The organism is Photobacterium lipolyticum, from assembly GCF_003026475.1.
In the GTDB taxonomy this organism is placed as follows: Bacteria; Pseudomonadota; Gammaproteobacteria; order Enterobacterales; family Vibrionaceae; genus Photobacterium; species Photobacterium lipolyticum.
The window spans coordinates 1-115,343 of the sequence record NZ_PYMC01000003.1 but is presented as its reverse complement, the minus strand read 5'-3'; the positions used below and the strand labels follow the sequence as shown (position 1 = coordinate 115,343).

At 47.0% G+C, this 115,343-nt stretch carries 81 protein-coding genes, 4 tRNA genes and 1 riboswitch (1 of these 86 running past the window's edge); of the genes, 40 read left to right on the top strand and 45 right to left on the bottom strand.

All coding sequences use genetic code 11. From position 1 onward, the window contains the following. A protein-coding gene (yegD, locus tag C9I89_RS05750) for a molecular chaperone (RefSeq protein WP_107282399.1) crosses the window boundary here: on the bottom strand, positions 1-961 show its 5' portion. 392 nt of this gene lie to the left of the window's left edge; 961 of the gene's 1,353 nt are visible here — the first part of the coding sequence; it begins with the start codon at positions 959-961; its stop codon lies beyond the left edge, outside the window. Positions 962-1,168: 207 nt separating this feature from the next. Here yegD and C9I89_RS05745 point away from each other — a divergent pair, with 207 nt between their 5' ends. From C9I89_RS05745 to C9I89_RS05720, 6 genes are all read left to right on the top strand, one after another. Continuing rightward, the gene (locus C9I89_RS05745) at positions 1,169-1,798 is read left to right on the top strand and encodes a thiol:disulfide interchange protein DsbA/DsbL (RefSeq protein ID WP_107282398.1); all 630 of its coding nucleotides are present in this window, start codon (positions 1,169-1,171) and stop codon (positions 1,796-1,798) included. Positions 1,799-2,188: 390 nt separating this feature from the next. Next, positions 2,189-4,339 carry an adenosylcobalamin-dependent ribonucleoside-diphosphate reductase gene (locus C9I89_RS05740; RefSeq protein ID WP_107282397.1) on the top strand — a complete coding sequence of 717 codons (2,151 nt, stop codon included), beginning with the start codon at positions 2,189-2,191 and terminating at the stop codon, positions 4,337-4,339. Positions 4,340-4,354: 15 nt separating this feature from the next. Beyond that, on the top strand, positions 4,355-5,044 hold the full coding sequence (locus tag C9I89_RS05735; RefSeq protein ID WP_107282396.1) for a TSCPD domain-containing protein: 690 nt from the start codon (positions 4,355-4,357) through the stop codon (positions 5,042-5,044). Positions 5,045-5,162: 118 nt separating this feature from the next. After that, positions 5,163-5,513: a hypothetical protein gene (locus C9I89_RS05730; protein WP_107282395.1), complete on the top strand. Its 351-nt coding sequence runs from the start codon at positions 5,163-5,165 to the stop codon at positions 5,511-5,513. 481 nt (positions 5,514-5,994) lie between these two features. Then, positions 5,995-7,653: a putative transporter gene (locus tag C9I89_RS05725; RefSeq protein ID WP_107282394.1), complete on the top strand. Its 1,659-nt coding sequence runs from the start codon at positions 5,995-5,997 to the stop codon at positions 7,651-7,653. Positions 7,654-7,970: 317 nt separating this feature from the next. Continuing rightward, a complete protein-coding gene (locus C9I89_RS05720) occupies positions 7,971-9,659 on the top strand; it encodes a methyl-accepting chemotaxis protein (RefSeq protein WP_107282393.1) in 1,689 nt (562 codons plus the stop codon). Between the two features lie 115 nt (positions 9,660-9,774). On the opposite strand, the gene btuD is transcribed toward C9I89_RS05720, so the two are convergent. The 6 genes from btuD to pheS all read right to left on the bottom strand — a co-directional run bounded on the left by btuD (position 9,775) and on the right by pheS (position 17,186). Further along, positions 9,775-10,536, bottom strand: coding sequence for a vitamin B12 ABC transporter ATP-binding protein BtuD (gene btuD / locus C9I89_RS05715; RefSeq protein ID WP_107282392.1), 762 nt, complete (start codon positions 10,534-10,536; stop codon positions 9,775-9,777). A gap of 15 nt (positions 10,537-10,551) precedes the next feature. Continuing rightward, the gene (gene btuC / locus C9I89_RS05710; RefSeq protein WP_107282391.1) at positions 10,552-11,544 is read right to left on the bottom strand and encodes a vitamin B12 ABC transporter permease BtuC; all 993 of its coding nucleotides are present in this window, start codon (positions 11,542-11,544) and stop codon (positions 10,552-10,554) included. Positions 11,545-11,647: 103 nt separating this feature from the next. Continuing rightward, positions 11,648-12,694: a succinylglutamate desuccinylase gene (locus tag C9I89_RS05705; RefSeq protein WP_107282390.1), complete on the bottom strand. Its 1,047-nt coding sequence runs from the start codon at positions 12,692-12,694 to the stop codon at positions 11,648-11,650. Between the two features lie 279 nt (positions 12,695-12,973). Further along, positions 12,974-13,270, bottom strand: a complete 297-nt coding sequence (gene ihfA, locus C9I89_RS05700; protein ID WP_107282389.1) for an integration host factor subunit alpha — start codon at positions 13,268-13,270, stop codon at positions 12,974-12,976. Between the two features lie 511 nt (positions 13,271-13,781). Then, entirely contained in the window at positions 13,782-16,184 is a 2,403-nt protein-coding gene (pheT, locus tag C9I89_RS05695; protein ID WP_107282388.1) for a phenylalanine--tRNA ligase subunit beta, read from the bottom strand. 18 nt (positions 16,185-16,202) lie between these two features. Continuing rightward, the gene (gene pheS, locus C9I89_RS05690) at positions 16,203-17,186 is read right to left on the bottom strand and encodes a phenylalanine--tRNA ligase subunit alpha (protein WP_107282717.1); all 984 of its coding nucleotides are present in this window, start codon (positions 17,184-17,186) and stop codon (positions 16,203-16,205) included. A 465-nt stretch (positions 17,187-17,651) separates the two neighbouring features. Between pheS and C9I89_RS05685 the strand changes: the two genes are divergently transcribed. Next, entirely contained in the window at positions 17,652-19,139 is a 1,488-nt protein-coding gene (locus C9I89_RS05685; RefSeq protein ID WP_170107628.1) for an acyltransferase family protein, read from the top strand. A gap of 220 nt (positions 19,140-19,359) precedes the next feature. Here the strand turns inward: C9I89_RS05685 and rplT are convergent, their stop codons facing one another. The 6 genes from rplT to yqfB all read right to left on the bottom strand — a co-directional run bounded on the left by rplT (position 19,360) and on the right by yqfB (position 24,073). Beyond that, positions 19,360-19,713, bottom strand: coding sequence for a 50S ribosomal protein L20 (gene rplT, locus C9I89_RS05680; protein WP_005367388.1), 354 nt, complete (start codon positions 19,711-19,713; stop codon positions 19,360-19,362). Positions 19,714-19,757: 44 nt separating this feature from the next. After that, positions 19,758-19,952, bottom strand: coding sequence for a 50S ribosomal protein L35 (gene rpmI, locus C9I89_RS05675; protein ID WP_006232269.1), 195 nt, complete (start codon positions 19,950-19,952; stop codon positions 19,758-19,760). Between the two features lie 95 nt (positions 19,953-20,047). Next, complete coding sequence (gene infC / locus C9I89_RS05670) at positions 20,048-20,599, bottom strand: translation initiation factor IF-3 (protein WP_107282386.1); 552 nt, start codon at positions 20,597-20,599, stop codon at positions 20,048-20,050. A 3-nt stretch (positions 20,600-20,602) separates the two neighbouring features. Continuing rightward, entirely contained in the window at positions 20,603-22,531 is a 1,929-nt protein-coding gene (gene thrS, locus C9I89_RS05665) for a threonine--tRNA ligase (protein WP_107282385.1), read from the bottom strand. Between the two features lie 766 nt (positions 22,532-23,297). Next, the gene (cspE, locus tag C9I89_RS05655; protein ID WP_107282383.1) at positions 23,298-23,510 is read right to left on the bottom strand and encodes a transcription antiterminator/RNA stability regulator CspE; all 213 of its coding nucleotides are present in this window, start codon (positions 23,508-23,510) and stop codon (positions 23,298-23,300) included. Between the two features lie 251 nt (positions 23,511-23,761). Next, the gene (gene yqfB, locus C9I89_RS05650) at positions 23,762-24,073 is read right to left on the bottom strand and encodes a N(4)-acetylcytidine aminohydrolase (RefSeq protein WP_211315219.1); all 312 of its coding nucleotides are present in this window, start codon (positions 24,071-24,073) and stop codon (positions 23,762-23,764) included. A gap of 257 nt (positions 24,074-24,330) precedes the next feature. On the opposite strand from yqfB, the gene hutC reads away from it, so the two are divergent. From hutC to C9I89_RS05610, 8 genes are all read left to right on the top strand, one after another. Further along, the gene (gene hutC, locus C9I89_RS05645; RefSeq protein WP_107282382.1) at positions 24,331-25,035 is read left to right on the top strand and encodes a histidine utilization transcriptional repressor HutC; all 705 of its coding nucleotides are present in this window, start codon (positions 24,331-24,333) and stop codon (positions 25,033-25,035) included. Between the two features lie 227 nt (positions 25,036-25,262). After that, positions 25,263-26,531, top strand: a complete 1,269-nt coding sequence (gene hutI / locus C9I89_RS05640) for an imidazolonepropionase (protein WP_107282381.1) — start codon at positions 25,263-25,265, stop codon at positions 26,529-26,531. Then, positions 26,521-27,537, top strand: a complete 1,017-nt coding sequence (gene hutG / locus C9I89_RS05635) for a formimidoylglutamase (RefSeq protein WP_245905413.1) — start codon at positions 26,521-26,523, stop codon at positions 27,535-27,537. Before hutI ends, hutG begins: the two co-directional genes overlap by 11 nt. A gap of 49 nt (positions 27,538-27,586) precedes the next feature. Beyond that, positions 27,587-29,314: a urocanate hydratase gene (hutU, locus tag C9I89_RS05630; protein ID WP_107282380.1), complete on the top strand. Its 1,728-nt coding sequence runs from the start codon at positions 27,587-27,589 to the stop codon at positions 29,312-29,314. 23 nt (positions 29,315-29,337) lie between these two features. After that, positions 29,338-30,870 carry a histidine ammonia-lyase gene (hutH, locus tag C9I89_RS05625; protein WP_107282379.1) on the top strand — a complete coding sequence of 511 codons (1,533 nt, stop codon included), beginning with the start codon at positions 29,338-29,340 and terminating at the stop codon, positions 30,868-30,870. A gap of 489 nt (positions 30,871-31,359) precedes the next feature. Beyond that, positions 31,360-32,229 carry a fructosamine kinase family protein gene (locus C9I89_RS05620; RefSeq protein ID WP_107282378.1) on the top strand — a complete coding sequence of 290 codons (870 nt, stop codon included), beginning with the start codon at positions 31,360-31,362 and terminating at the stop codon, positions 32,227-32,229. Positions 32,230-32,632: 403 nt separating this feature from the next. Further along, positions 32,633-33,286, top strand: a complete 654-nt coding sequence (hxpB, locus tag C9I89_RS05615; RefSeq protein ID WP_107282377.1) for a hexitol phosphatase HxpB — start codon at positions 32,633-32,635, stop codon at positions 33,284-33,286. A 351-nt stretch (positions 33,287-33,637) separates the two neighbouring features. Next, complete coding sequence (locus C9I89_RS05610) at positions 33,638-33,841, top strand: CPXCG motif-containing cysteine-rich protein (protein ID WP_107282376.1); 204 nt, start codon at positions 33,638-33,640, stop codon at positions 33,839-33,841. A 217-nt stretch (positions 33,842-34,058) separates the two neighbouring features. On the opposite strand, the gene C9I89_RS05605 is transcribed toward C9I89_RS05610, so the two are convergent. Next, on the bottom strand, positions 34,059-34,673 hold the full coding sequence (locus C9I89_RS05605) for a riboflavin synthase subunit alpha (RefSeq protein WP_107282375.1): 615 nt from the start codon (positions 34,671-34,673) through the stop codon (positions 34,059-34,061). A 215-nt stretch (positions 34,674-34,888) separates the two neighbouring features. Here C9I89_RS05605 and C9I89_RS05600 point away from each other — a divergent pair, with 215 nt between their 5' ends. The 11 genes from C9I89_RS05600 to C9I89_RS05550 all read left to right on the top strand — a co-directional run bounded on the left by C9I89_RS05600 (position 34,889) and on the right by C9I89_RS05550 (position 45,580). Continuing rightward, positions 34,889-36,259, top strand: coding sequence for an MATE family efflux transporter (locus tag C9I89_RS05600; RefSeq protein WP_107282374.1), 1,371 nt, complete (start codon positions 34,889-34,891; stop codon positions 36,257-36,259). 172 nt (positions 36,260-36,431) lie between these two features. After that, positions 36,432-37,292, top strand: coding sequence for a glutathione-dependent disulfide-bond oxidoreductase (yghU, locus tag C9I89_RS05595; RefSeq protein ID WP_107282373.1), 861 nt, complete (start codon positions 36,432-36,434; stop codon positions 37,290-37,292). Between the two features lie 300 nt (positions 37,293-37,592). Beyond that, positions 37,593-37,853, top strand: coding sequence for a DUF5062 family protein (locus C9I89_RS05590; RefSeq protein ID WP_107282372.1), 261 nt, complete (start codon positions 37,593-37,595; stop codon positions 37,851-37,853). 414 nt (positions 37,854-38,267) lie between these two features. Further along, positions 38,268-38,344: transfer RNA gene (locus C9I89_RS05585), tRNA-Val, on the top strand. Between the two features lie 45 nt (positions 38,345-38,389). Continuing rightward, positions 38,390-38,466 (top strand) — tRNA-Val (locus tag C9I89_RS05580). Between the two features lie 45 nt (positions 38,467-38,511). Then, positions 38,512-38,588: transfer RNA gene (locus C9I89_RS05575), tRNA-Val, on the top strand. A 44-nt stretch (positions 38,589-38,632) separates the two neighbouring features. After that, positions 38,633-38,709: transfer RNA gene (locus C9I89_RS05570), tRNA-Val, on the top strand. 157 nt (positions 38,710-38,866) lie between these two features. Beyond that, positions 38,867-40,051, top strand: a complete 1,185-nt coding sequence (locus C9I89_RS05565; RefSeq protein WP_107282371.1) for a pyridoxal phosphate-dependent aminotransferase — start codon at positions 38,867-38,869, stop codon at positions 40,049-40,051. Between the two features lie 228 nt (positions 40,052-40,279). Beyond that, positions 40,280-40,786 (top strand): hypothetical protein, encoded by a 507-nt coding sequence (locus C9I89_RS05560; protein WP_107282370.1) that lies wholly within the window; start codon positions 40,280-40,282, stop codon positions 40,784-40,786. A gap of 248 nt (positions 40,787-41,034) precedes the next feature. Next, positions 41,035-41,745 (top strand): DUF445 family protein, encoded by a 711-nt coding sequence (locus C9I89_RS05555; protein WP_107282369.1) that lies wholly within the window; start codon positions 41,035-41,037, stop codon positions 41,743-41,745. A 679-nt stretch (positions 41,746-42,424) separates the two neighbouring features. Next, a complete protein-coding gene (locus C9I89_RS05550; RefSeq protein ID WP_245905412.1) occupies positions 42,425-45,580 on the top strand; it encodes a C25 family cysteine peptidase in 3,156 nt (1,051 codons plus the stop codon). A 383-nt stretch (positions 45,581-45,963) separates the two neighbouring features. Here C9I89_RS05550 and C9I89_RS22420 read toward each other — a convergent pair whose 3' ends face one another. Continuing rightward, positions 45,964-46,101: a hypothetical protein gene (locus C9I89_RS22420; RefSeq protein WP_170107627.1), complete on the bottom strand. Its 138-nt coding sequence runs from the start codon at positions 46,099-46,101 to the stop codon at positions 45,964-45,966. Positions 46,102-46,730: 629 nt separating this feature from the next. Between C9I89_RS22420 and C9I89_RS05545 the strand changes: the two genes are divergently transcribed. Further along, positions 46,731-47,591: a metal-dependent hydrolase gene (locus C9I89_RS05545; RefSeq protein WP_107282368.1), complete on the top strand. Its 861-nt coding sequence runs from the start codon at positions 46,731-46,733 to the stop codon at positions 47,589-47,591. Here C9I89_RS05545 and C9I89_RS05540 read toward each other — a convergent pair. The 24 genes from C9I89_RS05540 to C9I89_RS05430 all read right to left on the bottom strand — a co-directional run bounded on the left by C9I89_RS05540 (position 47,501) and on the right by C9I89_RS05430 (position 76,578). After that, positions 47,501-50,164 carry an EAL domain-containing protein gene (locus tag C9I89_RS05540; protein ID WP_107282367.1) on the bottom strand — a complete coding sequence of 888 codons (2,664 nt, stop codon included), beginning with the start codon at positions 50,162-50,164 and terminating at the stop codon, positions 47,501-47,503. The two genes, C9I89_RS05545 and C9I89_RS05540, sit on opposite strands and share 91 nt — an antisense overlap. Positions 50,165-50,482: 318 nt before the next feature. After that, the gene (locus tag C9I89_RS05535; RefSeq protein ID WP_107282366.1) at positions 50,483-51,088 is read right to left on the bottom strand and encodes a lytic transglycosylase domain-containing protein; all 606 of its coding nucleotides are present in this window, start codon (positions 51,086-51,088) and stop codon (positions 50,483-50,485) included. 90 nt (positions 51,089-51,178) lie between these two features. Beyond that, the gene (locus C9I89_RS05530) at positions 51,179-52,018 is read right to left on the bottom strand and encodes an SWIM zinc finger family protein (protein ID WP_107282365.1); all 840 of its coding nucleotides are present in this window, start codon (positions 52,016-52,018) and stop codon (positions 51,179-51,181) included. A 4-nt stretch (positions 52,019-52,022) separates the two neighbouring features. Next, positions 52,023-55,145, bottom strand: a complete 3,123-nt coding sequence (locus C9I89_RS05525) for a DEAD/DEAH box helicase (RefSeq protein ID WP_107282364.1) — start codon at positions 55,143-55,145, stop codon at positions 52,023-52,025. An 89-nt stretch (positions 55,146-55,234) separates the two neighbouring features. Then, positions 55,235-57,559, bottom strand: coding sequence for an ATP-dependent helicase (locus tag C9I89_RS05520; protein ID WP_107282363.1), 2,325 nt, complete (start codon positions 57,557-57,559; stop codon positions 55,235-55,237). A gap of 253 nt (positions 57,560-57,812) precedes the next feature. After that, on the bottom strand, positions 57,813-59,702 hold the full coding sequence (locus C9I89_RS05515; RefSeq protein WP_107282362.1) for a methyl-accepting chemotaxis protein: 1,890 nt from the start codon (positions 59,700-59,702) through the stop codon (positions 57,813-57,815). Positions 59,703-59,934: 232 nt separating this feature from the next. After that, positions 59,935-60,552 carry a histidine phosphatase family protein gene (locus C9I89_RS05510; RefSeq protein ID WP_107282361.1) on the bottom strand — a complete coding sequence of 206 codons (618 nt, stop codon included), beginning with the start codon at positions 60,550-60,552 and terminating at the stop codon, positions 59,935-59,937. A gap of 43 nt (positions 60,553-60,595) precedes the next feature. Next, a complete protein-coding gene (locus tag C9I89_RS05505; RefSeq protein WP_107282360.1) occupies positions 60,596-61,147 on the bottom strand; it encodes a histidine phosphatase family protein in 552 nt (183 codons plus the stop codon). Then, a complete protein-coding gene (locus C9I89_RS05500; RefSeq protein WP_107282359.1) occupies positions 61,144-62,478 on the bottom strand; it encodes a cobyrinic acid a,c-diamide synthase CobB in 1,335 nt (444 codons plus the stop codon). Before C9I89_RS05500 ends, C9I89_RS05505 begins: the two co-directional genes overlap by 4 nt. A gap of 12 nt (positions 62,479-62,490) precedes the next feature. Next, a complete protein-coding gene (locus C9I89_RS05495; RefSeq protein ID WP_107282358.1) occupies positions 62,491-63,957 on the bottom strand; it encodes a cobyric acid synthase in 1,467 nt (488 codons plus the stop codon). Between the two features lie 25 nt (positions 63,958-63,982). Beyond that, on the bottom strand, positions 63,983-65,011 hold the full coding sequence (locus C9I89_RS05490; protein WP_107282357.1) for a nicotinate-nucleotide--dimethylbenzimidazole phosphoribosyltransferase family protein: 1,029 nt from the start codon (positions 65,009-65,011) through the stop codon (positions 63,983-63,985). Continuing rightward, positions 64,998-65,567, bottom strand: coding sequence for a bifunctional adenosylcobinamide kinase/adenosylcobinamide-phosphate guanylyltransferase (gene cobU, locus C9I89_RS05485; RefSeq protein WP_107282356.1), 570 nt, complete (start codon positions 65,565-65,567; stop codon positions 64,998-65,000). The genes C9I89_RS05490 and cobU overlap by 14 nt, the downstream gene beginning before the upstream one ends. Positions 65,568-65,591: 24 nt before the next feature. Next, positions 65,592-66,611 carry a threonine-phosphate decarboxylase CobD gene (gene cobD, locus C9I89_RS05480; RefSeq protein WP_211315216.1) on the bottom strand — a complete coding sequence of 340 codons (1,020 nt, stop codon included), beginning with the start codon at positions 66,609-66,611 and terminating at the stop codon, positions 65,592-65,594. A gap of 12 nt (positions 66,612-66,623) precedes the next feature. Beyond that, on the bottom strand, positions 66,624-67,613 hold the full coding sequence (gene cbiB, locus C9I89_RS05475) for an adenosylcobinamide-phosphate synthase CbiB (RefSeq protein ID WP_107282355.1): 990 nt from the start codon (positions 67,611-67,613) through the stop codon (positions 66,624-66,626). Continuing rightward, positions 67,603-68,994 (bottom strand): uroporphyrinogen-III C-methyltransferase, encoded by a 1,392-nt coding sequence (gene cobA / locus C9I89_RS05470; RefSeq protein WP_107282354.1) that lies wholly within the window; start codon positions 68,992-68,994, stop codon positions 67,603-67,605. The genes cbiB and cobA overlap by 11 nt, the downstream gene beginning before the upstream one ends. Further along, on the bottom strand, positions 68,981-69,802 hold the full coding sequence (gene cobM, locus C9I89_RS05465) for a precorrin-4 C(11)-methyltransferase (RefSeq protein ID WP_107282353.1): 822 nt from the start codon (positions 69,800-69,802) through the stop codon (positions 68,981-68,983). Before cobM ends, cobA begins: the two co-directional genes overlap by 14 nt. Positions 69,803-69,817: 15 nt before the next feature. Further along, positions 69,818-70,639 (bottom strand): precorrin-3B C(17)-methyltransferase, encoded by an 822-nt coding sequence (gene cobJ / locus C9I89_RS05460; RefSeq protein WP_107282352.1) that lies wholly within the window; start codon positions 70,637-70,639, stop codon positions 69,818-69,820. After that, positions 70,632-70,763 carry a hypothetical protein gene (locus C9I89_RS22930; protein WP_281258242.1) on the bottom strand — a complete coding sequence of 44 codons (132 nt, stop codon included), beginning with the start codon at positions 70,761-70,763 and terminating at the stop codon, positions 70,632-70,634. The genes cobJ and C9I89_RS22930 overlap by 8 nt, the downstream gene beginning before the upstream one ends. Next, positions 70,760-72,388: a cobalamin biosynthesis protein gene (locus C9I89_RS05455; RefSeq protein WP_107282351.1), complete on the bottom strand. Its 1,629-nt coding sequence runs from the start codon at positions 72,386-72,388 to the stop codon at positions 70,760-70,762. Before C9I89_RS05455 ends, C9I89_RS22930 begins: the two co-directional genes overlap by 4 nt. Continuing rightward, the gene (cobI, locus tag C9I89_RS05450) at positions 72,385-73,179 is read right to left on the bottom strand and encodes a precorrin-2 C(20)-methyltransferase (protein ID WP_107282350.1); all 795 of its coding nucleotides are present in this window, start codon (positions 73,177-73,179) and stop codon (positions 72,385-72,387) included. Before cobI ends, C9I89_RS05455 begins: the two co-directional genes overlap by 4 nt. Beyond that, complete coding sequence (gene cbiE, locus C9I89_RS05445) at positions 73,172-74,431, bottom strand: precorrin-6y C5,15-methyltransferase (decarboxylating) subunit CbiE (RefSeq protein WP_107282349.1); 1,260 nt, start codon at positions 74,429-74,431, stop codon at positions 73,172-73,174. Before cbiE ends, cobI begins: the two co-directional genes overlap by 8 nt. After that, complete coding sequence (locus C9I89_RS05440) at positions 74,428-75,081, bottom strand: precorrin-8X methylmutase (RefSeq protein WP_107282348.1); 654 nt, start codon at positions 75,079-75,081, stop codon at positions 74,428-74,430. The genes cbiE and C9I89_RS05440 overlap by 4 nt, the downstream gene beginning before the upstream one ends. 73 nt (positions 75,082-75,154) lie before the next feature. After that, positions 75,155-76,303: a cobalt-precorrin-5B (C(1))-methyltransferase gene (locus tag C9I89_RS05435; protein ID WP_107282347.1), complete on the bottom strand. Its 1,149-nt coding sequence runs from the start codon at positions 76,301-76,303 to the stop codon at positions 75,155-75,157. Next, complete coding sequence (locus C9I89_RS05430; protein ID WP_107282346.1) at positions 76,288-76,578, bottom strand: hypothetical protein; 291 nt, start codon at positions 76,576-76,578, stop codon at positions 76,288-76,290. Before C9I89_RS05430 ends, C9I89_RS05435 begins: the two co-directional genes overlap by 16 nt. A 119-nt stretch (positions 76,579-76,697) precedes the next feature. After that, a riboswitch (cobalamin riboswitch) is annotated at positions 76,698-76,870 on the bottom strand. Between the two features lie 621 nt (positions 76,871-77,491). Between C9I89_RS05430 and C9I89_RS05425 the strand changes: the two genes are divergently transcribed. From C9I89_RS05425 to C9I89_RS05395, 7 genes are all read left to right on the top strand, one after another. Next, positions 77,492-79,360 carry a methyl-accepting chemotaxis protein gene (locus C9I89_RS05425; RefSeq protein ID WP_107282345.1) on the top strand — a complete coding sequence of 623 codons (1,869 nt, stop codon included), beginning with the start codon at positions 77,492-77,494 and terminating at the stop codon, positions 79,358-79,360. Positions 79,361-79,916: 556 nt separating this feature from the next. Further along, entirely contained in the window at positions 79,917-80,090 is a 174-nt protein-coding gene (gene torE / locus C9I89_RS05420) for a trimethylamine N-oxide reductase system protein TorE (protein ID WP_107282344.1), read from the top strand. A 49-nt stretch (positions 80,091-80,139) separates the two neighbouring features. Then, a complete protein-coding gene (torC, locus tag C9I89_RS05415) occupies positions 80,140-81,324 on the top strand; it encodes a pentaheme c-type cytochrome TorC (protein WP_107282343.1) in 1,185 nt (394 codons plus the stop codon). 23 nt (positions 81,325-81,347) lie between these two features. Beyond that, entirely contained in the window at positions 81,348-83,810 is a 2,463-nt protein-coding gene (torA, locus tag C9I89_RS05410) for a trimethylamine-N-oxide reductase TorA (RefSeq protein WP_107282342.1), read from the top strand. Positions 83,811-84,021: 211 nt separating this feature from the next. Continuing rightward, the gene (locus C9I89_RS05405) at positions 84,022-84,636 is read left to right on the top strand and encodes a trimeric intracellular cation channel family protein (protein ID WP_107282341.1); all 615 of its coding nucleotides are present in this window, start codon (positions 84,022-84,024) and stop codon (positions 84,634-84,636) included. Between the two features lie 96 nt (positions 84,637-84,732). After that, entirely contained in the window at positions 84,733-85,881 is a 1,149-nt protein-coding gene (locus C9I89_RS05400; RefSeq protein ID WP_107282712.1) for a flavohemoglobin expression-modulating QEGLA motif protein, read from the top strand. Between the two features lie 260 nt (positions 85,882-86,141). Further along, complete coding sequence (locus C9I89_RS05395; protein ID WP_107282340.1) at positions 86,142-87,245, top strand: phosphoribosylaminoimidazolesuccinocarboxamide synthase; 1,104 nt, start codon at positions 86,142-86,144, stop codon at positions 87,243-87,245. Between the two features lie 91 nt (positions 87,246-87,336). Here the strand turns inward: C9I89_RS05395 and C9I89_RS22765 are convergent, their stop codons facing one another. The 4 genes from C9I89_RS22765 to C9I89_RS05375 all read right to left on the bottom strand — a co-directional run bounded on the left by C9I89_RS22765 (position 87,337) and on the right by C9I89_RS05375 (position 92,519). Continuing rightward, a complete protein-coding gene (locus C9I89_RS22765) occupies positions 87,337-88,515 on the bottom strand; it encodes an NAD-dependent epimerase/dehydratase family protein (RefSeq protein WP_245905411.1) in 1,179 nt (392 codons plus the stop codon). Next, positions 88,502-90,325, bottom strand: coding sequence for an olefin beta-lactone synthetase (gene oleC, locus C9I89_RS05385; RefSeq protein ID WP_107282339.1), 1,824 nt, complete (start codon positions 90,323-90,325; stop codon positions 88,502-88,504). Before oleC ends, C9I89_RS22765 begins: the two co-directional genes overlap by 14 nt. Continuing rightward, the gene (locus tag C9I89_RS05380) at positions 90,325-91,269 is read right to left on the bottom strand and encodes an alpha/beta fold hydrolase (RefSeq protein WP_107282338.1); all 945 of its coding nucleotides are present in this window, start codon (positions 91,267-91,269) and stop codon (positions 90,325-90,327) included. Before C9I89_RS05380 ends, oleC begins: the two co-directional genes overlap by 1 nt. A gap of 200 nt (positions 91,270-91,469) precedes the next feature. Next, positions 91,470-92,519, bottom strand: coding sequence for a 3-oxoacyl-ACP synthase III (locus tag C9I89_RS05375; protein WP_107282337.1), 1,050 nt, complete (start codon positions 92,517-92,519; stop codon positions 91,470-91,472). Positions 92,520-92,775: 256 nt separating this feature from the next. Between C9I89_RS05375 and C9I89_RS05370 the strand changes: the two genes are divergently transcribed. Then, the gene (locus C9I89_RS05370) at positions 92,776-93,177 is read left to right on the top strand and encodes a thioesterase family protein (RefSeq protein ID WP_107282336.1); all 402 of its coding nucleotides are present in this window, start codon (positions 92,776-92,778) and stop codon (positions 93,175-93,177) included. Positions 93,178-93,302: 125 nt separating this feature from the next. On the opposite strand, the gene C9I89_RS05365 is transcribed toward C9I89_RS05370, so the two are convergent. Beyond that, positions 93,303-94,148, bottom strand: coding sequence for a 4'-phosphopantetheinyl transferase family protein (locus C9I89_RS05365; RefSeq protein ID WP_107282335.1), 846 nt, complete (start codon positions 94,146-94,148; stop codon positions 93,303-93,305). A 741-nt stretch (positions 94,149-94,889) separates the two neighbouring features. On the opposite strand from C9I89_RS05365, the gene C9I89_RS05360 reads away from it, so the two are divergent. Genes C9I89_RS05360 through pfaD form a run of 4 tightly spaced genes read left to right on the top strand, consistent with a single transcriptional unit; the run spans position 94,890 to position 111,733 of the window. Next, positions 94,890-102,272: a type I polyketide synthase gene (locus tag C9I89_RS05360; RefSeq protein ID WP_107282334.1), complete on the top strand. Its 7,383-nt coding sequence runs from the start codon at positions 94,890-94,892 to the stop codon at positions 102,270-102,272. Continuing rightward, the gene (locus C9I89_RS05355) at positions 102,272-104,314 is read left to right on the top strand and encodes a PfaB family protein (RefSeq protein ID WP_107282333.1); all 2,043 of its coding nucleotides are present in this window, start codon (positions 102,272-102,274) and stop codon (positions 104,312-104,314) included. Before C9I89_RS05360 ends, C9I89_RS05355 begins: the two co-directional genes overlap by 1 nt. Continuing rightward, positions 104,311-110,079, top strand: coding sequence for a hotdog fold thioesterase (locus C9I89_RS05350; RefSeq protein WP_107282332.1), 5,769 nt, complete (start codon positions 104,311-104,313; stop codon positions 110,077-110,079). Before C9I89_RS05355 ends, C9I89_RS05350 begins: the two co-directional genes overlap by 4 nt. Positions 110,080-110,095: 16 nt before the next feature. Further along, positions 110,096-111,733, top strand: a complete 1,638-nt coding sequence (gene pfaD / locus C9I89_RS05345; protein WP_107282331.1) for an eicosapentaenoate synthase subunit PfaD — start codon at positions 110,096-110,098, stop codon at positions 111,731-111,733. 78 nt (positions 111,734-111,811) lie between these two features. Here pfaD and C9I89_RS05340 read toward each other — a convergent pair whose 3' ends face one another. After that, the gene (locus tag C9I89_RS05340; RefSeq protein WP_107282330.1) at positions 111,812-113,677 is read right to left on the bottom strand and encodes an MFS transporter; all 1,866 of its coding nucleotides are present in this window, start codon (positions 113,675-113,677) and stop codon (positions 111,812-111,814) included. Between the two features lie 317 nt (positions 113,678-113,994). On the opposite strand from C9I89_RS05340, the gene C9I89_RS05335 reads away from it, so the two are divergent. After that, complete coding sequence (locus C9I89_RS05335) at positions 113,995-114,960, top strand: transposase (RefSeq protein WP_107282329.1); 966 nt, start codon at positions 113,995-113,997, stop codon at positions 114,958-114,960. Positions 114,961-115,343: the final 383 nt, after the last annotated feature.

Sequence of the window (115,343 nt, the reverse complement as noted above, 5' to 3'; positions counted from 1 at the left end):
TTTCCGGTTCCGCCGCATCTCGCCTTAGCTGATCCAACGTTCTTAGATTAGAAGTACTGTAAAAGTCTGTTTGTGCCACAACATTATTTATGGCGATTGAGTTCCAGAACTGGCTTATTGGCATATCGATGCCTTTTAGCGTCTGACTACCCAAACCAAGCAATGGCATAAGCTGACGAAACGCTAGATGAATATCTAAATCATTCCCGCCAACCCGGTGACCACTGTGTGCCAGTAAACTACCTTGCCGATCGGTACGGCCACGCCATTGTGGTCCCATTTCAATCAACGAGCAGTCTGTCGTACCACCACCAATATCGACCACCAGCACGGTTTTGTTTTCCGTTAAAGTACTTTCATACTCTAAGCCAGCCGCAACGGGCTCGAATTGAAATTCTATGTCCTTAAAACCGGCACGTTTCGCTGCCTGAGTTAAAATCATTTCAGCTTGCTGATTAGCACGATCACCACCACTGCCCTGGAAATTCACCGGACGGCCTATCACCGTACTCGTGATATTATGCTGGGTCGTTAACTCAGCATTAGCCTTGATGTTTACCATCATGGCGCACACCAAATCTTCAAAGAAGCTGATTTGCACATCACGTAAACCATTCGCGCCCAAAAATGATTTAGGCGATTTGACGTAGTAAACTTCTTCAGGATCTTCCAGATAAAGATCTAAAGCAGCCTGACCAAACTGCAAGTCACCCTTTTCCACATCTATATCTTCATCGCGATTTAACGCGATTGCCCGGCGAAGTACTTGCTCACCCACAGAGCCCGATGGCGAAATCCCCATATGGCGAAATAAATATTCACTGACAGCTTCACGGGTTGGTGCGCATAATGTGGAAGGGATGTACTGATTTCCCTTTTCTAACGGCAACATGCGCGGCTGCCCCTGTTCCATCACTGCGACAGAGCAGTTTGCTGTTCCGTAATCAAACCCGATGTACATGCCGAACCTCCACATAAAAAAGCCGGCGATTTTATCCTGATTCTACGCCCAGCACTACCTCTATATATGACAGGCTCTGATCAGTACCGATAGAAGCCTGATACTAACCGCCTTATGCCTAATAAAATAAATTGTTTTGGCGTGAGACTAGGCATTTTTGCTTGCTAGCATTCATAATTAGTCTTTATTTTGTTGATTGATTTAAGAATGATGACCTCTATTTCTAAGCCATTTTTCGCTCTGCTGATCGCCCTGTTCACCTTAGCAGGCTGCAGTGATGCCAACATCCCTCAAGAGGGTGATAAATACACCATAATTCCAACGCCCATGACTGACACAGCAGATGTCATTGAGGTCTTTTCGTTAGGTTGTGGCCACTGCCGTAACATGGAAGCGATGCTGCCTGAATTACAGTCGATGGCCAAGGTTGATATCGAGAAAGTGCACGTCACCTTTAATGAAGGCGCTCAGCTAGCTGCGTATATTTTCTATACTGGAGCCATTCAAACTGATGGCAAGCCCAGCAAACAACTGGTAAAAGATCTGTTTGCCTATATTCAAGACAGTGATGAAAACTTATCACCTGAAGAAAAGAGAGCATCATTAGAAAAAATATTTAATCAATATAATTTGCTGAGCCCGTATGAACTCAGTGAAGAGCAACACAAAATTGTGTATCAACAGCTCAGCGATGCTGAAACTTTGGTTGCAAATGCTGAAATAGCTTCTGTTCCGGCATTTTTAGTCAAAGGCAAATACCTGATTCAAACAAGCGCCCACGAAAACCTCGAAGATATTGCCAATACGATCCGCTACCTGAATTCACTGGAAAATTGATCTCATAGCCTTACCAACAACTCATTAGGCGCTCATCCGGGCGCCATCTCATTGTGTTTAGGTAGTAAATTAGTACTGGCACACCTTCCTTTTTAAGCTCATATGATCTCGATCTCAGCTATTAGGTCCAGATCCGATCCATAATCTTCAGCTGCTCACATTATCAAAACGTGAAATATACAAGTCACTCTTCTCATTTCACACCATACTTACAAGAGCAGATATTGTGGCGTAATGGCTTGATATATACCACATGTGGTGGTCTAATCTGTCGTCGGCCACAAGTGCCTCTTGAACACCGGGGTACAGGAAACAGAACTGAGCTCTGGATTGCTTACCGTTCTGTGTCAATCATGCATGAATTACAACAAACATTAAGGTGCATTCATAATGGCGAAAAACCCAACGGCTTCTGAAGTATCTAAAACAATCGATATTGCGTACCAATCGACCTCGATGGAGATTTGGGATAGCAAGTATCGTCTGAAATCAAAGCATGGAAAAGCTATTGATAAAACGCTTGATGATACCTTCAAACGCGTTGCTCGCGCGTTAGCCGATTTAGAAAAAGATAAAGTCAGAGAACACTGGTACAAAGAATTTTTATGGGCATTGCGTAATGGCGCAATCCCTGCGGGCCGTATCACGTCTAACGCAGGCGCATTCGAACACAAACCTGCGACGTCAACGATCAACTGTACGGTTTCCGGAACCATCGAAGATTCGATGGACGACATTTTAGGCAAAGTCCACGAAGCGGGCCTTACCCTGAAAGCAGGTTGTGGTATCGGTTACGATTTCACGACCCTTCGCCCTCGTGGTGCTTTTGTATCAGGTGCGGGTGCCTACACCTCTGGCCCGCTCTCTTTCATGGATATCTATGACAAGATGTGCTTTACCGTTTCTTCTGCCGGTGGACGCCGTGGCGCTCAAATGGGTACGATGGATATTCGTCACCCAGACATCATCGAATTCATTCGCGCCAAACGCGAAGACGGTCGGCTGCGCCAGTTCAACCTCTCACTGCTAATTTCAGAAGAATTTATCCAGGCAGTCAAAAATGACGAAGAGTGGAAGTTGATCTTCCCTGTCACCGCAAAAGAAGCGAAACAGGATAACTTGGATCTTAAAAACGATCCGGCGATCGTCTGGGCTGACTGGCCTGTAAAAGATAATCTGATTGAAGGTCACGAAGGCCGGGTTGCATGCAAGGTTCACCGCACCATACCTGCTCGCAACTTATGGAACGTCATTATGACGTCAACCTATGATTACGCTGAGCCTGGCTTTATTCTGATCGATAAAGTTAACCAGATGAACAACAATTGGTTCTGTGAAGAGATCCGCGCCACGAACCCGTGTGGTGAACAACCGCTGCCACCCTACGGCGCCTGTCTGCTTGGCTCCATCAATCTGACTAAATTTGTACGTGATCCCTTTACAGATAAAGCCGCATTTGACTGGGATGGCTTCCGTCGCGTTGTCGCTATTTTCACTCGTATGCTAGATAACGTTGTTGAAATCAACCAGCTGCCACTTGAAAAACAACGCCACGAAATCATCCACAAGCGCCGTCACGGAATGGGCTTCTTAGGGTTAGGGTCTGCTATCACTATGCTGACCCATAAATACGGCAGCGCAACATCGGTTGCTTTTACAGAGCAAGTCGCTCAGGAATTAGCCATCACAGGCTGGAAAGAAGCACTTAGCCTGGCAAAAGAAAAAGGCTCTGCTCCCGTGATGGATGAAGAATTCGAAATCACGGAAAAAATGCTGCGCCTGCGTCCTGAAATGGCAAAAGATGGCATTAAGCTTGGCGATAAAGTGAAAGGTAAAGTGCTGCACGCTAAATATAGCCGTTACATGCAGCAGATTGCCGAAATCGAACCGGCGCTGATTGAACAGTTAGCAAAAACAGGCGCACGTTTTACCCATCACAGCTCTATTGCACCAACCGGTACGATTTCATTGTCACTGGCAAACAATGCGAGTAACGGTATTGAGCCGAGCTTCGCCCACCACTACAGCCGTAATGTGATCGTAACCGGCAAGAAAACCAAAGAAAATGTTGATGTGTATAGCTTTGAATTGCTGGCTTACCGTGAGCTGATCAACAACAAAGCTATGCCATACAGCACTGAAGCAGAAACACAACTACCGAAGTACTTTATCACTGCTGATGATGTTACGCCGAGCCAGCACGTAGATGTTCAGGCGGCTGCCCAGCGTTGGATTGACTCTTCAATTTCAAAAACGGCGAACATACCAACCGACTTCCCGTTTGAAGACTTCAAAGACATCTATATGGATGCCTACGATAAAGGCCTGAAAGGCTGCACAACTTTCCGCTTTAATCCGGAAGTGTTCCAGGGCGTACTGGTCAAAAAGAGCGATCTGGAAAATACCACCTACGTTTTCAACTTAGAAGACGGATCAACACTGGAAGTTAAAGGTAACGAAGAAATCGAATACGACGGTGAAACTCACACTGCGGCAAACCTTTACGATGCCCTCAAAGAAGGCTACTACGGCAAGTATTAAGTAGGTCATAGAATCATGGTCAAAAAAATTAACAGCAAAATCATTGGCTTCCAAGTTAAAAGCCAGGAACAAGAACTACCACAGCAGGCTGCACAACCAGAAGAGAAGGTTGAGTACATGCATGAAGACATGCCCCGGCCTGATATACTGCTTGGCACGACTTACAAGCTTAAAACGCCCGAGCATATTTCTGAGCATTCATTGTTTATCACCATTAACGATGTAGTACTAAACGAAGGCACAGAGCACGAGGTACGCCGACCATTTGAAGTGTTCATTAACTCTAAGAGCTTAGAGCACTATCAGTGGATTGTTGCACTCACCCGCATTATGTCAGCGGTATTCCGTAAAGGCGGCGACTGTACCTTCCTGGTTGAAGAGCTACGATCGGTGTTTGATCCACGTGGCGGCTACTGGAATAAAGGGAAATATGTTCCTTCGCTTATCGCAGAAATCGGTAACATCATCGAACAGCACCTGACTAAAATCGGTATGCTGGGTGAACCAGAGGTCGACGAGCATCAGAAGGCATTTCTAGACGCTAAAAAAGCTGAACTGGAAGGCAAAAACGCTGACGCTGACGAAGCAAACGCAGGCAGTTTTCCACCCAGTGCCACGCTTTGCTACAAGTGCCATAACAAAGCAGTCATTATTAAAGACAATTGTCAGACTTGTCTGAACTGCGGCGAATCTAAGTGCGGCTAAGCCTTCTTAGCGTTCGGTACTCTAAAAGCTGCCTTCTGGCAGTTTTTTTATTTTTATGCCAAGTCATTCAAAATAATCAGATACAATACTGGCATTAAAACAATTGAGTTAAAAAATCATGCAACAAGACGAATTTGAAATATTAGTTAAAGCGCTATGTCAGAAAGAAAGTCTTCCACAAGTACTTGAAGCACTTAAAGCCACAGAAGAGCCTGAAGTCGTCGAAGCCGCGGCATCGTTAACTGGTCAATTCCAGCTTGCGGAAATCGAAGGCGAAAAACGTATCTACCACGTTTTCACCCAAGAGAATGAACAAGGTGAAGAACAGGAATATGTTGAATGGGTAATGAACGATGGTGATGAGATGCTGAAGTTCGTTGCTTGGTTCTTCTACGCCATGTTCGAAATAAAGCATAAAGACACCTACCAGGCAGCTGGCCGTACTTACCAGCAACCCAAACGTCAGTAATTGGCCTTTATGCCCAAAGCCCCACCACCACAATGCCAGTCGAAGCACTGGCATTTCTATCATTAACAGACCCCAGCATTAACAATTTTAAAACATATTGCACTACAAATCATTTCACCATTTAACAAGCACTTATCCCTGCCCATCTTTATCGTGGGCAACCGCACATTTATAGGGAAGCCCGCTTAAAACATTAATAATAATGCGCTATTAATATAAACCAAAGACAATAGCAGAGCATTACTGCCTACTGATATCCAATTGAATAATCTAATGATTTTTCGGTTGGATATCGTGACTAAATGATCCATCACCAGCTGTAGACATTAACTCCCTATTCACTCCTTTCGCCTGAGAGCGAAATCAGTCCTTACTGAGTACCAAAGCCTACCCCTGACGCAGATCTTTCACCGAATTTTCGGCAGATCTCTGCTTTTATGTATCAAAGTGATTTCATTTACGAAAACTACGGAGACACACCATGAGTGATATTGCACTATCTATCAGCATATTAGCGCTGGTTGCGGTGCTGGGCTTATGGATTGGGAACTGGCGCATCTGTGGGGTCGGATTAGGGATAGGCGGGGTGCTGTTTGGTGGCATTTTCGTCGGTCACTTTACCGACGCATGGGGCATCGCTCTCGATTCACACACCTTGCACTTCATTCAGGAGTTCGGCCTGATCCTGTTTGTGTATACGATCGGGATCCAGGTCGGCCCGGGGTTCTTTGCTTCGCTGCGAAGCTCCGGCCTTAAACTCAACGGCTTTGCTGCCTTGATCGTTTTATTAGGCTGTGTGGTTGCCATCGGCCTGCATAAGATCTTTGATGTCCCGCTTCCTGTTATCTTAGGGGTCTTCTCTGGTGCCGTGACCAACACACCGTCATTGGGTGCTGGCCAGCAGATCTTAACGGAATTAGGTGCCCAGGACGGTATGCTCGAACTTACGGGTATGGGTTATGCGGTAGCTTATCCTTTCGGAATCTGCGGTATTCTGCTGACAATGTGGATCCTGCGTTTGGTCTTTAAGGTCAACGTGGATAAAGAAGCTGATGAGTTTGAAATCCACAACGGCCATAAGAAAGAAAGCCTACATACTCTGAACGTTGCCATTCGTAACCCTAACCTCAATGGGTTGCAGCTACAGGCTGTACCCGCATTGACTGAAGGTGACATCGTTTGTTCTCGCTTAAAGCGGGGTGATACTCTGCATGTTCCCCGCCCAGATACCCGAATCGAAACCAATGATCTGCTTCACCTTGTCGGCGACAAAAATGCCCTCGAAAAAGCCCGTCTGGTGATTGGTGAAGAAGTCGATACTTCACTTTCCACACGAGGAACGGAATTACGGGTTCAGCGCCTGGTGGTCACCAATGAAATTGTGCTCGGTAAAAAGATCCGCGATCTCGATCTGAAAGAAAAATATGATGTAGTGGTTTCACGCCTTAACCGTGCCGGGGTTGAGTTGGTACCAACCAGCCAGTCGACGTTGCAGTTTGGCGATATCCTGAACCTGGTCGGTCGTCATGAGGCGATTGAAGCCGTCAGTGGCATTGTCGGCAACGCCCATCAAAAACTGCAGCAGGTCCAGATGCTCCCGGTATTCGTAGGCATCGGTCTAGGGGTGTTACTGGGATCTATTCCGTTCTACCTTCCCGGCTTTCCCGCCGCAATAAAGCTCGGCCTGGCTGGCGGGCCGTTACTGGTTGCTCTGGTTCTGGCACGTATTGGCAGTATCGGAAAAATGTACTGGTTTATGCCGCCGAGTGCCAACCTTGCCCTGCGCGAAATTGGTATCGTACTGTTCCTGGCTGTTGTTGGTCTGAAATCCGGTGGCGGCTTTATCGATACCCTGGTCAATGGCGATGGCCTAAGCTGGATGGGTTACGGCATTGTCATTACTTTAGTGCCGCTGCTGACGGTTGGCTTTATTGCCCGAATCGTCGGGCAACTGAACTACCTGACAATATGCGGCATGCTGGCCGGCTCTATGACCGATCCACCGGCACTTGCCTTTGCTAACGGCTTGCATGCAACCAGTGGTGCCTCAGCCCTGTCATACGCGACAGTATATCCCCTTGTGATGTGTCTGCGGATACTTTCGCCTCAGATCCTCGCCCTCCTGCTCTGGACAATGTAATCCATTAGCAGCCAGAAAAGCACCGAAATAAAAAACCACGGCCAAAAAGGCCGTGGTTTTTAATAATACGCACAATAGTCACCAATATGCACCATGACTCTTAATATTTATATTAATAACAGCGCCTATATTCTTAAATAAAATATTATTTATTAGAGCAGGAACTTTATATAACCGCCAACACATTGATTTAAATACAACTTGATGGCCACAAGGCATTAACAAATAAACCTAAAGCTATGACTTTCCTCGCCGATACAATAACTGTAGCTAGCCCGCGCCATTATTATAAATACTATAGATAGGTATGTGTTGTTATGCATAAACTCAAATTAAAGAGTAAATTATTATTACTCAGCTTAGTTCCACTTTTTATTATTATGAGTGTCGCTATTGGTATCATAAGCACATTAGAAAACAAAGCGTTAGAAGAAGAGGTCGTTCACTTTAAAGAACGATCGATCAGCGAGCGTCAGAACCAACTGAAAGATGCAGTTAACATCAACAAACATGCTGTTGAGAACATTCTCGCTGCCAATAGTGATAAAATGCAAGCAATTAAACAGATTCGGAAGCTGCTGATTCCGCTGAGATTTGCAATTAACAATACTGGCTACATTTTTATCTATGACAAGAATGGCAACAACATTGTTCATGCCGGAAGTCCGGATAAGCAGGATAAAAACCATCGGGGGATGACAGATCCGAACGGAGTCAAAATTCTTGATGAGCTATACCAGGCTGCTCAACAAGGTGGAGGGTTTGTCAACTATGTTCATCCGAAAAACGGCAATCCGACCCCGCAGCCAAAACTAAGCTACTCCGCTTCTGTTAAGAACACCGACTGGTATATTGGCACAGGTATTTATATTGATGATATTGATAATGAAGTTGCGCAGTACCAGCAGCTATCAACAGAAGCAATGCAAGAACGACTAAAATTTGTATTGCTAAGTTCAATTGTTATTGTTGTGTTCTCCATTATTGCGATTCTATTCATCGCCAACCGGATGACACACTCAGTTCAAAACATGGTCGATACACTGAATGATATTGCCGACGGCGAAGGGGATCTGACCCGTCGTTTAGAGGTTAAAGGTGACGATGAAATTGCCCAGCTAGGTCATGCTTTTAACCGCTTTGCCGGTAAGTTACAAAGCATCATCAGTCAGGTTGCTGATGTTACTGAACAGGTTACCGGGGCCGCGAAAAACATTAATGATCAAACCATTAGTCTGACTCGCCAGCTGCAGGTTCATAATAATGAAACCGAACAAGTTGTTACTGCGGTAACGGAAATGAGTTCTGCTGCCAGTGAAGTGGCGATGAATGCTAACGAAGTATCAAACGCCACCAGTAATGCCAGTCAGGATTCTCTGGTTGCTCAACAGCGTGTAGATACTTCTGTGGTCTCTATCACCGCACTGGTCGAGGAAGTGGATCAGGCCGGGCAGCATATTCATTCCCTCCACCAGCAATCGCAAAAAATTGATAATGTACTCAAAGTCATTGGTGAAATTGCTGAGCAGACTAACCTGCTGGCTCTGAACGCAGCCATTGAGGCCGCACGTGCCGGTGAGCAAGGCCGGGGATTTGCGGTTGTGGCAGATGAAGTTCGCGGGCTTGCAAGCCGCACGCAATCAAGCACCAAAGAAATTAAAGAAATGCTGGATGAGTTACATCGCCTGGTTGGTCAAGCGGTATCGTCAATGGACCACAGCCAGTCAACCTGCCATGAGGCGGTTAATGCGGCAAACTCCATCACTGATAGCTTGTCTTCTGTGACTGGCGCGGTTGAAGCTATTAACGATATGACCAGCCATATTGCAACGGCAGCTACAGAGCAAAGCTCTGTCACCGATGAAATCAACCGCAACATGGTTGCCATTCAAGATATTGTCTCTGAACTCATCCACTCTAGCAGTACCTCAGAGCAAGTCGTCAATGAGCTTAACCACGCAGGAAGCGAACTGAAACAATTAGTCGGTCAGTTTAAGACTAGCTAGTACTAAGCAATACCAAGCTCACTTCCTGTAAACAAAAAAACGGCAACTCAAGAGTTGCCGTTTTCGTATCGGATTTTATTTAAGTAACGTCAGAGCCGACAACTAATATCAACGGTTAGTCATTAAACAGCAGGCAGCTACGGCCATCATATTCAATGCGCTGTACCTTGGTCGCAAAAGTTGTTTCAAGCTGTTCAACCGTCATGACATCTTTCGGTTGCCCTTTGGCAACGCATGACCCGTTGTTGAGCAGCAATACTTTATCTGCTTCACGTAAGGTTCGATTGAGATCGTGATTTGCCATGACTACCGCAACCCCCTGCTCAGCCATGCGCCGCACTAATTTATACATTGCAGCTTCCTGACCGATATCAAGTGCTGCAGCCGGTTCATCCAATAGCAACAGATGCGCTTCAGGGTTAATACTTGGCCACACTTGCAGACAGGCGGCGGCAAGACGAACACGTTGCCATTCACCACCAGAGAGCTGCTGAATATTCCGGTTCAATTTATCACTGATATTCAGTGCATGGCATATTTCGTCCAGCGCCTGTTGCACTTTCAACCCATCGGGCTTATGTAATGCCGACAGTGAGAGTGCCAGATAGTGATGTACACCAACAGAGAACACCGGGCGATCTTGTTGCGCTAAGTAACACCGTAGCCGGGCTAGTGACGGCAAGTCATAATCGGATAAAGGCTGGCCCAAAAAATCAATATTTCCCTGCCCCTCATATAAGCCGGAAAGCATTGAAATCGCCGTACTCTTACCGCTTCCATTAGGGCCGATGAAGTGAACGATCTCACCCTGTTCAATCGAAAACGAAACCGGAAGTAACCGCGGTGGCATCGCCAGGTTTTGTACATCTAATATCATGGTATTTACCGAGTCTTAATCAAATTGAGAACGAAGCAACATCCAGACAAATACCGGAGCACCAATGGTGGTGGTAAGCACACCAACAGGTAGCTCTGCTGAAGGTAACACAATTCGGGATAACGTATCGGCTACGGCAAGTAACAAAGCGCCACACAGTGCCGATAAGGGTAACAAGTAGCGGTTTTCGGTACCAAGGCTTAGACGCAGCAGGTGAGGCACGACCAGACCAACAAATCCAATCACTCCTCCCAACGCGACAGAAGCCCCTACCAACAACGACACAATAAGAATAAATCGCCAGCGCAACGAGGCAACGTCCAGTCCTAACTGCCTGGCTTGGGTTTCGCCCAGCATCAATAAATCCAGTTTCTTACCTTGAATAGAGAGCCAGCATAAAACAGGTACCACTAACAGTAATACCGACAGCTGAGACCAGCTTACACCGCCGACACTCCCCATCAGCCAGTACATAAGCTGGCGCAAGTTCAGATCATCGCTGAAGTAAAACGCCCATGTCACGACAGAACCCGATAATATCCCTAATGCGACACCTATAAGCAATAGGCGTGCAGTTGAGACCTTCCGCCGACGGGATAAGCCCACTAACACCAGAGTAAACAATAAGGCACCGCCCATCGCAGCTAGCATAGTTAACATCGGGGTTGGGGCAAAAGGCAGGGCAAACAGCAGAATCACCAATGCCAGGCTAGCGCCACCGGATATACCAAGCACCCCGGGTTCTGCCAGAGGGTTACCCAGTAACACTTGCAATACTGCGCCAGAAGCAGCAAGAGAAGCACCAATCGCTAATGCTGCAATCAATCTGGGGAAACGTAACTGAAGCAACAATTGTTGTTCGAGGGCACCATCTGGTGACCATGGCAGGATCCATAGTTCACCGATAGCAAGTGAAAACAGGCAAGTTGCCAACAATAAGGCCGAAACAATCCAAAAACTGAATTTCCATTTCGCTTGCTGACGTAAAATAAGGTCGTTTAATAGCATTAGAGATCGCAACAGACAATAGTGCGCTAACAATACCTTCTCAATGATTAAATGGAAAGAAGGCCAGCAAGAATGGTTTTCTTTTCAGCAACTGGAACGCAAATTAGATTTTAACGGTAACCTGATCGCCTACAACGACTTCCGTCTGTTGAACCAGTAAACAGGCTCGCTGCCCCGTTGCGACATTAGCATTAGGGAAAACAATGGCTTCTCCCCCTTCTAAGGAAAAATATTCCACGCCTTCATCCTGTGCCAATAGTTTGCCATGCTCAAAAAATGAGAAATTGGCCTGCTGCGCTGGAAAATTAAAGGCAAAAGCCGGTGTTTGCTTCACTAATGTCCGGGTAACACGGTAAACGCATGGTGTTCCCGCCCTCCATTGGCTGTGGAGCTCTGATTCACAGACCAGCTTTTTCATGGCCTCAGCAAAAGGTTTGAGTTGTGTTAAGTCATTTTCACCTAAGGCGGCAACCTGACCTAATTCCACCGTCAGTGCCTGCGCCGCAAATTTTTCGGCGCTATACCAGCTGAATGTCGGGGAAGCGGAATTAGACAATAAGATCGCCTCAATTTCAGCTTGCTCTAAGAAGGCAAACAAAGCCTGGTTACGGGTTTTATTCTCACTATAAGGGCTGACAGCAAACGTATAATGGACAGAATCTCTGATCGCACAATGTAAATCCAAATGCCAACGATTAGGATAACTGGCAGAAGTTTGCTCGAAGAAATGATCAACTGCATCTTGTAACTGATTAGCCATAACGCGATCAACATTAGAGTCATCATTTCGTGCAGCGAAAAGACGGTTCATATTCTCGACGATAAAACGTGTATGGGCGTTGATTGCCGCAGGATGCGCAATGATCAATAATAGCCGGTGCTTGGGTTCAATTCTCCCATGCAGTATTTGTTCTGCCAGCTGCTGAACGAGCTCTATCGGCCCGGTTTCATCACCATGGACGCCACAAGAAATCACGAGATCTTTAACGGAATCATTCAACTCTGCGGGGGTTATGTGCAGCACACCTCGATGAGACAGATAACAGCGCACACCTGAATCCAGCGTCCATTCACTGGCTTCAAAAGCTAGGGAAAGATCCAGTGTTGCCGCTAAGAAATCTCCCTCTTTCACCAACTGTAGCAATGTCATTTACAACCTCCATGTCATGCCGATCATATTATTATATCGATCGAGATAACTGTTTGCTCCAACCCTCTTCACTATACAAGCTGGTTACATTTATGTAACGCTTGCATTTCTGCGGTATATCGCAATTTATGAAATTGGCTGTGGGCTGTGGGCTGTGGGCTGTGGGCTGTGGGCTGTGGGCTGTGGGCTGTGGGAAAGAGTTTAAAAAAGAAGACCCTGGCGAATCTACACGTTTCGCCAGGGTCTTTACTGTGTGTTTTAAGCGTTAACTTAAGGCTCTTACTTTTCGATATCTATACTTTCTACGCGAGCTTTAAGTTTCTGACCAGGGCGGAAAGTAACAACACGGCGGGCAGAAATTGGAATATCTTCACCCGTTTTCGGGTTACGTCCCGGCCTCTCGTTTTTGTCGCGCAGATCGAAGTTACCAAAACCTGACAACTTTACCTGCTCGCCATTTTCAAGAGCCTTCCTGATTTCTTCAAAGAAGACTTCCACCGTATCCTTGGCGTCCCGTTTGCTTAATCCAACATTCTCAAACAGGTCCTCAGCCAAATCGGCTTTTGTGAGCGCCATAGATAACTCCCTCAAGACTATGCTGAATGGATAGTGCACACAACTCGAATATGTATTAGTACAAGTTAGTGTATCACTGCGAATTAGTTTGGCTGGACCGAAACCTGCATGTCATCAAATTGATATGCAGTTAAGTTCGGGGAATACCCGTTCGACCTCAACTAGAGACAAGTTTAAGCCAACTTGCTGATTTCCGCCAACTTTTTTAAGTCAAGTTCATGTCAAATTATTGATTTAGAGGGTGAGTCAGCCCCCATTTCCATGCATCTGGTTGAGCTTACAATTGAATTAAACAAAAAATAAACCCTGATAAAACAGCCAGATACAGAACAATGCTCCAAAGTAATCACATAATTTGGAAAATATCACTAACAATCAGAATGTTAGAATTTTTTAGATTTAGATCAAAAAAAAGCAGCCATTTCAGGCTGCTTTCTCAAAACAAAGACTTAAATAGACAATGTTTGATTTGTTACTTAGTTAAAAATCAAGTATTTACTCTAGTGTGAAGCTAGTCGCGCAGGCTTGCACCAAAACGTTCAGCAAGAACGGCAACAATACTGTCAACGGCACCAGCAATATCAGCTTCTTCAAGCGTGCGCTCGGCTGATTGTAATGTCAGTGCAATAGCAAGGCTCTTATTGCCTTCTTCCACACCTTTACCACGGTAAACATCGAACAGATTAACACCTGTTAGTAATTCACCGCCGTTTTCACGACAAGCAACAACAACATCACCCGCAGAAACGTCTTCACTAACTACTACCGCAATATCGCGACGGTTGGCCGGGAATTTAGAAACTGCAGCCGCTTCAGGCAATACGCGCGTATTGATCGCATCCCACTCAATTTCGAATACGACAGTACGGCCGTTAAGACCAAACTTGCGCTCAAGTTCAGGGTGAACTGTACCAATAAAGCCAACTTCTTTCTCTGTTTCCAAACCAGCGTCAACAACAATTGCTGCGGTCTGGCCCGGGTGCAGAGCTGGGTGCTTAGCGGCTTTGAAACCGAATACGACATCGTTAGCCGTCAGGTCAAGAACGGCTTCCAGATCACCTTTCAGATCAAAGAAATCAACCGTGTTAGTTTCGATGTCCCAGTGTTCTTCGCTGCGAGAACCCGCAATAACGCCCGCCAGCATTGGCTCTTGACGCATGCCGTTTTCAGCAGATTCACATGGAATGAAACGTAGACCATATTCGAACAATCGAACACGTGGCTGCTGGCGCTTCTGGTTATGGACAACAGTGTTCAATAGGCCTTGGATAAGACCAAGACGCATTGCTGACATGTCTGCAGAAATTGGGAATGGTAGAATTAGCGGCTCAACACCTGGCACAATCAGTTTTTGCTGCTCTGGCTCAACGAAGCTATAAGTAATTGCTTCGTGGTAGCCACGGTCAACAAGAAGATCACGTACGCGCTTAAGCGGCAGGTTCGCTTCTTTATGGTCGTTCATGCTTAGCGCAGCAACAGGCGACTGATTTGGAATGTTGTTGTAACCGTATATACGACCAACTTCTTCAATCAAGTCTTGCTCGATAGCAATATCAAAACGCCATGTTGGTGCCGTTGCGTTCCAGCCTTCAGCTGTTGCTTCAACAGTTAAGCCAAGACGCTCTAGGATTTCAACCACATCAGCATCAGCGATGTGGTGACCTAATAGATTATCAAGCTTCGTACGGCGTAGTGCTACTGTGTTTGGCTTAGGCAGGTCAGCTTCAGACTCAACGCTGACAACAGGCGCTACTTCACCACCACAGATTTCAACTAGAAGCTGCGTTGCACGCTCCATTGCTTCTACTTGTAATGTTGAATCAACACCACGCTCGAAACGTAATGATGAATCCGTATGCAGACCATAGCTACGTGCACGGCCACGGATTGCATCAGGTGCAAAGAATGCACACTCAAGCAATACGTCTTTTGTATCGGCGTGAACACCAGAGAACTCACCGCCGAAGATACCGGCAATAGCCAGAGCCTTACCGTGGTCAGCAACAACCAAGGTATCGCTGTTCAGTTTAGATTCTGTTCCGTCAAGCAGTGTGATCATCTCATCTTGCTCAGCCATACGGACCACAATTCCACCTTTAATCTTGTTAAGGTCGAACGCGTGCATTGGCTGGCCCATTTCGAGCATCACGTAGTTAGTGATATCAACGATAGGATCGATAGAGCGGATACCACAACGACGCAGTTTTTCTTGCATCCATAATGGTGTTTCAGCTTTAACGTTTACATTTTTAACCACACGGCCAAGATAACGTGGACATGCATCAGACTCTTTAACTTCGATAGATACAGTGTCTTCAATTGAAGCAGCAACCACTTCAACAGTTGGCTCTGTCACGTCAGCACGGTTAAGTACACCGACTTCACGCGCAAGACCGCGAATACTAAAACAGTCAGCACGGTTCGCCGTTAAGTCAACGTCAACAGTTACGTCGTCCAGCCCCAGGAAGTCACGGAAGTCAGTACCCAGTACTGCGTCTTCTGCTAGTTCCATGATGCCGTCAGACTCAACATCAATACCAAGCTCTGTGAAAGAACAAAGCATACCATGAGAAGGCTGACCACGTAGTTTTGCTTTCTTAATTTTGAAATCGCCAGGCAGTACAGCACCAACAGTTGCTACAGCCACTTTGATACCTTGACGGCAGTTAGACGCACCACAAACGATGTCTAGTAGCTCTTCGGCACCAACATCAACTTTGGTTACGCGCAGTTTGTCTGCGTCTGGGTGCTGACCACATTCCACAACTTGACCGACTTTAACGCCAGTAAATGAACCCGCCACAGGTAGTACATCGTCTACCTCTAGGCCAGCCATTGTAATTTGATGAGTTAGTTCATCAGTGGTAACCGCAGGGTTAACCCACTCACGAAGCCATGATTCGCTGAATTTCATTGTGATTAAACCTCTGGATTACTTGAACTGTTTTAGGAAACGAAGGTCGTTCTCGAAGAACGCACGTAGATCGTTTACGCCGTAACGCAGCATAGTCAGACGTTCAACGCCCATACCAAATGCGAAACCAGAGTATTTCTCAGGGTCGATACCTACGCTGCGAAGGACGTTCGGGTGAACCATACCGCAACCTAGTACTTCAAGCCATTTACCATTCTTACCTTTAACATCAACTTCCGCAGAAGGCTCTGTGAATGGGAAGTAAGATGGACGGAAGCGGACTTCCACTTCTTCTTCAAAGAAGTTACACAGAAAGTCGTGCAGAATGCCTTTAAGCTGTGCAAAGTTAACATTTTCGTCAACTAGCATACCTTCCACCTGGTGGAACATTGGTGTGTGTGTTTGGTCGTAGTCATTACGGTAAACACGCCCTGGAGCAATAAAGCGTAGTGGCGGCTGGCTTTCTTCCAAAGTACGGATCTGAACACCAGAGGTATGCGTGCGAAGCATCAAATCCGGGTTAAAGAAGAAGGTATCGTGATCCGTACGTGCTGGATGATCTTCAGCAATGTTCAATGCATCGAAATTGTGGAAAGCATCTTCGATTTCAGGGCCAGCTTCAGTAGTAAAACCAAGCTCACCAAAGAAACTTTCAATACGTTCTATCGTACGGGTAACAGGGTGTAGACCACCGTTCTCAATACGACGACCCGGAAGAGAAACGTCGATTGTTTCTGCTGCAAGCTTCGCTTCTAGCTCAGCACGTTGTAGAGCGTCTTTGCGCTCAACGAGCAGTGCCTGAACAGCTTGCTTCGCTTTGTTGATCTCTTGACCCGCAGTGCGACGCTCTTCTGGTGGTAGTTTACCTAGTTGTTGTAGTTGAAGGGTTAAGTGCCCCTTTTTACCTAGGTACTGAACTCGGACTTCGTCCAGAGCGACCAATGATTCAGCCTGCTCTATAGCTGCCGTTGCGTTGGCAATAATCTCGTCTAGATGTTGCATCGTTTCCTCATCCACCCACAGGTGGCGTCCTTTCGGGAGATATAAATTCGCGTAACGATACATACTAAAGAAACACGCGTCTAAATCCAAATTGAATCGTAACAAAAAGAGGGAATTGAACAAAAATAATGCCGCTTCGTCATGGTGAACCAGCCCAAAACTTCTCTTATGGGTATAACACAATAGCAATCGAGTAATCACTCGCGCGGAGTGATGAAATGTCATGAAACGTCAATATGACGCTTGAATATGAACCGCAATATATTGATGATAACAATCAATATGCAACTACAGCCTCATTAACTGTACCGCAAAGACTGCAGAGATACGCCTTGCCATGATTTATCATTATTCCAGCCCAGATGATCACGATGTCGGTTTGATCAAAATCAGGATATACGAACTCAATTAATGTCAAATCGACCTTTCTGTACAACTTAGATGAACCTATTTATCGGAGAGAAAATGAAAAGGATTTACGCATTTGATAGCCTGAAATTACTGGGTATTGTGGCAATATTTGTCATTCATTACTCAATTTTTAACTATTACGGCGGCGTTGAGCACAATGCTATTTATCTTAGCCTAAATATTCTGGCACGTTTTGCCGTGCCCTTTTTCTTTGTCGTTGCCGGCTATCTTTATTATTTCCAAAGCATGACTGACAGTGGTGCTTATACAAAACGCTATCTGGCTAAGCTGATCAGGATGTATGTCAGCTGGACCCTAATTTATTTTGTACTTGTCGGTGTTGGCTATCAGTTCTGGCGTCCGTATTCATTTTTAGCTGCGTTTTACCACGGTACTTTCGGCTCTGAAATCATGTGGTTCATGCCGGCACTAATGATTGCTGTGCTACTGCAATTTATCGCCAAAAAATTCAATGCCTGCTTTGCCTTGTTTATTGTCGCCTGCATGCTGCATCTTATCGGACTAAGCGGCCAGTCCTATCAAGCACTGCTGCCGTTTGAGATTTTTAATCCAGAAACAAACACCTTCTTTATCAATTCCCGTGACCCGCTCTTTTTTGGTCTTTTCTATGTAACTCTCGGATACCATCTGGCCAAAGTCAATGCGGTGAGTTTAATCAAGAAACTTCCGTGGCCAGTCTATCTGCTGGGAACAGTTCTTTTTTCTGGCTTGTCGGTGGCAGAAGGCTTATGGTTAATCCTGGGGCACGGCGCGATCATCGCTGACTATTACATCATGACGCTTCCTGTCACGCTCTCCTTCATTGCACTGGCTCTGACTCTGCCCACAGTAAACAAACCATCGTGGTTCGCTAAGATCGGGGAGCACAGTGGTGAAATCTACCTGAACCATGGGGTACTAAACAGCATGGTTATGTCCGTATTCTGGTATATGGGTGTCTTTTCGGATCCCGAAGTAAGAGCCGTGGTCGCTAACAATCTTACCCTACAAATACTTCTGGTTCCTCTCGCCCTTGCAGTCAATTTTACTTTCTATTTTGCCATCCGCAGTTTATTCCGACGTTGCTTTGGCAAGCAAACCCTTAGCGCCTACCGAGAATCCGCTATGATACTAAGTGCATTATGGCTGATATTTATATATGCCCCAAACGGCCAGGGCGAGAACTTGTTTAACAACCAGAACCCAATGACAGTATTTATTGCAGTTTGTATATGTTGCACTGCCTATTATAGTTTTGTTCGATGGCTAACCCCTGTCAGCGACCAAAAATCAAGTCTGGCTATCAAACATATTATTGTCGGAGCAGCCGTCTCTGGCTATTGGTTAGCCCTTTCTGCTAGCGGTGTACTAGAGATGCTGAGAAGCCTCTATCAGGAAGGGGCCAATCCGTTTATTTTAGTACTATCCGGCCCGTTTGTTACATTTAGTCTGCTCATTGTTTTTTCGGTTGGTATAACTCTCGGCCTGCAAAAATGGCTCTATATGCCAAACCTAAATTCCAGAGAGCAGGTTACCCCCTAATCGTTAAAGCCGCTTGTGATGTGGTCACTAGCGCGCTGACACACTTACACGGGGTGTTTAACTACACCGATGTAGCCCAAATCAATATTGCAGACAATAAACTGGTCATGCTGGTATAAGCGAAAGGTGGGATTGAGCAGCTTTAAAACTCAATTACTGAGGTTGTAGAAACGAAAAAAGGAGAGCCGAGGCTCTCCTTTTCACTTAAAACTGGACTGTATTACAGTGCAGCTTTCGCTTTTTCAACAAGTACTGTGAAAGTAGCTTTGTCGAATACAGCGATGTCAGCAAGGATCTTACGATCGATCTCGATAGATGCTTTCTTAAGACCGTTGATTAGACGGCTGTAAGACATACCATTCTGGCGAGCTGCAGCGTTGATACGTGCAATCCAAAGTTGACGGAAAGTACGTTTCTTCTGACGGCGGTCACGGTAAGCGTATTGACCAGCTTTAGTAACAGCCTGGAAAGCTACGCGGTAAACACGTGAACGTGCACCGTAATAACCTTTAGCTTGTTTAAGAACTTTCTTGTGACGTGCACGCGCTTGTACACCACGTTTTACGCGAGGCATAGGAGACTCCTAACTAATAAATAAAAATATAAAACTAAAAACGATTAAGCGAACGGAAGCATACGAGCAACTGCAGCCACTTCACACTTAGGAAGGATTGCATTTGGACGAAGCTGACGTTTGTTCTTAGTAGTACGTTTAGTCAGGATGTGACGCTTAGTAGCGTGCTTAAACTTAAAGCCACCAGCAGTTTTTTTGAAACGCTTAGAAGCGCCTTTGTTGGATTTCATCTTAGGCATGATGAGACTCCGCATTGTTGATAGTTAATAATCATAGTAATAGGGCGAACAAAAGCGCTGCCGAAGCAGCGCTTTTAGCTACTTGAATGCCGTTATTACTTCTTCTTTGGAGCAAGCATCATAGTCATTTGGCGACCTTCAACTCGATTAGGGAAGCTTTCGCAGACCGCTAGGTCTTCTAGTTCTGCCTTAATACGATTTAGAAGATCGATACCAAGATTCTGATGGGCCATTTCACGACCACGGAAACGTAGTGTGACTTTACCCTTGTTGCCCTCTTCTAAAAAGCGAGTCAGGTTGCGTAGTTTTACCTGATAGTCGCCTTCGTCTGTACCAGGTCGGAATTTAACTTCCTTGATCTGGATTTGTTTTTGCTTTTTCTTTTGATCTTTAGCAGCCTTGCTCTTTTCGAACAGGTACTTACCATAGTCCATCACTCGACAAACTGGTGGCTCGGCATTCGGGCTGATTTCGACAAGATCCACACCAGCATCATTAGCAATACGAATTGCTTCATCAATAGAAACGACACCGATGGACTCACCATCTATACCCGTTAAACGCACTTCACTAACATCGCGAATTTCACCGTTTAAACGGTGTGCATTTTGTTTAACTGGTGCTTGAGTTCTTCTTCCGCCTTTAATACCTTAGTCCTCCAAAACATTGAGCTTGCGACTGCTAATCTCTTGTTGCAAGAACGCAACAAAGTCATCAATCTTGAATTTACCCAAATCTTTACCCTTGCGAGTACGTACTGCTATTTCGCCTGCTTCGACTTCTTTGTCACCACAGACAAGCATGTAAGGCACTCGCTTCAAAGTATGTTCGCGGATTTTAAAGCCAATCTTCTCATTTCTCAAGTCCGCATTGACTCTAATTCCACATTTTTGCAATTTTTTTACTATTTCTTGTGCATATTCTGACTGACTGTCAGTAATATTCATCACAACAGCTTGTTGAGGCGCCAACCATGTTGGGAAGAAGCCTGCATAATCTTCGATAAGAATACCGATGAAACGCTCTAGTGAACCAAGAATAGCACGGTGAATCATTACTGGGGTATGACGTTCGTTGTCTTCACCCACATATGTTGCACCTAAACGCTCTGGTAATGCAAAGTCTAGCTGAACTGTACCACACTGCCATGCACGATCAAGGCAATCATGTAGTGTAAACTCGATCTTAGGACCGTAGAATGCCCCCTCACCCTCTTGAATTTCATATGGAATTTCCATAGATTCAAGAGCGAATGTTAGGTCAGCTTCAGCTTTGTCCCACATTTCATCAGAACCCACGCGATTTTCAGGGCGTGTAGATAGCTTAACAACAATGTTGTTAAAGCCAAATGTCTGGTAGGTATCGTACACCATTTTGATACAAGAAGTAACTTCTTGTTGCACTTGACTTTCTGTACAGAAAATATGCGCATCATCTTGAGTAAAACCACGTACACGCATGATACCGTGAAGCGCACCTGACGGCTCATTACGGTGGCAGGAGCCGAACTCAGCCATACGTAACGGTAGATCACGGTATGATTTCAGACCTTGGTTAAAGATCTGAACGTGACCCGGGCAGTTCATTGGCTTGATAGCGTATTCACGGTTCTCAGAACTTGTTGTGAACATTGCTTCTGCATATTTGTCCCAGTGACCAGAGCGTTCCCATAGAACACGGTCCATCATTAATGGGCCTTTTACTTCCTGGTAATCGTACTCAGTCAGTTTCTCACGCACAAAGACTTCTAGCTCACGGAAGATAGTCCAACCGTTGTGATGCCAGAATACCATACCCGGCGCTTCTTGCTGCATGTGGAACAGGTCAAGGTGCTTACCGATTTTACGGTGATCACGCTTTGCTGCTTCTTCCAGGCGAGTAAGGTGCGCTTTCAGCAACTTCTTGTCTTGGAAAGCCGTACCATAGATACGTTGCAGCATTTTGTTGTCGCTGTTACCACGCCAGTAAGCACCAGCAACGCTCAGAAGTTTAAAGTTCTGGCAGAAGCCCATGTTAGGTACGTGAGGGCCACGACACATATCAATGTATTCTTCGTGGTGATATAAGCCTGGACGATCGTCGCGAGAAACGTTCTCGTCAAGGATTTCAATCTTGTAAGTCTCGCCACGCGCTTCAAATGCATCACGCGCTTCTTGCCAGCTTACTTTCTTCTTAACAACGGCATACTTTGTCTTCACAAGCTCTTGCATGCGCTTTTCAATCGCATCAACGTCTTCTTGTGTTAAAGATTGCTCAAGGTCAATATCGTAATAGAAGCCATTGTCAATCGTAGGGCCGATCGCCATTTTAGCTTCAGGATAAAGTTGCTTGATTGCGTGACCTAGCAGGTGAGCACAAGAGTGACGGATGATTTCCAGACCGTCTGCGTCTTTAGCAGTGATGATTTCTAGGTTCGCATCATTTTCGATCAGATCGCAGGCGTCAACACGCTCACCGTTAACACGACCAGCGATACAAGCTTTCGCAAGACCGGGGCCGATGTCAGCAGCAACATCCATCGTTGAAACAGCATTATCGAATTGACGTTGACTACCGTCAGGAAGAGTAATTACAGGCATGAAAATGTCCTTCACAGTGGTGCCACATACCAAGTAGCACTTGAGTTAATTAAATACAAATAAAATCAGCACCTTACGGTTGGTGCTTTAGTGATTTGAACTTTTTGGAACTGTTCTTGGTACAAAAAACAAGAATGTATTCAAGAAGGAACACATTCTAATGAAATGATATGAAATAACAATGTCTATCCGTATAAGTCGTTTACGTTGTACATATTTAGCTCATGGCAGGCTGTTACCTATGTCATAAGTAACGTATTCAAATCAGACTAAGCCCGACATTCAAAGGATCTTTGCCTGTTGTTGTCTGGACGGATTCTTGGATCGAATTTGATTGGTTGTCTTGTTGGGAGGCTTATGTCCGTTTTAATCAAAGTGATGATTCTCTAAGTATTTGACTTCAGAGCTATACCCTTTGATTTTATAGGAGTACTGTGATTCTTTGATGAACTGGTTGCATATTAATTATCAGAGGGAATTATGAGTTTATTTTATGTAAACAAGAATGCACAAGATAATGGAGATCATGAGGTTCACAGTGCATCATGTAGTTATCTTCCAAAGAAAGAAAACTGCCACCCACTCGGTTATCACACAGCCTGCAGTACAGCCTTAACTGCGGCTAAAAAGGTCTACCCAAAATCAAATGGCTGCTATTACTGCTCCTATTCAAGCTACACGGCACCAGAATAGTAACTTGGGTATAAACATCGGATATAAAAAATGCCGGCCATAGCCAGCATTTTTTCAGAAGACAAGCTTCTAGTTATAAAGCAACTACGTTAGCTGCTTGAAGGCCTTTCTGGCCTTGCTCTACGTCAAAAGAAACTTTTTGACCGTCAGCTAGAGTTTTAAAACCCTCTGAAGCGATAGCACGGAAATGAACGAATACGTCAGCACCGCCGTTATCTTGAGTAATAAAACCAAAACCTTTCTCTTCGTTAAACCATTTTACGATGCCAGTAGTTGAATTAGACATATATGCCCCTTATTTAAAATTCATGAAAAATCGCAATTTCGCGACATTCTAATATATTGAATTATATAATGTTACGATAAATATAAGGGAAACACATAGGCACAAAACGATAACGTATAAGTAGCTAAAGGTTTAACTTGTACTTGATGTTGCATTTAATAACTCTCTGAAGAACTGAGCAAGATAATAACAGCTGTACATTTTTTGTACAGCGTAATTTTTAAAATCTTTCCTCGTTCTCGTCTTTAGACCTACAACGATATCCTTTGGGCTAGCTTATATGACACAACATAAAGCTGCTCGATACCCGGGTAGATCTCCTGAATCACAGCTTTCAGCTGCGCCAATGTCATGTTTTCCTGCTCAGCATGAAAGAGACTTAAATCATCAAATAAAATGGGTTCAACCGAGATAATGTCTAACTGGCAGAAGCCACGGCCATCTTCGAACGTCGATACATCAACGCGCGAACCCGGTACATAATCACGTTCAGATTCATCGCGAATCGTGATCGTCTTCTTGCCTGATAGAATATCGGCTTCAAAGCGCTCAAAGAACGTCATCACGGTAGGCGCATTTTTCATAGAATCGTTACATGCCGGGGCTTTTGTTATAGGTGTATTACTATTTGTCATGATTTCTGATTCATTTTTATTGAGGTAGTTTGAATATATTTAAACAGCTCTAAAAGCATTGACCAAGTCATTTGCCAACATTCAGATCGCGCTTTTTCTCAGAATATCTAAAGAAATACAACATTAGCTTGAAATACACAGTAAAAATTGCTTTTATTTGTATAGGCAATTATGGGAAAACCTCAATGGCACAGTCCCCCCGCTATTTGCAAATTAAACAATACCTAAACGATAAAATTCAATCCCGGACATGGCCACCAGGTTTTAAAATTCCGACCGAAATTGAGCTGTCTGTACAATTTTCTGTCAGCCGAATGACTGCCAATAAAGCGATTCGTGATCTGGTCGGTGAAGGTTTGCTGGAGCGTACACCGAGACTGGGCACGTTTGTTTGCCATAAGAAGGCAGAATCTCCTTTAATGGAGATCCGCAATATTGCGATTGAAATCCGCAACCGTGGTCATGAGTATTCAAATAAAATCATTACCCAAGCGAAGGTTGATGCTAAAGATGATATTGCGTTACGTATAGGGGTCAGACACGGTACCGTCATTTACTTTACTCAGATTGTCCACTATGAAAATGACGTACCTGTTCAGCTGGAGGAACGTTGGGTAAATCCGGATTTCGCACCTGAATATATCGCACAAGATTTTACCCAACAGACCCCCAATGAGTATCTGGTCCAGACCTGCCCGCTGAGTGATATTGAGCATACTGTGGAGGCCATTATTCCACCAAAGCGCATCTCCACATTGCTAAAGATGAATGATAGATCCCCTTGCCTGCTGTTGAACCGAAGGACATGGAGTAAAAAGAACCTTGTTAGTATCGCCTTGCTCTATCATCCAGGCGATAAATATAAATTGAGCTCGCGGACGAAGGTGTAAGAGTAGCGAGAGTCTAGGGTCTAGTCTAGAAACGCTCTTTCCTACCTTCACAGGCCCCCTTCACTCCACATTTTCACCTCACTGTCAGCAAATCATTACAATTTCGCTCACAATTCCTTTACATTCCATCTTGAGTTCCTCGTCATAATCGTCTATTTATTTGTATATACATATTCCTTATTGCGAATAAACAGACAAATAACCAGACTTTTAATCAGAGATAATCCATGGAACGAGTGCTCACCAACCTTCGACTAGTGACGATGCAACCAGATGCCATGCACACAGGCAATGGCTATCGAGTTATCGAAAACGGCATGATTGGCATTACCAATGGCAAGATCATGTTTGCAGGTAAAGCCTGCCACGACGATCTGCATGGCCATCCGGATGTGATTGATTGCCACAATGCACTGGTGACACCAGGACTTATTGATTGTCATACCCATCTGGTTTTCGCAGGCAACCGAGCCAACGAATTCGAACAGCGCCTTAACGGCGTGCCTTATGAGCAGATAGCCAAGGCTGGCGGTGGGATCCTCGCAACCGTTCGCGCGACCCGCGAGGCATCAGAAGACGAACTTTACGAGCTGGCCCTTCACCGTCTGCAAGGGCTAATAAGTGACGGTGTCACGACCGTTGAAATCAAATCTGGTTACGGGCTGACCGTTGACGATGAACTAAAGATGCTTCGTGTCGCACGCCGTATTGGCGAACTCAAAGATATTAAAGTCTCGACGACCCTGCTTGCCGCGCACGCAGTACCGCCGGAGTACACCAATCGCGCTGATGACTACATCGATATAATCTGCCGGGAAATGATCCCAGCAGCAGCCCATGAAGGGCTGGCCGATTATGTTGATGTGTTCTGTGAAGGGATCGGGTTCTCGCCACAGCAATGCCAGCGCGTTTTTGCAACAGCAAAAGAATTTGGTCTCGGGATTAAAGGCCATACAGAGCAACTGTCGAATCTGGGAGGTAGCGCCCTCGCCGCCCGTATGGGAGCAACATCTGTCGATCATATTGAATATCTGGATCGTGATGGTGTTGCCGCGCTTGCTGCCTGTAATACGGTTGCAACACTGCTGCCCGGTGCATTTTATTTTCTGCGAGAAACGCAACGGCCCCCTATCGAACATCTTCGCCGGTTGGATGTTCCCATGGCTATTGCAACTGATTTTAACCCCGGTACCTCGCCGATAGCATCGCTCCGTACCATGATGAATATGGCCTGTACCTTGTTCAAGCTTACCCCGGAGGAATGCCTACGCGGGGTAACGTGCAACGCCGCAATGGCTTTAGGTCTCAGCGAGAATCGCGGCCGGATCCAAGTGGGAATGGATGCTGATCTGGCTCTCTGGCAGCTAGAAAGCCCGGCAGAGTTATCGTACCGCCTGGGTATACCTGATTTAATCGCGCGTGTTGTTGATGGCGAGTTGTTCTATGCCAATGAAGCGAAAAACTCTGTCGATGAGGAAAAGCGCAATGCCAATTGATATGAGCGTCTGGCAAGGCCGGTGTGATCCGGAAGACGGTGAACTAGGCATGCGCTGGCACCAAAAAGTGCTACCCGCAGATCAGGCTAATGAAGAAGGCATTATGCTGCTGGGCTTCGCCTGCGATGAAGGTGTGGCCCGTAACAAAGGCCGCATCGGCGCCTTTGATGCCCCAGCGGCCATCCGCCGAGCTTTAGCCAATTTTGCCTGGCATCACCAGGAGCCCGTTTATGACGGCGGTGATATCTGTTGTGGTGATGGCAACTTAGAACTTGCACAATATCGCTTAGGTGAAGATGTCAGCCGCGCCCTGCGCCAACGCCACAAAGTTATCGTCTTCGGCGGTGGTCATGAAGTGGCATGGGGAACGTTCCAGGGCATTGGTAATTATCTGCTGCAGAAGCAGCACGTCTCTGAAAATAAGGCTGGTAAACCGGATGAACAAGCTGCACCACGTGTTGGTATCATCAACTTTGATGCCCATTTTGACTTAAGAAATCCACCGCCAGGGCCGAGCTCCGGACAGGGCAGTTCAGGAACCCCCTTCCACCAGGCAGCGCGTTTTTGCCAGCTACAGAACTGGCCATTTAAGTATGCCTGCTTAGGGCTGAGCCGAACCGGTAATACCAAAGCATTATATGAAAAAGCCGACCGATTAGGTGTGCTATATAAAGATGATACCGAGCTGACTCGTCATGATCTCGAACATACTCAGACCGAGCTTAACGCTTTTATTAATGAGTGTGATCACCTTTATCTCACCATCGATCTCGATGTCTTTCCAGCATCCGTCGCACCCGGTGTCAGCGCACCGGCTGCACGCGGCATATCGCTTGAAATTGTCGAGACATTAATAGAACCCATTTTAACCGCTAAAAATGCACAAGGTGACTCGAAGCTATTGGTTGCCGACTTAGCGGAATATAACCCCCGTTTTGATATTGATAACCAAACCGCACGGTTAGCCGCAAGGCTGGCCTGGACTATCGCCCGTGCGATCCGTTAATGCCGCACATTATTACCTTACAACGATCGCGCACAGCAAGGAGAGCAACATGACGAACGCATCGTCCCGCCCCCAAATAGCAAAAGCACGTTTAGATGAAACAAGAACCATCATTGCACCTACCGGTACAGCGTTGAATGCCAAATCCTGGCTAACAGAAGCGCCATTGCGAATGCTGATGAACAACCTGCATCCGGATGTGGCTGAACATCCCCATGCACTGGTTGTCTATGGCGGTATCGGCCGCGCGGCCCGTAACTGGGAGTGCTATGACAAAATTGTTGAGGTGCTTAAACGGCTGGAAAGTGATGAAACCTTGCTGGTGCAGTCAGGCAAACCTGTCGGTGTTTTTAAAACGCACAGCAATGCACCGCGAGTATTAATAGCCAACTCTAACCTGGTACCGCACTGGGCAAATTGGGAACATTTCAACGAACTCGATAAAAAAGGCCTGATGATGTACGGTCAGATGACCGCCGGTAGCTGGATCTACATCGGCTCGCAGGGCATCGTTCAGGGCACCTATGAAACTTTCGCTGCAATGGCTCGTCAGCACTTTAATGGCGAAACCCATGGTCGCTGGATCCTGACTGGCGGTCTTGGTGGCATGGGTGGCGCTCAACCTCTTGCTGCAACAATGGCTGGTTTCTCAATGATCGCCGTAGAATGCGATGAATCCCGCATTGATTACCGTCTGCGTACCGGTTATCTCGACTGCAAAGCGACCAGTTTAGATGAAGCTCTGGCCATCATTGAAGAGTCCAAACAAACCGGTAAACCTGTCTCTGTCGGACTGTTAGGCAACACCGCCGATATCTACCCAGAACTGGTTGAGCGTGGCATAACACCGGATGCAACCACCGATCAAACGTCTGCACACGACCCGTTGAATGGCTATCTGCCAAAAGGCTGGAGCATGGCGTACGCCGCTGAAATGCGAACCAAAGACGAAGCTGCTGTCGTAAAAGCGGCGAAACAGTCGATGGCCATTCAGGTTCAGGCGATGTTAGATCTGCAAACCGCGGGCTCTGCTACGGTAGATTACGGTAACAATATCCGCCAAATGGCGTTTGAAGAAGGCGTCAAAAACGCCTTTGACTTCCCGGGTTTCGTTCCTGCTTATATTCGTCCGCTTTTCTGTGAAGGTATCGGTCCTTTCCGCTGGGCGGCATTATCGGGCGATCCTGAAGATATTTACAAAACCGATCAGAAAGTAAAAGAGCTGATCCCGGATAATCTGCATCTGCATAACTGGTTAGATATGGCTCGCGAGCGTATTCATTTCCAGGGCTTGCCAGCACGGATCTGCTGGGTTGGTCTGAAAGATCGTGCACGTCTCGGTTTGGCATTCAATGAAATGGTTAAAAATGGTGAGCTGAAAGCACCGGTTGTTATCGGTCGTGACCACCTTGATTCCGGCTCTGTTGCCAGCCCCAACCGCGAAACTGAAAGCATGATGGACGGCTCAGATGCGGTTTCTGACTGGCCGCTACTCAATGCACTGTTAAATACGGCATCAGGTGCAACCTGGGTATCGCTTCACCACGGTGGCGGTGTCGGCATGGGCTTCTCGCAACACTCAGGCATGGTCATTGTCGCCGATGGGACTGACGATGCTGCAGAACGCGTGGGCCGAGTGCTTCACAATGATCCGGCAACTGGCGTGATGCGTCATGCCGATGCCGGTTACGGCATTGCCGTTAACTGCGCCAAAGAACAAGGCCTCGACCTGCCAATGGTTAATCGGACAAATGCCAATAACAATAACAATAAATAACAGATCGTGAAAAAGGAAGGATCATGTACCAGTTAGAAATTAATCCAGGAAAGCTATCGTTAAAACAGCTTCGTGAAGTCAGCCGTCACTCTGTTCAACTGTCATTAAATGACGAGGCACTGCCGGGCATGCTGGCCAGTACTGAGGCCGTCGCCAAAATCATCAAAGAAGACAGAGTCGTTTATGGCATCAATACCGGTTTTGGCTTATTGGCCAACACCCGGATTGCGCTAGACGATCTGGAAACCCTGCAACGCAGTATTGTCCTTTCCCATGCTGCCGGTATTGGTCAGTTCATGGATGATGCCACCGTTCGTTTGATGATCGTGCTTAAGGTGAACAGCCTGTCTCGTGGCTATTCCGGTATTCGCCCGTTAGTTGTAAATGCCCTAATTCAGTTAGTTAATGCTGAAGTGTATCCGTGCATTCCTAAAAAAGGCTCGGTTGGGGCATCGGGCGATCTTGCTCCCCTTGCCCACATGAGTACCGTTCTGCTGGGTGAAGGGCAGGCACGCTACAAAGGTGACGTAATTACTGGCGCCCGGGCGCTTGAAATTGCAGGTCTGGAGCCAATCACACTGGCCCCGAAGGAAGGTCTGGCTCTGCTAAACGGCACTCAGGCATCAACAGCCTTTTCGCTGGAAGGCTTATTTGCAGCCGAAGATCTGTATGCTGCAGCAACAGTTTGTGGCGCGATGACCGTTGATGCCGCACTGGGCAGCCGCCGCCCATTTGACCCGCGAATTCACCGTATACGCGGTCACCGAGGCCAGATGGATGCCGCAATGGCGTATCGTCATATGCTAGATCGGCACAGTGATATAGGTCAGTCACACCAACAATGCGAAAAAGTACAAGACCCTTATTCACTCCGTTGCCAACCGCAGGTCATGGGGGCCTGCTTACAGCAAATCCGTAACTCGGCAGAGATTCTCGAAATTGAAGCCAATTCGGTGTCTGATAACCCTCTCGTATTTGCTGACGATGGCGATATTATTTCTGGTGGCAACTTCCATGCTGAACCGGTTGCGATGGCCGCCGATAACCTGGCACTTGCGATTGCAGAAATTGGCAGCTTGTCAGAGCGCCGCATGGCGCTGTTGATCGACAGTACTTTGAGTAGGCTACCGCCATTTCTGGTTGATAATGGTGGCGTCAACTCAGGCTTTATGATTGCTCAGGTAACGGCTGCGGCACTTGCCAGCGAGAACAAAACCTTCGCCCATCCGGCGTCAGTCGACAGCCTGCCAACATCTGCAAACCAGGAAGACCATGTCTCTATGGCAACCTTCGCAGGTCGTCGTTTAACCGATATGGCTGAAAATACACGGGGCATTCTTGCCGTTGAATTGCTGGCAGCAGCACAGGGGCTGGATTTCAGAAGCCCGGAAAGAAGCTCTGAGCGCATCGAACAGGCCAAAGCGCTGTTACGTGAACGGGTCACCTTCTACGACAAAGATCGCTACTTCGCACCCGATATCGACAAAGCGAATCAGCTGTTAAAAGAAGCGCTGTACAATCAACTAATGCCAGCAGCACTGCTGCCAAGTCTATAATTAGTGCCTTGGTTCAGTAATTATGATCGATTGGACTGATTGATAATTTCTCGATGAAGCCAAACAGTCGTCATCCCAGAAACTGCCAGACAGTTGACTTACAAACTTGCTCGAAACTTATCAGGCGGTTATCAGGGATCCATTTGCGGTGAAATTTGAAGGGATTACATACCAATCGGGTTCTTCATGGCTGGATAATTCCGTGCAGAATGGATCCCTGGTTTACTACCTTCTGTGGACTACGAATTGATCATCTTCATTGTGTTAAGTACTAAGGGCTGTTTATCTTTCAACATTACCGGTAATTTCATCGACCTATCACATAACGCTTAGAAGTTGATTTACAAGCTTTTTCACTCAAAACAACTTCACCATAAAGCTAAAACCTTGATAAATGCACGGTTACCTCTTGCTGAAATAGTCTAAGATGTTGATGAGACACCAATAACATTATATCGCTATCAATATTGTTCTGCCGTGGAGGATGCTATGTGGCAAGCCATTTCTCACCAGCTTTCAGAGGTATTAGGGATAACGTTCAAAATCACTGAACGAGAAGCCCTCGTCGGTGGTGATATTAATCAATGCTATTGTATTGGTGATGGTGAGGAACGTTTCTTTATCAAGCTAAATGACAAAGAGCAACTCGCAATGTTTGAAACCGAAGCTGAAAGCTTACGGATCCTCAATGAAGCAGATTGTGTACAAGTCCCACAATTTTTTCACGTTGGCACCTGCCGCGATAAGTCATTCATTATTCTCAACTACTTACCCACGAAAGCCATTGATAGCGATACGGCTTTTACCCTCGGCCAACAATTAGCCAAGTTGCACCAATGGGGAGAACAGGCAGAATACGGCTTTGATTTTGATAATTACGTCGGCATAACACCGCAGCCGAACAAGTGGCGCCGTCGTTGGTGTCGTTTTTTTGCTGAGCAACGCATCGCCTGGCAGCTTCAATTGTGTGAAGAGAAAGGCATCAAGTTCGGCAATATCGATACCATCACCGGTAATGTGATTGCGCTTTTGATGAACCACCAACCGAAGCCATCATTACTTCATGGCGATCTCTGGCACGGTAATACGGCACTCACCGTAACCGGTCCGCTCATCTTTGATCCGGCCACCTACTGGGGAGACAGAGAATGTGATATCGCGATGACTGAGCTCTTTGGTGGCTTCCCGGCCAGCTTTTATCAAGGCTACCAGTCTGTATGGCCTTTAGATGACGGGTATCAAGAGCGTCGCGATCTATATAACTTATACCATGTCTTAAACCACTGTAATCTGTTTGGTGGCGATTATTTAACTCAGGCCGAACACACAATAGAGAAGTTAGGTTTAACAAAGCCATAAGTTAACAAACTCACCGCTTTAATACCTGATATTTAATTCTTAGCTTGCATCGTAAGCTAAGAATTTTTATTTTATGGGACAATATTTTGTTGAGTACAAGTATACCCAAGCCACCTCAAGATGCAGGATTCAGAGTGAGTCCAGCGGGCTCAGTTCAAGAAAAATAACGGTAGGAATGGCTATTCCCTTTCAAGGTTATTTGACACGGAAATGGGCTCGCTGGCCCACTCCCAAAGGGCGAGTTTACTTGGCTTCTATGCGTTGTTACCGATTTTCAATTTAGAACCACTAGATCTTCAAATCGGTGTCTAGCCTAGTAGCCAAGTAATTCTCGCTGAAACGAGCATCTTGAGGTAGCTTGGGTATAATACCGATAGGTTTTACCACTGACGTTAGGAAAATCATGTTACAAGCTGCAGTATTTGATATGGATGGCCTGCTGGTCGACTCAGAACCTTTTTGGCAACAAGCACAAGTCGAAGTATTTTCTTCCTTAGGTGTCATTATTGAACAAAAAGAAACGTTACAAACCATGGGATTACGAATCGACCAGGTGGTTGAATTCTGGTTTGGCAAACAACCATGGCAAGGTCCAGACTGTGTAGCAGTCACGGCTACTATCGTGGAGCGTGTGAAAGAACTGGTTAAAGAGTACAAACCTGCGCTGCCCGGTGTTTTTGAAGCCATCAAAGCCTGTGAAGATATGGGATTAAAACTTGCCCTCGCCTCCTCTTCTCCGATGAACTTAATTACCGCGACGCTAGAAGCACTCGCATTAGAAGGTAAGTTTGAAGCCGTACTGTCAGCTGAACACCTTCGCTACGGTAAGCCTCACCCAGAAGTCTATATCAATGCCGCTGATGCACTTGGTATCGCGCCACAAGCCTGTGTCGCCTTTGAGGATTCAGTTAATGGGTTACTTGCCGCCAAAGCCGCACAAATGAAAGGTATTGCAATACCGGAAAAGGCCTATGCTGACGACCCACGCTGGGCCATCGCTGATTATAAACTTTCCTCGCTTCACGAAGTAAAGGCGTCGTTACTGCGCAGTCTATAAATTAGCAATATCCCTTCTTAGATGTAAAGATAATCCCGATTGTCTTTACATCAACTTATTGCCGATCCTGCCACAGGATATGTTCCCTTTTTGACATCTTATAAAATATTTCAGTTCTTATAACAAAAAAAATATCCAGTCAAAAAAGGATTATTTGAGACAGTCAGTCCATTAATTCATCGAAACTTCAAATCAACTCAAACTTCTTGGTTAATTCTCGGCAAAAACCAATACTTAACGCTACGATTTAGTTATACCTATTTATTATCAACTGAATTATCAGTTAGAAGAAAGAAATGCGTGAATATTATAGGGGTTATATGCCTGTAAACGCATTTTAAGGAGTACGCTATGAAGAACTATTCTGAGCAAAGTGTTGTTTGCCCACACTGCGGGCATAACATCAAAATCACTCTTGATACAAGCGGGGGTAGCCAAGAGTTTTATGATGAGTGCCCTGCGTGTTGTAATGCTATCCACCTGAATATGGAAGTCGATGAACTACACAAAACCATCAACTTATTTATTGATGCGGATGATGAGCAGATCTTTTAAATATCAAATTGTAATAGCATTACTCCTGTTTATACCCACCATTTTATATCCATATATAAATGGTAACCATTAGGTCTGCGCTTTAGGATTTATGGCGGGATGAAGCAAAAAGGGAAAAATAGTAATTGAATTCCCTTTTCCTTTAGAATTATCACTACTGTTAATTGGTAAGATCAGCAATCTCGGTAATAAATGCATTCACTATCGAAATGCATTTTTATTTCGCGGATTGACTCGCTAACACCCGCTCAACTGTATCAACCACAGCCTGGGTTTGTGGATCGACTTCAATATTGATCGCATCGCCCACTGAGCGCCATTGTAAGTTAGTACGCTGTAATGTCTCGGGAATTAAATTCACATTAAAAGTATTATCAACCACATCACCAATCGTCAGGCTGATCCCATCAATCCCGATATACCCTTTTGTAAACACATACTTCATCTGTGTTTGCGGCATTAAAAACCAAACCTGACGGTTATTTTCAGACACCACCACCTCTTTAACCACCGCAGTGCACATGATATGGCCGGACATGGAGTGGCCCCCTATCTCATCCCCAAACTTTGCGGCCCGTTCAACATTGACGCTATCACCTGCAGACAACAGGCCTAAATTAGTCACTTTCAACGTCTCTTGCATTAAATCAAAAGAGACTAAATCGTCATCCACTCCTGTAACCGTCAGGCAACAACCATTATGGGCAACAGATGCACCAAGTGTTAATCCGTCAGATAACCCTTGAGGCATTCGGATCACATGTGTCTGAAAGTTCTCTTTTTTTATGATTTTAATAACTTCAGCTGTGCCTTGAACAATTCCGGTGAACATGATCCTTCCTATATTGGTTGATGGCATTCTATTGATCGATATTATACCCAAACACCAAGCAGGAAAATAATCCCCGCAGGTAGACCGCCTCAAGATACAGTAATTTTCAACTTATCAGAATAACGATTGTCTCTGCGTATTGAATCGCTATAATTCAGCGCACACCTGCGGACATATTTCTCTGTATCCGATATACCTGCTTTCAGGAGCATTCTGTGCATAATTACCGGCGTGAAACACGTCAATTACTTAAGTTAGCAATCCCAGTACTCATCGCATCAGTCGCTCAAACATCGATGGGGTTTGTCGACACCGTAATGGCCGGCAGCGTAAGTGCCACTGACATGGCGGCGGTTTCTGTTGCGACCAGTGTCTGGTTACCCTCTATCCTGTTTGGTGTGGGCTTGCTGATCGCGTTGGTACCTATAGTTGCAACGCTTAATGGCTCGGGCAAGAAGCAAAAAATTCCATTTGAAGTACAACATGGTTTCATGTTGGCTGCCATTATATCCTTACCTATTATTTGGGTGCTCTACAATGCGGGCGCTCTGATAGACATGATGGATGTCGAAAAAGACCTCGCTGATAAAACCATTGGTTACCTGCATGCTGTATTATTTGCGGTTCCTGCCTTCCTCTTTTTTCAGACCCTTAAAAGTTTCTCTGAAGGCTTGTCTCTTACCATACCAGCGATGGTAATTGGCTTTATTGGCCTGGCTGCCAACATCCCACTTAACTGGATATTTGTATACGGTAAGTTCGGCGCACCTGCGCTGGGCGGGGTTGGCTGTGGTGTTGCAACAGCGATTGTGTATTGGTTAATGTTCTTTTCAATGCTGGTATACGTCAAACTGAACAAACGGTTAAACGCGATCGGGCTGTTTAACCATTGGCACAAACCACAGCTTTCAGCCATTTTTCGCCTTTTCAAACTGGGGTTGCCCGTGGCTGCCTCTATCTTCTTTGAAGTCTCCCTCTTTGCTGCCATCGCGCTGTTAATTTCACCGCTAGGTTCAATTACCGTAGCTGCACATCAGGTTGCAAGTAATTTCTCTGCACTGATCTTTATGATCCCGATGAGCCTGGGCGCGGCACTAAGCATTCGTGTTGGCCACCTACTCGGTCAAAAAGATCTAGAAGAAGCGAAGATTGCCTCTCGTTGTGGTTTATTAGTAGGACTGGTGATTGCAATGCTTACCGCACTGTTAACCGTGATATTCCGCGAACGAATCGCGCAGATGTATACCGACAACCCTGACGTTATCCTTATCGCGGGACAGCTCTTGTTCCTGGCTGCTATCTATCAGTGTACCGATGCGATACAGGTTGTAGCGGCAGGTGCTCTTCGCGGCTACAAAGATATGCGCGCTATCTTTATTCGCACCTTTATCGCCTACTGGATATTAGGCCTGCCTGTGGGTTATATTCTTGGTATGACTGACTGGATTGTTGGATCGATGGGGCCGCATGGTTTCTGGATTGGCAACATTGTCGGTCTGTCATCGGCCGCCTTAATGCTGGCAAGCCGTTTACGCTGGGTGCAACACCAGGGCAATGATTTCCAGATTGAAATGTCACTTCGATAGCAAAGTGTCAGTGCCGTTATTTATAAGGTGCCGTTCCGGCTGAAGCCTGTAGCCCGCCGCGCGTTGTGACACAGGGAACCGTTTAGATTGACAAACAGCGATTTGTCAATTTGTTTTGAAAAACGTTTTCTCAGAATCACACTTGTACGTTAGTCATAAGTAGGGAGAAATTATGGGCAACAATAAATACACGCCACCGAAAGTTTGGATTAATGCTACAAACGGCGGTAATAAATGGGCAAATATTAACCGCCCCGTTTCAGGTTCGACACATGACAAAGACTTACCTGTAGGTGAACACCTATTACAACTTTACTCCCTTGGTACACCTAACGGACAAAAAGTGACGATTCTTTTAGAAGAGCTATTAGCTTTAGGTATTAAGGAAGCTGAGTATGATGCTTATCTGATTAATATCGGAGAAGGTGAGCAATTTTCGTCAGGATTTGTTGAAGTAAACCCTAACTCAAAAATTCCGGCCCTCGTCGATAGGTCTGGCAATGAAAGAGTTAATGTCTTTGAATCAGCTTCAATTCTGGTTCATTTAGCAGAGAAATTTGGTCATTTTTTGCCAAATGAAGGAAATGCGAGAACTCAGACATTTAACTGGCTGTTTTGGGCGCAAGGTTCAGCCCCTTTCCTTGGCGGCGGGTTTGGACATTTTTACGCTTATGCTGATGAAAAGCAGGAATACCCTATCAATCGTTTTGCGATGGAAGCTAAACGCCAGTTAGATGTATTAGATAAGCAACTATCTAAACACACCTATGTAGCAGGTGAAGAGTACAGTATTGCAGATATGGCGATATGGCCGTGGTACGGTAATTTAGTGCTAGGTCATTTGTATGATGCCGCAGAGTTCTTACAAGTAGAAACATATACTAATGTTGTACGTTGGGCGAAAATGCTTGAAGAGAGAGAAGCGGTACAGCGCGGGCGCGTCGTAAACCGCTCCTGGGGCGAAGAATGGGAACAAGTTCCAGAACGTCATTCCGCTGAAGATATTGATAGCGTATTAAAATTACGCCCGTAATTGCACTTACTCTCATGTAGGCACATCACAACCAGGTTTTGCCTCTGGTTCGCAATTCAATTGTAATGTCTTATTCATTTATGTCCCCATAGAGTCAGCAGGTAATGCTGACTCGGTTTTCTTCTCTGCGTACACACCAGAGAAGAGTGCAGATATGCCAATCCACGTTTGATCCTTGCAAGATCAAAGTGGGATTATAAAACTGCCTGATGTATTCTTGTTGCAGAAAACACATGAAGAACAGCGCATTCCAACGTAAGCCGTTAATTGATTAATGCATTCATATGCAAGGGATGAGATATGAAAAAGAACAAAAATGATGCCAAGCTACTGAAAAAAGCCATGGAGCTAGGCATGGCATTTGCGAAGAAACAAGGGTATGGCGATCTCGAGAAAACCGTTTCATCAACTGAAAGAGTCGAATGTGTCTATCGCCTGTTGGTGGAATGCAAACAAATCACCCCGCTGGCAATCGATCAGGAAGACGGAGTAAATATGAAGCACAAGTTGGTGCTGTGGATTTCACGTCTGCTTCCGCCAGATCATGAATTGTTAAACTAATCTTCTTTTCCCATCAAAAAGGTCTGCAATGCAGACCTTTTTGATGTTTATACTCAGAAATACTGCTATTAATCAGCACATACCTAGCACCTAAACACAATGAAGAACCTGATTGGTATGTAACCCCTCGAATTTCACCAAAAATGGGTTCCTGATAACCGCCCGGTCAAAGCAGGAGTACTCACGGTAGTTAGTTGCTCTCCCCTGAAGCCATTTAAAAATAGGGATTGATTAACCGCTTGTATTTAATCATTAATGCCATTTTGTGCATGTACCAACACCAAACTGATTAATGTGCGAGCAAATAAACACTATTTAAGAAAAAAGCGACCTCAAACACTTGCGCCTAATAGTTCGAGTCGCTACTATTCCTTTCGTTCCCGAGACGGAACATCAAGAAAGAACGTAAATAAAGCTCGCTTAGCTCAGTTGGTTAGAGTACTTGCATGACATGCAAGGTGTCACTGGTTCGAGTCCAGTAGCGAGCACCAAAATTCAGATAGCACGCAACAGCTTGTTATCACACAGTACAAATTGCTCGCTTAGCTCAGTTGGTTAGAGTACTTGCATGACATGCAAGGTGTCACTGGTTCGAGTCCAGTAGCGAGCACCAAAATTCAGATAACATGCAACAGCTTGTTATCACACAGTACAAATTGCTCGCTTAGCTCAGTTGGTTAGAGTACTTGCATGACATGCAAGGTGTCACTGGTTCGAGTCCAGTAGCGAGCACCAAATTCAGATAGCATGCAACAGCTTGTTATCGCAAAGTACAATTTGCTCGCTTAGCTCAGTTGGTTAGAGTACTTGCATGACATGCAAGGTGTCACTGGTTCGAGTCCAGTAGCGAGCACCAAATTCAAAAGCCTGTTCTTAGAACAGGCTTTTTTTGTGCCTGCCGTTTAATGATCTTGCCGTAAACATAGGTTATTTCAATTGCTGCCCGCTTTTTTTAGAATTTGTTGTTCTATCATTATACCAATCTGGACTATTCTTCTGACTGGTATTACCTCATGACTTTTATTTCCGATATTGTTTCCAGCTACGTCCATCAAGCCTGCGTGTCTGAAATTAAGCAAATGGCGATGCTGAGTGCCCGGGTGGAAGGAGCTGTCTCACTCGCATGGGGATTGCCATCTTTCAGAACGCCAGACTACATCCGTAACGGGGTTATAAAGCGGCTCAGTGAAGATCCTGATGCCGGGAAATACACCCTGCCAGATGGTCTGCCGGAATTCCGTGATTTGGTTGTTCAAAAACACCTCGCAGAGACAGGGATCAACGTCTCTGCCGATAGCAACGTCATGATCACTGCGGGCAATATGCAGGGGTTGAATACAATGTTTCACACCATGCTCGATCCCGGTGATGAAATCATTCTGACCGATCCATGCTTCGCATCCCATATCCAACAGATCATTCTGTTTAACGGCAAAGCCGTTTACTGGCCTTTGGATGAGAGCAACAACTGGAGTCTGGATATTGATCGGTTACCGGCATTAATTACCGATAAAACCCAGGCCATCGTGCTGGTATCACCTTCAAACCCGACGGGTAAAATATTTACCGTACAGGAATTGCTGCAGGTGGGAGAAATAGCCAGACAACACGATATTCTGGTCATCATTGATGATCCCTACAGTAGTTTTACCTATGAAAACCGCAACAAATTTTTCAATCTTGCCAGCGTCGAACGCTATAAAGAGCATGTCGTCTACCTGCATTCATTTTCCAAAGCCTATGCCATGAGCGGGTGGCGTCTTGGTTATATGATCATGCCGGAAGAGCTCAAGCGGGAGGCGATGAAGGTGCACGATGCGACCATGATCTGTGCCCCGCGCATTTCTCAGCTGGCTGGTATCGCCGCCCTCTCCCGGCCTTCAATCCATAAACAAGAATTTGAAACCATACTGAATAAACGCCGCAATTTGATGGTTGAGCGGCTGGAAAATATACCCCATATTTTTTCCTGGCAAAAACCGGAAGGCGCCTATTATATGTTCCCCAAAATTCTGGTGGATCATACCGACTCAAAATCCTTTGCGATTGATCTGCTATACAACGCCAAAGTGACGGTAACACCGGGAAGCGCCTTTGGCCCCTCGGGTGAAAGCCATGTTCGCATGGCCTACTGCGTTGATGAAGAGACAATCAACATTGCCTTCGACCGGATAGAAAAGTACTTTTCTGACCGATGATTCATCGCCGGATGAACAATCCGTCTTGTTTTGTATACAAAGTGCCGCTGCTTTTATTCTTGTCGTTTAAATAAATGCCTATTTTCATGAACTGGTTTTTCCCGTTACCTGTTGAATGTCTATACTTAAATCGGTCACCGAAAGGATGCAGTTCTAACTGGTTGTCTGATGCAAATACGCGCGGCGACGTGACATAAGAAAAATACAGGCAAATAAGCGGAGTTAACCATGAAAGACCAACTTAAAGAAAAAATCGATCTATCCCGAGAAAAAATTCGGGAAGTAACTAATAAAATTGAGGACAAATCTGAGGAGTTTTCTGCCGATACCAAAAAGTTGTGGCAGCAAGCCAAAGACCGGCTCTCAGAAATTAACGGAAAACTCGGTGAAGCTTCAAATCATCTGGCCAGCAAAAAAGATGACGCAGCCCTGCAAGCCCATCTCGCCGCCATGGAGGCACATGACAAATGGCAGAAAATCAGCGACTCTTTTGACGATTTTGAAAAAATAACCCATAAAAAAGTCCGTGAGGCAAAAGGCGAACTAGATCACGCCGCACTGCAAAGCCACCTCGCTAAGATGAATGTCGAAGACTTTATGGAGGCAAAAGGAAATAGCATCGTCCATGATTTTAAAGTTTCACAAAAAAAGATTGAAAATACCACAATGGCTTCCTTAAAGGATATGGAAGACTACTTTAGCAAAATAGCTAAAAAATTTAGTCGTGATAGTTAATCGCTGTATCAGCCAGTCCGTTGTCATCTGGAACAGCGAGTTCATGAAGACGTCATACATATTCCAGGCGTAAATGCCTACTACAGCAATTTTACGGGTAGTTACGCCGGATTTAACCAGCCAGCCACTATGTCAACTAATGACCAACAATCTGAGTAAATCTGAATTTTACCCTAAATACATTCGTGACATTCATCACGTTACCTTGCTAAAATCCCGCCGTTTTCTATCTTTCCCCCGAGGCGGCTATGACCAGTAAAAGTCTACTTACCAATATTTTATCCTTGTTGATTTTGCTTGTGGGTTATCTTACTAACCAGCAGGTTGTGATGTTCTGCGGCTTGTTCGCTTTTTCAGGCGCATTAACCAACTGGCTTGCCATTCATATGCTGTTTGAGAAAGTGCCGGGGCTTTATGGTTCGGGCGTGATCCCTGCCCGCTTTGAAGAATTCAAACTCGGCATTAAGACGATGATGATGGAGCAGTTCTTTACCCAAGAGAACGTCGATCGCTTCTTGACCAATGAAATGGCCAACCCGGTTCAGCTCGATCTTCAGCCTGTTATTGAGAAGATTGATCTTAGCCCGACGTTTGATTCGCTGATTGAAGTGATCATGAACTCCTCTTTCGGCGGCATGTTGGTGATGATGGGCGGCGAAGAAGCGTTACAGCCGCTCAAACAACCTTTTATCGAAAAAATGCAGGAATCAATTACTGAGATCAGCCAGAAAGATAGCTTTAAACAAGCGCTAAAAGATCAGTTAGAACAACCGGCAATGTTCAACGAGATCCAATCCACCATTGAAGAGATTATCGATCAGCGCCTGAATGAACTGACGCCTCAGTTAGTTAAAGAAATGGTGCAAAAGATGATCCGCGAACACCTTGGCTGGCTGGTGATCTGGGGCGGTGTACTGGGCGGCGCTATCGGTATACTCTCGGCGCTGATCACCGCATAAGTTCGGGTATTCCCCTTGATGACAAAACGCCGCCTCACGGGTGTGGGGCGGCGTTTTTTTATGTGGCATTAATTTAACTCACTCAATTTACGACGAGTCAATATTAGGACAATCAATATTTAATTTAACAAGCAGTTATTAGGTGAATGTCATATTTGTATAATAAAACTTCACCTTACCTACAAATCTTATGCGTCACACCTCAAAACCCATGCTATATATTCCTGCCTAACAAGCCATACAAAAAACCAGTTTAAACTCGAATCTTCCACTCGAATACTTAACATTTTTATTGAGGTAACTTCAACAGCACAAAATTTTGAACAGTGGTTAATTCTCGTCTCCAATGAATTCACACATAACGGAGGACATGCCAACCACCGAACAAAGCAATCAGACATAAATCGATATTTATTAATATACAACAAACTGTTAACCACTTTGATTAATACTGTTCTTCTCTATCAACTTTTTAACCGCAGTCTAAAAATCACAACTCAGATGTGCAGCATAGCCAACCTTGAACATCAGAAAGTGAAGTAGCTAATTTATCGATACATAAATCAGAACATGCGCTATCAAGCATGTCTTCATTTTTAGTCAATATCGCTAATTTAAGCGGAATTTACTTATCACAAGTTTTACAACAAACACATATCAGAACTAACAGGAGATAATAATGAGAAAAATGTTTAAGGGCTCAGCCTGTGCTCTTGCTCTGCTGGCACAACCCGTTTGGGCCGTCGAGCACACAGACGCAACGGTTTTTGACAAGCAAGTCATCCGTTTTGATCAAATGATTGATGCCGTTTCTTCCGCTACGCCAACACAGGGCGATAAATATTTCTCGATGACGACCAGAAGTAGTAATAGCGCAGTCTTTGAAGCTAAACTTTCATCGTTGACCATGGGCAAGATAAAAATGGCTGATGGGAATATCTATAACCGTATTATGCTACCAGACGGCGGCAGCCCGGCAGAACCAGGTAAACCCAATCTGACAGGTTACCGACAAATGGTTCGCATTCCTGAAGGTGCACAACTGGATATTGCAATTGATGAGGTTGAGTGGTCTGAAACATTTAGCGATATCACCGTCGATCCGGTTCAATTGCCCTTCCCTGACGTTGTCACAATGGATGGTGAACGACCTGACCAACACATGCCATTCGTTAAAGATGAGGCTGCTTACGGCCTCTTAACTGATAGTAAAAGCCCACTGGTTACCGTGGTAGAAACAATCCGTGTGCGAGGCAAAAGCTATGCGGTAATTTCATATCGACCAATTGAATTTAATCCGATTGAAAAAACCGTTCGTTTTGCGCAAAAAGTACGTTTTCATGTGAACTATGTTCTGCCAGAAAACAGTCAGCGAAAAGCCAAGCGCAAAGACACGCTAGATTTTGATGCACCGACAGATTCCATCATCGACATTCGTTCTGAAACGACGAAAGAGTCAGAAGAGGTTTTTACCCCTGCCCAGCCAGAGACTAATTCGACAATTACTCCGTCTCAGGCTGCGGATTACTTGATCATTACCGCTGACCGATTCAAAGACGCCATTGAGCCACTTGCGGCATGGAAACGTAAAAAGGGCTATAACGTTTATGTTGCACCTATTACTGAAACCGGCAGCACTCAGGCTCAGATCAAAGAATACATAGCCAATGCGTATAAAAAAGGAACAATGACCTCCTATGTTCTTTTTGTCGGTGATCATGAAGATGTTCCGGCCTGGGAAATCGTCGGTCATGGTTATCATGGCACGGATCATAAGTGGCACACCGATTTCGAGTACACCCTGGTTGATGGCTCCGATAAATACCCAGATCTGGTGATCGGCCGCTTACCTGGTGATACCGAAGATCAGATCACTAACATGGTCAATCGAACATTAAATTATGAAAAAACACCATTTGATTCAGATCGTTACAGCCACGCCCTACTGGCGGGTCAGTATCAGGACAGCAATAATAATAGAAAAGCCGATCGAATGTTTATGGAAGATCTTCACCGGGTGGCCGACTTCCTCGGGCCAGATTATAACTTCTTCGGCAGTCCCGGCGACCTGTTTAACAAAGGCTATCAAATCCACACAGCACTGCAGTGGGACGCCGATCTAACGAAAGAACTTCAATATGGTGGATGGGACTACGGCAGCGCAAGGATAACACCGCCGTTGACGGTTCCCCAAGAGTGGAAAAATCAGGGGAATGGTGACAAGGTTCAAATCGCTGCAGCGATTAACCAAGGCGTCGGGCTAGTTATGCACCGAGATCATGGTTATGCCGATGGCTCTGGCTGGGCAGATCCGCAATATACCGCTTCGGAAGTCAACGAACTGGTCAACGGTAACATGTCGCCAGTCGTGTTTAGCCTTAACTGTGCGACCGGCTGGTTTGACGGTAAAGATTCATTTGCAGAATCTTGGATGCGTAATCCTAACGGTGGCGCAGTAGGCTTTACCGGTGCTGTACGTGTCAGCTATTCCGGTTACAACGATCTTATGCACGCCGCCGTTATGGATAGCTTCTGGGACGATTACGACGGCAATTGGTCCAGCAATATTTACCCTGTTTCATGGCGTCCGGCAATGGCAATGAACCGTGCCAAGCACCGCCTGTTCAACCACTTTGGGGCCCAAGGCCTGGCACTTTCAACAGCTCGTTTCTTCAGCTGGTTTGGCGATCCTGAACTGGAATTACGAACCCAACGCCCGCAAGAACTGACGGTGACTCACCCAACACGCTTTACCCACGAAAGCGTTGCATCATTTGATGTCACCGTTCGCAGCGGCGGCGAACTGTTAAAAGATGCACGCGTTGCACTGGTTACCGTATCGGGTGAATCCCATGTGGCCACCACGGATCAAAACGGACTTGCACATTTTGAACTAAAAACCAATGAAGCAATGACCCTAACGGTCACTGAGCACAATGCAGCGGCCTATGAAGGCCAGATTACCGTTGAAGGTAATGGCCCTAAAGCCAATGTTCAATCAGGTCAAACCGTTGAAGCTGGCGACTGGTTTTTCTTAGACGGACGCCAATCTGTCGCGTCTAAAGGAAGACTTCGTTATCAATGGACACAGACTTCAGGACAAAACGTTGCTATCAATCGAGCATACTCGAGCAGAGCCTGGGTCCAAACAGCAGAAAATAACACCCGTGATGAAACTCTGGTGTTCAAACTAACGGTAACTGACGGATCTGGTTTAAGTCATTCAGCCTCGCACACCGTGGTTGTAAAAGCACCTGCGAGCAAAGCTAATCTCGCACCTGTCGCACAAGCAGGTTCAGATCAAACGGCCTCATTTAATCAATGGATCACTCTAAACGGCAGACAATCAATGGATCCTGATGGTTCCATCGTGAGCTATAAGTGGACTCAGATCGAAGGCCCGAGTGTAAGAATTGATTATTCGGATAACAGCTACGCCTATGCTGCAACACCTGCATTCGATGCAACGTTAAAATTCCAATTAACAGTCACCGATAATGAAGGTAAGAGTAGTTCGGCTGTACAGAGCGTGATTGTGAAAGATCCTGAAGTTCCGTCTAACCAGGCCCCAGTGGCGCATGCAGGTTCTGAACAAACAGCTGCGTTTAATCAATGGATCGCGCTAGACGGCAGGAAATCAAGCGACTCTGATGGTTCCATCGTAAGTTATAAATGGACTCAGATCGAAGGCCCAGCAGTACGGATTGACCATTCAGATGGCCACTACGCCTATGCTGCAGCACCGGCATTCGAGACAACGCTAACATTCAAATTAACAGTGACGGATAATGAAGGCATGCAATCTTCATCGACCAATACTATCCATGTTAAATAAGGTATAAAATTGGAACCTGGTCTGACAGTTAGCAACCTTCGGGACACTGACTGTCGGGTTATGGTCGAGTTGGGCACACCGTCCAGCTCGACGCGTAACTGCTCTTTGTTAGAATTCTATAAACGCATCATGGAAAAACTCGAACAACGAATTCTGATTCATTCGCTCACGCAGAGCAACTTGCATTTTTCTCACTATTGTCCACTCCGAGATTTCATCTTCCAGCATCCCCACTTCTTGATTTAGTTTGCTAGCGTATTGGTAAATTGACTTCTCTCTTGACGCTTTATTACCACCACCAAACTTTCGCCAAATCTCACTTTTAATTTCGGAGCCGTATTGAAGTTGGTTGAAAGCATGATTGAGCTGATCAATTTTGTCTTTTAGCTAGCCGTTTGCTTTTGATCCATCAAGCGAATCATATGTTGAATATTGGGGTTCGATAACGTTGCATTAAGCTCTAATGAGCGCATCAGATAACGTAAAACAACAACAGGACGCGTGCGTCCTGATTTTTCCATGAACCTACCGTTGCTGCCTCTTCTGCCGATACTCTTCCATCGATACAACGTTATCTGCAGGTTGTTCGGGCTCGGGCCGATCTAGCAGCGGATTTGGTACAGTTAAAAATCAACACGCTACAGCCTCCACTGAACCACAGAAGGTGTCACACAATTTCCACAGAGTGCTGTTGCTTTCATCCAGACTAATCTTGTTTGGGTGAATAAGAGTTCGGCTCGTATTGACTGTCATGGCTATTTTTACGTACTTCGAATGAGATAAAATTAGGCAGAATTATCGCTTAGTTTGATATAGATGCGTATTCCCTCCTTTCTCGTTGGTATCTAACGTCTTATCGCAGCATTTATTTTAATAACAAAACATCCCCCCTCGACAACGAAGCGACGCCTCACAGATATGAGGCGGCGTTTTTATATAATAAATTTACGATATTCCGGCCGTAACGCTTTAAAAAGCGGCCGTTTATCACTTTCACTCGCCATTTCATCCGTTTTCATTGATGTCACCATGATTTGCGCCATAATACTGGATATACAGACAGCAGATTAGTGAGGTGCCGATGAAAACCATAACTACCGTAATGCCCCATGCTGGTGTTTTCTTTACACTTCACAGTGAACTGCAATAAGTGGCTAATTTCAGCACCCATTTGAACTGTGCGGCTATCGCCAGTGGTCTTGCGGCGACGACATTGTTGTCAGCAGGCAATATCCAGCCGATCACCGCCTTATGGCTCGCTTTCCTAGGCTCGATTGGGGGGCTGCTACCCGATATTGACTCAGACAACTCAACATCAATGATAACGTTATTCGGACTATTGGCGGGGATCTGCAGCTTTGTGATGGTGTGCCATATTTACCCGCGTGTCACTATGCTGGAATTGATCCTGTATGCGGTGTCACTCTATGCTTTTATCCGCTTCAGTGCCAAATCAGTGTTTGAAAAAGTCACCATACATCGTGGTTGCTGTCATTCGTTGGCGTTTGTTGTATTGCTGGGGATGTGTATTGTTTGCTTAGCCAGTTTGATGGGGTATAGCGAGAACACCAGCTGGCTATCTGGTCTCTTTGTAACCGCAGGTGGCGTATTGCATCTTGTTTTAGATGAAATCTGTAGTGTCGATCTGGCAAACAGGAAGATCAAGTCATCGTTTGGCACTGCGCTGAAAATTATTTCACGTCGAAACCCGGTGATAAGTCTGGCTCAAATCGCGGCTATTATCGCGCTGTGCGTATCGGCCCCATCCTATGACTCAACACTGAGCTTACTCGCAGATTGGCAACAGTTTCAGTTCCGTCCGGCGTGGCTGGATTTAAAAACCGTCTTGTATTGCCTGCGTGATTTTCTTAACTCAACTGGCGATATTTTAAAGGATTATCACATACCGTTTGATGCTGGCTACTCACAGCAGACACCTTTTGGTTTGGGTATAGCAATCGGTAATAGGCGGCTGAATTCGTTTTCCGGAAGCGGTTTGGAAAATAGGTAACCCTGTCCATAATCACACCCGGCGGCAGTCAGTAAGACTCGCTGCTCCTCGGTTTCGATCCCTTCGGCCACCACTTTCATGCCAAGAGTGTGTGCCATAACGATGATCGCCTCACACAGTGCCATATCATCCGAATTCGCTTTAAGATTACACACAAACGATTGATCAATCTTGATATTGTCGATGTGAAACTTTTTGATATAGGACAGAGACGAATAACCGGTACCAAAATCATCAAGTGAGACCTGAATACCGGCATCACGAAACGCAAGCAGCTTGTCCGTTACAGTTTTACTGGCATCGAGCAGCAGACCTTCAGTGATCTCGACAATAACAGCCTGTCCGGGCAGACCGAGTGCTTGCAGATGTTTCAGCCAGCAGGAGATATCGCTTGCCCCGTCACGGAACTGCACCGGGGACTTATTGATACTGATCTGAAAGTCACGATGGTGCGATGCACGCCAGCGAGCGGTCTGATGTGCAGCCTGGCGGAATACCCAGTCACCGATCTCGACAATTATGCCCGTTTCTTCGGCAACTGGGATAAAGTCAGCAGGACTTACCAAGCCGAGATCGGGGTGCTGCCAGCGAATTAATGCCTCGGCTTTGCTGATGTGACCTGTCGCCAGATCAACGATTGGTTGATAGTGAAGCTGTAACTGGTCATTTTTAAGTGCTTGACGTAAATCGTTTGCAAGTTGCCGCCGGTGTTGTGCTTCTTCCTGCATTGATGCAGTAAAATAGTGATAACGGTTACGCCCTTGCTCCTTGGCCGAATACATCGCTTGATCGGCATTTTTCAGCAGAGTTTCAGCTTCCTCCCCGTCTTCGGGATAGAGGGTAATACCAATGCTGGGGGTAATATAGACGGTTTCAACACCTAGCGAGAAAGGCGCAGAGAATTCGTGCAGAATATTTTGTGCCACACGCTCAACACCCTGTGGATTCTTCAGTTCACTGAGGATCACGGTAAACTCATCCCCCCCAAGCCGCGATACCATATCGGTTTCTCGTACACAGTTGCGCAGGCGCTGCGCGGCATCTTTGAGCAGCTGATCACCCATATTATGGCCAAGGGTATCGTTCACTTTCTTAAAGTGGTCAAGATCAAGAAACAGCAAAGCCATAGGTAAGGTGGTACGGTGTGCCTTCTTCTTTTCCAGATCCAGCCGTTCAAGAAACATACGACGATTGGGCAGCCCGGTTAAGAAATCAAAGTTAGCTTGGGTCCAGATAATTTCTTCAGATTTTTTCTTGTCTGTAATATCGGACAACAGTGCAACCCGACGATGGATCGTCCCATCGGGACTGTAAATGGAGTTTATTGTCAGCAAGGCAATATAAGTTTCACCATTCTTATGGCGGCTTTTAATCTCCCCCTGCCAGTGGCCTGTCGTATTTAAGGCATAATACATGCCTTGATAAACCCCTTTATCCTGCTGGTTAGATGCCAGAATTTTGGGGTTCTTTCCTTTGATTTCATCAAGCGAGTAACCCGTCATTTCCGTAAACGCGGGGTTGGTGGTGATAATATCCCCGTAGCTGTCAGTGACGACCATTGCCTCGCTGCTGTTTTGATAAACCATGGAGGCCAATTGCATCGATTCTTCCGCATGTTTTCGATCGGAGGTATCTAACATACCGGCAATCACAAACTGGACTTTCCCGTCGACCCGGTAGCAAGTAATCGTCATATGGACATAAACGATATCTCCATCCTTACGGATAAAACGTTTGTCTAATGAATAACCGTCGCTTTCGCCCCTCAGCATACAATCAAACTGCTCCAAATCAAGCTGCAGATCGTCGGGGTGACTTAGCTCAGGCCAGGTCCGCCGAAGCAGCTCTTCCTCGCTATAGCCGAGCATTTCACAAAGTCGCGGGTTTACCCGCAACCAGCTTTTCTCTGGATGGGTGATGGCAATCCCGATGTTGCCCAAATCGAATTGAGAACGGAACAGGAACTCACTTTCCTGTAAAGCGGCAGCAGTCTGGTCACGCTGGAGGCGTCGGGCAAACAGCATCCCCAGAGCAACTGTTATCAAAGGGTAAATCAGTAATACCGGAAGGGTAATGTTAGACAATACCTTGAGCGCAACGTCCCAGGGCAAAGTAAACATCAGCGCCAGCATTACCCCATGGATAACGATGCCGAACAGGTAAATTTCACGGGCCGATAACTCTGACAACGGACGCTGACGATAATAGTGCCAGGCGATGCCCAATAAGCCTGAAGCGGTGATCACCGTAACCCCGGTGATTGCTGCATCGCCCCCCTGGAAAAGGCGTAGTATTGCGGTCATCACCATAGCAATTAAAGTAGGAACTGCGCCAAAAAAAAGTCCGGAGATCCCAAGCAGCACCGAGCGGGTATCAAAGACAATACCTGGCGCATACTGCCATGGTGTAAGCATGATGATAATACCAATCACCCCCAGAGCAATACCCGTGAGTACAGTCCAGAGTGGATCGAATGCGGCACGACTGCGGCTGGTTGCCATGTCATAGATAAAAAACATTGCCAGTAATAATGCGGCATTGTGCGTCAGTGCGAGAAAACCAGCATTGTTCATGTATATTGTTGTCTCTTGTTCATTTGCTGCTGTTATGCATTTATATTTCCATATACGTAAACTGCATAATAACAACGCAAAGCAAGCGTTGATATAACTCTTTGTTGTACTGTTTCACATTTCTTCTTAGAGTATGTGCCGCCTTGGCATAACACCAATACCTGTGACGGTTAAAACTGGGAATAGCCTGTTTTCAAAATGCAAAGTTCAGCGAGAATTGACTGCCGTGTAGTCAATACAGCCATTTGTGTGATTAACGATTCTATTTAGAGAATGGTTTACACAATATGTGATTGAATGGGAGTGCGTATATAACATTCACCGCTGGAACAACGATGGAAACGCACCTACTGAAGGGGTCAGTGCATCGTACTGCTTCATGTTGTGTTTAACCCGTTTGATGTACTGCTGGGTTTCTTTGTAAGGGGGGATGCCACGGTACTTTCTTACCGTGCCCTCACCTGCGTTATAGGCCGCAAGTGCCATATCGATATTGCCCTGATACATTTTGAGTAACCGGGCCATCATTGCTGTCCCTACTTTGATGTTCTGCTCAGGTAGGAATGGATTGATCTGCCAATGACGGGAATTACTATCCATCAACTGCATCAACCCTTTCGCCCCCTTGTGACTCACTGCATTCGGATTAAAATTTGATTCCGCCTTGATGATCCCAAAAATTAGAGCAGCCGGTACGTTGTACTGTCTGGTGTAACGCGAAACCAAATCATAAAACCGTGGTTTTTTTTTCGTTTCCACGTCAGCAAACAAGCCTGCTCCCCAGCCCGAAGGAACATCAGCGACCAATGAATGTGAAGACTTCGGCTGATCGCTGGCAATAAGATTCAACACAATGTCGTTCTCTGATGTAGCCTTCGATGCGTTAGAAAGTAGCAAGAGGAGTAGGTATGCATGCTTCCTCATTGTTTGTTTTACCTTTATGCCGTGGGGAGCTGTTACATTGCGTTGTATCCGCCGCAGAGTGTATAGCATTCTCCCGGGCAAGGGTATAAATCATAAAAATTTATGGCTGTTCTTTCGCAAACGCAGGTATAACTCTTCCATTGCTTCTATATACGAATTATCGCGGTTCCAGAACGAGGGATAATCGCCGCCTTTTTTGATAGTGAGTGCCGGGATGATGGTTTCACTGACAGGTTCGATCTCTGACGGTACGGGTTCTTTCCCATGCCAGAAGCTTCTGACATCGACCTGCTCTGGCACATCGGCCTGTTTAGGGCGAGTAAAATAGCTGCTGCTTTGTGGCGCAGCTTGCTCTTTCGCAAGAACGGATTGGAGCAGTACCTTTCCCAATGGTGATAAGGATAATGCTTGGTGCAACTTTTCACGTGACAGACCACGTAACTCAAACAGTAAAAACGGATCGTTATCGAGTTGTTCGCCCAACCGATAACAGACCCCGGCGATATGCTTACAAGGCACTGAATAATCGGGGCAAGAGCACGACACTGTAAAGTCTTTATAACTGACAGGGAGCAGGTTCAGTTTCGCGGCTTTAAATAACAGTTCGATGTCATCTGGCATCTCGCTCATCATCAGCTTGCAAATAGAGGCGGCGTTATCACCGATCGCCACCATCACCTTATCCCACTCCTTTTGCGAAATAGGCGTCAGCGCTACGTGCGTGGTGTAAGTGGGCGCTACATCGACACCGAAATAAGGATTCGCGTTACCCAAAATCTTCGCGGTGACTTTGCTGCCGCTGATGTCCCATTGCTTGACACGCTTATCGGTCCGATATGCCCGGCCTCGGGATAAGCGACCGCTGTCGGTAAAGCCTTCCAACGCATCGATAAATTTCTGGCCCCACCAGGTTTTACTTTTAGTGCTCATTGCCCTACTCCATTATCGACTGTTTGTTTAGCGCAATAAGCGACTTAAAGGCTTCATTGTCCAGTTTGGCTAACCAGCTTTCATCGTTGCCGACAATGCTGTCTGCTATCTGTTTTTTATCTTCAATCATCTCATCGATACGCTCTTCAAGCGTGCCCATGGTGATGAACTTATGGACAAAGACATTCTTTTTCTGACCAATACGGAAGGCTCGGTCAGTCGCCTGATCTTCAACCGCAGGGTTCCACCAGCGATCAAAGTGGAAAACGTGATTGGCCCGGGTTAAGGTGATACCGACACCACCGGCTTTGAGTGACAGAACAAATACCGACGGCTCAGTTGTCGGATCCTGGAATTCACTGATCATGGTTTCACGTTTTTTACGTGAAACACCACCATGGAGGTAATAACAGTTAACGCGCTTTTCGCGCTCAAGATAGCGGACCAGCTGTTCGCCAATCTCAGTGAATTGGGTAAAGATAAGCACACTGTCACCTTCCGATTGTGCCTCTTCAATCATCTCGCCAATGCGTTCCAGCTTATGAGAGCGCTCGGGCGAAAATTCACTGCCATCTTGTAAGAACTGCATCGGATGATTACAGATTTGTTTAAGCTTCATAAGCGTAGACAGCATTAAGCCCTGGCGTTCAATGCCTTCTTTTTCTTCAAGCTGTTCCGCCACATCATTCACGACCACTTCATAAAGTGCAGCCTGCTCTTTGCTAAGGTTGCAGTACTGCTTGTTTTCTATTTTATCAGGCAGATCTTTGATGATGTTTTTGTCGGTCTTCATGCGGCGTAAAATGAACGGCTCGATCAATTTTTTTAGCAACAGTGACTGGGTCGCATTGTTAGCCTGCTGAATGGGTAATTCATAGGCTTTACGAAACTGCGCTTGGGTGCCGAGATAACCGGGATTTAAGAAATTAAATATCGACCAGAGATCCATCAACCGATTTTCAACCGGGGTACCGGTTAAAGCCAGACGAGAGTTCGCATTCAGCTTAAAAATCGCCTTGGTTTGTGCGGATTTCGGGTTCTTAATATTCTGTGCTTCATCCAGTACGATACGGTGCCAGTCAACCATCTCTAGCAGCTTAATATCTTTGCGCACCAGACTATAGGAGGTGATAACCATATCTTGCTCGAAGCACATATCTTCGAATTCATCGGCATCTTTTATCCGCTTGGTGCCATGGTGAATGGCTGTTTTCAGGTGCGGGGCAAATTTTTCGACCTCTTTTTGCCAGTTACCCATAACCGATGTCGGTGCAATCAGCAGCGTTGGCCCTGATTTTTCGTTTCCTGCGAGAACAAGATTCGCGATCACCTGGATCGTTTTACCCAAGCCCATGTCATCAGCTAAACAGCCGTTAAGCCCCAGTTGCTCAAGATAACGCAACCATGACACGCCGCGCTTCTGATAATCACGCAGTTCGGCATTGAGCCGTTCCGGGTTGTCTATCGGTTCCAGTTCCGCATCATTAACCAGTTTATCCAGCATGGCAGCAAGGCTATCGCTTGGATCGAGCTCGAAGATCTCATCTTCTTCCGCCAGCTTTTTCAGCAATTCAGGCATTGATACCTGTGAGCTGTCACTGCCGTGTTGCTGCCAGAACTCCAGCATATGCTGCATTTTCTCTGGCTCTAACTCCATCCACTGACCACGAAACTGAATCAACGGAGTTTGCGCAGCCAATAGCTGATCCCACTCATTCGGTGTCAGCGGCTGATCGCCAATGGCAAGCTCATAACGGTAATCAACCAGATTGTCTAACGACAACAAGCCTTTGCTGCTTGTTGTAGAATATGAAGAAGAACTTTTACCCTTGCCAGTTCGGAGTCGGATTTTGGCTCTCTGACGACCTTTCGGCGTCCACCAGGCAGGCACCATGACTTTAAAGCCGGCATCTTCCAAGACCCACGCACTCTCTTTTAAGAACTCGAACGCTTCATCCAACGTCAGTTGCACGCCCTCAGGTTGGCGCGTCGCCATGCCCTGCCATAATTTCGGGTAAATGCGCGCAGCAGCCCCCAGACTTAATAGCAACTGATGTTCAAAATCGTCCCCCATCACAGCTTCAAGATCGCTTTTTTCTTTCGCTGACAAGGCCCAATAAGCGGATAAATCCTGTTTGAAAGAAGGGTTCTGACGGGACGCTGCGATAAAATGGATCGACCAATTACCGGACTCTTCCGTCTCTGCTTCTTGGAGCCGAAAACAGAGCTGGATACCGTCATTTTTAGTTAACTCTCTCACCTCTTGCTGCCAGGCATACCACTTTTCAAACTCATCCTGCAAAACGTTTCCTGAGCCCAACAAATGGTTCGGCATAAAGAAACCTTCTAATACCGTATTGGCAAACTTTTTCTGCGTACTTTGCGGTGTTTTGACATTGGCGCAATCTAACACATCGTTGATTGTCACCTCGGCAAAGTGCCGCAGCAGGCTCTGTGGCTCAAATCCTTGCGAACAAACAAGGGGCATCTGTTTGATCGCATGTTCTAATAAAGCTTCATAGCCAGCAGAAACAATCTGCCAATTCCGATAAATCTTACTGTTAGCCCCCTCTACAGCCTTACTCTGCAACAGACCCGGAATATATTGATCTTTATAGATCACTTGCTTGATAGACTGGCTAAAGTAGTACCAGAATAGAAAATCGCTGCCAAGACGCACGTCAGAAGCTTGATAACAACTCAGGAAATGGATTTGATTAATTGCCTGCAAGGGCAGATCCAGTGGTAGGCACTCTACCCGCCAAGCCTTTAAAAAACATTCTTGAGCCGTATCATTGTCAACCAGACCACTTCTCAGTTCTGGCGAGGCCAATGGCGTCACATCGCGCTGATCGCTGGAGCCTGACGGCAGCAGAATGCTTTGATCAATAAATGGATGAATAAACGGATGGCTATGCGAATCAGATAACGATGATTTCGGGGCCTGAGTAAATTTCAACTCAGTCTGCAGAAATTCATTTAACGCTGTGCCTTGTAAGTGGCGCGGATGGATATCACCGCCGCTCTGACAAGTTTCATGTTCCGTCTCGACCCAGATGCAGAATTGACCTGTCTGAATGAAGTCCTCGTCCGCAGAGGGGCTCCAAAAACCATGTATTATCTTCATTTCTAATATGTTTTGATCAGTTGCTTATTGTTAATCCCATTATGCGTCAACTGAGCTAATGGTGACTACTGCAGTTATGGTTAGTTTGTTCACCGTCTCGCCCTAGCCCTCGCAACAACAATCAATCGGTTCACTAGTACTTTTTCCTTGGTTGCCTGGGCTGATTTTAATTCACGAAGAACGCGCGCTATTTCTGAATCGAGATATTTTGCCGTTTTCGTTTTTACCAATGCTCGAATTACTTTTTCAGCATTTTTCGGGATAGGTTGTTCCAGCGCCCAGGCATAGCTGTAAGAATCACTTTCACTTAATGGTTGTAAGGCTTCTTGTCGGGCGGTATGTTTTACAGGCTCAGGATCTAAAACGTCAGCCAACCGACCCAGGCGCTTATAGTATTCGTAAACAATGGGGGATTTATGATGTGGCAATTTGCCCGTTTGATATAACTGAGGGCCCAGTTCACTGGCTAAGTCGACTTTGGCTTCCGGTACAAAAGAACTCGCATTTTTCATTTGCTGTGCTTTGTTGCTGGTACTTTTTTTTGCACCGCTATTGGTCGTGCTGTAATAGATTTTTGCGATGTTTTTAGCCCGGGTAAGCCCGACGTAAGCCAGCCTGCGTTCTTCTTCCGTATCAGCAGAAATACTGACCGCCGACTTATTCACGTAAGGGAAAGCATCTTTATCCCAATAGGGCAGATAAACCTGATTGTATTCACAGCCTTTGGCACGGAAAATTGTTGTTAGCTGAATGCCTTGAGGATTTTTATTCATTGAGGCTGATTGTTGTGAATAATACTCAAAATACTGCAAGGCTTTTTCACAGTTTTGATCCATCGAGTCCAGCACCGTCTCAATACTGTCTAATCGCTCAATTGCTTCCTCAATTTCTGAGGCTGTCGCTTCTGTTTTCCAGATCCAATTATCAAGCTGGCTTTCTTTTCGATACTGGCGATAAACATCTAAGGCTTTGAATGCTCCTTTTCGCGCTAATCGCACGATGAGATCAAGCCTGTCGGTCAAGTTATCAAACTTACTGTCACGGCCCGCAGTCTCGTGGTTTTTAACAAACGTATCCCACTGCCTTGCTGGTATAACGGCCAGCTCATCACAGATCGGACGCAGTTGTTTATTCGGTACATAACAGTGCGGAAAGCATAACAGGTTAAACAGCAGCGTTGATTTCTGCTGATGGCTCAACTCATCATAGCGACCGGTTGCAACAGACATCAGATCGATCAGTAATTTCACTTCACGGCTATTGGCTAACACAGAGGGAACCGGCATCTGATAGGCAATCTGTTTGCTTAAAAAAGCCAGTTCAAACAGTAAGGTCTGAGACCAGCGCCTGACCAGAATCGCAACCTCGGAGGCATCACCACCGCTGGTAATATATGCCTGAACAGATTCAATGATTTCCCCGACCTGACGCGCACTTCCTGCCACTTCAACTTGCGTATCGGCAACTTTATCGTGCGAGACGGTCAAAAAATCATGAAATCGCTGTTTGTTATTGGCAATAAGATGGCTTGCAGATAGCGCAAGGCTATGACCAAAGCGGAATGTTCTCGACAGTGGGTAAGTACACGCCGGCGAAAAATCCGTTTCGAAATTGAGCATGAATTGCGGTGCACTTCCACGCCATTTGTAAATACACTGGTCGATGTCGCCAACCGCAATCAGCTGAGCTTTCGGCCCTAGCAGCTGCTTTAATAATTGATACTGCGCTGTATTAATATCCTGAAATTCATCAACCACAATCAATTGGAATTGTTGATGGTAGTAGTTTCGTATTGCCTCTGAATTTTTGAGCACATTGACTGATTCGACAAGCCAGTCATCAAAGAAAAGTATTTTATGTTCTTTGCGTAACGTCTCAAACTGCCAATACGCATCAATAATAAATCGGTACTCACGATTGATATCGGATAATTCAAATACGTCTTTCGGCGGCACCATATGCGCTTTGACTAAGCCAATAAAACTCATCAGCAGTTCAATTGACTTAGGATCTTTAATCATCTGCTGGCGTTGATACGCTTTCTCGTGCCCCGCCAGAGTTCGAAGCACGGATTTGGCCAATGCTTTATCCCGGTCACCTTCCTGAAAATCGAGCTGGTAGCCCGTTTCTCTTAAGTATCCGGTCTGATTAAGCAGCTTTAGACAAAAACTGTGGAAAGTATGGACAGGAACGGCGTCGCTTACCCCGGAAGTTTGCAGCTTTTGTTGAAAGTCAGTGCGAATGTCCCGGTTAAACATCAGAACCAGCATTGCACTCGCTGGTATGCTTGCCAGTTTATGCTTGATAAGACCCACCAGCGTGGTCGTTTTCCCCGTTCCGGCTCCCGCCACACATAAAGCATTCCCGGCTTGATGATGAATAAATGCTTGTTGTTCAAGGGTAAAACTTGCCATGGTATAACCGGGTCTCAAATCCTATCGAATAAAGAGGATTCTGCCATAGTTGAGCCTGATATTCCCTAAAAACACAACCGCTGGAACTCATTGTTGCTATGAAAATGGCAAGTTAACTAATTATTGAATCAAAAGCGATTAAAGCCAAGGCAGTGAAGCTGGCTTCAATGGAATTTCTTACGCAGTAATTTGGAATATATTAAGCCCGGCAAACTGAGGCCGGGCTTTTTCTTCTGGTTTATGTTTTTCAGGTTTAGAGCTTAAATCGGCCGACCTCTTGCCCAAGCTCTGAAGCCAGCACGTTAAGCTCTTCTGCCTGCTTAGCAGCTTCCAAAGACTCTTCGGCTAAATTATCGGCAACATTTTTTACGCCTTCGGTATTGCGGCTAATTTCAGATGTCACCGAAGACTGCTCTTCTGCTGCTGAAGCGATTTGGGTGGCCATATCACTAATTTCACTGATCGCATGCGAAATTCGCTCTAAGCTCGATCCCGCTTCGTCCACATCATCCACACTGGTTGCAGCAAGTTGATGGCTATCTGACATAACTGATACCGCACGTTGGGTTGTCGATTGTAGCGTCTCAATCATTTGCTGAATTTCTTCTGTTGACGAGTGCGTACGTTGTGACAGCACGCGTACCTCATCCGCTACCACCGCAAAACCCCGTCCCTGCTCGCCGGCTCGAGCCGCTTCAATAGCGGCATTAAGCGCCAGTAAATTCGTTTGTTCAGCAATCGAGCGAATAGTTGCCAAAATCGTACTGATTTGCTGCGCGTGGCCGTTCAATTCTTCGATGATTCCCACCGCATTGGTGACTTCTTTTTCCAGCTCTCCAATAGAGCTCTGACTCTTGTTTACCTGATCGTAACCGTCGCTGCTCAGCGTCACCGCCTGAGTGCTGGTTTTTGCGGTGTTTTCGGCGTTTCCGGCAATTTCCTGGGTTGCACTGGCCATTTCAGTAACAGCCGTTGCAACCATCGTGATTTCATCCTGCTGCAGGCGGATATTCTCATGTCGCGCAGCTGCCGCTTGAGAGGTTACTTTTGCCTGATCATTCAACTGTACCGTTATTTCGCTTAATCGTGTGACCATCTGATGTAAACGCGCAACAAAAACATTGAAATTAGAAGCCAGTTTTCCGACCTCGTCATCACTGCGGGTGCTGATACTCACGGTCAGATCACCGTCACCATGGGCGATATCAGAAAGCGCATCACTGACTTTGGCTAATTCAGCCAGCTGGCGATTCACAAACCACGCTGTACCGCCCCCCATCGCAAGAAGAATCATCAGACCAAACAGCATCTGCTGTAAGACCATATTTCTCAAAGGCGCTTCAAGCACGTCGATATCCATAACAAACGCAAGAAGCCACGTTGTGTTAGGAATACGTTCGATCTTCACGGCCATTTCCTGACCGTCAATTGTTGTTTTAAAGAAGCTGTCGGAACTCATTTCCCGGCGTAAATTCTCCAGTGCAAAACCCTGGCCTATTTCCGCGGTATCTTTTAAGACTAAGTCTTTATTTGGGTGTGCAACAATGATCCCGCTGTTATCGAGTAACATGGCATAACCTTCACCCAAAACAGGCATTGAGATGACGTCCTGAGTAAGCTTATCTAATGCTAAGTTAGATGCGGCAACCCCGATCACCTTACCATTGTTACGTACAGGATCCGCCATAGTCACCACCAGCGCGTTCATCGTATGGCTCACATAGGGCTTGGTGGTAATAAAGTTGTCTGCTGCGAATGCTTGTTTATACCAACCTCGGGTTCTCGGATCATATCCCGCAGTATTGAGCGACGGATCCTGACGGAACATTTCTCCCTTTGCGTTCCCATAGTAACTTAAACCAAATCCGCCTGACTTATAGGTTTGTTTAAGGTGCGAAACAATATCGAGTGACTGATCATTTTCAATTGCTTCTTTAAGGCCCTCTATCGCATGTCTTTTCCCTAGTATCCAGTCACCAATTCCCATCGCATGGGCCTGCGCTGTATTCGTACTTTCACTTTCAATAGCACGCCACGCTTCCTGCTTCATTTCAGAATATGAAACAATGCCAAAAGACACTGCGGTCACGGTAATAGCGACCACACTGGCTAACACCAGTTTTGTTTTTAATGTAAGACTCATCGATACCACCTTGATGTGCAACTACTTTTATATTTAAGTGTATGATTTTTATATGTTATAGCTAGAAAGTATCCATAAAATGCCATAAATACAATAATTGAAGTGCAACAAGTTGAAATTTGTTCAGTAATATAGTGCCGGATTTGCAAAATATAGGTAGGAAAAGGAGCCAGTAGCAGAGAGGCAAGAGCCTCTCAAATCGAAAATGAACATTGACATAACAGTTAGGCGTTCAAAAAACAGCCAGATGTAAACGTGGCCATTGCTGCTGATTTTTATCTGTATAAACCGTTATCTTAATCCGCGATGCGTAAGGAAGCTCGATACGGCTTAAATGGGTATCGTCCTTCGGTAGCTTGAGCAGTTGCTGAATAAGTTGTCTCATAACACCAGCATGAGTAACCACTAACAGGTGTTTCCCGGCGTGATCACGGAGCAGTTGCTGAAAGGCATTGTGAACCCTGCTATCGAAATCAACCAGCGTCTCACCATTGGGCGGGGTATGGGACCAGGGATCAGCCCAATACTGACTTAAGCGCTCTTTCTCTTGCTGCCATAACTGCGCGTAGGGAATGCCATCCCAGTCACCAAAATCAATTTCCTGCCACTGCTCGATAACGTTTACCGGCTTATCTGCCTGTTGCCCGAAGTGCTTGGCAAAGGCTGAGCAACGAACAAGTGGCGAGGTAATAATGCAATCAATACCCGCAGTACACTCTTGCTGGCGATCCAGAGCGTGCTGCATCTGCTCCCAGCCAGTCTGGCTGAGGGAGACATCAGTTCTTCCTCGCATGCAGTCGCTGTCTGTTGGCTGGCCATGCCGTAATAACTCTATCGTGGTGGTCGTCATAACTGCGCCTGTAGATCGTTAAAATAAGAGGATAATATCATTGTTATGTTAACGATATTACGGCAGGCTCACCATTAGACGTGATCCCCGCCCCCTGATGCCACGAAGGGGTTCCGGAGACAATATTACGCAGTGCCCGCAACCATTCGCCATGACTGACCACCAGCACGGTACGTCCTTTATATTTATCACCCACCTCATCAAGCCAGCTCATGATGCGCTGTTCAAACAGTAGCTCCGATTCAACCCCCGGAACATCCGCCATCGGGGTGTCATATCGCCGATGATAGGCTTGCCAATACACCCCGCCAGCCTCGTGATCAACAATCTCTTTTCCTTCTAAAATACCGAAACAACGTTCACGTAACCGCCTATCAGTCACGATATGGCTGCCGGAAATATTCGCGGCAATACGTGCAGTTGCCTGTGCGCGACCCAAATCACTGCTGTAGATAACCGCGTTTTGAAGCTTGGCATCCGGCAGTGCTGAAAGCCGGCGCTTAGCTTGAGGGGTTAACTGGCTATCGCGCCAGCCTTGAAGTTTGCGGGCCATATTCCATTGCGTCTGACCATGACGTAACAAGATAAGTTTCATTGCTCTGACACTTTGCCTGAAAAAATATCGGCAACCAATTTGGGGTTTGACGGGAAATACCAATGGATATACGAGGCAATCAGGTTATTTTTGAACCATACCGGATCGGTTTTACGGCCGCGCTGCGAGACAGGTTGGGTTAGGACCTGCTCATTGGATTGAGTGGTTGAATAATGGAAAGTATGTCCGCGTAATGTGTGGCTGTTATTGCAGGTGTCGTTATTGTAACTAAAAGCCGCCTCGACCATCCCAAGGGCGGCCAGTTTCGGCTGCATGGCTGAATCGGCATCTAACACGTCGCTAAGTATGGCTGTTGTGCCATCTAACATCGTCAGTGAGCGGTTAAGATAGAGCATCCCGCCACATTCCGCCAGACACGGTTTCCCTTGCTCGACATGCTGTTTAATCTGCGCGATTAGCGTCTGATTTTCCGCCAGTGCACCAGTCGATAATTCAGGATAACCGCCGGGCAGGTACAGCGCATCGCAATCAGGCAAACAATCGCCCGAGATCGGAGAGAAGAATTGCACGTCAGCGCCCATCGCTTGTAGCAGGTCAATATTCGCCCGGTAGATAAAGCTAAATGCCCGGTCCCGGGCGATGGCGATGGTTTTACCCGCTAAATGAGACGTAACCTTATCAGCACTGACATCATCAAACGCCATCGGCGGCGGTAACGTAACTTTACCAAATTCACCAATCAGCTCTGCCGCCCGATCTAATCGCTGATCAAGATCTTCCAGCTCATCCGCCTGCACCAACCCTAAATGACGTTCCGGTAAGGTGATCCCACTCTCTTTCGGCAGCCAGCCACAGAATGCTAAATTTTCCGGCAGGCTTTCTTGTAGCATTTGGGCGTGATGGACTGAGCCTACACGATTGGCAACCACACCAAACATCTCGATATCGTCACGATAATTGGCAAGACCATAGGCCAGTGCGCCGAATGTCTGTGCCATAGCCCCCGCATCAATCACGGCCAATACCGGAATGCCGAGCCGGGCCGCGATATCAGCACTTGAGCAGTGACCATCGAACATGCCCATTACGCCTTCGATGAGGATCAGATCGGCTTCTTTCGCAGCCTCTGCAATTAGCGCTTTGCAATGCTTTTCGCCGCACATCCAAAAGTCGAGCTGGTAAACCGGTTGCTGTGATGCAAACTCTAGAAAACGCGGATCGATAAAATCCGGCCCGGTTTTAAAGACCCGGACCTTCTTTCCCTGTAAATGAAAGTGACGTGCCAGGGCCGCGACTACGGTAGTTTTACCGCTGCCTGATGACGGTGCAGTAACAACTAATGCCGGGCATTGAACGGTTGAGTTACTCATTGTTATTTCCACCTATCGCTCAAACTCTGGCCATAATTTTTTCAAATCCAATGACGTTTCAATCGCATCGGCCACGCGATCAATGCCTTCTTCACGCAGTGCTGCAAAATCAACGCCTTGCGCATTGTGTAAACCAACCCATTGCAAAATGGCCTGACAAGCCTGTTCCGATTCAAAAATACCGTGAACATAGCTACCGAAGACCTGATTATCCATATCCAGTGCGCCATCAGGACCTGCGTCTAATTGCACTGGCGCATCACTCGCGACTCCCCCGGTCACACCCGCATGAATTTCATAGCCCGTAATAGCTACCGGTTGTTGTTCAGGCAGTTGCAACGTCCCTTTAACCTGACGCAAATGTTTATGGGCTTTAAGCTCGGTATCAATGGCTAAATAACCCAGCCCTTCACTGACACCCGGCTCGCCTTCGATACCGGCAGGATCCGCCACCGTACGTCCGAGCATTTGATAGCCGCCACAAATTCCCATGACCTTGCCCCCGAGGCGCAAATGACGGGCAATTTGTTGCTGCCAGCCTTGCTCACGTAAAAAGGCCAAATCGCTACGAACACTTTTCGATCCCGGTAAAATAATCAGGTCGGCAGGGGGTAACGGTTGGCCTTTCGGTACAAAAACAAGGTCTACGTTCGGGTGCATGCGCAAAGGATCAAAGTCGGTATGGTTGCTGATCCGAGGCAGTACGGGAACCACCACTTTTAACAATTCGCCGTCACCTTTATGCTGATTGATATTAATCGCATCCTCGGCTTCTAACATCAGGCCATGCAGATAAGGCAACACGCCTAATACCGGCTTTCCTGTCTTCTCTTCCAGCCAGGTTAAACCCGACTCAAGTAAACTGATATCACCGCGGAAACGGTTAATAACGAAGCCTACCACGCGTGCCTGTTCAGATTCTGAAAGCAGCGCCAGAGTGCCGTATAAATGGGCGAAAACACCACCCCGGTCGATATCTGCAACAATGATCACCGGGACATCCGCACGCTCGGCAAAACCCATGTTGGCGATATCATGTTCGCGCAAGTTAATTTCAGCGGGACTTCCGGCCCCTTCAATAACAACTGTCTGATACTGTTGCTGTAAACGGGCAAAAGAGTCCATGACATCGCCCATCACAACAGGCTTATAGTTGTGATAGGCCACGGCATCCATGTCTTGCCGTGCTTTACCCTGAACAATTACCTGAGCGCCGATATCAGTATTGGGCTTGAGTAATATCGGATTCATATCGGTCGTCGGTTCAATGCCACACGCAAATGCTTGTACCGCTTGCGCACGTCCGATTTCGCCACCGTCGATAGTGACTGCGCTATTGAGCGCCATGTTTTGCGGCTTAAAAGGGGCAACGACAATACCGCGCCTTGCCAACACGCGACATAAACCCGCGACGAGAACTGTTTTTCCGGCATCGGAGGTTGTTCCCTGAACCATCAAAGCTTGAGTCGTTAATTGCATAAATAGAATTCCAAAAAGTGGTGACTTATTCCAGCCACGGCTTTACCGCCGCATCTAAGCTGTCCATGATTTGCTGTTGTGATAACCCGCATTGCTCAGCCAGTACCAAACATCCCCCTAATCCGCAGCCCTCAACGACATACCCCTGCTCGTATAAATGCAGGGCACGATAAGATGAGCGACCAAAATCAGTCGTTGATGGTGTTACCGTATAAGCCGAAGGTAATTTCGACAGCACGGCCTGCGCATCATTGCCCTCGAGCACCCAACGCGTCATCGAGATCTTTAACCTGTGCTTAATAGCATCGGCGCCAATCGCCAGCAAAGGCGCGACAAACATCATTCCGCCAGCGAGTTTCAATTCCAGCGTCGTGTTGTCGCTGCAAGGTGTCATCAATAAGGCAGAAAGCGCACGCTGGACGGGATCAGATGCTTGATGGTTTTGCAGAAACTGATGAACATCACACGGGAAATGGGCAAATTCTTGCCCCAACTGCGCGAGGATTTTCTCTTTAATTGCCAGCTTCTCGGGATCTTTTGTACTCCCGGCCAGGGTTATTGATTGATCCAGCCACCGTCTTAACCACAAGGTCGCAAACGTCGTGCCTCCCACGCCGCATTCCGCAATGACATGTCCTTCTCCGGCTTTCGCCTGACGAGCCAATTCAGGAAGAAGCTGCTGGTGGATCAAGCTCGCTTCTTCACCAATATCACAACGGTGACAGACAATTTCATCAAGCACGCTACCGCTAAAATCAGGCAACTGCTCAAGCCCCAGCTGGTAACAGTGCAGGCGGATTTTGCAGCCTTGCGCCTGCAGCGCACGTAACACGCCATGGACCAGAATCGCCGGAGTAACAGATTGCGAGCCCACTACCGGCGACGCTGACAACTGCCCGCCTAACGTGGTATTTGCACGCCCGCACGCAATCAGTTCGGCATCTCGCGTTGGCGTTAGTTGCATCAGGTTTTCACCCACGCCAGCATCACTGATCTGATGCAGTTCGGGCAATGGCGCGGCCGCATTAAAAATAATGAAGTTAATCCAATTCATTGGCTGCGCCTTTCAGTTCATTGGCAGCGTCTTTCAATACTTGGGGCAAGCCCGCAATCACAAAGACCACCCGATCTGCCTGCTTCGCAATCGCCTGATGTAACCACCCGGCCTCATCAACAAAGCGACGTGACATTTCACCCATCGGGACAATACCCTGCCCCACCTCGTTTGAAACTAAGATGACTTGGCCCTGAGCCTGATCTAATGCTTCTAACAGTTGTGCTTTGGCATCAGACCACATGAGATCGTGCTCACCAAACAAACAGTTGGTTAGCCATAACGTCAGGCAATCAACCAGCAAACAGCTGTCGGGAGTACTGTGATAACGTATTGCTTCAGCCAATGCCAGCGGCTCTTCAATAACCTGCCAATGTGCCGGTCGTTGTTGCTGATGATGGATGACACGCTGCGCCATTTCGTCGTCATGCACTGTGGCGGTCGCAATATATTTCACCGTCAGCCCAGACTCTTTAGCCCGGCGTTCCGCATAGCTGCTTTTGCCAGAACGTGCCCCACCGAGAATAAATTCAACCTGACCCATTCGCTTGTTCATCTCATATTCCTTCCGACCGGGTTATTATTGGGTGATTTTCGATAACGCTAATTCAAGTTTTTTCCATTCTAACTCATTGCTTGGCAAGCCAAAACGCAGTGCATCCTGCTCATCGCACAATCGAGTTAAGATCGCGTGCTGACATAGTTGATGGTGGATCATGGGAGCATCCGGCAATGCGACAGTCTGAAACAACTCGGTGCCACTGATCTTGCCAGCAAAACAGTGCGTTAATAATGTGCGTAGTCGCGACGACTGTTCAGCCAAGCACTGGCGCATCTGCTGTTGCCAGGTACTGTCGAGTAGCCCCTCGCGGGTGATCCAACGGCTCGGACCGGGGATCGTCCACGGGCCCAATTTTTGTGCAATTGAGTCAAGCAATCCCTGTTGTCCGAAAAGAAAGCCGACCCGGGCGCCGGCAAGACCAAAAAACTTGCCGATCGAACGCAGGACAATCACATTGTCATCGAGAGGTTGAGTCAACAGAGATTGTTCCGGAGTACAATCAATAAATGCTTCATCGACAATCAACATGCCTTGCCGCTGTTGCAACTGTTGTTGCCACTGCCGGAGTTGCTCCAGCGGCAGCCTGACTCCGGTTGGATTGTTCGGATTGATACATACAACAACATCGGATCGTGCTAACAGCGAAGTACTCGGAATATCGTCGTAATATTCAATCTGCCACTTCACTCCATCTGCGCCGCTATAGTTCTGCCAGGCATGCTGATGTTCCTTGTAACCCACCCGCGGTAAGGCAATCACACCGAGGCGCCCCCGCTGCGCAGCGATAGCGTCGGGCAGTGCCATAATTGCAGCTTGTGAGCCCGCAACTGCCAGCAGTGATCCGCAACCGTAATATTCAGCGGCGGCCTGCTCCAGTCCGTCATTGAGCTCGGGCAACCGATTCCATGCATCGAAAGGTACCGGCGGACAAGGATATGTAAACGGACTGACCCCGGTAGAGAGATCGAGCCACTCTGCAACTGGCCTCTGATATTGCTGTGCAAATTTTAATAAGTTGCCACCATGTTCTAACATCATTGCCCCGCTTGATTATCCAAGACCAATAAGAAGTAACACTAACACCCAGATCCAAGCGCCATGATTGACAAGACGGTTGGCCTGAGGAATAACCTGATAATCGGCAAATTCACCGCATCCCATATAGATTTTATCGTGACGTTTACCATGATAAATTGCAGGCCCGCCAATGGAGGTATTGAGCGCGCCGGCACCGGCACACATCACCACCCCGCCATTGGGGCTGGAACATAGAGGAGCTTGCTCTTTCCAGCATTTCATCGCCGACTGCAAATTACCCTGTATGCCATAAGTCACGGCAGTCAGACGTGCGGGTAGCCAGCCCAGCAGATCGTCAAGTTTGGCTGCCGCAAAACCAAAGTCATAGTAGCGCTCGTTTTTATAGCCCCACATAGCATCTAAGGTGTTGGCCATCCGAAAAATCAAAGCGCCCGGCGCCCCTGCAACCACAAACCAGAACAACGCGCCAAATACCGCATCATTGCCATTTTCCAGTACTGACTCCACGGCCGCTGACGTGATCTGACCGGCATCCATGGTTGTCGTTTCACGACTGACAATTAGACCTATTTTTTCGCGAGCTAAAGTGAGATCACCCTTTTTTAACGGGTGATAAATCTCGCTGGCGTGAAAAACTAGGCTATTACCGCCAATGGTTAAATAGAGCACCACAACATTGGCTGCTAACCATAGCCACGGGGAAAGGTAAAATAGCCATACCAGCAGCAGGCAAGCCAGTAATGCAATCGGCAGTACCGCCAGCGCCCATGCCACCATGCCACTGATCCGGATCCGTCGCGGAGAAGGCGATGGCAATGTCGTTGAGGCAATCTGCTTACGGCACTGCTTCTCAACCCAACTTGCCCAACGGCCAAAGCCAACCAGCGGGTGGAACCGGCTCGGCTCACCGAGAATACGGTCCATCAATAGTGCTGCGGCTACCATAGCCGCAACAACTACAAGCCCGGAGCCGGCAGACAGATGCAGCCCGTCAAGCCACATTCTTCACCTCATCGTCTTTATGAAGCACAGCTTCAAATGTCGCGAGATCCCACTGACAATTAGGCAGAGTGCCAGCCCAATGTCGTGCGGTCTCATTTAACGGGATAATCGTGGCTTGTTTCAGCCCCGGTTGCTGGCTAAGTAACGATTCCGCCTGAATAATATCTTCCACCATTAGCCAGTTAATTTCCGGTAACTGAAAGCGCAATGGCACCGGTCGTCGGCAACCAATATAGCGGTGCAAGCTGTTATGAGCGGCCTGGCACTCCGTCTCTGACGGTACCGATAGCACCACACAGTTCTCAGAAACAGCCTCCGGTAGGGTTTCAGCGATGATACCAATCTGTTTCAGCGCTTGTGCCGTCTCTGCGTTCTCGGCACCAATTGGCATCGCAAAACGGCGAAGATCCCATTGATAGTCATTCACCCCTTGCCAGCACAATGTCACCGCAGCAACATCGGCAAATTTTAGTGCCGGTAACTGACAAAGTTCAGCAAGCAAATCTTCATCAACATAGCTTTCCAATTGACATGAAGGGGCTTCAAATACTTCCGCGCCAGCCGATTTAAGCTGAGCTGAATGTGAGTCATTCATATGAAAGGAAGGGCCACACAACAAAGCACGCTCGCCAGAGAGCGGCAGTAAATGACGCCAACCCAGCTCATCAGCCTGTGCGACCACGCCTCCCATGACCACGAGTGCCGGATCATGGTTATCAAGAGCCAGAACGAGTTCACCAATGGTCGCTAAGGTTCCTTTGGTGACAGTGTGGCTGGCACAGGTTGCAGATGAGATATGAGCAACCGGTGTGGTCGGGCAACGGCCCTGCTCAATCAGCTTCTGCGCATGCTGAGCCAGCTTTTTTGCGCCCATATAGATCACTAACGTGCCACTTGACTGGCCTAGTGCCGCCCAGGAAGAGAGCGCTTTTGAGCTTTGATGACCACTGGCAAACGTAACATCAGAAGCAATGCCGGCACTGGTTAAAGGAAACCCCGAATACGCCGCGGCACCCAGCGCTGCCGTTATTCCCGGTACAATTTCATAATCAATACCGTGCTCGTTTAAGTTACGGCACTCTTCAGTTGTGCGGCCGAAAATACACGGGTCACCCGCTTTTAAGCGCAATACCTGCTTGCCCTGAAGGGCAAAATTAATCACATCGGGGTGCATGCCGTAATCAATATGACAATGGCGATAGCCCCGATAGCCGACTTCATAGAGCTGCACATGATCAGGTACGCACGCTAAAATTGCCGGACTGACTAACTTGTCGTAACACACAACATCGCAGCTATGCATTAAGTTAAAAGCGCGACGCGTCAACAAATCAGGATCGCCCGGTCCCGCACCAACCAAAAATACCTTACCCTCGCTCATCATGGTGCTCCTGATCTGTTTGTAGAGATCCCGCTTCTGGCTCACCTTCAATTACCGTCGCCTTACGACAAGCATGGGAGAAGCTAGGATCATAGAGTTTAGAGTCAGCAAAATCATCAATAGCAAATACTTTACTGACGATGATCATCGCCGTTGAACGAATTTGAGCTTGATGCATTTTTTCGGCAATATCGGCCAGGGTGCCGCGAATGATACGCTGCTCCGGATGAGATGCTTTTTCGACAACGGCAACCGGCCAGGTCGAAGGATAGACATCTTCAAGCTCTCGCACGACTTTGCGGATCAGCGTGGCACTGAGGAATAAGCACAAAGTGGCTTCATGAGCCGCCAGTGATTTTAGATTTTCCTTCTCGGGTACCGGCGTACGACCGGAGGCGCGACTGAGAATAATGGTCTGACATTCCTCAGGAAGCGTCAGTTCCTGACTAAGTGCCGCAGCAGCAGCCTGAAAAGAAGACACACCCGGTACCACTTTCCAGTCAATACCCAGTGCTTTTAAGCGACGTGTCTGCTCAGCCAATGAGGAGTAAATCGACAAATCACCGGTTTGTACACGCGCGACATCATGGCCCTTCTCAAACGCATCCACATAGACCTGAGTCATTTCATTGAGATCCATACCGGCAGAGTTCAGCACGAGTGCATCAGGATGTGCCCTTTCGATGACTGCTTTCGGTACAAGGCTGCCGGTATAAAGTACCACCGGGCAAGATTCGACTAATTTAGCCCCTTTGACTGTGATTAAATCAGGATCACCCGGACCCGCACCAATAAAATAAACTGTCATAATTCTATTCCGTTATTATTCTTCTGAAGTGTCGATAGCAAGTGCACGACCGCGTTTTTGTCCCGGTAAGGTGACACCATCATCTAATTGATATTTGTTGCGATAACCGCGAGGAGTCACAATCCAGTCGTGATACTGAAAACTACTGCTATTACCCACAATCACGGCGGCATTCATGCCAAAATCCAGATCGGTAAAATGCGCTAGGGTCGAAAGGCTCACCTGCTGATCATCACGGTAAGCGGCATTGACCACAGCCACCGGCGTCGTCGGCTCACGATATTGCAGCAAGATACGCTGCGCATTCTCGATATGGCTTTGACGCTTACGTGAACGAGGGTTATAAAAAGTAATCGCAAAATCTGCGTCTGCTGCCGCGTGGATCCGTTTTTCAATCTCCGGCCATGGTGTCAGCAAGTCAGATAGTGAAATCGTGCAGCTATCGTGACCAAGAGGCGCGCCAACCAGAGACGCACAGGCATTGGCCGCAGTAATACCCGGAACGATTTCAACTTCTGGTCCCTGCTCAGGCTGCCAACCCTGTTCAGTCAGTAATTCCAAGACCAACGGTGCCATCGCATACATGCCGGCATCGCCTGAGCAAACCAAGACGACATTGCGTCCGGCTTTCGCTTCTACAACGGCTGCGGCAACCCGATCCCATTCACGAGTCATTCCGTTTTGAATCACTTCCTGCTGATCAATCAGATCTCTGACTAAATCCACATAAGGGCGGTACCCGGCAACAACATCAGCATCCAGAATGGCTTGTTGCGCTCGCAGTGACATTAAATCCAAGCTACCCGGGCCAAGTCCGACAAGAGTTAATTTAGCCACAACACACCTCCGTTTCTGGCGCACGTAAACGGACTAAACCATCCGCAATTTGTTGTTCAAGAACCGGGCCAAAGCAACTTAAGACCATTGCCGTCCCTTTGCTATGGTGTCGTAATCGTTTCATTGTTGTACTGATCCTTGTGAACCTTCAAAAATCTCGCCTTTTGAACAACCCTCAGGAGAGTCAATCGCAGCGATGAGTTCCGGTTCCAATATTGAAGTCAATGGCACTCGCTGGGCCAATGCCGCGAATAATTCACGCCATTGCGTCATCGATAAGTTTTCGATATTACGCAGCCAGCAGCCGTTATTAATCGGGGTTTCGTTCGAAGTAAGACGTTCATAAATCACCAGCGTGGCACGGTTACGGCAGGCACCAGCACACATGGTTCGGCTGAGCTTTATCCGGTTATCACCGCTGGCTAGTCCCATTTCCTTTAGCATGGCGCGCAGATCATGGGTAAGGTTTTTGCTGCCTTCCTTACTGCAACGCCCGCCTTCGCAAAGTAATAGATGATGGCGGTGATGAAGCATGGGCCGGTCTAAATCAACGTGCTTTGGCTTGCATTGATAGCCTTTCACCACCTCGCTGCCATGCGCATTGATTTTCGCCGACGGTTGCCCCAGCCAGTTTTTCCAGTTGTGTTTCACTAAGGCTTCTTCTTTCTCAATACGACAGCATGCCAGCGTCATATTGAAACCATCTTGTTTGAACTTCCATTTCGCAACAACCAACTTGCTGGTTTGGCTCTGTTTCAATGCCGCCGCTTCGGCTACCGATGCCACACCGGTTACCTTCTCGACATAAGCCGAAGGATTCTCGATACCTGTCACAGTGCTAAGTTGCTCGGCTGAAAAAGTTACAAAAGGCCATTGCTGCTGTTGTGATAAATCAAGCAGACCTTGTTCGTCAGCTTTTAAATCGATACTGGCAATAACTGCCACACTGTCAGGAGCAAGATTATGCTCTGCCAAAAAAGCATCCACGCCAGCTTGTATGGTCGATAACGGTGTATTGCGATCACAGCCAATACCGAGTACTAACGATTTGGGACGCCACAACACGGCTTTATGCTGCCAGGGCTGATAAAGGTCTGGTGTCGCCTGATCGCTGATTAATACCAGGCCCTGCCACCCTTCGCTTTCAATGTCAGCGAGTTCGTGATGACAACGAATATGCCTTGGCATCATCCGCTTATATGGCCACCAGTTTTTTTCTCCGGCCTGCTGAACGACCAATACCGATTGATCGTTAACGACAGCCGCAGATACCGATGTAATTGCCGCTTCACATTGGGGAGCCAGCGTCCAGCCAAACGGCGCGCCCATCATATCGACCGACAAGGTATTAGCAGCATCTGAGGCGGTTGTGACTACCGGTGTCGCTTTTAAAATCTGCGCAACACGGTGCGCCATGGTATTGGCTCCACCACGATGGCCGGATAATACGGGGATCGCAAACTGGCCCTGGTCGTCGACACAAATAACCGCGGGATCATGGCGTTTATCTTGCAGTAACGGCGCGATAATACGACTGACAATACCGGTCGCGAAGATACAGATATGGCAATCATAGTGGTGAAAATCCGGTGCAACGAATTGCGCTAACGGTAAAGTCAGCGGTGCCGCTGAAGGGCAATGTTCATGCCCAACCTCGGTGACAAATACATCCGCAAACGGCAATTCACGCTGCAAGCGCTGAGCCTGTTTCGCGCCATTGAGGGTAATAGCATAAATTGCTATCTTCATGCGGCGCCCGCACTGCTCAATACCACATCATTAACAGCTACGTTTCCTCTCAAAATGCCGCGGCGGTTACGAATAGACAGCTGCACCATTGAGAAGTAACGATGTCCTTCGGGAACATCACGCAAATCGCGATAGATTTCTTGCTGCTCAGTCGTGGCATGAGAAACATATGTCGCACAATCAAGCAGGCCCATATCTTCAAGCATTGCCGTCAGTTCCGGGATCACCCGGCCCGCTTTAATCAACATGATGGTGTCGAACTCATTCATAAGGCGCGGCAGGCACTCCATACCATATGTTGCCGGCACCACGCAAAAACGCTCCTGTCCATCAGCCAGCGGGATCTTGGTTTGTGACGGAATTGCCGTAATCGAGGTGATACCGGGGACGATTTCCGGGTCCAGCTCCGGCATGATCTCATTGAGCTCTTCCTGAATATAAGCCCAGGTACTGAATACCGACGGATCACCTTCTGTCACAAATACCACCCGCTTGCCGGCAGCCACAAAATCTGCAATTTTCTGTGCCGCTCTACGCCATGCAGGTACATTCACCGAGGCATCACGGGTCATAGGAAAATGCAGGAAGCAGCACTCTGCTGTTAATTGATCCTCAGCCACAGCGCCCGTTACAATCTGCCATGCAAACGAATCGGCTTTACCTAAGTTTTTTTCCGGAATCGCTATCACATCAGCTTCTTGCAGTAAACGCACCGCTTTAAGGGTAAGTAGCTCACTGTCGCCGGTACCGACACCGATAGCAAAAAGTTGACCGGCAGATTGATTATTCATTGTTATTACCTTGTAGAGTCACGGACTTTTCAAATATAAAAAGATGGATAGGGTTTTCAGCTTGATAACGGGTGTAATGTGCTAACGGCACGCTCTGAGAAATTGCCGCTAGCTGAACTTTAGGGTTGAGTTGATGCTGCTTGCTCCATTGATGGATCTCGACAACCGAGTCAATGGTGACAGCCGTTGTGACCAGCACACCGTCCTCAGACAGGCGTTCCCAGCAGTGCGACAGAATATCGGCCATTGCACCTCGGGTTCCCCCGACAAACACTGCATCAGGCGCGGGTAAATCGGCTAATGCTGCGGGCGCTTTACCTTTAACAAGGGTGACATTGTCGGTGCGATGCGCTGCGATATTGGCCTCGATGGCCGGATAACAAGCTTCATTGCATTCCATCGTGAACACCTGACCTTGCCAGCACTGCTTAGCCGCTTCGATAGCGATGGAGCCTGAGCCAGTACCGATATCCCACACGGTTGCAGCAGGACGAAGTTTCAGTTCGCCCAGGGCTAAGTGGCGGATCGGTTGTTTGGTTATTAATCCCCGCTGCGGCATTCGCTTTTCAAACGCTTCATCATCGGCAAACTGTCCGAATTCACCCCAGAACTGACGGGCCGTACGTTTGGCAATAGCCACATTTAACGGGTCAAATGCATCTCCGGCCAATTCGGCCAGTTCCGCAACAGTGTATTGCCTGATGCGCTCTTCCGGTGAGCCAAGCTGCTCGCAGACACTTATCTGCCAGGAAGTTTCTCCGTAATGCAATAAATGCCGGGCAATAGCCGGTGGGGTATTTTTGCTGTCTGTCAGCAACGCAAAGAGATCGCCGTGCTGCAACTGACAAACCAATCCACCGATAGCTCGGCCATGCAATGACAGGCAACGCGCGTCCTGCCATGGTAATGCCAGACGAGCAAAAGCCAATTGGATGGAAGATGGTGATGGAATAAAGCACAACTCTCGTCGGTCAAGATGTTTTATCAAGGTACTGCCGATGCCATAGAACAGCGGATCGCCTGATGCGAGAACCACGACATCACCCTCTTCGCTCTCATCGATGATCTGATTAAGCCAAGGTTTAAAGCCTTCGCTCATATCTAGCAAGCAGCCTTTAAATTGAGGAAACCAACGTAATAGTCGAGGATGTCCGGCAAGTACCCGAGCTTGAGCAACGGCATTCACCGCACGACTGGTTAGACTGGCGCAGCCATCTTCCGGCACGCCAACAATGGTAATGGCCGCTTTCATACCGACTCCGTGAGCAAGGCATGAATGGTAGAGACCACCAGCGGACTGCCCCCTTTTCGACCAAGGCTGGCGATATAGGGCACTGTATTTTGTTCTGTCAAATCCTGCTTGGACTCTTCTGCTTTGACAAAGCCAACCGGAATACCCACTATCAGCGCTGGCTTAGCTTCGTTTTCAGCAACCATTCGTAACACTTCGTAGAGCGCCGTCGGGGCATTACCCACACCGACAATCGCACCATCTAATAGCCCCTGATCGCGAGCATGGCGCATTGCCCAGATTGCACGGGTTTCTCCCTCTCTTTTGGCAATTTCAATCACCTCAGGATCACTGATAAAACAGTGCGCTCGATTGCCATAAACAGATAGCCGCTGTTGGCTTAAACCACTTGTTATCATGGTGACATCGGTAATAATCGGTGCGCCCGCTTTCAGGGCTTCGATACCTGCCGCTGTGGCATCTTCACTAAAGCGAAATAATTCTGCGAACTCAAAATCACCCGTGGTATGTATTGCACGGCGTACCACTGCCCACTGAGCCGGGGTAAGACTATGACCGCCATGGATCTGCTCGATTTCACGATCAATGATGTCAAAAGAGCCTTCTTCAATTTGGCGGCCTTGCTGGGTCATTTGCTGCATCTCTTTCATTGCGCAGTCCTTGTTCTAATTTATAGGGCACTTGGTTCACTCGGTAACTTGGGAGCTCACACAGTGTTTTGAGCTAAGACGGATATTGAGCTAGCAGGCAGCCGTCAAAGTCGATTAAACGAAATTCAATCATGACTTTGTCTGCCACATAATCAGTGGCATGCCCGGCGGCATGGCAACATAGATCCTGCAGATACATATTAAAGGTGTGATGGTTGCGATCAGGGAAATGCTCACTGACAAGGTTGAGCACATGACGCCCCGTATTGGCATTGGCTATCAGCTCGCACAATGTCTGATCAGCACCGTGCTGGGCGGCAATATCAGCCAGTAGAGAGAAATTAATGGCGTGGCCGGATACATGAGTCATCATATGGCCCGCGACCATTTTCCCGAGCTTGCCGATCATCGCAACCACCGTCACTTTATCGACGTGGTAACGTTTGGCGGCACGTAATCCCACCCCGACAAAATCACCTGCCTGAATAAACGCCATCGAGTTAAGCTGGGGCAGCATTTCCATTGCCGAACGCTCTGAGCGGCTTCCCGTCGTAAGCACCACATGATTAAGCTGATTGGCACTGGCAACCTGAACCGACTGACGGACCGAAGCAGAAAAAGCTGAGGTTGAATAAGGTTTTACGGTGCCGCGGGTACCGAGAATCGAAATACCGCCAATCAGTCCTAACCGTTCACTAATGGTTTGTTTGGCGCATTCCTCACCTTCCGGGACTCGAATTTCCAGTTTCAGTCCCGGCTGAAAATGTTGCTCAGGCTGGCAGGCAAGCCATTCAGCCGTTGCCATATCATGAATATTTTGCCGCGGTACCGGGTTAATAGCCGCCATACCGACAGGCAGCTCTAACCCCGGAAGCGTAACTTTTGCGACGCCTACACCCCCATCGAGATGAATGCCCGGCTGAGAATGCCATGACGCCAGACATTGAATTTCGATGCCGTGCGTGCAATCGGGATCATCACCGCCATCTTTGATCACACTTGCCAGCACGCCTTCAGGTGTACGCTCAAGACGGCATAACTGGAAACTTGCCAGCTCTTTGTTAGGCAGGGTAATTACCACTTGGTCGATCAGTTCTGCGGTCAATAAGCAGTGCACCGCTGCACGGCTGGCAGCGGCTGCGCAAGCCCCCGTTGTAAAACCAGAACGCAGTTCACCTCGGTGTTTTGATCGCTTAACTTGAATGATCAAACCTTCGCCCATCCGATCGCAGCTTCGTATTTAACCTTGGTTAATTTTGCGGTTAAACCGACCCTTCTATTATTGAGCACATAACCTGCCATCTCGAGTTTGACGATATATGTCGAAAGCTCCGGCAATATTGAATGAGTAGAATAAATCGGGAATTTAATCGTGTTACTGAACTTCTGAACGATGGCTTGATGTTCAGGAAATACCGTTGTCGAATAGGCTTTCGCCGCCACGGGAATGAGGACAGCCGAGAAAAGAAGAGAAATAAGAATAATGTTCCGTTTCATACCCAATACACGCCATTAGCTCATTAAGTTTGTGCGCTAGATATTGGTATGAAAAAACGGCGGATAGCAACAGGATGCATGCGATCGCCCTTCATCACTGGGTACTCCCGCCCAGTATCTAGAAGCATTATTTGATAGCAGGTTTCCTGACTTACGACTAAAACGCATTACCTTCCTTCCCGAAATATCAGTGGATTAAGGTAATACTCATCGCTCACAGTTGCGGGTACAGTCCAGGTTTTTAACCTGATTCCCTCTTAGCCGTTAAGGCACTATCGTTAAAGCAGTGCTATTTGAGCACTTTCGATGAAGTTTAATTTTGATTCAAATCAAATTACCAATAATTCATAGGAACATCCATTTAAATAAATCAATCAATATTGGTATTAGTGACTAATTTTGTAATCCTCCACACTACGCGTTAAGCAAATGACTATTAATTAATAACATAGCTGAGATTAATAATTACCCATCAATCTGTTGAAATACAATCAAACAAAACAACAATAATAAATCATGTTTCATTTTAAAACTCATCACACTTGAACATAAATATAAAACAAACAGCCATTCATATTTTAAATGTATATTTATTTTCATGAAGGGATCATGAAAATAAGGTCGAGATTTTCCAGTTAATTACGCTATAACAACTAAATATACGCTTATAGGAGCAGATCTTAACTGATCTGCTCTTTTTATTACATAACGCATAAGCCCTCTAATGCATAAGCCCTTGAAATGAATGTTTTCACTCCTTCACAAACTATTTCACAACAGCCATTTACGCAAAAAAGTTATCCCCTGCTCACATATTTTCAACACTTCCCTTCAGAAATTGGTCTTTATGCCGATAAAATGATCAGCAAGACATAAAAATACAATTATTGACACTCGTTGAGGGAAGGATCCTATGAAGTTCAACCATAAAGTTGTCGCGACTTCTTCAGCTATTCTATTAGTTGCACTTTCGCTGTTGTCCGCAAACCAATATTTTAATATCAAAGGGGAAATTGAAACGCTTGTAACGAAAAGTGTCGATGAAATTGTATCTGGAATTAGTAATACCGTTAACGCAGAATTGAACAGTCGAAAAGCACTTGTCCGTTATGCCGCCAGCATGATCGAAGAGGATCTGTCACTGAATAACATTGAATCGGTAATCAGCCAACCCACTATTAAAAATACCTTTTTGCTGACCGGGGTTGGTTTTGAAAATGATGGTTCTTACACCAGTAATGATCCTAATTGGAATCCGGGAGCATCATGGGACCCAAGAAGTCGCCCTTGGTATAAGGATACAAAAAATGCTCGGGATCTTATCATTACGGCCCCCTATGCAGACTCTGTTACTAACGAAATTTTAGTATCAATTGCGATGCCAATAATGCATGCAAGTCAATTCAATGGCGCCATCTTTTTTGATGTCAGCCTGGCGGGCATGGCTGAAACAGTGAACAAGGTGTCGTTATTTGATGCTGGTTACCTATTTTTAGTTTCAGACAATGGCACTATCATTGCGCACCCTGATACCAAATTAAACGGCCAGCCACTGTCTGCATTCTTAAGCGGGATCTCTATTTCAAATTCGATCCAAACCACTGAACTTAATGGAACTAAGGTTGATGTCTCGTTTGCCAAAATTGAGGGACAGAGCTGGTTTATCGGTGTGGTGCTTGATAAGAGCATCGCTTATGCCGCTGTTGATGAGTTAAAAACCAATTCCATTATTTATTCACTGGTTGCGCTGGTACTGGGCATCATTGCACTGTTGTTGCTGATCAAAGTGCTAATGCGCCCTCTTCAAGCACTTAACGCCGCTATCCAGGATGTCGCTTCCGGTCAGGGCGACCTGACCCAACGTCTTGATACCAATACTGATGAAGAGTTTGCTGAACTGGCGCGAGGGTTCAATGCCTTTACTGAAAAACTCCAAAACCTGATCATTCAAACCAAAAGTCTCAGCCAAGATATCATGAAGGGTACCGAGCAAACGGCTGCAGGTGCCAAGTATTCCGCTGAAGCGATGGCGACGCAATTGGAAGAGTTAGAACAGTTGGCGACCGCAATGAATGAGATGGCCTCGACATCTTCTGATGTGGCTGGCAATGCCCAGGGTGCAGCGGCTGCCGCACAAGAAGCAGATAACGCCGTGATTGATGGCAGCAATATTGTTTCGCACACTTCAACGGCGATTTCTGACCTGTCTGTTCAAATCGACCAGGCCGTCGAGGTGGTTAAACAGCTTGAACATGCCACCGGTAATATTGAAACCATCTTAAAAGTGATTAACGAGATTGCCGACCAAACCAACCTGCTTGCACTTAATGCGGCCATTGAGGCAGCACGTGCGGGTGATTCTGGCCGTGGCTTCGCTGTGGTTGCTGATGAAGTTCGTACCCTGGCTCAGCGTACTCAGCAGTCGACCACAGAAATTCGCCAGATGATTGAGCAACTGCAATCGGGGGCTAGTTCTGCCGTGACGGTGATGGGACAAAGTAAAGAAACAGCAAGTAGTACAGTGTTCAAAGCGCAAGAGGCTGACGAAGCATTGGAGCGTATCCGAATTGCGATTCAGCAGATCAGCGATATGAATATGCAAATCGCCTCTGCCGCTGAAGAACAAAGCCTTGTTGCCGAAGAGATAAACAGTAATACCATTAAGATTAAAGATCTTTCGGAGCAAGTTGCTGACGCTGCGGATGGTGCCAACGCTGCAATGGACATTCAGATTAATACTGTACGGGAACAAGATAGCATCATGAATAAGTTTATCGTCTAATTAAACTTATTTTTTTCATTAAATCAAAAAGGCCGAGTCTCGGCCTTTTTTATAACTCAAAATACTGAACTTAGAGCGTTCAATAAGCTTTACTGTATAACTTTTATAACAATCAACCTAATTGTATATTTAATAATTGTATTGTTACCCTGCAAAAATATTAACCTCGAAATAAAATTCATTCACTAAGATCACACACAATAACGTACTTAATCTGCACATTTAATACCATTAAATCATTAAATGAGGTTTCCCTGACACAAAAACGCTACGATTTTAGAGCAAACGTAACCAAAAACCAACAATTGATTGCTTTTACATTTCTTCATATTCACTCTTATTTTTATTTATTAGATTGATAACCATTAATACTAAATAGTAACTCATTCATATATTTGTATGGGGTCAAAAACTTAGCAAATATAAAGTTTAATACTTAAGTACTAATTGAATACCACTGAATGACTATTCTATGATCCCTTTATAGATAGATTTGTTAAATGCAAAACGACGTTAAGATTACATTTAGACATAAATAAAAATAACAGGTGGTATTATGAGCAGAGTTACAAATCAAGAAAGCGTGGAAAAGCGCTCAAGCGAGTGGCAATCCTTTCTTTTCATAACCGTTTTCCTCTTCCCTATCCTCAGCGTAATGGCTGTGGGCGGGTATGGTTTTATTGTCTGGATGATGCAGATCTTTCTCTTAGGCCCTCCTGGTCATGGTTAATCAAAAAACCACGTTGGATTTACTGAAATAATTTTAGAGAGAACAGGTCATGAAATCATTTATAACCAAAGTCTGGGCATCAGCATCTCGCCCAAGTCTGCACATTAGCCTGGGCGTACTAACCTTAGGCGGCTTCATCGCCGGTGTTATCTTCTGGGGAGGATTTAATACCGCGTTAGAAGCAACGAACACCGAAGAGTTTTGTATTAGCTGTCATAGCATGGAAAACAATGTGTATCAGGAACTACAAAAAACAGTTCACTGGAAAAATAATTCCGGTGTGCGCGCGACTTGTCCTGACTGTCACGTACCCCATGACTGGACTGCAAAAATCGCCCGTAAAATGCAGGCAAGTAAAGAAGTTTTCGCCCAAGTATTTGGTGTCATAGACACCCGTGAAAAGTTTGAAGAAAAACGAATTACGCTTGCACAACACGAATGGGATCGCTTTTCTGCCAACAAATCTCTTGAATGTAAAAACTGTCATGACTATGACAGCATGGATTTCGAGAAGATGAAACCAACAGCCCGTATCCAGATGAAACAAGCGGCTGAACGTGACCAAAGCTGTCTGGATTGCCATAAGGGTATCGCCCATAACCTTCCTCATAACATGGACAGCACCGGCGGTATGATCGATCAGCTTGAGCAGCTCGCATCAAATACCAAGTACGAAAAAGGCCAGGACTACGTCAGCGTTCGTCATCTTCCTCTGTATGAAGACAAAGCCATGGCAACTGAGGCTGGTTTGCTGAACCCTGCTTCAAGTGTAAAAGTTGTTGATGAAGCCGGTGATGCTATTTTGGTAGAAGTGACAGGCTGGCGCAAAGTAAAAGGTTTTGGTCGTGTGATCCAAGAAGACTTCGGTATGAACATCCCGGTCGGCTCTTTACTCAAAGAAACGGCACAAAACGATACCCTGATCGAGAAGTTTGAAATCAAAGAAGACGAACTGACTGGTCTTCCTTGGCAGCGCATTAATACCAAGCTGTGGATGAAGAAAGGAGCGCTGCTTGCTGATGTTCAACCTGTTTGGGAACAGGCGAAGCAGTCTTATCAGACCAACTGTTCAGTGTGTCACACTCAGCCAGCAGAAGATCACTTCGATGCTAACACCTGGCCAGGCATGTTCAACGGCATGATGGCCTTTGTGAACTTCGACACCGACAGCAAGGCGCTGGTATTGAAGTACCTGCAAAAACACTCATCAGATTTTTCTGAAGCTAAACACTAAGCGATTGATGGAGTAATAAGAGTATGTCTGTTAGCAGAAGAAGTTTTCTTAAAGGCATTGCAACAACCAGCGCCGTATCTGTCATTGGCCCGAGCCTGTTAGCTTCGTCAAAAGCAATCGCCGCAGAAACAACCGGAACCTGGAAAGTATCAGGTTCACACTGGGGCGCGTTCCGCGCCCACATCTATGCGGGCAAGGTGCAGGAAATCAAACCGCTGGAGATGGATAAATTCCCGACCGATATGCTGGATGGCATTAAGGGGATCATTTACAGCCCGTCGCGTGTTCGTTACCCGATGGTGCGCCTTGACTGGCTGAAGAAGCACAAGTACAGCGGTGAAACCCGCGGCAATAACCGTTTCATCCGCGTTACCTGGGATGAAGCATTAGATCTGTTCTACCGCGAGCTTGAGCGCGTTCAGAAAGATTACGGTCCATGGGCACTTCACGCAGGTCAAACGGGCTGGCGCCAGACCGGTCAGTTCCATAGCTGTACCAGCCACATGCAGCGCGCTGTAGGTATGCACGGTAACTACATCACTAAAGTCGGTGATTACTCTACCGGTGCAGGCCAGACCGTACTGCCATATGTTTTAGGTTCAACGGAAGTATATGCCCAGGGTACCTCATGGTCTGAAATTCTCGACCACAGTAAGAACATTGTGCTTTGGGCAACCGATCCGGTTAAGAACCTTCAGGTCGGCTGGAACTGTGAAACCCACGAGTCATTTGCATACCTGGAGCAACTGAAAGAGAAAGTGGCGAAAGGCGAAATCAATGTACTGTCGGTTGATCCGGTTAAGAACAAGACACAACGTTACTTAGGTAACGAGCACATGTTCATTAACCCGCAGACCGACGTCGCATTCATGCTGGCCGTTGCGCATACCCTGTACACTGAAGATCTTTACGATAAGAAGTTCGTTCAAACTTACTGCTTAGGTTTTGATGATTTTGTCCCTTACCTGACGGGTGAGAGCAAAGATAAGATCGAGAAAACCCCGGAATGGGCAGCCGAGATCTGTGGCGTAACCGCTGATGAAATTCGCGACTTTGCCCGTATGCTGGTGTCTGATCGTACGCAGATCCTGTTTGGCTGGTCTATTCAACGTCAGCAGCATGGCGAACAGCCATATTGGATGGGCGCCGTTATCGCAGCAATGGTTGGCCAGATTGGTCTGCCTGGCGGCGGTGTGTCTTATGGTCACCACTACAGTTCAATCGGCGTTCCGTCGACTGGCTTTGCCGCACCCGGCGGCTTCCCGCGTAACGTGGATCAGGGCCAGAAGCCGAAGTGGGATAACGACGACTTCAACGGCTACAGCCGCACTATCCCGGTTGCACGTTGGATCGACTGTTTGCTTGAACCGGGCAAAGAGATCAAATACAACGGCTCAAAAGTAAAACTGCCCGATTACAAAATGATGGTGATCAGCGGTAACAACCCTTGGCACCACCATCAGGACCGTAACCGTATGAAGCAGGCTTTCCAGAAGCTGCAGACGGTGGTAACAGTTGATTTTGCCTGGACCGCAACGTGCCGTTTCTCTGATATCGTTCTGCCGGCTTGTACCCAATTCGAGCGCAATGATATCGACGTTTACGGCTCATACAGCGGCCGCGGTTTGCTTGCGATGCATAAACTGGTTGATCCTCTGTATCAGTCAAAAACTGACTTTGATATTTTCACCGAACTGTCCCGCCGTTTCGGCCGCCACAAGGAATACACCCGTGGTATGGACGAGATGGAATGGGTACGCTCGCTGTACTCCGACTGCCGCGATGCGAACAAAGGCAAATTTGAGATGCCCGAGTTCGATGAGTTCTGGGAAAAAGGGGTACTTGACTTTGGCGAAGGTAAACCATGGGTGCGCCATGCTGACTTCCGCGAAGATCCGGAAATCAATGCACTAGGTACCCCATCAGGCTTTATCGAAATCTTCAGCCGTAAAATCGACCGCTTTGGTTACGATGAGTGCCAGGGCCACCCAATGTGGTTCGAGAAGAACGAGCGTTCTCACGGCGGGCCGGGTTCAAAGAAACATCCGTTCTGGATGCAGTCTTGCCACCCGGACAAGCGCTTGCACTCACAGATGTGTGAATCGGAACAATACCGTGCAACCTACGCCGTTAAAGGTCGTGAGCCAATTTACATCAACCCGAAAGATGCGGCCGCTAAAGGCATTAAAGATGGTGACCTGGTGCGCGTATTTAATGACCGAGGCCAACTGCTGGCTGGCGCTGTTCTTACCGACAGCTACGCACCGGGTGTTGTTCGAATCGAGGAAGGGGCCTGGTATGGTCCGCTCAACGAGAAAGTCGGTGCCATCTGTACTTATGGCGATCCGAATACCCTGACTCAGGATATCCCGGCATCAGAGCTTTCTCAGGCAACCAGTGCAAATACCTGTCTGGTTGATTTTGAGAAGTATACTGGCGTAGTTCCGCCGGTGACTGCATTCGGTGGTCCAATCGAAGTCAGCTAAGGCAAATCTGAGCAATATATAACTAACGACAAAGCCACCGGTATTTATTTAAATACCGGTGGCTTTTCTCACTTACTTTTATACCAACGCCCTTAACTATCCCCGTCCTCACTTTCGTGTTTTAACGGTATTCAGCATACGCATCAAATGGTTGATGATTTTAATATTGAGGCGTAAATTAATGTTATAACAAATAAGAGAGAGTCTGAATGTGTTTGCTTATATCCTTGAAATGGTGTGCATTGTTGCTTTTGCGCTCAGTGGCGTAATGGTTGATTCAAACAAGGGTAAAGATATTCTAAGCGTATTGCTGCTAGGCTGGGTGACGGCCTTAGGTGGCGGAACACTTCGAGATATTATCATTAATGCCGATCAAGTATTTTGGATTCGTGATCCTACCTATTTCTGGGTTGCACTGGGAAGCAGCTGCGCCGGTTTTTTTCTAATAACAGAAATACGAAAGTCAAAAATAGAGAAGATGGTGATTTTATTCGACACCATCGGTGTCTCGCTGTTTTCTGTTCTGGTAACCGCTAAATTGCATTCAACAGGCTATGCCGCTTATGTTGCCATCTTTATGGGAATGGTCACCGCCGTTTTTGGTGGCGTGATCAGAGACATTCTCGCCCATCGCGTCAACATGTTTAACAACACCGAACTCTATGCGACCCCCGTTATTTTAGGTAGTAGCTTGTATATTGTTATGCACAATGTGGGGGTTATTGATTACATCGCATCCATTTTTTGTATGGCATTCATTGTCGTTATCCGGCTATATGTGGTGATAAAGCATATCAGATTTCCAGATTTTTTAATTTTGAAATAACACTCGTTCGTCGTTAGTTTTATATAAAAAAGAAAGTGCAAAAAGCAAACATTTGATACAAACTGCCGATAAGCAACCGAAGGATGGGGACCAATGATGGACGAGATTATTTCTGGCAAGCAACCAGCTCGAGTGTTAACCGAAATCGATGATCGACTCTGTAATTTGGTACAAGATCTCGACATTCTAAGTAGTGTTACCCCGAGTAATTACAAACAAGAACGCGAACGTTTTTTTGCCCAACACTACTCTATTGAACCTAATTTCTGCTATCAAAGTAACCCGTTTGATGTACATCAAGCCAAACGTGCATTGTATGAATTACCTGTCGAGAAAATTCTCAATGACGACCTTAAACTTCTCTATACTGACATCATTCAATCCTATGCTGATAAACTCGATCAGCTCTGCTCGATAGGTGAAAATGACTTCTTGTATAATTCACTCCGATACTATGGTGAGCCGAGCATTAAGGATATTAAGAACGCCAATTTTTTATTGCACTTACCGAATGAAGAAGAAGAAACTGCCAGCTACGATGCAATAAAAATTGAAGCATTCATGCGTGATTTTGCCGAGCAACACGGCTATGAATACAATCTGATTATCAGCGATAACATGATCGCGAATGCGCTCGTGGTAGGAAACAATGTCAAAATAAACAGCGCAGCCAAGCTATCAGGTCAAGAGCTCAATGCGCTTGCCCATCATGAGCTTGGTGTACATCTACTCACAACATTAAATGCAAGATCTCAACCCCTCAAGCTCTTGAATTTAGGCTGTCCCGTGAACACCACCACGCAAGAAGGGTTAGCTATCTTGTGTGAATTCCTTTCCGGACACTTCAGTATCAAGCGCCTGAGAACATTGGCACTACGCGTCGTAGCAGTAGAGTCAATGATTAAAGAGCGAGATTTTCGGTCCACCTTCCTACTCCTCAAAGAGCATTATAATACTGATGACTTAACAGCATTTACGATCACTGCAAGGGTTTATCGGGGCGGCGGCTTCACGAAAGACTACTTATACCTAAAAGGCTTCAGTGAAATCCTCAATGCATACAATGAAATGGGGAGCGACTTTAACTACCTGCTGTGCGGTAAGACCGAACTGAAATATATCCCTCAAATCAAACGGCTTATTGCACAAGATATATTGCTCGCACCTAAACTGATAAGCCCTGCGATCACTGATCCACAGGTGACAAATCCAATATATCAGTTTGTTACCCAAGCACTTCGGTAATAGACTGAATAATATATAAACGTCGAGGGCGTCCAATTTCTCCTCGACGATCCGAGGAGTATTAGTCATCTTTTTACAAATAGTAACAATGCTTTTCCACTCTGATCGAAACAAAAAAGCAAACGTTTGCTTTTTTACTGGCAGCGGTGGCTAGTTCTGGTATCATTTGCCTCAGAAGTCGGCTAACCGCTCTGTCGGTTGTTAGCCGTTAATCGCATGCTTTTATCATCGTATTGATTTTTGAAAATAGGAATTTCACCATGAGCCTTGCTGATCAAGTCCTTGCTGTAAATGATGATCTGCCGATCCGTACCGACAAACCTGTTCACAGCGGTAAAGTGCGTTCGGTCTACTGGCTGACTGACGCCGACAGCCGCCGCCTGATTGAAGAAAAAGGCTACGATGTGGCACCCGATGCGCCGCTGGCCATCATGGTGATCAGTGACCGTATTTCAGCCTTTGACTGCATCTGGCATGGCGAGGGCGGTCTGAAGGGTGTTCCCGGTAAAGGCGCGGCATTAAACGCCATTTCCAATCACTGGTTTAAGTTGTTCCGCGCAAATGGGTTAGCTGACAGTCATATTTTAGACATTCCCCACCCGTTTATCTGGATTGTTCAAAAAGCAAAACCGGTCATGATTGAAGCTATCTGCCGCCAGTACATAACGGGTTCAATGTGGCGTTCGTATGAAAAAGGTGAGCGTGATTTCTGTGGTATCGAAGTACCGGAAGGGTTAAGCAAAGATCAGAAGCTTCCAGAACTATTAATCACACCGTCAACCAAGGGTATTTTAGAAGGCATACCTGGCGTTCCGGCCGTTGATGATGTGAATATCACCAGGAAGAATATCGAAGAAAATTTCGCTGCTTTCAATTTCCGTAACCCTGCTGATATCGATTATTATGAAACCCTGCTTAAAGAAGGTTTCAACGTCATCAGCAGTGAGCTTGAAAAGCTGGGTCAGATCTTTGTTGATACCAAATTTGAGTTTGGTTACGTGACAGATGCAAGCGGCAAGGAAAAACTGATCTATATGGATGAAGTCGGTACGCCTGATTCATCACGCATCTGGGACGAAGCCGCTTTCCGTGACGGAAAAATTATTGAAAACTCGAAAGAAGATTTCCGTCAGCTGCTGCTAAACCACTTCCCTGATCCTGATATTCTTCTGAATAAAGATCGTATGGAAGAGCGTGCAGCGCTTGCGCGTGACAATGCACTGCCTCAAGAAGTACTGATGCAGGTATCCAAAATCTACACCGGCATTGCGGAAAAAATCACCGGTAAGAAAATCACATTGAGTGAAAATCCTAAAGCAGAAATCGTTGCGATTCTTCGCGAAGACTACGGTTTAATTGACTAGGGTTTAGTTGATTAGGCTTAGCGGCCCACAGACTAAAAAACCTGCTCATCGAGCAGGTTTTTTTGCATTATGGCAATCACAAATAAGCCCTTTAACAACGGCTCAGGGATGCTTTTAGCCGCTTCATCCCTTCTTCAATACTGACAACAGGCACGTAACCCAGATCCCTTTTCGCGGCACTGATATCGAAATAGTGACAAGTCGACAGCTGACGGGCAACAAAACGGGTCATCACAGGTTCTTGCTTTTTACCAAGCCATCCATAGATCCATTCCAGTAAGGCACCTACCCCGTAGGCTAGTGATGTTGGTACTCGTTTACGAACAGGTGGTAATTCGGCACAGGACAGGATTTTATTAAGCATAGCGGCCATGGTGATCGGCTCATCATTACTGAGAAAATATGCTTTTCCCGCGCACACCGCTTGTGGCTCACTCAGTCTTAGCGCTGCCAGAATATGCGCATAAGCGGCATTGTCGACATAAATGGTATCAACCAGCTTATCTTCACGCCCCACCAACTTAAGTCTGCCAGCACGAGCTCGGTCAATCACCCTTGGTACCAGATGGGGATCTTCCGGCCCCCAGATAAGGTGGGGACGCAATGCCACTGTCTTTAACTGTTGATCTGTTCCTTTAAGGCAATCACTTTCTTCAAGACTAGCCGTTTCTTCAAGGCTATCTATTTTTTCAAGAGAATTAATATTTTCAAAACAACTGGTCTTTTCAAGAAGGCGGCCACTCGCAGCCAGCACCATCTGCTCGGCGATGGCTTTCGATTCAGCATAATAATTCAGGTAATTATCAGCATAAGGGGCAGATTCATCAATTCCCGCTTCATCAAAACCCGCAAACGTCACGCTTGGGGTGCTGGTATAGACAAGTTTATTGATACATAGTGCCTGACATGCATCGAGAATATTACGTGCACCGTCGACATTAGGGCTGTAATAGTCCGCTTTTGAGCCCCAGACTCCCGCCTTTGAAGCCACATGAAAAACCAAATCACAGCCTTGCATCGCATTCATCAGCGCTGTTTTATCGCTAATATCGCCTTTGACCATGGTAACGCCCATTTGCTCAAGGTCGGGATAATCACCGCGGGCAAAGCCCGTTACCGCAATGCCTGCATTGCGCAAATACCGGCAAATGGCTTTGCCAAGAAAACCACCGGCACCGGTAACAAAAGCATGGCTAACCTTAGAAGCTAAGGCTGTCAGAACTTTCACGTCATCCGGTGTTTGCTGATCACATTTGTTATCTTTTAACACCAGCAGATGACTCCTTGCTCTGTTCTTTTTCAGAAATGATGCCTTGTGCCCAAACTGCCAGTTTTTCTCTGAAAATCTTCGCGTTATGGCGGATATCAACGGGGAAATCAGGATGAATTAAGAAATCAGTGATCCCGCGAGTCTGATCATGTTTTGTGCCAATGACTTTCAACTCATCAAAGAAAGATCCCGTATCGTCTATCTCGACGCCTTTCTTTAACTCAACACACAGTAAAGGAACCATTGCACAATTTCGTTCAACCCCCACCAGCGCGGTACGTTTCACGCAGGGATGAGTATTGAAGATGCGCTCACACGGAATAGAGAAATAAGGCTGTTGATCGCATTCTGAATTGACACAACTTGTTTCAACGCGATGAGCCTTACGGCCACACATCCAGAGTTTCCCTTCCTGATCCAGATAACCTAAGTCACCCATACGATGACGAATGGCATTATTATCAGTGATTTTGGCCTGTTCAGTTGCAGTGTCACGGTGGTAATAACTCCGGCTCACCATCGGGCCTTTAACCACAATTTCGCCGATTTTATTGGCAGGCAACCTCAGGCTGTCATCCCAATCAACAATCGGATCCTCGGTGATCGCGATGATCGCAATATCTACGCCCTGAACCGGTAAACCGACACAAATCCCGCCGCCGTTATCAGTAACGTCAGTGGTTTTCATTAAGTGCTCACTACCGATCATGGTCAGCGGTAACGATTCCGTCGCACCGTAAGAATTAAGTACTTCAACGCCAGCACTCAACATTTTACTAAAACGTGAAATAGACGAAATTGTGGCAGGTGCCCCCGCAGAGATAACACGTTTAATACTCGGTAATCTATGGGGTTTAGCTCGATTTCCCCCTGCTTGCCCCAATCGTTCAATCAACGCTGGATTAACAAACATATTGGTGCACTGATACTGCTCAATAGCCGCAAAAAGGCTATCAGGATTAGCCGTAATAGGCTTACTTGCATCCATATCAGGAACAATAGACGCCATACCTAATGCAGGACCAAAGAGGGAAAATAGCGGGAATGTGGCAAGATCACGTTCACCATGCACAATGCCGTAATCGTTTTTCAGCACACTGATTTGTGCTTCAAACATTGCATGGGTATAAACCACACCTTTTGGCGTACCGGTGCTACCGCTGGTGAACAAAATGGCCGCCATTTCATCGTTCTTGAGCTGGGCAATGTCATAATCGGTTGCTTGATGCATCTGACTACGGGGCTTGGTCACCCTATTACGTTTAAGTAGGGCTTTTAGCGTTGTTCCGCCGAATAAATTAGCCAATATGCCACTGCCGCCAACCGTCAGTAAACGACGTACATTGGGTTTACCCCAACCAAATAGACAACGCGCAACATGAGCTTTCGGAATGCCAATAAACGCATCAGGCTTGGCTTCATCAAAACATTGTTTAAGGTTTTTAACCCCCATACCAGGGTCAACCAGAATAGGAATGATGCCGGCTTTAAATAACGCAAACGTCAGGGCAAAGAAATCGAGGCTAGGCGTTACCATCAACACCGCTTTCATGCCACGTTTAATGCCATAGTCATTTAAAGCCTGGGCAATACAATTACTGTCAGCATCAAGCTGGCCAAAGCTCAGCTCTTCATAACGCAGTTTTCCTGCGAATGATTTCTTCTGTACTGCCACGGCAAGCGCTGCTGGGGTTTCAGCCGCTGCTCGCTTTAAGTGACGACAGATATTGGCTTTATTTGCATCAGATGGTTCCAAATCTGGTACCTCACTTGAATCAAAAGGGGCACCAATTTCATGCCCTTTAACCATCAAGAATGTCCCTCACTCGACATAGCGTCTGGATTTACAGTTTGTTCATCATTGATGGCGTCACTGCAAATTGGGGCTTTCATAAATTCTGAAATTAGCGGTACAACCTCTTCGCTCGCATCTTCCAAAATATAGTGACCACAGTCTGCAAATTCGTGGACTGTTGCGTGTGGCATTTTTTTACACCAAACCGCCAAGAAATGCTTATCAAACACAAAATCTTTTAAGCCAAAGCAAATCAGGGTCGGTACTTGGGAGAACTTCGGTAAACTTGCAGCGATCTCAGAGACTAACTCGTAGTTTCTATCGCCTTTTCTTAATGGAATATCCTGCACAAAACGTAATGTTGAAATACGGTTCGCCCAGGAATTAAATGGCGACACATAAGCCTGACGAACTTCCGGGCTCATCGGTCTACGTTTAACACCCACATAAGAAGCGATAGATGAGAAAGCGTTAAAGCCTCGCACTAAAAATGTGCCCAACATAGTATTGCGGCAGATCCACAAAGGCCATGGAAAAGGCTTGGATTCAGGAAGGTGAAAGGCGCCTGTATTAAGGATCACCAGGCGTTTGATGCGCTCTGGATAACGTGCCGCGTAGCCCATACCAATCATACCGCCCCAGTCGTGTACAACCAGGGTGATGTTTTCGCGTAGCTCTAAATGCTCAAGTAATGCTTCTAAGTCGTCAATGCGGTTTTTTAACGTGTAGTCATAGCCGGCATCATCTGGCTTATCAGATAAACCACAGCCAATGTGATCAGGCACGATACATTGGTGGTTCTGACTTAATTCAGTGACCAGATTACGGTAATAGAATGACCAGCTCGGGTTACCATGGACCATAACAACCGGCTCGCCCTGCCCTTCATTCACATAATGCAGCTTATGGCCATTTCTGCTGAAAAAATTGCGCTTAAAGGGAAATAACGTGTCTAACATGACTAATCCTAACTATCCTCAGCATGGAAATGAACCATCCTGTGTTTTGTAACTATTTCAGCGTAACAGGTAACGATTCAGCTCAACGCTATTTTGTTTAAGAGCAAAGAGAAAGCGCGCCGACTCTAATAAAACAGAGCGTAAGTACAAATGAGCACTTTCGATGCCGATATTGAACAAAATAGCTAAGAGATTAATTGTTACCACTTGAGACCTAACATCATACAGTTAAGCCCACTGCCTATCCCTAAGAAGCTCACGTTATCGCCTGATTTCAAGAAACCATGATCGTGTGCCATCGCGGCGGTAACAGGTAAAGAAACCGAGCCCATATTGCCCATCAGCTTATAAGTTGGAAATTCTTTCCCGACTGGAATGTTCAGCGCATTCAGCACCTGTTTACGGTTTGATGCGCCAACTTGGTGGCAGATGACTTTATCGACCTGCTCGACTATCCAGCCGCGCTGATCGAGGAAATGGTCCCAGGTATCACGCGCCAGCTTCACACCTTCTTTGAGTAAGGTGACACCGTCAGTACGCATAAATTCACGAAATAGTTGCGGCCCGACTTCCTGTAAGCCCCATTGGCAAAGTTGGTGATGTTCTGGTGCTGATAAATGGCTGGCACCTAACAATTGGTGCTGACGGGCATTGTGCAATGGCAGACTACCGTCAGTCAGTAGAACAGCAACCGCCCCGGAACCTCCGGTTAAGGTGGCTAAAGATTGGGCAAAATTCTGCATGGTAGGCTCAGCCAGCATATGATCGATTGTAATATCAACGATATGGCGGGCTGATTCACAAGAAACCACCAGGCCTGCTTTGATTTGCCCCAGCTCAATACGGTTTGCAATATCTAAGATGCCAGAAAGGACACCGAGGCAAGCATTGCTGATGTCGTAAATCGCCGTGTCATTCGACACACCGAGTTCAGCTGCAATTCTGCACGCTGTTGCAGGTTCATGTTGATCGCGACATACCCCGGTATAGACAACAGCACCAAGATCGCCAACCTGAATACCTGTTTCATCAATGGCTTTTCTGGCGGCGGCCAGAGCACCATCTGACAGTCTATACCCTTTAGGCCACCAGCGACGCTCTTCTATACCTGTCAACGCAGCAAGCTGCCCCATGGGAATACGAAATTTCTGATATAAAGGAGCTAACCGGGATTCTAACTCAGAACTCGATACCACTTGTGGTGCTAGCTCGTAAGCCAGACTATTGATAAAAACGCGAGAATATTTCATTCAACTATATAACTGCTCACTATCTCGGTAAAAACAGTACCGATCTTCGTCATTAGTGCGCCATTTGAGCAAGAAAAAGCAGATGATTCAATAAAAATGTCATATTACGGGCGGACTGGCTCATATGACCAGTATAAAAAACATTAAGTTCATGACTGGCGTAAGGTAAAGTGCATGTCTTATTGCTTGTTGATTAAAAGTTAGCAAGATGAGTCTTGGCATTCCTGCCTGATTTGATTGAGAGATATAACCAATAATGAGCAAGATATATCATCACCCTGTGCAAATCTATTATGAAGATACAGACCATTCAGGTGTGGTATACCACCCTAATTTTCTTAAATATTTCGAGCGCGCACGTGAGCATGTGATTGATAGCGAAAAGTTAGCCAGACTTTGGGATGAGGAAGGTTTAGGTTTTGCGGTTTATAAAGCCAATATGACTTTCCAAGACGGTGTGGAGTTTGCCGAAATCTGTGATATTCGAACGTCTTATCAGTTAGACGGTAAATACAAAACCCTATGGCGACAAGAAGTCTGGCGTCCGGGAGCAACCAGACCCGCTGTTATTGGTGATATAGAAATGGTCTGCTTAGATAAAGAGAAACGGTTGCAGCCTGTTCCCGAAGAGATTTTACAGTCAATGATGGCGGATTAGCGGCCTACCTTTGCAGGAATAGCCAACAATCGTCATCCCCGAAATCGCTTAACGCAGAATATTTTATCGTCCTGCAGATCGATTTTAGCGATTATCGGGGATCCACAGTTCGCTGAGGCAGAAAATTAACGCAGCAGATCATTTGGGCAGACCAATCTTGCATCTAACGCCATTGGCTTGACACTGCCACCTAGCGTAACGGCAAAACGATACTCTTCATTCAGACGTCCAAGACAGGATTGCCACGGGTTTGGTTCGACTTTTTTGTCAGAACCGTTATCAGCAAAGTTCAATCTTATACCACTATACAGTTCAAGCTGACTGACAACAGGTTCTGAATAAAAGGGGGAATCAAGCCCCGTTGCCGGCTGCAGTGGCAAAGTCTCTTCGCTTACTGCAGAAAGATCAAAACCAAAAGATTTTAACGACTTCGCAAGCCCATGCCCCGTTGCTTTAATATACGATTCTTTCAATGCCCACAGATCAAAAAAACGCTGCCTTTGTCGATTTTCAGCCAGATTTAATAACGCCGTAACTTCCTGCGGCGAAAAGTAGTGATTGAGGATCGGGTAAATATCAGTACTCGTTCTGGCATGCTCTATATCCACCCCCAATTCTACGTTTTCACTCCCCGCTCTCATCACGCCCAATAACAGATAGTCTCCGCTATGGCTCAGATTAAATTCCAGCCCGGTTTGCTCCCGTTGCTCTGCACACAACCTTGGTTTCCCTTTCTCTCCATATTCAAATCGCCATTCATCCGGTGAAAGCGATGTATATCGTGACAATATCGCCCGCAGAAAACCGCGAACATAGAGCGCCCGAGTCCTCGCATCTTGTAGTCGATAGCGAGTCACCTTTGCCTGCTCGTCTTCTGTTAACCAACGTTTCAAGCTGTCAATATAAGGGCCGGCATCATCAAGCTGAGTAAGTGGACAAAACCAGAGCTGAACAAGAGAATAAGATGACAAAAAGAGAATCCCACGAGGTTAGGGTGTTTTCTATTGTGACTGTTTTACTTTTGAAACAACAGCGCTAAGCCGGTCCTATGCACTATGGCAAGTTTATCTTTCAACAAAAATCAGGATTAAAACGGGCTTAATTTACCCTTTTTATGTCTAGACGCTTTTTTTTGCCACCACTAGCACAAAGCCCCTTGCAACAACCATTACATCACACTTATTTACATAATTGAGGCGCACATCACACTTCCACTGAAATCTGAGCATTTACACTAAAAACAGGTAATAATTAATATGTAATCAATAACTTAATTATTAACTTATTACAAAAAATTGAAATTTAACATTTCCAACTGGTCGGAAGAGGTGCAACCTCAGTCTCAACCGATTGTATCAAAATGCGACCTCAGGTACTCTGCTCAACCATTAACAGATTTAGTTGGTTTTCATCGCGAATGGTAGGTATTTCCTTCTCTGATAATCGAAGCAGTAGTTTCAGCAGGATTATAATGGACACTACCTTTACGGTTGAAAGCGCTACCACCGCATGACTTGTGTAATTCCACACAAGTCACAGCACTCACGAGCACTGTTCTCACGAGCATTATACTCACGACTGTTGCTTACCCTCAGCAAGCACACCTATTGGCCATGCTTTTCCGGAGCTACCTCAACTTACCGCTCAGTTCGTATTAAAGCCCAGCCCGAAAATATGACACCCGACCCACGGCTGTCCAGTGGAGACTCATTATGAGCCAAACCCCAAAATCAACACCCGAGTCGCAAGAAGATAAGCGACTCAATAAACGCCTTAAAGATATGCCTGTCGCCATCGTCGGCATGGCAAGTATCTTTGCCAACTCCCGTTACCTGAATAAATTTTGGGATCTGATCAGTGAGAAAATTGACGCAATAACCGACGTCCCTAATACCCACTGGCGTCCTGAAGATTACTACGATGCAGATAAGAGTACGCCGGATAAATCTTACTGTAAGCGCGGTGGCTTTATGCCAGAAGTCGACTTCAACCCAATGGAGTTCGGTCTTCCGCCAAACATTCTTGAGCTAACGGATACATCACAACTGCTTTCCCTGATTGTTGCTAAAGAAGTACTGGCTGATGCCAAGCTTCCGGAAGGCTACGACCGAGACAAAATTGGTATCACCTTAGGTGTCGGCGGTGGTCAGAAGATCAGCCAGAGCCTGAATGCGCGTCTTCAATACCCGGTACTAAAAAAAGTATTCAAAAACAGCGGCATTAACGACGAAGACAGCGAAATGCTGATCAAGAAGTTCCAGGATCAGTACATTCACTGGGAAGAAAACTCTTTCCCTGGTTCCCTTGGCAATGTTATCGCTGGCCGTATCGCGAACCGTTTCGACCTAGGTGGCATGAACTGTGTCGTTGATGCCGCTTGTGCTGGCTCTCTCGCTGCGCTGCGGATGGCGTTAAGCGAACTGGTTGAAGGCCGCAGCGAAATGATGATCACCGGTGGTGTGTGTACCGATAACTCACCAACCATGTACATGAGTTTCTCAAAAACCCCGGCTTTTACCACCAATGAAACTATCCAGCCATTCGACATTGATTCTAAAGGCATGATGATTGGTGAAGGCATCGGTATGGTTGCCCTGAAACGTCTTGAAGACGCAGAGCGTGATGGCGACCGTATCTACTCTGTGATCAAAGGTGTAGGTGCTTCTTCAGACGGTAAGTTCAAGAGTATCTATGCGCCACGCCCTGAAGGTCAGGCAAAAGCGCTCAAACGTGCTTATGATGATGCCGGCTTTGCCCCGCATACGCTTGGCCTGCTGGAAGCGCATGGTACAGGTACGGCAGCGGGTGATGTGGCTGAATTTAATGGTCTGAACTCTGTATTTAGCGATGGCAATGACACCAAACAGCACATTGCTTTAGGTTCGGTGAAATCTCAGATTGGTCACACCAAATCAACCGCCGGAACAGCAGGCTTGATCAAGGCAGCACTTGCACTGCACCACAAAGTATTGCCAGCAACGATCAACGTCACCAGCCCGAATCCTAAACTGAATATTGAGGACTCTCCTTTCTACCTCAACACCCAGACTCGGCCGTGGATGCAGCGTGTTGATGGCACACCGCGTCGTGCGGGTGTAAGTTCGTTCGGTTTTGGTGGCACTAACTTCCACGTTGTTATGGAAGAATACACACAAGAACATGCTCGTGGTGACAAGTACCGTCAGCGTCAGGTGCCACAAACGCTGCTGTTCAGCGCCGCTTCCCGCGATGCACTTATCGCAAGCCTGAAAGAAACATCAGCGAATATCTCTGGCCAGAAAACGGATTTAGCAGCACTTGCTGACGCCTATGGCTTACGCAGCATTGAGGCATCTCATGCTCGTTTAGGTTTAGTGGTTAAAACAGATGAAGAGCTTCAAACTCAGCTAACTCAGGCAATCTCAACTCTCGAAAGTCAGACTAAAGCACATTGGCAGCTACCAAGTGGTACAAGCTATCGTGAATCCGGCCTGGTGGTTGAAAACGGTTCTGCCAAAGTCGCTGCACTGTTTGCAGGCCAGGGTTCACAGTACCTCAATATGGGCCGTGAACTTGCTTGTCATTATCCAGAGATGCGCCAACAGTTAGCGAATGCCGATAAGGTATTTGGTGAAAACAACAAGACGCCGCTATCACAGGTGCTTTTCCCGATCCCAGCGTTTAATAAGCAAGACACTGCGGCTCAAGAAGCAACATTAACCAATACGGCGAATGCACAAAGTGCAATTGGTGTGGTTTCTATGGGCCAGTATGAGCTAATGACTCAAGCTGGTTTTAAAGCAGACATGGTTGCAGGTCACAGCTTTGGTGAGCTAAGTGCCCTATGCGCTTCTGGTGTTATCTCTCAAGATGATTACTACCAGCTTGCTTTTGCACGTGGCAACGCCATGGCAGCAACACCGGCTGAAGGCGATAGCGGTACTATGTACGCCGTTATTCTTGATGCAGATAAATTAGCAGCTGTTGAAAAGTGTATCAGCGAATTTGATGGCGTAAGTATCGCCAACTATAACGCACCGACTCAGCTTGTTATTGCAGGCCCGACTGAAAAGGCACAGCTTGCAGCTAAAGCACTAGGCGAACAAGGCTTCAAAGCCATTCCACTGCCAGTATCTGGAGCCTTCCACACACCATTGGTTGCCCACGCGCAGAAACCATTTGCAGCCGCCATTGATAAGTCGACATTCAGCAAACCTGCATTGCCGCTTTATTCAAACGCAACAGGCGAGCTTTATAAGAATGACGGCAAAGTCATTAAGAAAGCGTTTAAACAGCACATGCTACAGTCAGTACGTTTCAGCACTCAGCTTGAAGCAATGTACGACGCCGGCGCACGTGTCTTTGTAGAATTCGGACCTAAGAATATTCTGCAGAAACTGGTTGAAAAAACGCTAACTGATAAAGCCCATGAGCTTTGTACGATCAGTATCAACCCGAACCCTAAAGGTGATAGTGATCAGCAACTACGTCTGGCATCTGTACAGCTGGCCGTTGCGGGGATCTCGCTAGACAATATCGACCCGTATCAGGCCGATATCGCCCAGCCTGATGCAGCATCACCAATGAATATCAAACTGAATGCAACGAACTACATCAGTGCTTCGACCCGAGCAAAAATGGCTAAGTCATTAGAAACGGGTACCGTCAGCAAGCAAACTGAAATCGTTGAAAAAGTCGTTGAGAAGATTGTGGAAAAAGAAGTGATTAAAACCGAAATCCGCGAAGTGCCTGTAGCTGCTGCACCGCAAGCTACTGCTCAAGCAGCAACACAAGCAACAACAACACAACTTCCTGTCGGTGATGCGTCACTGCATGCATTCTTTGCTGCTCAACAGCAAGCTGCAGAGCTTCATCAGCAGTTCCTCGCGATCCCGCAACAATACGGCGACACTTTCACTACGTTAATGACAGAGCAAGCCAAAATGGCTGCGTCTGGTGTCGCAATTCCAGATAGCCTGCAACGTTCAATGGAAATGTTCCACCAGCATCAGGCTGAGACCCTGAAAGCTCACGCACATTACCTTGAGCTTCAAGCGAACAGCAATCACTCTGCGTTAGGTATGCTGACGTCACAGGCGGTTATTTCCACACCGACGCCACTGACAACATCAGCTCCGCAATCAACGATTACACCAGCAGTTACTGCTCATCCAGTAGCCCCAGCTCAAGCAGCACCAATGCAGGCTGTTGCTCCGGCATCGGTTCAACAAGCGGCACCTGCTGTTGTACCAGTACAAGCTGTTGCTCCGGTACAAGCTCCGGCTCCAACTGTTGCACCAGCTCCTATCCAAAAAGCAGCAGCGGCTCCGGTACAAACAGCTGACGCTGAAAAAGTGATGCTGGAAGTGGTTGCAGACAAAACGGGCTACCCTACCGAGATGCTGGATCTTGATATGGATATGGAAGCGGACCTGGGTATCGATTCTATTAAGCGTGTTGAAATTCTGGGTACGGTTCAGGATCAAATGCCGAACCTGCCAGAACTAAGCCCAGAAGATTTAGCTGAATGCCGTACGCTTGGCGAAATCGTCACTTACATGAACAGCAAGCTAGGTGCTCAACCTGCACCAGCAGCAGCACCTGTTGTTACTGAAGCTGCTCCTATTATTACAGCAACAACAGCCTCTAACGGTTTAGATGCGGCTCAAGTTCAGAACACCATGTTGGAAGTTGTAGCAGACAAAACTGGCTACCCGACAGAAATGCTGGATCTGGCCATGGATATGGAAGCCGATTTAGGTATCGATTCCATCAAGCGTGTTGAGATCCTGGGTACAGTCCAAGACCAGCTTCCTACTCTTCCTGAGCTAAACCCTGAAGATCTGGCTGAGTGCCGTACGCTTGGCGAAATCGTTGATTACATGAACAGCAAGCTGCCAGCGGCAACAGTATCAGCAGCTCCCGTGACTGTATCAACAACAGCACTTGTATCGACTCCTGCATCAAGCGGTCTGGACGCTGCACAAGTTCAAAGCACCATGCTTGACGTTGTTGCGGACAAAACTGGCTACCCGACAGAGATGCTAGATCTGGCCATGGATATGGAAGCGGACTTAGGTATCGATTCTATCAAGCGTGTTGAAATTCTGGGAACCGTTCAAGATCAGCTGCCAGGTTTACCTGAGCTGAATCCTGAAGATTTGGCTGAGTGTCGTACGCTTGGCGAAATCGTTGATTACATGAACAGCAAACTGCCTGCTGCATCAGTTGCACCAGCAATTGCTGTTGAAACGACACCTGCGCCAGCGGCAAGCGGTCTGGAAGCTGCACACGTACAAAGCACCATGTTAGATGTCGTCGCTGACAAAACTGGCTACCCGGCTGAAATGCTTGATCTTGCCATGGATATGGAAGCGGACTTAGGTATCGATTCTATCAAGCGTGTTGAAATTTTGGGAACCGTTCAAGACCAACTACCTGGCTTACCTGAACTAAACCCTGAAGATTTGGCTGAGTGTCGTACACTGGGCGAAATCGTTACTTACATGCAGAGCAAACTCTCCGGCGCTTCATCTGCAGCATCTGCAACAGCGGCTCCGGTCGTTGAAGCTGCGGTTGAAACTGCAACGGTAGAACTTCCTCCTCACAGCGAGGTGGCGCTAAAAAAGTTACCAGCGGTAGATAAATTAGCAGACTGTTTTTCCAAAGAAGCATGTATCGTGATCACCGATGATGGTCATAATGCAGGCGTTCTAGCAGAAAAGCTAAGTGCTCACGGCCTTCAAGTCGCCGTTGTGCGTAGTCCTCTATCTGCCGCATCACCACTAAACAGCGAAATCACCAGCTACCCGTTAGCAACGGTTGATGAAGCTGGCGTGAAAGCTGTTATTACTGAGATTGAAAGCGCGCACAAAGAGATTGGTGGATTCATTCACCTGCAGCCTCTTGCTGACACGCAATCTGACAATGCAGGCATTGCATTGAATGCCGATGCGAAATCAAGCATTTCAATTGCGTTCTTGTTCGCTAAATTGCTTCACGCTCAGTTAAATACGGCATCGAGCCGTCGTAGCTTCTTCACTGTAAGCCGTATCGATGGTGGCTTTGGTTACCTTGATACCAAGCAGCTAGCTAACGCTGAACTAAACCAGGCTGCATTGTCCGGTTTGACTAAAACGTTAAGCCACGAATGGTCGAACGTATTCTGTCGTGCTTTAGATGTTGCGCCTGCTCTTGATGCTCGCCATCTGGCAGAAGCCGTCACTGCAGAGCTATTTGATATTGATACTCACACGGTTGAGATCGGGCTTTGTGAACCCCAAAAGGGCGAATCTGGCCGAGCAACGCTAATTGCTACAGATGCGGGCACAGCTCAGACGAAAAATGTTGCGGCAAAGCTCACCACTTCCGATAAGGTTCTGGTAACGGGCGGCGCGAAAGGCGTAACGTTCGAATGTGCACTAACACTGGCAAAAAAGTGCCGGTCACACTTCATCCTTGCAGGTCGTAGTAAGCACATCACGGCGAGCGAACTGCCGAAATGGGCACAAGGCAAGCAAGAAAGCGAACTGAAAGTTGCGGCTATTTCTCACCTTCAGGCATCTGGTGATAAACCAACACCGAAGAAAGTGGATGCATTGCTAAAGCCTGTTTTAAGCAGCCTTGAAATCAACAGTGCACTACAAGCCTTTGCCAATGTTGGCGCAAGTGCTGAATACCTGAGCCTTGATGTATCAGACAGTGGTTCAGTTGCCAAAACATTGTCTCAGTTCAGTGATATCACCGGCCTGATCCACGGTGCTGGCGTACTGGCTGACAGACATATTCAAGACAAAACACTGGATGAGCTAAACCTCGTTTACGGAACCAAAGTTGGCGGCCTTGAAGCGGTACTCAGCGCATTAGATTGCAGCAAGCTAAAACTATTAGCGATGTTCTCTTCTGCGGCAGGATTCTACGGCAACAAAGGCCAGAGCGATTACGCGATGTCTAATGACATCCTGAACAAAGCAGCACTTCAGTTCTCGGCTCGTTACCCTGAAGCGAAAGTGATGAGCTTCAACTGGGGACCGTGGGATGGCGGTATGGTTAACCCGGCCCTTAAGAAAATGTTCACCGACCGTGGTGTGTACGTGATCCCTCTACAAGCTGGCGCTGAGCTTTTCAGCTCGCAGCTTCTGAGCGAGACAGGTATTCAGCTGCTTGTAGGTACGAGCATGCAAGGTTCAGAGAACAAGGAAAACGCTGTAAAAAAGCTTGATGCGGAGTCTGTGCTGGTAGCAAAGAGTCCGCTGAATAAAAGCATCACTGTGACACGAGACCTTGACCCAAAGGCGATGCCTTTCCTCAAGGACCACTGCATTGCCGGTAACCCCGTGTTACCGACAGTGTGTGCCATCCAATGGATGCGTGAAATAGCAGAACAGCTGTTAGGGGCGAACGTCAGCGTTCGCAACTACAAGCTGCTTAAAGGCGTAATTTTTGATACCGATGAGGTGCAAATACTGACGTTGACACTGACACCTGAGACGAAAGCTGACGATCAAATCAAAGCATTGATCAGCTGCCAGGGGCGACCACAGTACCAGGCAATGTTGGTCTTAGAACACACCACTGGATCGGTTGAACCTGCACCGGCTAAAACCTTTGCGACTGGTTCAAACAACCCCGTCACGACGGCTGATGCGTTATACAGTAATGGCACCCTGTTCCATGGTCCAAGGCTGCAAGGTATCCAGACGGTTGAACGTTTTGATGACGCAGGTTTACTGGCACAGTGCCATCTGCCAACTATTGCTAATGCTGACTGTGGTGCTTTTGTACCCACTCAGCACACGGGCGGTTGCCAGCCTTTCGCTGAAGACTACTTGCTACAGGCCATGCTGGTTTGGGCAAGACTGAAGTACGACGCAGCCAGCCTGCCTTCTGCGATTGGTGAATTTGTTTCTTATGAACCAATGCAAGCTGGTGACAAGGGTTGGTTAGAACTTGAAGTAATTAAACATACTTCGCGTTCACTACAAGCTAACATCTCGCTTTACCATCAAGATGGTCGTTTGAGTGCCGTAATGAATAGCGCAAAAGTAACGATCAGCAAAGGCCTTAACGAGGCATTTTTGGTGAAGTTTGAGCCAGAAAAGGAGCTTCTGTCATAGTGGCCGACTCTTCTAATAAAGCGATGCCGTTGCGCATCGCTCTTTTAGCCCAGCCAGCGCATGCTGCTGGGCTTTCTGCCGATTGCTTCTCTACATTACCGCCCATTGAGATCATCTCAGTCGGTGATAACTTTGAAACTGCCCTGCAAACCGCGATTCAAGTAATCAGCCAAGGCAAGGTCGTTCTATTTTGTGTAAATGGCGAACACGGTGAAGCACAACCAAGGTTATTGATGCTTGCGGGTTTAACCGCAGCGCAAAACAAAATTCATCCTCATGCCTACTTGTCTGGCTTTAGTGCTAATTCAGAACATATAACTGTTGACTGTACTAAAGAAGCATTGGTTCAATCACGCCGCCAGGAAGCCAGTTTAAGCAACCAACAGACTTTTGATGCTCTTACTGCAGAGCAAAAATTTACTGCGTTGTACCAAATGGTTGAAGCTATTGCCAGTCGTACGCTTAACAGCCGATCTAACAAAGAAAGCAGCAGCCATTACTGGTTTACTGAACCGCACAAAGCTCGCGTGGCGCGCTTGACGTTCAATGCAGATGTATGCACAAGCAGCTTGGTATTAACGCAAGCAACTGGGCTGAAAACCGCTCAGTCAATGCTTTCTCCTTCTCGACTTTTCTTTATCGTGACGGGTCATAATGAAGCGGTGTTATCAACTCAGCTGGCACAGTTAACAACACGCTTGAATGAACTCTCTGATGATTCGCAGTTACTGATTGAGTTGATGGCTGACAACCTGAGACAGTTTCAGGCTGATGCATCAATGTCACCGTCGCTGCCAGCCATCGTATTGCAAGGTGCTTCAGTAGCCGCTATTGAGCAGGAAATTACCGCGATTAGTCATGCACTGCCAAAAATAATGGCAGAGAAAAATCATTATAAAACACCCGCAGGTAGCTGTTTTTCACCGGCCCCCAACAGCAAAGGCGGCGTAGCTTTTGTATATCCGGGTGTCGGTACCGTTTACCCTGATATGTTCTGCCAATTTCATCAGTATTTCCCCGAGCTTTTCGCCCGTCTTGAACGTGAAGGCAATCTCAAAGAGATGCTGCAAGCCGAGAAGACATACGGTGACAATGCAGCCGAGATGAGTTTGAGCGAACTCGCCATTGCAGGCGTTGGCAGCAGTTACCTATTAACCCAGCTATTGTGCGGAGAATTCGCGGTTAAACCGGATTTCGCATTGGGTTACTCCAAAGGCGAAGCATCGATGTGGGCAAGTTTAGGCGTCTGGAAAAATCCTCACGCATTGATCGAGATGACTCAAACCAGCCCGATATTTACCACCGCTATTTCAGGCGAATTAACGGCAGTGCGTGAAGCTTGGCAGTTAAGCGACGGTGACGAAATTACTTGGAACAGCTTTGTGGTTCGCTGTGAACCCGCAGCAATTGAAGCACTGCTTCCTGAGTTTCCGCACGCTTATCTTGCGATTATTCAAGGTGATACTTGCGTACTGGCTGGTTGTGAAAATGACTGTCGAGCCCTGCTAAAGAAACTCGGTAAGCGCGGTATCGCAGCCAATCGAGTAACCGCCATGCACACCACGCCGGCATTGAGCCAACATCGGCAAGTGGCTGAATTCTACCACCAGCCATTATGCGATGAATTACCAGAGCACATTCGCTTTATCAGTGCCGCAGCTGGTCGTAATACTCTTGTTAATATTGATAGCCAGAGTATTGCCGATTCGATTGCCGATACGTTCTGCTCGACGCTCGACTTTACCGCGCTGATCCGTAGTGCGCGTGAACAAGGTGCCCGGTTATTTGTTGAGATTGGTGCTGACAGACAAACCTGCACCTTGATCGACAAAATTAATCGCGCAGATCATGTGACGACCGAAAGCTGTACTGTCGCGGCCAACGCCAAGGGCGGCAACGATATTCTGACCTTGCTCAAATGTATCGGTCAGTTAATCAGCCACCAGGTTCCTCTGTCACTTGATCCCCTTCTGAAAGGGCTAGAACAATATCAAGTGAATGCGTCGACACCAGAGATAACTTTAAAAGGAGAGCCAGTATGAGTTCTCGTAAGCAAACAAAAATCGCCATTGTTGGTTTAGCCAACCAGTATCCTGATGCGGATACGCCGAAGGCTTTCTGGCAAAACCTGCTGGATAAAAAAGATTCACGCCGCACGTTAAGCCCTGAAAAATTAGGCGCCAACCCTGATGCCTACCAGGGCCAGCAAGGCGAATCAGACCGCTTTTATTGTGATAAAGGCGGCTACATCCAGAACTTCACGTTTGATGCCAGCGGTTACCGTTTACCTGCTGAAAAGTTTGAAGGCTTGGATGAAAGCTTTCTTTGGGCATTGGATACCAGCCGCAAAGCATTAGCCGATGCCGGTATCCCGTTAGATGCCGCAGTACTTGAGCGTACCGGCGTGATCATGGGTGCCCTTTCGTTCCCGACGACGCGTTCTAATGATCTGTTCCTGCCGCTTTATCACTCGGCGGTAGAGAAGGCACTACAAACGAAACTGGCGAATAACCACTTTTCGTTAAGCCCTTCAAACGATCACGCTGTAAACCTGAATCCAGCCAATGGCGCTGCTGCGCATAATGCCTCTAAGCTAGTGGCCGATGCACTGGGTCTTGGTCGCGCGCAGTTAAGCCTTGATGCTGCATGTGCCAGCTCGGTCTATTCGCTGAAATTAGCTTGTGATTATCTGAGCACAGGCAAAGCAGACATGATGCTGGCAGGCGCTGTTTCGGGTGCCGACCCTTTCTTCATTAATATGGGTTTTTCGATCTTCCACGCCTACCCGGATCACGGTGTATCGGTGCCATTCGATACCAACAGTAAAGGTCTGTTTGCCGGCGAAGGCGCTGGTGTCTTAGTTCTCAAACGCCTTGAAGATGCAGAGCGCGATGGCGATCATATCTATGCGGTTGTCAGCGGTATTGGTTTATCGAATGATGGTCGTGGTCAGTTTGTCCTAAGCCCGAACAGCAAGGGACAGGTACAAGCTTTCGAACGTGCTTATGAAGCCACCGACCTGTCACCAGAAAGTATTGAAGTCATTGAGTGTCACGCTACCGGTACACCGCTGGGTGACAAAGTCGAAATGACGTCGATGGAGCGCTTTTTTGCTGACAAGCTGAACGGCACACAAGCACCGTTGATTGGTTCGGCAAAATCCAACTTAGGTCACCTGCTGACTGCTGCGGGCATGCCGGGGATCATGAAGATGATCTTCGCGATGAAAGAAGGTGTGCTTCCACCGAGTATCAACCTCTCAACACCGCTTTCTTCACCTCAAGGTTTGTTCGGTTCGCATACGTTGCCAACCCAGGTTCAACCATGGCCAGATAAAGCAGGCAATCCTGAGCGACGTGCCGGTGTTTCAGTATTTGGTTTCGGTGGCTGTAACGCTCACCTGTTGTTAGAAGCATGGAAGGGTTCATCTGAAAAACCAGTCGCTCAATCCTCTGGCGAACCGGCACCCTCATCTCAGCTGAAAATCACCGGATTAGCGTCCCACTTTGGTTCGTTAAAAACCATCAATGCGCTTAATCATGCGATTGAAACCGGGGCTGATGCTTTCGTTGCACTGCCGAAGAAACGCTGGAAAGGCTTAGATCAACACCCGGAACTACTGAGCCAATTTGGCTTACATACCGTGCCGCACGGTGCGTACATTGATCAATTCGAATTAGATTTCTTACGCTTTAAAGTGCCGCCGAATGAAGATGACCGTCTGATATCTCAACAGCTTTTACTGATGAAAGTCGCGGATGAAGCGATCCGTGATGCCAAGCTTGAAGCAGGCCAGAAAGTTGCTGTTCTGGTTGCAATGGAAACCGAGCTTGAAATGCACCAGTTCCGTGGCCGCGTTAACTTGCATACGCAGCTTGCCGATAGCCTGAGCAACATGGGCGTAAAACTGAGTGATAACGAATACCAGGCGCTTGAAGCCATTGCAATGGACAGTGTACTTGATGCTGCCAAGCTGAACCAGTACACCAGCTTCATCGGCAATATTATGGCATCACGTATTGCTTCGCTATGGGACTTCAACGGCCCGGCCTTTACGATTTCTGCCGCAGAACAATCAGTCGCGCGTTGTATCGATGTCGCACAGAATATGATGGCACAGGAGTCACTGGATGCTGTCGTTATCGCCGCAGTCGATCTGAGCGGTAGTGCTGAACAGGTTATTCTGAAAAACAGCATCACACCCGTTGCTGCTAACGCACAAGATAACGGCTGGAACGTGGGTGAAGGTGCCGGTGCCATTGTTCTGGTGGACAAAGAAAAGCAGCGGAGCCAAAACACAAGCAATAGTACAAGCTATGGCGAAATCAGTGCACTGGGCTTTAGTTCAACCAGTCAAAGTCGTTTAGTCACTGATCGCTTACTGTCGCAAACGGGTATTGCCGCCAATAACGTTGGTTTATTGGAGCTAAACCAGGCACCGGAAAGCACCGACACAGTGCAATTTCCACTGACTCAGGCTTCGCAAACTCAGGCCAGTCAACGCTTAGGGCACTGTTATGCCGCATCAGGCATGGCGAGCATGCTTCACGGCTTGTTAAGCCTTAATCAAATAGCGTCTGACTTTGATCGCAAAGCCGCAATTGTAGCCAACGTCAGTGAAAGTCAATGTTCACAGCTGTTGCTAACGCAATCCGCCACAGAGAGACAGTCGCTTAAAGTACGTCTGGATAGTGAACTGCTGACAGATTCAAAGCGTCAGTTAATCAAGCAAGTTACCCTTGGTGGCCGCGATATTTACCAGCATATCGTGACAACGGATCTGCCTGAACTTCAACAGATCCAGCAGAAAGTCGCTAATGCTAAACCGCGTGTACAAGCACAGGTTAAAACAATCGCGCAAGCTCTAACCCAAGAGCCGACTCCATCAGTATCCCCGATTCTGGCAACACCAGCCCAGACGCCGATTACAGGTATTCAAAGCAATATGACAAAGGTCCTATCCGCTAAAAACCAGAATGATTTAACCTCATTCCAAAGCCCTTCATTTGTTGAAAATCAACTGCTGGCACAACAGGTTCATCAAGCATTCCTGCAAAACCGGGAACAAGGGTTGAAGATGGCTGATGCCCTGCTAAAGGCACAGCTTAACGAAGTAACGGCGCAAATGGGGGCCGCAACTGGCCAGGTTATTCATCACTCGCCAGCAGCCGCGACACCAACACAGAATGTGATGGCAACGCCAATCGCTAAACCTGTACGTAAGCCTTGTATTTGGGATTACGACGACTTAGTAGAATACGCTGAAGGCGATATCGCCAATGTGTTTGGTCCGGATTATGCGATTATCGACAACTATTCTCGTCGTGTAAGACTGCCAACCACAGATTACCTGCTGGTATCACGCGTCACTAAACTTGATGCCACCATGCTTGAATACAAACCAAGCACCATGACCACCGAATACGATATTCCTGTCGACGCACCTTATCTGGTCGACGGTCAGATCCCGTGGGCCGTTGCCGTAGAATCGGGCCAGTGCGATCTGATGCTGATCAGCTACCTGGGTATCGACTTTGAAAACAAAGGCGAGCGTGTTTACCGTCTGCTTGATTGTACCCTCACCTTCCTGGGCGATTTGCCGCGTGGTGGCGATACATTGCGCTACGATATTTCCATCAACAACTTTGCCCGCAACGGCGATACCTTGCTGTTCTTCTTCTCTTACGAATGTTTCGTCGGCGATAAGATGATCCTGAAAATGGACAATGGTTGTGCCGGCTTCTTTACTGACGAAGAGCTTGCCGACGGTAAAGGTGTCATCCGCACCGAAGATGAAATTAAAGCAAGAAACCTGGCCGTTAAGCAGCGCTTTAACCCAATCCTGCACTGCCAGAAGACCCAGTTCGATTACCAGACACTTCACAATTTGCTTAGCGCCAATATTGCAAGTTGTTTCGGTGACAGTCATGTTTCTGATCGTGTTCAGCCTTCACTGTGCTTCAGCTCAGAGAAGTTCATGATGATCGAGCAAGTCAGTCATGTGGATCCGCAAGGTGGTACATGGGGGCTTGGTCTGATTGAAGGTCACAAGCAACTTGAAGCTGATCACTGGTACTTCCCTTGTCACTTTAAAGATGATTCGGTGATGGCGGGCTCATTGATGGCAGAAGGCTGTGGCCAGTTGCTTCAGTTCTACATGATGTACCTGGGTATGCATACCCAGGTACAGAATGGTCGTTTCCAGCCACTTGAAAATGCACCACAGCAAGTACGTTGCCGCGGTCAGGTTCTGCCACAATCTGCAGTACTGACCTACCGTATGGAAGTGACTGAAATTGGTCTGAGCCCGCGTCCTTATGCAAAAGCAAATATCGATATCTTGCTTGATGGCAAAGTCGTGGTCGATTTCCAGAACCTGGGTGTAATGATCAAAGAAGAAGCGGAATGTACCCGCTACGATGAAACCACCGAGGCTGATGTACAACAAGTGAATTTTGCACCTGTTCAAACAGCAGCTGTTCAAGAAGCTGTTACTCAAGAAATTAGTCAAAAGCCAGCCGTTCAGCAGCAAGCTTCTGCCAATGCGCCGCTGATGGCACAAATTCCTGATTTGAACACAGCAACAAACAAAGGTGTTATTCCGCTTCAGCACGTTGAAGCACCAATCACACCGGATTATCCGAACCGGACGCCAGATACGGTACCGTTTACGCCGTACCACATGTTTGAGTTTGCAACCGGTGACATCGAAAAATGTTTCGGCCCTGACTTTTCAATCTATCGCGGCATGATCCCACCTCGTACTCCATGTGGTGATCTACAGCTGACTACCCGTGTCATTGAAGTGAACGGTACTCGTGGTGATTTCAAAACACCATCATCATGTATCGCAGAATACGAAGTACCTGAAAATGCCTGGTACTTTGACGAAAACAGCCATCAGGCACTGATGCCTTACTCGGTGTTAATGGAGATCTCACTGCAGCCAAACGGCTTCATTTCTGGCTACATGGGCACGACCCTGGGCTTCCCGGGACAAGAACTGTTTTTCCGTAACCTGGATGGTAGCGGCAAAATGCTGCGCAATGTCGACTTACGCGGCAAGACCATTGTTAACGACTCTCGCCTGCTTTCAACGGTCATGATGGGTACCAACATCGTGCAAAGCTTCAGCTTTGAGCTAAGCACTGACGGCGTGCCTTTCTATGAAGGTAAAGCGGTATTTGGTTACTTCAAAGGCGCAGCACTGAAAGATCAGCTGGGTCTGGATAACGGTAAAGTAACGCAGCCATGGCACATCGAAAACAACCGTACGCCAGATGTGAGCATCAACCTGCTTGATAAAGAGAGCCGTTACTTCAACGCACCGCTTTCAGCTACCGGTGAAGCGCAACCACACTACCAGTTAGCTGGCGGTCGCCTGAACTTCATCGACAAAGTGGATATCACCAGCGATGGCGGTAAAGCTGGCTTAGGTTACTTGTATGCCGAGCGTACTATCGACCCGAGTGACTGGTTCTTCCAGTTCCACTTCCATCAAGATCCGGTTATGCCTGGTTCATTAGGTGTTGAAGCGATTGTCGAGCTGATGCAGACCTACGCCCTGAACAAAGATTTGGGTGCCGGATTCCGTTCACCGAAGTTTGGTCAGATCCAGTCAGAAGTGAAATGGAAATATCGCGGTCAGATCAACCCGCTTAACAAGCAAATGTCACTGGATGTCCATATCACCGCGATTAAAGATGAAGACGGTAAACGCATCATCATTGGTGACGCCAACCTAAGTAAAGACGGCCTGCGTATTTACGAAGTGAAAGACATCGCTATCTGTATTGAAGAAGCTTGAGTTAGGAATAAACAGTATGACAACGCAAACAACCATGAATAACGAAAAGCTATCGCCATGGCCGTGGCAGGTAGAAGAAAGTGCTACCCACTTCGATACAGGTTCTATGGCTCAGATATTGAAAGATCTTAGCCGGGGCTGCTATCTGGTTAATCACCCGGAAAAAGGTCTGGGTATCAGTCAGCAAGCCAATCTGGTTTCTGGCGAAAGCGCCAGTGCCGCTAACACCCATCCGGTCAGCGCCTTTGCGCCGGCCCTTGGTACCCAAAGCTTAGGTGACAGTGACTTCCGCCGTGTTCATGGCGTGAAATACGCTTACTATGCTGGTGCGATGGCCAATGGGATTTCTTCAGAAGAGCTGGTTATTGCGCTGGGCCAAGCGGGGATCCTCTGTTCATTTGGTGCCGCGGGTCTGATCCCGTCACGGGTGGAACAAGCAATCAACCGCATTCAGGCCGCGCTACCGAACGGCCCTTATGCATTTAACCTGATCCACAGCCCGAGCGAGCCCGCACTGGAGCGTGGCAGTGTTGAGCTGTTCCTGAAACATAAAGTACGTACCGTTGAAGCCTCTGCCTTCTTAGGTCTTACGCCGCAAATCGTGCAATACCGTGCGGCGGGTCTGAGCCGTGATGAAAAAGGCGAAATCAAAATTGCCAATAAGGTGATTGCGAAAGTAAGCCGTACCGAAGTTGCCCGTAAATTTATGGAGCCGGCTCCGGCGAAGATCCTTCAGGCTCTGGTCAATGAAGGCCGTATTACTGCTGAACAAATGGAACTGGCTCAGCTAGTGCCAATGGCTGACGATATTACCGCAGAAGCCGATTCAGGCGGTCATACCGATAACCGCCCGCTGGTAACGCTTCTGCCGACGATTCTGGCTCTGAAAGAAGAGATCCAGGCTCAATACCAGTTTAAAACTCCGCTTCGCGTTGGTTCTGGTGGCGGTATCGGTACCCCTGATGCGGCACTGGCAGCGTTCAACATGGGTGCTGCTTATATCGTAACGGGCTCTATCAACCAGGCTTGTATCGAAGCGGGCGCGAGTGAGCACACGCGTAAACTGCTTGCGACAACAGAAATGGCCGATGTGGCTATGGCACCAGCTGCTGATATGTTCGAAATGGGCGTGAAGCTGCAGGTGGTTAAACGCGGCACCTTATTCCCGATGCGTGCCAACAAACTGTATGACATCTACACCCGTTACGATTCTATCGAAGCGATCCCTGCTGAGGAGCGTCATAAGCTGGAAACTCAGGTTTTCCGTTCAACGCTTGATGAGATTTGGGCCGGTACTGTGGCGCACTTTAACGAGCGGGATCCAAAGCAAATCGTTCGTGCAGAAGGCAATCCAAAGCGTAAGATGGCACTGATCTTCCGCTGGTACCTTGGCCTTTCAAGCCGCTGGTCAAACACCGGTGAAGCAGGCCGTGAAATGGATTATCAAATCTGGGCCGGCCCTGCACTGGGCGCATTCAACGCCTGGGCAAAAGGCAGTTACCTTGACAACTATCAGGATCGCCGGGCAGTCGATCTCGCTAAGCACCTGATGCACGGTGCCGCTTACTTAGCACGAATCAACCTGCTGGCTTCACAAGGTAGCAAATTACCGGCCGAACTTGCACGTTGGAAGCCGACAGAGAAGATGGCTTAAGAGTAAGATTCTAGAAGAGAGTTTCTAGAGACGGGAATCAAAAATCGGCCTTCAAATGAAGGCCGATTTTTCAGGTACTTAGCTAGAAATCAAGGCTGCCACCTCCTCCTGCAGCCCCCTCGCCGAGACATACTCGGGTGCCACTGCCTTGCCGGCAGCAATTTCTATTCTTGACCAAAAACGTGATGGCCATGTAGTAAATGCACGCCCTCTCTCATGACTGAAAAACGATCCCCACACGCCTGTCAGCCCTAATGGCACGACCGGTACTGGGTTTCGGCTTATGATCTTCTCTATCCCTTTCTTAAATTCATTCAGCTCTCCGGATTTAGTCAGTTTGCCTTCGGGAAAAATACAGACAAGTTCTCCGCCATCCAGTGCTTGGCTGATGCTATCAAAAGCCCGCTGATAGGTTTTAGGTGACTTACCCTGGGCGCAAATTGGAATTGCTTTTACCCATTTGAAAAAATGCCTGGCAACCGGCATGTTAGCAATATTTTTGTCCATAACAAATCTTACCGGGCGACGGCAAGCACCCGCTATCAACAATGCGTCGACATAGCTGACATGGTTACAGACCAGCACTGCGGCTCCCTGCTCAGGAATATTGTTCAAACCTTTGTGGTTGATACGATACATCGTATGAGTCAGCAGCCAGACCACAAAACGCAGCAGGAACTCATGTACCTGAGAGAACACATAGATAGCCACCAGCACATTGCCGACCGAAAGAACAAGGAATAGCTCAACAATTGACAGCTCAAAGACATTTAGCAAGAGTACGGCAGCAGCGGCACTTAATACCATAAACAGCGCGTTCATAACGTTGTTGGCGGCAATGGTCTGCGCCCGGCTTTTGGGCTCACTGCGCTGCTGGATCAAGGCGTTCAATGGCACTACAAAGACACCACCGAATGCGCTTACCATCGCAAGGTCAAACAGCATTCGCAGATTCTCACTATGAGTCATGAATACCCGGGCTGTTATGCCCGATTCGATGACAACCTGCTGGCTGGCGGAAAACAGATCAAAACCGAACATACTAATACCAATGGCGCCGATTGGAATAATACCCAGCTCAACTTGACCTCCGGAGAGCTTCTCGCAGATCAATGAACCCATGGCGATACCGACAGAAAACACCGTCAGGAGTACTGTCACCAACTGCGGATTGCCGCCAAGGTAATCACGGGCAAAGTTGGGCAGCTGTGTCAGGTAAGTCGCTCCAATAAACCAAAACCAGCTAATGGCCAGAATAGACAGGAAGATCGTTCGATCTTTTCGAGCATGACTAACGGTTCTGACCAGTTGGCTAAAGGGGTTCCAGTTCATGACCAGCGACGGATCATTGGCTTTGGCGTGCGGAATGAAGCGGCTACTCAGATAGCCCAACGCGGATAGCACCAACACCGACGCAGCAATCAACAGACTCGGATCGCTGGCCGTAAATAGTAAACCTGCAGCAACGGTGCCACCCAAGATCGCCACAAACGTCCCCATTTCAACCACCGCATTGCCGCCCACCAGCTCCCGCTCTGCAAGATGCTGCGGCATCAAGGCAAACTTGACCGGGCCAAACAAGGCTGACTGGGCTCCCATCAGGAACAATATGACCAATAGTCCTGGTACAGAATTAAAGCAGAGTGCGACAGCGCCAGCCGACATGATGACAATTTCAGCCACTTTGATTTTTCGGATCAACGCTGATTTCTCATACTTGTCCGCCAGTTGTCCGCCTATTGGCGAGAGCAGAAAAAACGGCAGGATAAACAGCCCGGCAGCAAGGTTGATCAGCGCGGTACTTGTCTCTTGGCTATAGAGCCCGGAGAACGCAATAAACAACAGCAAAACATTCTTAAATAAGTTGTCATTAAATGCGCCTAGTGCCTGTGTACTGAAAAAGGGAAGAAAGCGCATTTTCCCCAATAACGTAAACTGATTCATTACCTACCCTCGCTGTGTTTAATCTTTTATTATCCTTAATGGCGTTAATCTACAACACAATCGAACGGCGTGCAATTGCGTTTTGCGAGAATTCCCTGTCTACCTACTTAGGACTTATAGGACTTATAGGACAGGCATACTTAAGAAACCATCAATTCTGTTAATTTCACAATGGACTTATAGGACAGGCATACTTAAGAAACCATCAATTCTGTTAATTTCACTGCATCGCAATACTTATCCCAATCTGATCTTCTGCCCCTTTTCAATCCCAACGCCTAAGCTATGGTCATTATTCAACCAGCGAGGAGTGACTCATGACCACCGCTAGAAAACAACAGATTTGCCTAGAATCAACGCCCTACTACCACTGTGTCTCACGCTGTGTGCGGCGCACCTTTCTCTGTGGCTACGATGAAGCAACAGAATCGTCCTATGAGCACCGTCGTGAGTGGATTGAAACTAAATTCAAACAGCTCAGTGGTATCTACTGCATTGATATTTGCGCCTACGCGGTAATGAGCAATCACTATCACCTCGTGGTACATATTGATAAAGAAAAAGCGCAAGAATTATCAGTTCAGGAGGTCATTGATCGCTGGTGCGCCCTTCATAGCAAACCGGTACTGATACAGCGCTTTTTAGCTGGCGACACCAATAGCGAAGCCGAATTCAACGCCTGCAAAGCCATCATCGACGACTGGCGTACTCGCCTCGCCAACCTCAGCTGGTTCATGCGAGAGCTCAATTTAGATATCGCCACCCGGGCAAATAAAGAAGACAAATGCACCGGACATTTCTGGGAAAGTCGCTTTAAGTGCCAGGCATTACTGGATGAACAAGCGCTGACTGCTGCAATGGCCTATGTCGATTTGAATCCCATCCGCGCAGGCATAGCCGAGACACCTGAAAAGTCCGAATATACCTCTATAAAAGCCCGGCTTCAGGCTCTGAAAGATGAGAAACTAACCGCACCTTCACTTTGCCCTTTCATTGGCAATCCAACCAACTCCATCATCAAAGGGCTCCCAATGCGATTGATGGATTACATCGAACTTGTTGACTGGACGGGGCGACAGCTTCGTGAAGGTGAAACCGGTTATATTGAATCCCATACACCGCCTATTCTTCAACGTTTAACTATTAAACAGCAAGATTGGATAAAGGCCTGCACACAGTTTGAACGCCAACGTGCGTTGCTCATTGGCTCATCACGATCCATTCAAACTGCAACGGTGAATTTCAACCGTTCTCGAGCACAAGGTTACAGGCTCACCACGTAATTCGCTCTAGAAAATCAAAGATTCCACCTCATTCAGATCCAAGAAGGATCCCCCCCTAGCTCTCACAACGAAAAAGCCGCTAAATAACATCATATTTAGACTATTGCAGGCCAGAAAAGCAACAATGCTGTTCCAAGTGTATTTGGCTGACTTAATAATCTAAGTTTTAATTAATTTCTGTTAAATATGCCTGTCCCTGTTCAATGAGTTTCTAGAATCGAGTATAATCGAGTAGGGTGAGGCGTTACCGCCTCAGCCCTCTCACAGAACCGTACGTACGGACCTCGTATACGGCTCCTGCATACCCATGTTCAGCTCTGCGCTGAACACATACCCTGTCCTTACATGCTCAAGATTCACCAGACCAAGTTCGTCGAACCATT

What these genes read in the sequence shown, in the direction of transcription:
- C9I89_RS05745 (WP_107282398.1), top strand. Translation starts at nt 1,169, where the DNA reads ATGATGACCTCTATTTCTAAGCCATTTTTCGCTCTGCTGATCGCCCTG.
- C9I89_RS05740 (WP_107282397.1), top strand. Translation starts at nt 2,189, where the DNA reads ATGGCGAAAAACCCAACGGCTTCTGAAGTATCTAAAACAATCGATATT.
- C9I89_RS05735 (WP_107282396.1), top strand. Translation starts at nt 4,355, where the DNA reads ATGGTCAAAAAAATTAACAGCAAAATCATTGGCTTCCAAGTTAAAAGC.
- C9I89_RS05730 (WP_107282395.1), top strand. Translation starts at nt 5,163, where the DNA reads ATGCAACAAGACGAATTTGAAATATTAGTTAAAGCGCTATGTCAGAAA.
- C9I89_RS05725 (WP_107282394.1), top strand. Translation starts at nt 5,995, where the DNA reads ATGAGTGATATTGCACTATCTATCAGCATATTAGCGCTGGTTGCGGTG.
- C9I89_RS05720 (WP_107282393.1), top strand. Translation starts at nt 7,971, where the DNA reads ATGCATAAACTCAAATTAAAGAGTAAATTATTATTACTCAGCTTAGTT.
- btuD (WP_107282392.1), bottom strand. Translation starts at nt 10,536, where the DNA reads ATGATATTAGATGTACAAAACCTGGCGATGCCACCGCGGTTACTTCCG.
- btuC (WP_107282391.1), bottom strand. Translation starts at nt 11,544, where the DNA reads ATGCTATTAAACGACCTTATTTTACGTCAGCAAGCGAAATGGAAATTC.
- C9I89_RS05705 (WP_107282390.1), bottom strand. Translation starts at nt 12,694, where the DNA reads ATGACATTGCTACAGTTGGTGAAAGAGGGAGATTTCTTAGCGGCAACA.
- ihfA (WP_107282389.1), bottom strand. Translation starts at nt 13,270, where the DNA reads ATGGCGCTCACAAAAGCCGATTTGGCTGAGGACCTGTTTGAGAATGTT.
- pheT (WP_107282388.1), bottom strand. Translation starts at nt 16,184, where the DNA reads ATGAAATTCAGCGAATCATGGCTTCGTGAGTGGGTTAACCCTGCGGTT.
- pheS (WP_107282717.1), bottom strand. Translation starts at nt 17,186, where the DNA reads ATGCAACATCTAGACGAGATTATTGCCAACGCAACGGCAGCTATAGAG.
- C9I89_RS05685 (WP_170107628.1), top strand. Translation starts at nt 17,652, where the DNA reads ATGAAAAGGATTTACGCATTTGATAGCCTGAAATTACTGGGTATTGTG.
- rplT (WP_005367388.1), bottom strand. Translation starts at nt 19,713, where the DNA reads ATGCCTCGCGTAAAACGTGGTGTACAAGCGCGTGCACGTCACAAGAAA.
- rpmI (WP_006232269.1), bottom strand. Translation starts at nt 19,952, where the DNA reads ATGCCTAAGATGAAATCCAACAAAGGCGCTTCTAAGCGTTTCAAAAAA.
- thrS (WP_107282385.1), bottom strand. Translation starts at nt 22,531, where the DNA reads ATGCCTGTAATTACTCTTCCTGACGGTAGTCAACGTCAATTCGATAAT.
- cspE (WP_107282383.1), bottom strand. Translation starts at nt 23,510, where the DNA reads ATGTCTAATTCAACTACTGGCATCGTAAAATGGTTTAACGAAGAGAAA.
- yqfB (WP_211315219.1), bottom strand. Translation starts at nt 24,073, where the DNA reads ATGACGTTCTTTGAGCGCTTTGAAGCCGATATTCTATCAGGCAAGAAG.
- hutC (WP_107282382.1), top strand. Translation starts at nt 24,331, where the DNA reads ATGGCACAGTCCCCCCGCTATTTGCAAATTAAACAATACCTAAACGAT.
- hutI (WP_107282381.1), top strand. Translation starts at nt 25,263, where the DNA reads ATGGAACGAGTGCTCACCAACCTTCGACTAGTGACGATGCAACCAGAT.
- hutG (WP_245905413.1), top strand. Translation starts at nt 26,521, where the DNA reads ATGCCAATTGATATGAGCGTCTGGCAAGGCCGGTGTGATCCGGAAGAC.
- hutU (WP_107282380.1), top strand. Translation starts at nt 27,587, where the DNA reads ATGACGAACGCATCGTCCCGCCCCCAAATAGCAAAAGCACGTTTAGAT.
- hutH (WP_107282379.1), top strand. Translation starts at nt 29,338, where the DNA reads ATGTACCAGTTAGAAATTAATCCAGGAAAGCTATCGTTAAAACAGCTT.
- C9I89_RS05620 (WP_107282378.1), top strand. Translation starts at nt 31,360, where the DNA reads ATGTGGCAAGCCATTTCTCACCAGCTTTCAGAGGTATTAGGGATAACG.
- hxpB (WP_107282377.1), top strand. Translation starts at nt 32,633, where the DNA reads ATGTTACAAGCTGCAGTATTTGATATGGATGGCCTGCTGGTCGACTCA.
- C9I89_RS05610 (WP_107282376.1), top strand. Translation starts at nt 33,638, where the DNA reads ATGAAGAACTATTCTGAGCAAAGTGTTGTTTGCCCACACTGCGGGCAT.
- C9I89_RS05605 (WP_107282375.1), bottom strand. Translation starts at nt 34,673, where the DNA reads ATGTTCACCGGAATTGTTCAAGGCACAGCTGAAGTTATTAAAATCATA.
- yghU (WP_107282373.1), top strand. Translation starts at nt 36,432, where the DNA reads ATGGGCAACAATAAATACACGCCACCGAAAGTTTGGATTAATGCTACA.
- C9I89_RS05590 (WP_107282372.1), top strand. Translation starts at nt 37,593, where the DNA reads ATGAAAAAGAACAAAAATGATGCCAAGCTACTGAAAAAAGCCATGGAG.
- C9I89_RS05565 (WP_107282371.1), top strand. Translation starts at nt 38,867, where the DNA reads ATGACTTTTATTTCCGATATTGTTTCCAGCTACGTCCATCAAGCCTGC.
- C9I89_RS05560 (WP_107282370.1), top strand. Translation starts at nt 40,280, where the DNA reads ATGAAAGACCAACTTAAAGAAAAAATCGATCTATCCCGAGAAAAAATT.
- C9I89_RS05555 (WP_107282369.1), top strand. Translation starts at nt 41,035, where the DNA reads ATGACCAGTAAAAGTCTACTTACCAATATTTTATCCTTGTTGATTTTG.
- C9I89_RS05550 (WP_245905412.1), top strand. Translation starts at nt 42,425, where the DNA reads ATGAGAAAAATGTTTAAGGGCTCAGCCTGTGCTCTTGCTCTGCTGGCA.
- C9I89_RS22420 (WP_170107627.1), bottom strand. Translation starts at nt 46,101, where the DNA reads ATGGAAAAATCAGGACGCACGCGTCCTGTTGTTGTTTTACGTTATCTG.
- C9I89_RS05540 (WP_107282367.1), bottom strand. Translation starts at nt 50,164, where the DNA reads ATGAACAATGCTGGTTTTCTCGCACTGACGCACAATGCCGCATTATTA.
- C9I89_RS05535 (WP_107282366.1), bottom strand. Translation starts at nt 51,088, where the DNA reads ATGAGGAAGCATGCATACCTACTCCTCTTGCTACTTTCTAACGCATCG.
- C9I89_RS05530 (WP_107282365.1), bottom strand. Translation starts at nt 52,018, where the DNA reads ATGAGCACTAAAAGTAAAACCTGGTGGGGCCAGAAATTTATCGATGCG.
- C9I89_RS05525 (WP_107282364.1), bottom strand. Translation starts at nt 55,145, where the DNA reads ATGAAGATAATACATGGTTTTTGGAGCCCCTCTGCGGACGAGGACTTC.
- C9I89_RS05520 (WP_107282363.1), bottom strand. Translation starts at nt 57,559, where the DNA reads ATGGCAAGTTTTACCCTTGAACAACAAGCATTTATTCATCATCAAGCC.
- C9I89_RS05515 (WP_107282362.1), bottom strand. Translation starts at nt 59,702, where the DNA reads ATGAGTCTTACATTAAAAACAAAACTGGTGTTAGCCAGTGTGGTCGCT.
- C9I89_RS05510 (WP_107282361.1), bottom strand. Translation starts at nt 60,552, where the DNA reads ATGACGACCACCACGATAGAGTTATTACGGCATGGCCAGCCAACAGAC.
- C9I89_RS05505 (WP_107282360.1), bottom strand. Translation starts at nt 61,147, where the DNA reads ATGAAACTTATCTTGTTACGTCATGGTCAGACGCAATGGAATATGGCC.
- C9I89_RS05500 (WP_107282359.1), bottom strand. Translation starts at nt 62,478, where the DNA reads ATGAGTAACTCAACCGTTCAATGCCCGGCATTAGTTGTTACTGCACCG.
- C9I89_RS05495 (WP_107282358.1), bottom strand. Translation starts at nt 63,957, where the DNA reads ATGCAATTAACGACTCAAGCTTTGATGGTTCAGGGAACAACCTCCGAT.
- C9I89_RS05490 (WP_107282357.1), bottom strand. Translation starts at nt 65,011, where the DNA reads ATGAATTGGATTAACTTCATTATTTTTAATGCGGCCGCGCCATTGCCC.
- cobU (WP_107282356.1), bottom strand. Translation starts at nt 65,567, where the DNA reads ATGAACAAGCGAATGGGTCAGGTTGAATTTATTCTCGGTGGGGCACGT.
- cobD (WP_211315216.1), bottom strand. Translation starts at nt 66,611, where the DNA reads ATGATGTTAGAACATGGTGGCAACTTATTAAAATTTGCACAGCAATAT.
- cbiB (WP_107282355.1), bottom strand. Translation starts at nt 67,613, where the DNA reads ATGTGGCTTGACGGGCTGCATCTGTCTGCCGGCTCCGGGCTTGTAGTT.
- cobA (WP_107282354.1), bottom strand. Translation starts at nt 68,994, where the DNA reads ATGAGCGAGGGTAAGGTATTTTTGGTTGGTGCGGGACCGGGCGATCCT.
- cobM (WP_107282353.1), bottom strand. Translation starts at nt 69,802, where the DNA reads ATGACAGTTTATTTTATTGGTGCGGGTCCGGGTGATCCTGATTTAATC.
- C9I89_RS22930 (WP_281258242.1), bottom strand. Translation starts at nt 70,763, where the DNA reads ATGAAACGATTACGACACCATAGCAAAGGGACGGCAATGGTCTTAAGT.
- C9I89_RS05455 (WP_107282351.1), bottom strand. Translation starts at nt 72,388, where the DNA reads ATGAAGATAGCAATTTATGCTATTACCCTCAATGGCGCGAAACAGGCT.
- cobI (WP_107282350.1), bottom strand. Translation starts at nt 73,179, where the DNA reads ATGAATAATCAATCTGCCGGTCAACTTTTTGCTATCGGTGTCGGTACC.
- cbiE (WP_107282349.1), bottom strand. Translation starts at nt 74,431, where the DNA reads ATGAAAGCGGCCATTACCATTGTTGGCGTGCCGGAAGATGGCTGCGCC.
- C9I89_RS05440 (WP_107282348.1), bottom strand. Translation starts at nt 75,081, where the DNA reads ATGAAAGAGATGCAGCAAATGACCCAGCAAGGCCGCCAAATTGAAGAA.
- C9I89_RS05435 (WP_107282347.1), bottom strand. Translation starts at nt 76,303, where the DNA reads ATGGGCGAAGGTTTGATCATTCAAGTTAAGCGATCAAAACACCGAGGT.
- C9I89_RS05430 (WP_107282346.1), bottom strand. Translation starts at nt 76,578, where the DNA reads ATGAAACGGAACATTATTCTTATTTCTCTTCTTTTCTCGGCTGTCCTC.
- C9I89_RS05425 (WP_107282345.1), top strand. Translation starts at nt 77,492, where the DNA reads ATGAAGTTCAACCATAAAGTTGTCGCGACTTCTTCAGCTATTCTATTA.
- torE (WP_107282344.1), top strand. Translation starts at nt 79,917, where the DNA reads ATGAGCAGAGTTACAAATCAAGAAAGCGTGGAAAAGCGCTCAAGCGAG.
- torC (WP_107282343.1), top strand. Translation starts at nt 80,140, where the DNA reads ATGAAATCATTTATAACCAAAGTCTGGGCATCAGCATCTCGCCCAAGT.
- torA (WP_107282342.1), top strand. Translation starts at nt 81,348, where the DNA reads ATGTCTGTTAGCAGAAGAAGTTTTCTTAAAGGCATTGCAACAACCAGC.
- C9I89_RS05400 (WP_107282712.1), top strand. Translation starts at nt 84,733, where the DNA reads ATGGACGAGATTATTTCTGGCAAGCAACCAGCTCGAGTGTTAACCGAA.
- C9I89_RS05395 (WP_107282340.1), top strand. Translation starts at nt 86,142, where the DNA reads ATGAGCCTTGCTGATCAAGTCCTTGCTGTAAATGATGATCTGCCGATC.
- oleC (WP_107282339.1), bottom strand. Translation starts at nt 90,325, where the DNA reads ATGGTTAAAGGGCATGAAATTGGTGCCCCTTTTGATTCAAGTGAGGTA.
- C9I89_RS05380 (WP_107282338.1), bottom strand. Translation starts at nt 91,269, where the DNA reads ATGTTAGACACGTTATTTCCCTTTAAGCGCAATTTTTTCAGCAGAAAT.
- C9I89_RS05375 (WP_107282337.1), bottom strand. Translation starts at nt 92,519, where the DNA reads ATGAAATATTCTCGCGTTTTTATCAATAGTCTGGCTTACGAGCTAGCA.
- C9I89_RS05370 (WP_107282336.1), top strand. Translation starts at nt 92,776, where the DNA reads ATGAGCAAGATATATCATCACCCTGTGCAAATCTATTATGAAGATACA.
- C9I89_RS05360 (WP_107282334.1), top strand. Translation starts at nt 94,890, where the DNA reads ATGAGCCAAACCCCAAAATCAACACCCGAGTCGCAAGAAGATAAGCGA.
- C9I89_RS05350 (WP_107282332.1), top strand. Translation starts at nt 104,311, where the DNA reads ATGAGTTCTCGTAAGCAAACAAAAATCGCCATTGTTGGTTTAGCCAAC.
- pfaD (WP_107282331.1), top strand. Translation starts at nt 110,096, where the DNA reads ATGACAACGCAAACAACCATGAATAACGAAAAGCTATCGCCATGGCCG.
- C9I89_RS05340 (WP_107282330.1), bottom strand. Translation starts at nt 113,677, where the DNA reads ATGAATCAGTTTACGTTATTGGGGAAAATGCGCTTTCTTCCCTTTTTC.
- C9I89_RS05335 (WP_107282329.1), top strand. Translation starts at nt 113,995, where the DNA reads ATGACCACCGCTAGAAAACAACAGATTTGCCTAGAATCAACGCCCTAC.